Source organism: Candidatus Babeliales bacterium, assembly GCA_041660205.1.
Classification (GTDB): domain Bacteria; phylum Babelota; class Babeliae; order Babelales; family Chromulinivoraceae; genus JACPFN01.
The window spans coordinates 1-108,555 of record JBAZWT010000003.1; the positions used below are offsets into that span (position 1 = coordinate 1).

At 36.1% G+C, this 108,555-nt stretch carries 111 protein-coding genes and 8 tRNA genes; 56 read left to right on the plus strand and 63 right to left on the minus strand.

The window, feature by feature from the left end:
- The 4 genes from WC747_01280 to dnaK form a co-directional block, all read left to right on the plus strand.
- The coding region (locus tag WC747_01280; protein ID MFA5998635.1) for a hypothetical protein at window positions 1–612 on the plus strand (612 nt) is incomplete at its 5' end.
- A 96-nt stretch (window positions 613–708) separates the two neighbouring features.
- Entirely contained in the window at window positions 709–1,227 is a 519-nt protein-coding gene (locus WC747_01285; protein MFA5998636.1) for a hypothetical protein, read from the plus strand.
- A 147-nt stretch (window positions 1,228–1,374) separates the two neighbouring features.
- Window positions 1,375–2,049 carry a hypothetical protein gene (locus tag WC747_01290; protein MFA5998637.1) on the plus strand — a complete coding sequence of 225 codons (675 nt, stop codon included), beginning with the start codon at window positions 1,375–1,377 and terminating at the stop codon, window positions 2,047–2,049.
- 603 nt (window positions 2,050–2,652) lie between these two features.
- Window positions 2,653–4,536, plus strand: a complete 1,884-nt coding sequence (gene dnaK, locus WC747_01295) for a molecular chaperone DnaK (protein ID MFA5998638.1) — start codon at window positions 2,653–2,655, stop codon at window positions 4,534–4,536.
- 180 nt (window positions 4,537–4,716) lie between these two features.
- Here dnaK and WC747_01300 read toward each other — a convergent pair whose 3' ends face one another.
- The 7 genes from WC747_01300 to amrB all read right to left on the minus strand — a co-directional run bounded on the left by WC747_01300 (window position 4,717) and on the right by amrB (window position 13,186).
- Window positions 4,717–7,446 (minus strand): hypothetical protein, encoded by a 2,730-nt coding sequence (locus WC747_01300; protein MFA5998639.1) that lies wholly within the window; start codon window positions 7,444–7,446, stop codon window positions 4,717–4,719.
- 22 nt (window positions 7,447–7,468) lie between these two features.
- Entirely contained in the window at window positions 7,469–7,681 is a 213-nt protein-coding gene (locus WC747_01305; GenBank protein ID MFA5998640.1) for a hypothetical protein, read from the minus strand.
- A gap of 8 nt (window positions 7,682–7,689) precedes the next feature.
- Window positions 7,690–9,189, minus strand: a complete 1,500-nt coding sequence (locus tag WC747_01310) for a hypothetical protein (GenBank protein MFA5998641.1) — start codon at window positions 9,187–9,189, stop codon at window positions 7,690–7,692.
- 35 nt (window positions 9,190–9,224) lie between these two features.
- Window positions 9,225–10,385, minus strand: coding sequence for a hypothetical protein (locus WC747_01315; protein MFA5998642.1), 1,161 nt, complete (start codon window positions 10,383–10,385; stop codon window positions 9,225–9,227).
- Between the two features lie 51 nt (window positions 10,386–10,436).
- On the minus strand, window positions 10,437–10,943 hold the full coding sequence (locus WC747_01320; GenBank protein MFA5998643.1) for a hypothetical protein: 507 nt from the start codon (window positions 10,941–10,943) through the stop codon (window positions 10,437–10,439).
- Between the two features lie 105 nt (window positions 10,944–11,048).
- Window positions 11,049–11,606, minus strand: a complete 558-nt coding sequence (locus tag WC747_01325) for a hypothetical protein (protein MFA5998644.1) — start codon at window positions 11,604–11,606, stop codon at window positions 11,049–11,051.
- 29 nt (window positions 11,607–11,635) lie between these two features.
- On the minus strand, window positions 11,636–13,186 hold the full coding sequence (gene amrB, locus WC747_01330; GenBank protein MFA5998645.1) for an AmmeMemoRadiSam system protein B: 1,551 nt from the start codon (window positions 13,184–13,186) through the stop codon (window positions 11,636–11,638).
- A gap of 242 nt (window positions 13,187–13,428) precedes the next feature.
- On the opposite strand from amrB, the gene WC747_01335 reads away from it, so the two are divergent.
- From WC747_01335 to WC747_01345, 3 genes are all read left to right on the plus strand, one after another.
- Window positions 13,429–14,493, plus strand: coding sequence for a hypothetical protein (locus tag WC747_01335; protein ID MFA5998646.1), 1,065 nt, complete (start codon window positions 13,429–13,431; stop codon window positions 14,491–14,493).
- A gap of 133 nt (window positions 14,494–14,626) precedes the next feature.
- Window positions 14,627–15,730 carry a redox-regulated ATPase YchF gene (gene ychF / locus WC747_01340; GenBank protein ID MFA5998647.1) on the plus strand — a complete coding sequence of 368 codons (1,104 nt, stop codon included), beginning with the start codon at window positions 14,627–14,629 and terminating at the stop codon, window positions 15,728–15,730.
- Window positions 15,731–15,753: 23 nt separating this feature from the next.
- Window positions 15,754–16,275, plus strand: a complete 522-nt coding sequence (locus WC747_01345; protein ID MFA5998648.1) for a mechanosensitive ion channel domain-containing protein — start codon at window positions 15,754–15,756, stop codon at window positions 16,273–16,275.
- Between the two features lie 6 nt (window positions 16,276–16,281).
- Here the strand turns inward: WC747_01345 and WC747_01350 are convergent, their stop codons facing one another.
- The gene (locus WC747_01350) at window positions 16,282–16,944 is read right to left on the minus strand and encodes a hypothetical protein (GenBank protein ID MFA5998649.1); all 663 of its coding nucleotides are present in this window, start codon (window positions 16,942–16,944) and stop codon (window positions 16,282–16,284) included.
- A 161-nt stretch (window positions 16,945–17,105) separates the two neighbouring features.
- On the opposite strand from WC747_01350, the gene WC747_01355 reads away from it, so the two are divergent.
- The 4 genes from WC747_01355 to WC747_01370 all read left to right on the plus strand — a co-directional run bounded on the left by WC747_01355 (window position 17,106) and on the right by WC747_01370 (window position 20,770).
- Window positions 17,106–17,582, plus strand: a complete 477-nt coding sequence (locus WC747_01355) for a MerR family transcriptional regulator (protein MFA5998650.1) — start codon at window positions 17,106–17,108, stop codon at window positions 17,580–17,582.
- A gap of 78 nt (window positions 17,583–17,660) precedes the next feature.
- The gene (locus WC747_01360; protein ID MFA5998651.1) at window positions 17,661–18,134 is read left to right on the plus strand and encodes a hypothetical protein; all 474 of its coding nucleotides are present in this window, start codon (window positions 17,661–17,663) and stop codon (window positions 18,132–18,134) included.
- 196 nt (window positions 18,135–18,330) lie between these two features.
- Window positions 18,331–19,803 carry an ankyrin repeat domain-containing protein gene (locus WC747_01365; GenBank protein ID MFA5998652.1) on the plus strand — a complete coding sequence of 491 codons (1,473 nt, stop codon included), beginning with the start codon at window positions 18,331–18,333 and terminating at the stop codon, window positions 19,801–19,803.
- A gap of 124 nt (window positions 19,804–19,927) precedes the next feature.
- Window positions 19,928–20,770: a hypothetical protein gene (locus WC747_01370; GenBank protein MFA5998653.1), complete on the plus strand. Its 843-nt coding sequence runs from the start codon at window positions 19,928–19,930 to the stop codon at window positions 20,768–20,770.
- A gap of 7 nt (window positions 20,771–20,777) precedes the next feature.
- Here the strand turns inward: WC747_01370 and WC747_01375 are convergent, their stop codons facing one another.
- From WC747_01375 to WC747_01425, 11 genes are all read right to left on the minus strand, one after another.
- The gene (locus WC747_01375; protein MFA5998654.1) at window positions 20,778–21,389 is read right to left on the minus strand and encodes a Maf family protein; all 612 of its coding nucleotides are present in this window, start codon (window positions 21,387–21,389) and stop codon (window positions 20,778–20,780) included.
- A 145-nt stretch (window positions 21,390–21,534) separates the two neighbouring features.
- A tRNA-Gln gene (locus tag WC747_01380) sits at window positions 21,535–21,609 on the minus strand.
- A 10-nt stretch (window positions 21,610–21,619) separates the two neighbouring features.
- Entirely contained in the window at window positions 21,620–21,880 is a 261-nt protein-coding gene (gene spoVG / locus WC747_01385) for a septation regulator SpoVG (GenBank protein ID MFA5998655.1), read from the minus strand.
- A gap of 130 nt (window positions 21,881–22,010) precedes the next feature.
- On the minus strand, window positions 22,011–22,952 hold the full coding sequence (gene rsmH / locus WC747_01390; protein ID MFA5998656.1) for a 16S rRNA (cytosine(1402)-N(4))-methyltransferase RsmH: 942 nt from the start codon (window positions 22,950–22,952) through the stop codon (window positions 22,011–22,013).
- A 12-nt stretch (window positions 22,953–22,964) separates the two neighbouring features.
- A complete protein-coding gene (gene murF / locus WC747_01395) occupies window positions 22,965–24,419 on the minus strand; it encodes a UDP-N-acetylmuramoyl-tripeptide--D-alanyl-D-alanine ligase (GenBank protein MFA5998657.1) in 1,455 nt (484 codons plus the stop codon).
- 192 nt (window positions 24,420–24,611) lie between these two features.
- Window positions 24,612–24,998 carry a HEPN domain-containing protein gene (locus WC747_01400; protein ID MFA5998658.1) on the minus strand — a complete coding sequence of 129 codons (387 nt, stop codon included), beginning with the start codon at window positions 24,996–24,998 and terminating at the stop codon, window positions 24,612–24,614.
- The gene (locus WC747_01405; GenBank protein MFA5998659.1) at window positions 24,979–25,347 is read right to left on the minus strand and encodes a nucleotidyltransferase domain-containing protein; all 369 of its coding nucleotides are present in this window, start codon (window positions 25,345–25,347) and stop codon (window positions 24,979–24,981) included. The genes WC747_01400 and WC747_01405 overlap by 20 nt, the downstream gene beginning before the upstream one ends.
- Before the next feature lie 29 nt (window positions 25,348–25,376).
- Window positions 25,377–25,736 carry a DUF5615 family PIN-like protein gene (locus tag WC747_01410; GenBank protein ID MFA5998660.1) on the minus strand — a complete coding sequence of 120 codons (360 nt, stop codon included), beginning with the start codon at window positions 25,734–25,736 and terminating at the stop codon, window positions 25,377–25,379.
- Between the two features lie 13 nt (window positions 25,737–25,749).
- The gene (locus WC747_01415) at window positions 25,750–25,989 is read right to left on the minus strand and encodes a DUF433 domain-containing protein (protein ID MFA5998661.1); all 240 of its coding nucleotides are present in this window, start codon (window positions 25,987–25,989) and stop codon (window positions 25,750–25,752) included.
- 26 nt (window positions 25,990–26,015) lie between these two features.
- Entirely contained in the window at window positions 26,016–28,355 is a 2,340-nt protein-coding gene (locus WC747_01420) for a DNA translocase FtsK 4TM domain-containing protein (protein MFA5998662.1), read from the minus strand.
- Window positions 28,356–28,364: 9 nt separating this feature from the next.
- Complete coding sequence (locus WC747_01425; protein ID MFA5998663.1) at window positions 28,365–29,201, minus strand: undecaprenyl-diphosphate phosphatase; 837 nt, start codon at window positions 29,199–29,201, stop codon at window positions 28,365–28,367.
- Between the two features lie 160 nt (window positions 29,202–29,361).
- Here WC747_01425 and WC747_01430 point away from each other — a divergent pair, with 160 nt between their 5' ends.
- The gene (locus WC747_01430; GenBank protein MFA5998664.1) at window positions 29,362–31,017 is read left to right on the plus strand and encodes a hypothetical protein; all 1,656 of its coding nucleotides are present in this window, start codon (window positions 29,362–29,364) and stop codon (window positions 31,015–31,017) included.
- 81 nt (window positions 31,018–31,098) lie between these two features.
- Here the strand turns inward: WC747_01430 and WC747_01435 are convergent, their stop codons facing one another.
- Window positions 31,099–31,596: a hypothetical protein gene (locus WC747_01435; protein ID MFA5998665.1), complete on the minus strand. Its 498-nt coding sequence runs from the start codon at window positions 31,594–31,596 to the stop codon at window positions 31,099–31,101.
- A 169-nt stretch (window positions 31,597–31,765) separates the two neighbouring features.
- Between WC747_01435 and WC747_01440 the strand changes: the two genes are divergently transcribed.
- A complete protein-coding gene (locus WC747_01440; GenBank protein MFA5998666.1) occupies window positions 31,766–32,035 on the plus strand; it encodes a SemiSWEET family transporter in 270 nt (89 codons plus the stop codon).
- 453 nt (window positions 32,036–32,488) lie between these two features.
- The gene (locus WC747_01445; GenBank protein ID MFA5998667.1) at window positions 32,489–34,210 is read left to right on the plus strand and encodes a hypothetical protein; all 1,722 of its coding nucleotides are present in this window, start codon (window positions 32,489–32,491) and stop codon (window positions 34,208–34,210) included.
- Window positions 34,211–34,340: 130 nt separating this feature from the next.
- Here WC747_01445 and WC747_01450 read toward each other — a convergent pair whose 3' ends face one another.
- The 3 genes from WC747_01450 to WC747_01460 form a co-directional block, all read right to left on the minus strand.
- Window positions 34,341–34,940: a hypothetical protein gene (locus tag WC747_01450; protein MFA5998668.1), complete on the minus strand. Its 600-nt coding sequence runs from the start codon at window positions 34,938–34,940 to the stop codon at window positions 34,341–34,343.
- A gap of 175 nt (window positions 34,941–35,115) precedes the next feature.
- Entirely contained in the window at window positions 35,116–36,750 is a 1,635-nt protein-coding gene (locus WC747_01455; GenBank protein ID MFA5998669.1) for a trypsin-like peptidase domain-containing protein, read from the minus strand.
- A gap of 189 nt (window positions 36,751–36,939) precedes the next feature.
- Window positions 36,940–37,725, minus strand: coding sequence for a hypothetical protein (locus WC747_01460; GenBank protein ID MFA5998670.1), 786 nt, complete (start codon window positions 37,723–37,725; stop codon window positions 36,940–36,942).
- Between the two features lie 168 nt (window positions 37,726–37,893).
- Here WC747_01460 and WC747_01465 point away from each other — a divergent pair, with 168 nt between their 5' ends.
- From WC747_01465 to WC747_01480, 4 genes are all read left to right on the plus strand, one after another.
- A complete protein-coding gene (locus WC747_01465; protein ID MFA5998671.1) occupies window positions 37,894–39,309 on the plus strand; it encodes a glycine--tRNA ligase in 1,416 nt (471 codons plus the stop codon).
- A gap of 108 nt (window positions 39,310–39,417) precedes the next feature.
- Window positions 39,418–40,758, plus strand: a complete 1,341-nt coding sequence (locus tag WC747_01470) for a potassium transporter TrkG (protein MFA5998672.1) — start codon at window positions 39,418–39,420, stop codon at window positions 40,756–40,758.
- Between the two features lie 79 nt (window positions 40,759–40,837).
- Window positions 40,838–41,482 (plus strand): TrkA family potassium uptake protein, encoded by a 645-nt coding sequence (locus WC747_01475; protein MFA5998673.1) that lies wholly within the window; start codon window positions 40,838–40,840, stop codon window positions 41,480–41,482.
- 69 nt (window positions 41,483–41,551) lie between these two features.
- Complete coding sequence (locus WC747_01480; protein ID MFA5998674.1) at window positions 41,552–42,535, plus strand: hypothetical protein; 984 nt, start codon at window positions 41,552–41,554, stop codon at window positions 42,533–42,535.
- 85 nt (window positions 42,536–42,620) lie between these two features.
- Here the strand turns inward: WC747_01480 and rplU are convergent, their stop codons facing one another.
- Complete coding sequence (gene rplU, locus WC747_01485; protein MFA5998675.1) at window positions 42,621–42,947, minus strand: 50S ribosomal protein L21; 327 nt, start codon at window positions 42,945–42,947, stop codon at window positions 42,621–42,623.
- Window positions 42,948–43,137: 190 nt separating this feature from the next.
- Here rplU and WC747_01490 point away from each other — a divergent pair, with 190 nt between their 5' ends.
- The gene (locus WC747_01490) at window positions 43,138–43,539 is read left to right on the plus strand and encodes a hypothetical protein (GenBank protein MFA5998676.1); all 402 of its coding nucleotides are present in this window, start codon (window positions 43,138–43,140) and stop codon (window positions 43,537–43,539) included.
- A gap of 12 nt (window positions 43,540–43,551) precedes the next feature.
- Here WC747_01490 and WC747_01495 read toward each other — a convergent pair whose 3' ends face one another.
- The 4 genes from WC747_01495 to WC747_01510 all read right to left on the minus strand — a co-directional run bounded on the left by WC747_01495 (window position 43,552) and on the right by WC747_01510 (window position 49,922).
- Window positions 43,552–45,048, minus strand: a complete 1,497-nt coding sequence (locus WC747_01495) for a hypothetical protein (protein ID MFA5998677.1) — start codon at window positions 45,046–45,048, stop codon at window positions 43,552–43,554.
- Window positions 45,049–45,220: 172 nt separating this feature from the next.
- Window positions 45,221–45,919 (minus strand): hypothetical protein, encoded by a 699-nt coding sequence (locus tag WC747_01500; GenBank protein MFA5998678.1) that lies wholly within the window; start codon window positions 45,917–45,919, stop codon window positions 45,221–45,223.
- A gap of 119 nt (window positions 45,920–46,038) precedes the next feature.
- On the minus strand, window positions 46,039–48,648 hold the full coding sequence (gene mutS / locus WC747_01505; protein MFA5998679.1) for a DNA mismatch repair protein MutS: 2,610 nt from the start codon (window positions 48,646–48,648) through the stop codon (window positions 46,039–46,041).
- A 101-nt stretch (window positions 48,649–48,749) separates the two neighbouring features.
- Window positions 48,750–49,922 (minus strand): hypothetical protein, encoded by a 1,173-nt coding sequence (locus WC747_01510; GenBank protein ID MFA5998680.1) that lies wholly within the window; start codon window positions 49,920–49,922, stop codon window positions 48,750–48,752.
- Between the two features lie 286 nt (window positions 49,923–50,208).
- On the opposite strand from WC747_01510, the gene WC747_01515 reads away from it, so the two are divergent.
- Window positions 50,209–50,928: a M48 family metalloprotease gene (locus WC747_01515; GenBank protein ID MFA5998681.1), complete on the plus strand. Its 720-nt coding sequence runs from the start codon at window positions 50,209–50,211 to the stop codon at window positions 50,926–50,928.
- A gap of 131 nt (window positions 50,929–51,059) precedes the next feature.
- On the opposite strand, the gene WC747_01520 is transcribed toward WC747_01515, so the two are convergent.
- Window positions 51,060–52,229, minus strand: a complete 1,170-nt coding sequence (locus WC747_01520) for an AAA family ATPase (protein MFA5998682.1) — start codon at window positions 52,227–52,229, stop codon at window positions 51,060–51,062.
- A gap of 332 nt (window positions 52,230–52,561) precedes the next feature.
- Between WC747_01520 and WC747_01525 the strand changes: the two genes are divergently transcribed.
- Entirely contained in the window at window positions 52,562–52,765 is a 204-nt protein-coding gene (locus WC747_01525; GenBank protein ID MFA5998683.1) for a hypothetical protein, read from the plus strand.
- Window positions 52,766–52,802: 37 nt separating this feature from the next.
- Window positions 52,803–53,111, plus strand: a complete 309-nt coding sequence (locus tag WC747_01530; GenBank protein MFA5998684.1) for a hypothetical protein — start codon at window positions 52,803–52,805, stop codon at window positions 53,109–53,111.
- An 85-nt stretch (window positions 53,112–53,196) separates the two neighbouring features.
- Here the strand turns inward: WC747_01530 and uvrA are convergent, their stop codons facing one another.
- From uvrA to WC747_01545, 3 genes are all read right to left on the minus strand, one after another.
- Window positions 53,197–55,488: an excinuclease ABC subunit UvrA gene (uvrA, locus tag WC747_01535; protein ID MFA5998685.1), complete on the minus strand. Its 2,292-nt coding sequence runs from the start codon at window positions 55,486–55,488 to the stop codon at window positions 53,197–53,199.
- The gene (locus WC747_01540) at window positions 55,470–55,727 is read right to left on the minus strand and encodes an ATP-binding cassette domain-containing protein (GenBank protein MFA5998686.1); all 258 of its coding nucleotides are present in this window, start codon (window positions 55,725–55,727) and stop codon (window positions 55,470–55,472) included. Before WC747_01540 ends, uvrA begins: the two co-directional genes overlap by 19 nt.
- Before the next feature lie 93 nt (window positions 55,728–55,820).
- Entirely contained in the window at window positions 55,821–56,819 is a 999-nt protein-coding gene (locus tag WC747_01545; protein MFA5998687.1) for a hypothetical protein, read from the minus strand.
- A 393-nt stretch (window positions 56,820–57,212) separates the two neighbouring features.
- On the opposite strand from WC747_01545, the gene WC747_01550 reads away from it, so the two are divergent.
- From WC747_01550 to WC747_01560, 3 genes are all read left to right on the plus strand, one after another.
- Window positions 57,213–57,288, plus strand: a tRNA-His gene (locus WC747_01550).
- A 102-nt stretch (window positions 57,289–57,390) separates the two neighbouring features.
- Window positions 57,391–57,466 (plus strand) — tRNA-Pro (locus WC747_01555).
- A gap of 89 nt (window positions 57,467–57,555) precedes the next feature.
- Window positions 57,556–58,383: a hypothetical protein gene (locus tag WC747_01560; protein MFA5998688.1), complete on the plus strand. Its 828-nt coding sequence runs from the start codon at window positions 57,556–57,558 to the stop codon at window positions 58,381–58,383.
- Window positions 58,384–58,393: 10 nt separating this feature from the next.
- Here WC747_01560 and WC747_01565 read toward each other — a convergent pair whose 3' ends face one another.
- Window positions 58,394–58,666 carry a hypothetical protein gene (locus tag WC747_01565; GenBank protein ID MFA5998689.1) on the minus strand — a complete coding sequence of 91 codons (273 nt, stop codon included), beginning with the start codon at window positions 58,664–58,666 and terminating at the stop codon, window positions 58,394–58,396.
- Between the two features lie 348 nt (window positions 58,667–59,014).
- Here WC747_01565 and WC747_01570 point away from each other — a divergent pair, with 348 nt between their 5' ends.
- The 11 genes from WC747_01570 to WC747_01620 all read left to right on the plus strand — a co-directional run bounded on the left by WC747_01570 (window position 59,015) and on the right by WC747_01620 (window position 64,886).
- Window positions 59,015–59,332, plus strand: coding sequence for a hypothetical protein (locus WC747_01570; GenBank protein MFA5998690.1), 318 nt, complete (start codon window positions 59,015–59,017; stop codon window positions 59,330–59,332).
- A 39-nt stretch (window positions 59,333–59,371) separates the two neighbouring features.
- Window positions 59,372–59,779: a hypothetical protein gene (locus tag WC747_01575; protein ID MFA5998691.1), complete on the plus strand. Its 408-nt coding sequence runs from the start codon at window positions 59,372–59,374 to the stop codon at window positions 59,777–59,779.
- Between the two features lie 24 nt (window positions 59,780–59,803).
- A complete protein-coding gene (locus WC747_01580) occupies window positions 59,804–60,229 on the plus strand; it encodes a hypothetical protein (GenBank protein ID MFA5998692.1) in 426 nt (141 codons plus the stop codon).
- Window positions 60,230–60,259: 30 nt separating this feature from the next.
- Window positions 60,260–60,535: a hypothetical protein gene (locus WC747_01585; protein ID MFA5998693.1), complete on the plus strand. Its 276-nt coding sequence runs from the start codon at window positions 60,260–60,262 to the stop codon at window positions 60,533–60,535.
- A gap of 22 nt (window positions 60,536–60,557) precedes the next feature.
- Window positions 60,558–61,070 carry a hypothetical protein gene (locus WC747_01590; GenBank protein ID MFA5998694.1) on the plus strand — a complete coding sequence of 171 codons (513 nt, stop codon included), beginning with the start codon at window positions 60,558–60,560 and terminating at the stop codon, window positions 61,068–61,070.
- 320 nt (window positions 61,071–61,390) lie between these two features.
- Complete coding sequence (locus tag WC747_01595; protein ID MFA5998695.1) at window positions 61,391–61,858, plus strand: NfeD family protein; 468 nt, start codon at window positions 61,391–61,393, stop codon at window positions 61,856–61,858.
- A 20-nt stretch (window positions 61,859–61,878) separates the two neighbouring features.
- The gene (locus tag WC747_01600; GenBank protein ID MFA5998696.1) at window positions 61,879–62,865 is read left to right on the plus strand and encodes an SPFH domain-containing protein; all 987 of its coding nucleotides are present in this window, start codon (window positions 61,879–61,881) and stop codon (window positions 62,863–62,865) included.
- Window positions 62,866–63,040: 175 nt separating this feature from the next.
- Window positions 63,041–63,514: a hypothetical protein gene (locus tag WC747_01605; GenBank protein MFA5998697.1), complete on the plus strand. Its 474-nt coding sequence runs from the start codon at window positions 63,041–63,043 to the stop codon at window positions 63,512–63,514.
- Between the two features lie 76 nt (window positions 63,515–63,590).
- A tRNA-Pro gene (locus tag WC747_01610) sits at window positions 63,591–63,666 on the plus strand.
- A 144-nt stretch (window positions 63,667–63,810) separates the two neighbouring features.
- Window positions 63,811–64,053 (plus strand): GIY-YIG nuclease family protein, encoded by a 243-nt coding sequence (locus WC747_01615; protein MFA5998698.1) that lies wholly within the window; start codon window positions 63,811–63,813, stop codon window positions 64,051–64,053.
- 209 nt (window positions 64,054–64,262) lie between these two features.
- Complete coding sequence (locus WC747_01620; GenBank protein ID MFA5998699.1) at window positions 64,263–64,886, plus strand: ankyrin repeat domain-containing protein; 624 nt, start codon at window positions 64,263–64,265, stop codon at window positions 64,884–64,886.
- 134 nt (window positions 64,887–65,020) lie between these two features.
- Here WC747_01620 and WC747_01625 read toward each other — a convergent pair whose 3' ends face one another.
- Window positions 65,021–65,551, minus strand: coding sequence for a hypothetical protein (locus tag WC747_01625; GenBank protein MFA5998700.1), 531 nt, complete (start codon window positions 65,549–65,551; stop codon window positions 65,021–65,023).
- A gap of 324 nt (window positions 65,552–65,875) precedes the next feature.
- On the opposite strand from WC747_01625, the gene WC747_01630 reads away from it, so the two are divergent.
- The 5 genes from WC747_01630 to rodA all read left to right on the plus strand — a co-directional run bounded on the left by WC747_01630 (window position 65,876) and on the right by rodA (window position 70,701).
- Window positions 65,876–66,310 (plus strand): cytidine deaminase, encoded by a 435-nt coding sequence (locus WC747_01630; protein ID MFA5998701.1) that lies wholly within the window; start codon window positions 65,876–65,878, stop codon window positions 66,308–66,310.
- Window positions 66,307–67,158, plus strand: coding sequence for a hypothetical protein (locus tag WC747_01635; GenBank protein ID MFA5998702.1), 852 nt, complete (start codon window positions 66,307–66,309; stop codon window positions 67,156–67,158). The genes WC747_01630 and WC747_01635 overlap by 4 nt, the downstream gene beginning before the upstream one ends.
- Window positions 67,159–67,211: 53 nt before the next feature.
- Entirely contained in the window at window positions 67,212–68,768 is a 1,557-nt protein-coding gene (locus WC747_01640) for a hypothetical protein (GenBank protein ID MFA5998703.1), read from the plus strand.
- A gap of 112 nt (window positions 68,769–68,880) precedes the next feature.
- Window positions 68,881–69,435 (plus strand): hypothetical protein, encoded by a 555-nt coding sequence (locus WC747_01645; GenBank protein MFA5998704.1) that lies wholly within the window; start codon window positions 68,881–68,883, stop codon window positions 69,433–69,435.
- A 162-nt stretch (window positions 69,436–69,597) separates the two neighbouring features.
- Window positions 69,598–70,701: a rod shape-determining protein RodA gene (gene rodA, locus WC747_01650; GenBank protein MFA5998705.1), complete on the plus strand. Its 1,104-nt coding sequence runs from the start codon at window positions 69,598–69,600 to the stop codon at window positions 70,699–70,701.
- Window positions 70,702–70,721: 20 nt separating this feature from the next.
- On the opposite strand, the gene WC747_01655 is transcribed toward rodA, so the two are convergent.
- Window positions 70,722–70,994 (minus strand): hypothetical protein, encoded by a 273-nt coding sequence (locus WC747_01655; GenBank protein MFA5998706.1) that lies wholly within the window; start codon window positions 70,992–70,994, stop codon window positions 70,722–70,724.
- 393 nt (window positions 70,995–71,387) lie between these two features.
- Here WC747_01655 and dnaE point away from each other — a divergent pair, with 393 nt between their 5' ends.
- Window positions 71,388–74,837, plus strand: a complete 3,450-nt coding sequence (gene dnaE, locus WC747_01660) for a DNA polymerase III subunit alpha (protein ID MFA5998707.1) — start codon at window positions 71,388–71,390, stop codon at window positions 74,835–74,837.
- A 7-nt stretch (window positions 74,838–74,844) separates the two neighbouring features.
- On the opposite strand, the gene WC747_01665 is transcribed toward dnaE, so the two are convergent.
- Together WC747_01665 and WC747_01670 are read right to left on the minus strand one after the other, a co-directional pair.
- On the minus strand, window positions 74,845–75,417 hold the full coding sequence (locus WC747_01665; protein MFA5998708.1) for a DNA starvation/stationary phase protection protein: 573 nt from the start codon (window positions 75,415–75,417) through the stop codon (window positions 74,845–74,847).
- Window positions 75,418–75,432: 15 nt separating this feature from the next.
- On the minus strand, window positions 75,433–76,101 hold the full coding sequence (locus WC747_01670; protein MFA5998709.1) for a hypothetical protein: 669 nt from the start codon (window positions 76,099–76,101) through the stop codon (window positions 75,433–75,435).
- A 210-nt stretch (window positions 76,102–76,311) separates the two neighbouring features.
- Here WC747_01670 and WC747_01675 point away from each other — a divergent pair.
- The 5 genes from WC747_01675 to WC747_01695 all read left to right on the plus strand — a co-directional run bounded on the left by WC747_01675 (window position 76,312) and on the right by WC747_01695 (window position 79,539).
- A tRNA-Phe gene (locus WC747_01675) sits at window positions 76,312–76,386 on the plus strand.
- A gap of 160 nt (window positions 76,387–76,546) precedes the next feature.
- A complete protein-coding gene (locus WC747_01680; GenBank protein MFA5998710.1) occupies window positions 76,547–76,789 on the plus strand; it encodes a GIY-YIG nuclease family protein in 243 nt (80 codons plus the stop codon).
- A gap of 146 nt (window positions 76,790–76,935) precedes the next feature.
- On the plus strand, window positions 76,936–77,955 hold the full coding sequence (gene pheS / locus WC747_01685) for a phenylalanine--tRNA ligase subunit alpha (protein ID MFA5998711.1): 1,020 nt from the start codon (window positions 76,936–76,938) through the stop codon (window positions 77,953–77,955).
- 43 nt (window positions 77,956–77,998) lie between these two features.
- Window positions 77,999–78,829, plus strand: a complete 831-nt coding sequence (locus WC747_01690) for a UTP--glucose-1-phosphate uridylyltransferase (GenBank protein MFA5998712.1) — start codon at window positions 77,999–78,001, stop codon at window positions 78,827–78,829.
- A gap of 365 nt (window positions 78,830–79,194) precedes the next feature.
- Window positions 79,195–79,539, plus strand: coding sequence for a hypothetical protein (locus tag WC747_01695; protein MFA5998713.1), 345 nt, complete (start codon window positions 79,195–79,197; stop codon window positions 79,537–79,539).
- Window positions 79,540–79,604: 65 nt separating this feature from the next.
- Here WC747_01695 and WC747_01700 read toward each other — a convergent pair whose 3' ends face one another.
- Window positions 79,605–79,979: a hypothetical protein gene (locus WC747_01700; protein ID MFA5998714.1), complete on the minus strand. Its 375-nt coding sequence runs from the start codon at window positions 79,977–79,979 to the stop codon at window positions 79,605–79,607.
- A 203-nt stretch (window positions 79,980–80,182) separates the two neighbouring features.
- Here WC747_01700 and WC747_01705 point away from each other — a divergent pair, with 203 nt between their 5' ends.
- Both WC747_01705 and WC747_01710 read left to right on the plus strand, forming a co-directional pair.
- Window positions 80,183–81,358, plus strand: coding sequence for a branched-chain amino acid transport system II carrier protein (locus WC747_01705; protein MFA5998715.1), 1,176 nt, complete (start codon window positions 80,183–80,185; stop codon window positions 81,356–81,358).
- Between the two features lie 13 nt (window positions 81,359–81,371).
- Window positions 81,372–82,046, plus strand: a complete 675-nt coding sequence (locus tag WC747_01710; GenBank protein ID MFA5998716.1) for a queuosine precursor transporter — start codon at window positions 81,372–81,374, stop codon at window positions 82,044–82,046.
- 178 nt (window positions 82,047–82,224) lie between these two features.
- Here WC747_01710 and prfA read toward each other — a convergent pair whose 3' ends face one another.
- Window positions 82,225–83,298: a peptide chain release factor 1 gene (gene prfA, locus WC747_01715; protein MFA5998717.1), complete on the minus strand. Its 1,074-nt coding sequence runs from the start codon at window positions 83,296–83,298 to the stop codon at window positions 82,225–82,227.
- A gap of 30 nt (window positions 83,299–83,328) precedes the next feature.
- Window positions 83,329–83,526, minus strand: coding sequence for a 50S ribosomal protein L31 (rpmE, locus tag WC747_01720; GenBank protein ID MFA5998718.1), 198 nt, complete (start codon window positions 83,524–83,526; stop codon window positions 83,329–83,331).
- Between the two features lie 277 nt (window positions 83,527–83,803).
- Here rpmE and WC747_01725 point away from each other — a divergent pair, with 277 nt between their 5' ends.
- Window positions 83,804–84,142, plus strand: coding sequence for a hypothetical protein (locus WC747_01725; protein MFA5998719.1), 339 nt, complete (start codon window positions 83,804–83,806; stop codon window positions 84,140–84,142).
- Between the two features lie 61 nt (window positions 84,143–84,203).
- On the opposite strand, the gene typA is transcribed toward WC747_01725, so the two are convergent.
- Together typA and WC747_01735 are read right to left on the minus strand one after the other, a co-directional pair.
- Window positions 84,204–85,985, minus strand: coding sequence for a translational GTPase TypA (typA, locus tag WC747_01730; protein ID MFA5998720.1), 1,782 nt, complete (start codon window positions 85,983–85,985; stop codon window positions 84,204–84,206).
- 120 nt (window positions 85,986–86,105) lie between these two features.
- Window positions 86,106–86,720, minus strand: coding sequence for a LysE family transporter (locus tag WC747_01735; protein MFA5998721.1), 615 nt, complete (start codon window positions 86,718–86,720; stop codon window positions 86,106–86,108).
- A 159-nt stretch (window positions 86,721–86,879) separates the two neighbouring features.
- Here WC747_01735 and WC747_01740 point away from each other — a divergent pair, with 159 nt between their 5' ends.
- Window positions 86,880–87,218: a hypothetical protein gene (locus WC747_01740; protein MFA5998722.1), complete on the plus strand. Its 339-nt coding sequence runs from the start codon at window positions 86,880–86,882 to the stop codon at window positions 87,216–87,218.
- An 82-nt stretch (window positions 87,219–87,300) separates the two neighbouring features.
- On the opposite strand, the gene WC747_01745 is transcribed toward WC747_01740, so the two are convergent.
- Complete coding sequence (locus WC747_01745) at window positions 87,301–87,783, minus strand: YbhB/YbcL family Raf kinase inhibitor-like protein (protein ID MFA5998723.1); 483 nt, start codon at window positions 87,781–87,783, stop codon at window positions 87,301–87,303.
- Window positions 87,784–87,909: 126 nt separating this feature from the next.
- Entirely contained in the window at window positions 87,910–88,683 is a 774-nt protein-coding gene (locus WC747_01750) for a hypothetical protein (GenBank protein MFA5998724.1), read from the minus strand.
- Window positions 88,684–88,889: 206 nt separating this feature from the next.
- On the opposite strand from WC747_01750, the gene WC747_01755 reads away from it, so the two are divergent.
- The gene (locus tag WC747_01755) at window positions 88,890–89,915 is read left to right on the plus strand and encodes a DnaJ domain-containing protein (GenBank protein ID MFA5998725.1); all 1,026 of its coding nucleotides are present in this window, start codon (window positions 88,890–88,892) and stop codon (window positions 89,913–89,915) included.
- 100 nt (window positions 89,916–90,015) lie between these two features.
- Here the strand turns inward: WC747_01755 and WC747_01760 are convergent, their stop codons facing one another.
- Both WC747_01760 and WC747_01765 read right to left on the minus strand, forming a co-directional pair.
- The gene (locus WC747_01760) at window positions 90,016–90,588 is read right to left on the minus strand and encodes a hypothetical protein (GenBank protein ID MFA5998726.1); all 573 of its coding nucleotides are present in this window, start codon (window positions 90,586–90,588) and stop codon (window positions 90,016–90,018) included.
- An 89-nt stretch (window positions 90,589–90,677) separates the two neighbouring features.
- Complete coding sequence (locus WC747_01765) at window positions 90,678–92,684, minus strand: hypothetical protein (GenBank protein MFA5998727.1); 2,007 nt, start codon at window positions 92,682–92,684, stop codon at window positions 90,678–90,680.
- 340 nt (window positions 92,685–93,024) lie between these two features.
- On the opposite strand from WC747_01765, the gene WC747_01770 reads away from it, so the two are divergent.
- Window positions 93,025–93,693, plus strand: coding sequence for a hypothetical protein (locus WC747_01770; GenBank protein MFA5998728.1), 669 nt, complete (start codon window positions 93,025–93,027; stop codon window positions 93,691–93,693).
- 149 nt (window positions 93,694–93,842) lie between these two features.
- Here the strand turns inward: WC747_01770 and WC747_01775 are convergent, their stop codons facing one another.
- The 5 genes from WC747_01775 to WC747_01795 form a co-directional block, all read right to left on the minus strand.
- Window positions 93,843–94,205, minus strand: a complete 363-nt coding sequence (locus WC747_01775; GenBank protein ID MFA5998729.1) for a hypothetical protein — start codon at window positions 94,203–94,205, stop codon at window positions 93,843–93,845.
- Between the two features lie 183 nt (window positions 94,206–94,388).
- Window positions 94,389–95,744, minus strand: a complete 1,356-nt coding sequence (locus tag WC747_01780; GenBank protein ID MFA5998730.1) for an MBL fold metallo-hydrolase — start codon at window positions 95,742–95,744, stop codon at window positions 94,389–94,391.
- A gap of 193 nt (window positions 95,745–95,937) precedes the next feature.
- Entirely contained in the window at window positions 95,938–96,318 is a 381-nt protein-coding gene (locus WC747_01785) for a hypothetical protein (protein ID MFA5998731.1), read from the minus strand.
- A gap of 163 nt (window positions 96,319–96,481) precedes the next feature.
- A complete protein-coding gene (locus WC747_01790; protein MFA5998732.1) occupies window positions 96,482–97,069 on the minus strand; it encodes a hypothetical protein in 588 nt (195 codons plus the stop codon).
- 16 nt (window positions 97,070–97,085) lie between these two features.
- The gene (locus WC747_01795; GenBank protein ID MFA5998733.1) at window positions 97,086–98,231 is read right to left on the minus strand and encodes a YncE family protein; all 1,146 of its coding nucleotides are present in this window, start codon (window positions 98,229–98,231) and stop codon (window positions 97,086–97,088) included.
- A 418-nt stretch (window positions 98,232–98,649) separates the two neighbouring features.
- Here WC747_01795 and WC747_01800 point away from each other — a divergent pair, with 418 nt between their 5' ends.
- Window positions 98,650–99,204 (plus strand): NUDIX domain-containing protein, encoded by a 555-nt coding sequence (locus WC747_01800; GenBank protein MFA5998734.1) that lies wholly within the window; start codon window positions 98,650–98,652, stop codon window positions 99,202–99,204.
- A gap of 212 nt (window positions 99,205–99,416) precedes the next feature.
- Here the strand turns inward: WC747_01800 and WC747_01805 are convergent, their stop codons facing one another.
- From WC747_01805 to WC747_01845, 9 genes are all read right to left on the minus strand, one after another.
- On the minus strand, window positions 99,417–100,787 hold the full coding sequence (locus WC747_01805) for an ankyrin repeat domain-containing protein (GenBank protein MFA5998735.1): 1,371 nt from the start codon (window positions 100,785–100,787) through the stop codon (window positions 99,417–99,419).
- Window positions 100,788–101,423: 636 nt separating this feature from the next.
- Complete coding sequence (locus WC747_01810) at window positions 101,424–101,768, minus strand: hypothetical protein (GenBank protein MFA5998736.1); 345 nt, start codon at window positions 101,766–101,768, stop codon at window positions 101,424–101,426.
- Between the two features lie 296 nt (window positions 101,769–102,064).
- Complete coding sequence (locus WC747_01815; GenBank protein MFA5998737.1) at window positions 102,065–102,271, minus strand: hypothetical protein; 207 nt, start codon at window positions 102,269–102,271, stop codon at window positions 102,065–102,067.
- Between the two features lie 120 nt (window positions 102,272–102,391).
- Window positions 102,392–102,664, minus strand: a complete 273-nt coding sequence (locus WC747_01820; GenBank protein MFA5998738.1) for an RDD family protein — start codon at window positions 102,662–102,664, stop codon at window positions 102,392–102,394.
- A gap of 42 nt (window positions 102,665–102,706) precedes the next feature.
- Window positions 102,707–103,471, minus strand: coding sequence for a hypothetical protein (locus tag WC747_01825; GenBank protein MFA5998739.1), 765 nt, complete (start codon window positions 103,469–103,471; stop codon window positions 102,707–102,709).
- A gap of 59 nt (window positions 103,472–103,530) precedes the next feature.
- On the minus strand, window positions 103,531–103,806 hold the full coding sequence (locus WC747_01830; protein ID MFA5998740.1) for a hypothetical protein: 276 nt from the start codon (window positions 103,804–103,806) through the stop codon (window positions 103,531–103,533).
- Window positions 103,807–104,003: 197 nt separating this feature from the next.
- A tRNA-Asp gene (locus tag WC747_01835) sits at window positions 104,004–104,080 on the minus strand.
- A gap of 128 nt (window positions 104,081–104,208) precedes the next feature.
- Window positions 104,209–104,284: transfer RNA gene (locus WC747_01840), tRNA-Asn, on the minus strand.
- Window positions 104,285–104,292: 8 nt separating this feature from the next.
- Window positions 104,293–104,368, minus strand: a tRNA-Val gene (locus tag WC747_01845).
- A gap of 182 nt (window positions 104,369–104,550) precedes the next feature.
- On the opposite strand from WC747_01845, the gene sppA reads away from it, so the two are divergent.
- Complete coding sequence (sppA, locus tag WC747_01850; protein MFA5998741.1) at window positions 104,551–105,489, plus strand: signal peptide peptidase SppA; 939 nt, start codon at window positions 104,551–104,553, stop codon at window positions 105,487–105,489.
- 65 nt (window positions 105,490–105,554) lie between these two features.
- Here sppA and mreC read toward each other — a convergent pair whose 3' ends face one another.
- Together mreC and WC747_01860 are read right to left on the minus strand one after the other, a co-directional pair.
- On the minus strand, window positions 105,555–106,355 hold the full coding sequence (gene mreC, locus WC747_01855; GenBank protein MFA5998742.1) for a rod shape-determining protein MreC: 801 nt from the start codon (window positions 106,353–106,355) through the stop codon (window positions 105,555–105,557).
- 18 nt (window positions 106,356–106,373) lie between these two features.
- Entirely contained in the window at window positions 106,374–107,339 is a 966-nt protein-coding gene (locus tag WC747_01860; protein ID MFA5998743.1) for a tRNA-dihydrouridine synthase, read from the minus strand.
- Window positions 107,340–107,621: 282 nt separating this feature from the next.
- Between WC747_01860 and WC747_01865 the strand changes: the two genes are divergently transcribed.
- A complete protein-coding gene (locus WC747_01865) occupies window positions 107,622–107,945 on the plus strand; it encodes a hypothetical protein (GenBank protein MFA5998744.1) in 324 nt (107 codons plus the stop codon).
- Between the two features lie 80 nt (window positions 107,946–108,025).
- Here WC747_01865 and WC747_01870 read toward each other — a convergent pair whose 3' ends face one another.
- A complete protein-coding gene (locus tag WC747_01870; GenBank protein ID MFA5998745.1) occupies window positions 108,026–108,373 on the minus strand; it encodes a hypothetical protein in 348 nt (115 codons plus the stop codon).
- Between the last annotated feature and the right edge of the window lie 182 nt (window positions 108,374–108,555).

Sequence of the window (108,555 nt, forward strand, 5' to 3'; positions counted from 1 at the left end):
TATCACTTAGGCATGGTCCGTGCCGGGTACATCAAGCTCTTTACCGACATCGTTATTTTGCTCTACATGCTTCTTAACCGTTCCGTTGGAGTACCTAGTGGCGCCCTGCTCTCAAAGCTGCCTCGTAGCACCATGCTTGACCAACTGGCTATTAAGACAACCTTCCTAAAAATTACCAACGCCTATATTCAATTTCTATACGCCCTTGCCGCAACCATTACTGCAGCCATAGCACCTTGCATTTTAAAAAGCTCATGCTTCCAGCCCATTATTACAACTAACGTACTATTGTTCATCTTTGCTGCTTTTGTTGAATACGTCGTTATAACCTATGAAAAGTTATACATTACCCAGCATGCGTCCAAGTACCTTGCTATGATCAATTCTGTCAGTATGCTGTGCCTTGCCGTAGCGATTTACCACACGACCACCCTTCCAAGTTCTTTAATTCTTATGCCAATTATCATAATTCGTTTTATTACCGTAGGCATTATTTCCTTTGTAGCTTATAAAAAATGGTTCCTTTTCCCTGATTTAAAAATACACCTCAAAACTCTCCTGATCAGCTTTGCGGCTTCAAGTGTCTGCCTTTCCTGGCATTATCTTTTATAATCTTTCAAAAGAAAAAAGCCAAAACTATTGATTCTAATAAGCTTTTTTCAGTACCCTTATAATAATTATTAACCGTCCTTATAAAGGAGAGTACGTATGAAGATTCAAAATAAACTATTACTTTTAGCATTTGCAGCTGTCGTAATGCCAACAGTGGTATCCGCAAGATACATGAGTAAGATGGAAATAAATGCTGAAAACCAAGCGTCACTAGAAACTAGAATTTCTGGAGAAATAGCATCTAGCCAAGCAAAACTACAAAGACTTGAAGCCACCGCACAACAATTAAAAGATTATGAGAAAACAACAGAGTTCAGAAAATTACAAGGTCGTTCTGTATCAGCATTCAGAAAACATAGAGCATCTATTGAACAAGCTGTAACAAATCTTGAACATTATATTACAAATCTACAGAATAACGAAAAACGACTTGAATCATTAAATGATAAACACGATCAATTAATGAATAATCGTCAAAAACAAGCTCAAGATGACATGAACAACATAATTGAAAAAAAGGCTAAAAAAGATGATGCTATGATGATGGAAGACGATAACGTTCCTTCATATAACGTCGAAGGTAAAAAATTAGTTGGTGGCCAAGCAGGTCTTTAATCAATTCAATCTAAAATTAAATTCATAAAAGCAGGAGACGAAAGTCTCCTGTTCTTTTGTAAAAAATCACAAAAACTATTGATTTTAAAAGGTTTTTTTCAGTACCCTTATAATAATTATTTAACCATCCTTTTAAGGAGAGTACAAATGAAGATACAAAATAAACTACTGCTTTTAGCGATCGCATCAATAGTAATGCCAATGTCTATAACGCCAACGGAAGTAGCTGATAATAAAGACGGAAAAGGTTTTCACATAGTGGGAGGTCCTGGTTCAATATGGGACTATGGCCGATTTACAGGAACAGCTGTAGAAGAAACAGACTCTTCTGCAAAATTTAAATCAGCAGCAGCGGCTCATCAGCATCTCGCACAAAATAATAAAAAACTTTTGGCTGCAATACCAGCAGCAAAGGCTGAAGAAAAAGCTGCAGTTGGGCCATCAAAAAAATTAATTACAGCTCATAGAATTTCTCTAGAAAAAGCCCAAAAACATACTGAAAATGCTACAAAAAGCTTGCAGCAAGATGCTAATCGCATTTCAGAGAAAGTTGAAAAATTAGAAAAACAGTTTAGAAATGATCTTGAATCTATAGCTAAAGCTCGTGATGAAAAAAATGTTGCAACCTCTAAAGAAGATGGATACGTAAAAGCTCCTAACACTGGCTTTAAAAAATACAAACCATTAGCTGGTAATGACCCTAGAACATGGTCTCCAGTAATAACCACAGATCCTTCAACTGGCTATTCCTACATTCAAAAATATGATAAATATGGAAAACTTGGACCAAAAGAAGTTTACAGAAGACCAAGTTCTAAGTAATTAACTGTTAAACTCATAAAATACAGGGGGCGAAAGCCTCCTGCTTTTTGCCCGGCGTAGCCTTGCGCGACCGTGTCCGCCATAGCCCTTGGCGACGGCTGGAAGCCTGGGTTCCTTTTTAAAATCCTTTTTAAAATCATTAAAATTAAAATCATTTAATCTTTTCCCCTGCCTCGGCGAAGTTCGAAGAACGAAGCCGGGTGAAATTCAACACACGTGCCTCGGCATAGCCTTGGCGCAGCCTCGTCGTAGCTGAAAGCGTAGACGGGCGTAGACAGGCGAAGCCGGGAATTACGTAGTCCAAGACTTCAGCTCATCGAAGGTCCACCCCCGAGCCTTGGCGGAGCCTGACGTAGCCTCGTCGTAGCCTCGTCGTAGCTGAAAGCGTAGACGGGCGTAGACGGGCGTAGACAGGCGTAGACAGGCGTAAGTATCAAGCTGAAGGTGCAGGACGGAGTAATTGTTTGAAATTTGTGGCTAACAAAATCTTAGCGAAACGGACTAAGATTTCTTGACAAGATGGTGCCTGTTGCATTATGCTAACATTCGAAAAGATATAGTTACATAGCAAAAAAAGAAGTCACCTAAGTAAGGAAAAACAATATGGCTAAAATTATAGGAATCGACCTTGGAACTACCAACTCAGCGGTAGCATTCATGGAAGGACAAACTCCAAAAATAGTCCCAAATAAAGAAGGTCAAAACACAACACCTTCAATATTCGCGGTAGCAAAAGACGGCAAACGCATGGTTGGTACTATGGCGAAACGTCAAGCGGTCACGAATCCAGAAAACACGCTTTACTCTGCAAAGCGCTTTATCGGACACACATTCGAAGAAATTAAAAATGAAATTGCAAACTACCCGTACAAAATTGTCAAAGCTGACAATGGCGACGTGGCGTTTGAAATCGAAGGCAAGAAATATTCACCTCAAGAAATTTCTGCAGCAATCTTAAGCAATTTAAAACAAACAGCAGAAGAATACCTTGGCCAACCAGTCACACAAGCTGTGATCACAGTGCCAGCGTATTTTAACGACGCACAACGTCAAGCAACTAAAGACGCAGGAAAAATTGCTGGTCTCGACGTCATGCGTATCATCAACGAACCAACAGCAGCAGCGCTTGCTTACGGTTGTGAAAAAAAACGGGATGAAACTATTGCGGTATTCGATTTCGGCGGCGGAACCTTTGATATTTCAATCCTGGAAGTACAAGATGGTGTCATCGAAGTAAAATCAACCAGCGGAAATAACAAACTGGGTGGTGACGATATCGATGAAAAAATCATCAATTTCTTAATCGAGCAGTTCCAAACCGATACAGGTATCGATCTTCGCAAAAACAAAATGGCTTTGCAAAGACTCAAAGAAGAATCTGAAAAAGCGAAAAAAGAACTTTCTTCACTTCACGAAACAGATATCAACTTGCCATACATCACAGCTGACGAGTCAGGTCCAAAACATTTATCAGTAAAATTATCACGTGCAAAGCTCGAATCTTTGTGTGCTGATATTTTCAAAAAATTAATGGAACCGTGTAAACTCGCATTGTCAGATGCAAAATTATCAACAAGCCAAATTAACGAAGTTATTTTGGTCGGTGGATCAACTCGTATGCCAAAAATCCAAGAACTCGTAAAAGATTTCTTCGGCAAAACTCCAAACAAATCAGTAAATCCTGATGAAGTAGTTGCACTCGGTGCTGCTATCCAAGGTGGAATTTTAAGCGGTGCGGTCAGCGACGTTTTACTTCTCGACGTTACTCCCCTTTCACTTGGTATTGAAACTATGGGTGGAATTGCAACGAAATTGATTGAAAGAAACACAACGATTCCTACCAAGAAATCTCAAGTGTTTTCAACAGCTGAAAATAATCAGCCATCAGTTGATATTCATGTGGTGCAAGGTGAACGAGAATTAGCTAAAGATAATAAATCTTTAGGTCAATTCAAACTCGACGGAATCCCTGCGGCTCCTCGTGGAACTCCGCAAATCGAAGTGATTTTTGATATCGATGCCAATGGAATGTTAAGCGTAACTGCAAAAGACAAAGGCACTGGCAAAGAACAAAGTATCAAAATTACAAACAGCAGCGGACTATCAGCTCAAGAAATTGAAAAAATGATCCAAGATGCTAAAGATAACGAAGCTGAAGACAAAAAAGTCAAAGAAACTGTCGAAGCTCGTAACAAACTTGACGGCATGATTTTAAGCACAGAAACAACGCTCTCTGAAAATAAAGATAAACTTCCTGCTGACGAAGTAACAGCTCTTCAAGAAGCTGTAGAGACGGCAAAAAAAGATCTTAAAGATAAAGAAGGCGACGCTGAAGGCTTAAAAAGCGCGTATGAAACCTTAATGACAAAAGCTCAAAAAGTTGCTGAAATTTTGTATAAAAACAAAGATCAACAACCAGGCGCCCCAAAACCAGAAGATGAAAATGATTCTGACAACAACGGTCCAATTGACGCTGACATTTCATAATTAATTTCTCAAAGCAAAAGAGGCACATCCGAATCGAATGTGCCTCTTTTCTTATAAAATCAAAAATAATTTAACGAACTCCTGCAAACTCAAGTCTTGGTTGTTCTTCATACAAAGAAGACAAATCTTGCCTTTGCGCCATCTGCCCTTGCTCTTCTAAAGCCTGATCCCTTTAAGACTCTACTTTATAAAATATTTAGAGATTAAATTTTTCATGCGTTCATATAATGATTTATTAACCAGGCGATCACTCTCTGACTGAGTTATCACTCGTCGATTAACTAATCTTTCAAGTGCTGACTTAGCTTGATCTTGAATATAATAATTTGAGTCTCTCGTCCCTTTTTCAAGCAATGGCAATAACTGTGATACTTGATCTGATGTTATCAAATCTTTATTTATTAAACTTTCAATTGCTGACATAGCATTAATCCGAACATGCACATATAAATCATTCACCCCTTTTTCAAGCAATGGTAACAACTGGGATACTTGATCTACTGTTATTAATTTTTTATCTATAAAATCATTAATTGCTGACATAGCATTAAGCCGAACAGATTCATATGAATCATTCACCCCTTTTGCAACCAAAGACAAACCCTGTTCAACTGATACTATTTTTGAAACCATCATTGATGATAACAGTTTAAACGTACTATTTTGCTTATATTCAGCATCATGCAACCATAAAGCTCCTAGAATAAAATCACCTAAACCCGCTTCGTTAAGCTTAGACCCTAAAAAACTAACTATGTTTTCTAGATATACTGAATTTTCAACAAAATAAAAACTCAAAATCAAAGATTGAATGTATTTTTTTTCTACTTCATTGAAACTATTTTTACCAATTATCATCTGACCAAGAACATTAAAACGCTTATCAGCCTCTAGAACAGATACATTTTTATACAAAGGAGCTATTTGCAGCTTTGGTAGCAACTGTTCTATGTTTTTAAGTCCCGATCCAACTATTGCCGCAACCGTTGCCTCCTTTGTTAACGACGATACTTCAAGCTGTACATCTAATTTGACAGGATTTTTCGTTGAAACATATGCATGACGATTATGATCCAAATGGATAAAGAACTCACCACTTTTTGTCTCAACAAGAATTTTCATAGATTTTAGATTATTAAGTTCTGTTGCATTAACTTGTGGTTTCCAATCAAGTTTTTCACAAATTTTTCCAAAATTCTTTGATACAAAATCAGGTTCAAAAATCTGTTCCAAATTTGAATAAAGACCTAAGTCAAATACATGATTCAATCCGATAACTATATTTAATACATTGGCTCTCATTTCACAACAAAAAAGGTCTGAACTTTTTGGCACAAGTAAATAATGGATTTTATAAAAATACGAATTATAAACATTTTTTTTCTGCGCTAAAGTATATGTTTTTGTACCAATTTGCAAAAAGTAAGGCTCATATTGCACACCCTCTATTTCAACTTTTCCTGAAAGTGTGATTGTAAAAGGTTGAGCTACTGGAATAAATCCATCAAATCCTGATGGAACATGCTTTGCATCTTGTACTTTTGTGCCTATTTGTGCATACACACAACCAGGCACATTTTCTATAACGTCCGTCCAAGCCTGATGTACCTTGCTATTACCAACCTCTGCAGAATCTGCACAAAGTCCATTTTCTGATGTATAAAAATTTTCAACTACAGGATTTAAATGTAAACCATGAGGGACAATTCCAAATTTATGTTGATCTGCGCGATAGGTTACTATATTTGTAAGCATACGCATTGTAGTATCCATACAATCTGAAAACCGTATCCCTTTATAATTAACACTTGTATATGATGTCATCTTAGGAAGCCTAGCTGTATATAATTCTTGATACGTATAGGCACATAATAAATCTGCTAACTGATCAAAATTTGAAGCGTCTGTTTTTGCTGCAAGAATCTGATTTATTTCAGTAAAACCATACTCCTGATCTGTTGGTAAAACAAAAATATCATCTCCCTTAAAGCCTCTAAAATAATTCTGCAAATCATCGCGCGTATCTGATTTTTTCAGCATAAAACCAAGTAAAATACCTTCTGGAGTATTTTTTGCATACAATTGTGGTTCAGCTATGCTTTCTTGAATTGAACCAACCAACGAGTTTATAAATAAGTTCCAATTTTTTTCTGTAAATGGTTGCTGACTTTGCTCATTTTTAAATGCAAAACTCATACACAAATCATATAATTCTTGTTGCAAAGAATTTTTGGCAAAATCTTTTAATGCCAAGTCTATTTTTTTTGATAAAAATTGATTTTTCACAAGTTCTTCAGCCTTAAGCTTTAACTCTTTTTGTAATCTTTCAACTTCTGTATTATTCGATGCTTTTTTTGCTGCTAAAATTTTAGCATTTAACAGTGATGTTTCCTTTTGTAAGGTTTTTATTCTTGCTTCATAATCAGATTTTTTCGCTGAACTTTCTTGTTGTAAAGCTGCTAATTTTTCTTGATCCGCAGAGGCTTGCGACCATTTTTGTACAACTTGTAAAATTTTTCCAACGTGCTTTGGCTCTAGATATTTTACGGGATTTCCATCCGCATTAGTCACGTTAAACGTCCCCCCTGCTATGTGAAACATCGACATAATCAAATTTTCTGTAGCACTATTTTTTACTGATTCCATTTCTTGCGCAAACTTTGCAAGTTCAGGATTATCAGATACAACCTTAGAATTTTTTTCTAAACCTTCTTTCAGTTGCGCTGCTTGACTTCGAGCACTCAGCTTGTACCACTGCTCTGCTGTACCCCACTCTAAAAACGATACCCCCATCACCGGGCTGTAATCCGCAGGAACAATATCATGCGTCCCCTTTAGCAACTTAATGTTAATTGCTTCAACTGAAAAACAACTAAGCGCTGCCATCAAACTCAATATTATTTTTTTCACGTATATCTACCCCTTAATATTTTCATACAGCAGCTAATGAATCTCTTTTCAAATATTCATTAAATCTTTTTGTAACTTTATCTGATACGTTTTTTTTAAACTCTTCCTGATGCCCAGAGCTCAATGTTTCAATTAAAGTTTTACACTGCTCTTGAAATTTCTTGATTATAGCTTGTAACGTTTCTTGACTTGGATTATCTCTACTACCTTGCACAGAATCGATTGCAGCTTGCATATTATTTTCTATATTTTCATATTATCTGGGCTAAGATAAAAATCTATCATTTCAAGCGCCAATTTAGCTTTAAATTGAGGAATTGTTTCTCTGTGCTGAGGCATTTCTAATCCTTGACCACTCACGAGAGCTTCTACCTGTTTTAACATAGGATCGTTCAAATTAAACTGCGCACCGTTAAAATCAGCGACATCTACAATCAGATTGTGATTTTCACGGTCCCATATAGATACAATTTTCTGACCCTTGTTCAGCATTGGCTCAAAAGACTGAATTAATGCATCACAACTTTTTTCAAAAATTCTAGCTTCTTCTGTTTGCTGTTTTGCTTTTAGACGTAACTTCGCTGGATTAGATAAACTTTCATCTATTTCTTCATTAGTTGGCGTATAGCTAAGATTTATTTTTTGTGCAATCTTATTTACTTTTGCTTGTACTTCTTTTAAAAACGCTTCTTTTTGTGGCAATGTTAATGTATTTAAATCTTTCTGAGCTTCTTTTTTAAACCATTCTTCTTTGCTTGTTAACAATCTTCTACTGTCTAAATCACCACCCTTAGCTTGCTTAAGCACCGTATCAAAATACGCGTCTTCAGAACTGGTCAATTTTTTAAATGAACGAACAAGCCGATTCCATGTTGATTTAGAATATGATTTTTCAGCATCAGCATATGCAGAACTAATAATGTCTGACATGTCAGGACGACTTTTTTCAGAATCTTTAGCAAACCGATCGATATTTTTTACAAATATTTCTTGTCGCTCGGGTTTTAATTTTGCATATCGCGTATTGATATTGTTTATATCTTCATCTGTTAATTTTTCAGTAAACGCTAAGTCTAATTTTATAGCCGTATTTAATTTTGACTTTGGAGCTTGAGGCTTAGCAACTGGCTCAAAATCACTAGCGGACACAACGTCAAAAGAACTCAAAGTTTTTTCTGAGAGTAAAAATTTTCGAGCAGATTTAAGCCTTGTATCTATGATGTCAATCACAGATGGATTATTTTCTAACGTTTTAAAAGCTTTTAATTTTGCTTCGTATGCAGCATTAATAGTTGCTTCAGATGGATCACCTGACAAACCAAGTACATTTTTTGCTTTAAATAGTTTTGCTTCGCCCTTTGCTTGATCAAATTCAAACCATGCATCATTGATTGTTTTTTCCATGTGACCACGTTGCGTTGTCGGCTCATTCGGTTGTACGCCTTCATCATCATCACCTTCATCACTGAAATCAAACGCTGGAGCACCTTTTTTTATTGCAGTTTGTACTGCAGCCTCTCTAGCCTTTGCAGCAGCTTCTCGTGCAATCGTTTCATACTGCTCTCTATTTTTTTGCGTTACGGCTTCTTGCTCGCGCTGTTTTTTCGCTGCAATTTCTTCTGGTATTTCTACTTTAGAACTATAATCAACGCCATCATCACCACTAAAATCAAAAGGCGCTTGCAAAGACGCTGAGGCCAAGAAACTGCACAAAAATAAAACTTTTAATACTTGCTTCTTCATTTTTCATCTCTCTTTTAAAGATTAAGTTTTAATAGTTACCAACTAGGGTCGAAATATTGATCTGATTCTGGTTCTGACGCTTGATCTTGTTCTTGTTTTTTTGGCTCTAAAGAACTCTTCAAACGATTACCAACTGTTTGAATGTTTTTTCTTTCTGCAGGAGTTTTAGCCTTTTTTAATCGTTCATCAGTAATATTTCCTACTTCCTGTTGTATTTTTATTGCAATTTCAGGTTCAGATTTTGCCACTACTTGAAATTTTTCTTCTACTATTTTTGTTCTTAATGCTGCTTCATTTTTACTGCTATCAAATACTGGTGAAAGTACATTTGAAAGTGCTTTCTTTGACTCTTTTTGGTTGTCATTTTTACGAAAAAGTGAAACCACTTTATCTATCAAATCGTTAATTAATTTCTTAAACTGAGAAATCACGCCTTTTTTCTCACCAGATTTGCCAACGTCATCAGGCTTAGCTTTTAATACTTCAAAAGAATCTTTCGTGATTTCATAAGATTTTTTTGACTTTAAACGATCAATTAAAATTTTTCGAGCTTCCACAATTCTTTTTTCAAATTGCTCAATAACTAAATCTTCTTTTTCATATTTTCTAAACTCGTTCATTTTTGCAAAAGAAGATTTCATAATTTGTGTTTCTGTTAAATTTACGTCATCTGGTAAGCCTAATAATGTTTTTGCAAAAGATTCTTTTTTATCACCCTTTGCTTTAAAAAAATCATTACTTTCATCTACTAAACGATCACTTATACTTTTTACAGAAACTTTATCTTCTACAGGTTCAACAGCCTTAACACCGGTAGAATAAAGTTGGTCCGCAGTTGGAGTTGGAGCTGGTTCATTTGTTTGCACAGGCGCATCATGCCCCTCAGGGAAAAGTGTTTTATCTGTTATTTGCTCTAGAGCTTGTCGAGCTTTTAATTGTTTTTCTTTTTCTAGAGCGTCTTGTCGAGCAGCTTCTTCTTCTTTTCTTTGTTTTAAATCAGCTTCTTGTTTTACTCTAGCAGCTTCTTGCTCACGATTTACACGTGCTGTATTTTGTTCTTTTTCTGTAGGTGACCCTCTTTGGGAAAAATCTCTCTTTACAAGCCCGCCTGACCGTTCACCACCCTCATATGCCTGCAAAGACACGGTCGCCAAAATACCGCAAAGTAAAAGGATACTGCTTGTTTGTTTATTCATTTTTTTCTCTTTCAGAATTATGTGCCAACATCTATTTTTCTTATTTTTATCTTATTTTAAAGGACGCACTAAACCCAAACTAACCAAATACTTCATCACCTTTTCAGCATCTGCTTTTGATTTTTCTGCTGCGGTAGGAGAAGTTGACGATGATGTTGAAGATTTGCCAGATTTATCTTGTTTATTTGATTCTTGAATCTCATGTAAAAACTTCACAGGGCGCTGCTCATACGGATCAAAGTGATAGGACAATGAAGTTGCTGAAGAATATAAAACATGATTAATGTAAGATTGTGCTTGCAGCAATAATTTATTGTATGAAAAGGTGCTACCCTTTTCTGTAGAAAGTAGCCGTGTAACGTAATCTAAAATTCCGGAAAGATCGGTATACAAATGTCGCGTGCAAGCAACATTAGGATTGCAAATATCAGCTCCAGACATGTACAAACAACATGACCTATCTGCGCCGCTTCGATACTCCCATAAATAAGCCCCTGCCTGCAAATGATGAGCTACAACTCCAAAAACAAAAATAATCATGAATTTGATAAGCTTCATACACATGCCCCTACGCAAGAATATAAAATATTTGGTCTCCAACGTTATCAGAATGTATCAAACTGATTTATCTAAAAGCAATAAATCAAACCCTGACGAGCTATTTTACTCTTTCGGCTCTGATAAACTCAAGGAGTATGAACCTTTTGTACCTTGAATGGTTAAATCAAGCGTAATCATTGGCTCGTTTGGCTCAGTATCATGTGGATAGAAAGCTTTTGCGATAGGAGTTGCATCGATTCTATCAGAGAAAAGATTCATCCAAACACGTGCACAATAAGAACCATCGGTTACCTTACATCCAGAATTATAAGACATTGTTGTAATTGCCTGAGTTTTTGCTCTTTTCGACTCTAAAGCATAAGTCGAATGACCTTCAAAGAAAATGTCATATTTTTGTGTGCCACCTATAGCCAAAATCGATATAGTCCCCAATTTTTGAGAAATATGATAATTTATAGCAACAATCCTTTGATGTGGCAACGCATCATTTAAAGCTTTTGTAACTACATAAATAGGATTTTTCTTTTGCTTGCTTTTATGCCTTCTAGCTGAATCGAACTTAAGATCTGAATCATTATAAATTTTGCCAAGCTTCCAATCCGAAAAAACCGTTTGCTCACTACTCAAAAGCAAACTCATCATCAACAACATACGCTTCATATCTAATCCTTTTTTTTAGATTGCATCACTTATTTTTCTGAAAAACCGATCGCCTGAAAAACCTCAAATGTCGTTTTTGTATCTTTCCATACATTTTTATCTAACTCTGCTTTTTCACTCAGTGATGATAAAGTTTGCTCCAAATTCCAACCCTGCTCTGTTGCAACATTTGGCAAATAAACAGCCTGTGCGTTTTCATATTTTAAAATAATGCCATCAGTACCCAGCACAATATCATGATACGAGCTGACTTGGTAAGGCTGCGTTAAAACAGAAACTGCAATCGAAATATGTGGAATTTCACTTAGCTTCACGGGAGAAAATCGCGTGTCACGCAATACTGCTGACTCAGTCATGCTTGCAACCACGTCGTACAGTGGTTGTGATGAAGTGATAGATCCAATGCAACCACGCAATTTTTTATGGTCTAAAATAGACTCTTGTTTATACAATGTTACAAACGCACCCTGTGCTTTTTTTAAAGACTTGGTCAGCATGCCTGGGATTTCTAAGGAAGAGTTGGGGGATGAGCTAACAGCATTTAAAAGTTGTTGACGGGCCAGCTTCAATAAAAGATTTTTTTCATAACCCGTTAACTGCTCTTGCAATGGTAAATCTGATGGCAGCTGCGTGGTAAAAACTATCGATACGTAACTCACGCTATGGGCAGGATTTTTTTGACCTGATGCGGACGTGTCGTAACCAACCACGTATGACGAAATGTCTCCAAAAGCTTTTTGCTGTAAAAGATTGAGTAAAATTTTAATGGCAGACGCTCCACACACAGTTGCCTGCGTTTTTTGCAGTAACTGTGAAAACCCAGAAAGATCAAAATCTTGAATTTTTTCTACTAATGAACTATCGAGCTTAAAAATATTTTGAGTTATATCTTTTTTAAACGGTTCATACCTAAATTGTTTTCCATAGTGAGTAAAGTCTGAGCTTATGACCAGCAACGTTTTTTCATCTAAAAATGGCTGCAAAATATCAGCAATGCTTTTTATATCATCATCCGAAACAGAACCAATCAAAAGTGGCACGATTTTACAGTCACCGCAGTATGTTGCAGTAAATGGAATTTGAACTTCGATAGAATGTTCCAGTTCATGCGCCTGCTGACGATGGGCAAACAAAGGTGAACTCTTTTTTAATTTTTTAATCATATCCACATCAAGAGGCACGAAGCCCAAGGGATTTTTATAAAAATCATACTCAGCGCCAGGCAGGCTAACTCCTGAAAAATCATTTTGATGAGACGGAGCAAGGATCACAACGCGCTTAAAAATTCCAGGCTTTAACAATTGATATGCACTGCTTGCCACAGCTCCCGAATAATCGTAACCAGCATGAGGACAAATAATTGCCCGAATAGATGAAGGCTTTAATGTCATTGGATATTTTTTTTGAGCAATCGTTTGTAGACCTTGAATCTTTACACTCAGCAATTTTCCTTTGACAGGGTACCATGCGTCACTTAAATGATTTTTATACGTTTCTGCAAAAAGTATGCCTGAAAAAAATGTCGCAAGAATGAAAGCTGCCAAGAGAGTGTGAAGCTTTTTTTTCAACAAATAATTCATCAACTTATGTCCTCAAAAAATATCATTTCAGGTGCCTCGGCGTAGTCTAGGCGTAGCTGAAAGCGACTGCGTCCGCCATAGCCAGCGGCGACGGCCGGAAGCCTGACGAAGCCGGGTCTCCTATCAAAACATAAATTTAAGCTCTTTTGCAAGAACAAGCGTAATAAAAATATTAAAACTCTTTACCCACCAGATAAAAAATTGATACATTGCTTAAGATCATTTAAAAAAAGGATAAAAATATGAAAAAAATATTAGTTATTGTAAGCGTTATGTACTTTATTCTGTTCAATTATGGAATCAATGAAGGATCTCAAACAGGTCAAGCAGCACATATGTGGCGAGGCAAAACCACAAGAACCTCAGGCCAAACAGGCCAACAAAGCCCTGCAGCAGTATCCTGTCCCCCATGCGCACAAAGCGATGAAACAACAGCAACTGCTATGCCAGCAATAACCGTTGTGCTGCAAGATATAAATGGAAATCCTTTAAACTCAACGTCGTACACGTTTGCAAATACTAGTTTTAGCTACAACAATGCACTGCTCACTGTTCACATTTTTCCACCATCAAATGGAGTAGGCAGTACCTCAGACTCTACTTACTACGTCGTCTATACACTCAAATCTTTAGATGGAATTACTCTACAAAAACAAATTCTACCAACTCTCGCTTTTAACACCTTTCCAGGCTCTGTTGTAGTTTCTTCTTCAGAGAGCACCCCGGTTACCTCAACATTCTTACCAAAAAATGCGCCGCAGCAACTTTTTAATGCTATCTGCCCTCAATCTCAAAAGTTTTTAATTACACAAAATTCTGGAACTGTAACAGCAGTAACGAGTCTTTCAGGAGTATTTGAAACGAGCAATGATACAATAACAATAGCTTCTGCCTCAGCAACAATAGGTGGTGGAACGCAACCAATCACTGTGCAAATTAACAGCCAACCATCAATCACATTTCCAGTATCATCATTTAATTCAGCTGATCTTAAAAAAGGTTTATCATTAACGGTAAATATTTTTCCACCATCAACAAGTAATAGTTCTGGTTCCTACTTCATAGTTGCAACTCTTAAGACTCTTGATGGCCTTAAGCTACAAAAACAAGTTCTACCAAGCGCTTCTATAGCATTTACACACCTGCCATCATCGATTACTATTTCATATGGAACTACTACCCTTACATCAAGTTTTTTTAGCACAGGCATAAGCAGCACAGCGCAAACAGCAACTCCTGCATTTAATTTGGTAAGCCCGATTAGCCTTAAGTATTTACTGCAGACTTCAGCTATTTCAATGCTGTAGGGGATTAATACCTATCTCTTTTAAATTAGTAAATACCACCAAACCATGGGCTGGTGATTTAATCATAAATGTAGTAAACTAAACGAGAATAAAAATATCGTTTCACTCAATTTCGCTTAAAAAAATTAAAATTATGAATATAAAAGTTGGTCTTGTCGGTTTGCCCAATGTTGGAAAATCAACGTTATTTAATGCGCTCACAAACTCATCAGTCCCTGCAGAAAATTATCCTTTCTGTACCATTGATCCTCACGTTGCAATCACTCACGTGCCTGATAAACGCATGGATAAATTGCAAGAAGTGTTCAACTCAAAAAAACAAATTCCCGCAAGTATCTCATTTGTCGACATCGCAGGACTTGTAAAAGGTGCTGCAGAAGGACAAGGACTTGGTAACCAATTTTTAAGCAATATCCGTGAAGTAAATTTAATTTTACACGTGCTGCGTTGCTTTGAAGATCTACGAATCATTCGCGACCAAGGTCCCATCAATCCGGTTGACGATTATGAAACAATTTTAAATGAACTCATGCTTAAAGATTTAGAAAGCATAGAAAAACGACTTGAAAAAATTCCATCTTTGCTCAAACATCAAGGCACTCCTCCTCAAGAAAAAAAAGATCTTATTGAAGAGCAAGAACTTTTAAAACAAATTACAGCCGCAATCGATCAGCTCGATGCGCCAAAAATACGATCTTTGGTACTAAATTCAAAAATTGAAACAGTGCCACTGCTGAGTGCTAAAAACTTTATGATCGTTGCAAACGTTTCTGAAAACGATGTAGAATTTCCTGAAAAAAATGATCACGTACAAAAATTATTCGCTACGTTCGGAAAAGATCGCGTTGTTCCGGTATGCATCAAAATCGAATCAGAACTTTCAGCACTTGAAGGCGATGAGCGAAAAGAAATGATGGATATGCTTGGCATGAAAACCCCAACGCTTGACACCGTCATTGAAAAAAGTTTTGAAAATCTCGGACTGATTACATTTTTCACCTGTGGGCCACAAGAAATTCATTCATGGCCTATTTTAAAAGGCACCAACATTCGTGCTGCGGCTGGAGAAATTCACTCCGACTTGCAACGCGGATTTATCTGTGCAGAAGTCTTTAACTATCAAGACATTGTAAACACACCTCTTTCAAAGCTTAAAGAAGTTGGTAAAGTTCGCACAGAAGGAAAAGAGTACACTGTCCAAAATGGTGACGTTATCGTGGTGAAATTTAACGTTTAAGAAAAAAAGAAAGATTAATAATTATGATCGTTATGATACAAAAAATGGTGGATAAACTTCCACCTTTTATCATTCCCCTTATCTCAAAGCTCTGCATCGTTTTGGCAGTTTTTATTGCAACTCGCATGCTTATCAGAAAAGTCAGTCCTTTAGTTCAGGATCTTTGTAGAAAAAACGAAGTTGATTCTCATTCATGCTACATTTTAAATAAAATAGTTCGATATATTTTCACTATTCTAGGTGTCACTATCGCCCTTCAAAATATCGGCTTTGAAGTATACGCCGTTTTTATGACAGCGTTTGGTATTACCGGTATCGTTTTAAGCTATGGCATGAAAGATATCGTAGCAAATTTGATTGCGGGCGTTTTGATTCTGGGTTATAAACATGTCAAAATAAATGACTACATAAAAGTAGCAGGATTTCAAGGTAAGGTAATCGACATTAATTTGCGTTACACAACGCTGCAAGACGAAGGTCAAACGGTCTTGGTTCCTAACATTGTTTTATATACAACGACTGTCGGAATTATACTTAACAAATAAGAATCTTCAACTAGCTGACACCAAGGTCAACAATTCTTTCAGCATAGTCGTATCATCACACTCCGCGATGGCAGACTGCACAGAGCTTTTAAAACAAGCTTCAAGACGGTCTGGCCATTGCTCTGTTTTTTTAAGCAACTGCGCAAGGCCCTCAATATCATGCTCTTTAACCATATCTTTAAAGTCACCGTCAGCTTCATCTAAACATTTTTTCATTTCCGCCAACTGATACGGCGACTGAATAGTTTTTTCGGAAAATTTTAAATATGGTTTAAGACTTTCATGGTTCAATTTATCAAACATTTGCTGCGCTGCAAAAACAGTATTTTTAACCGATTTTTCAATTATTGCACGATTGCAGTCATCAACAAATGCGATACGAGACTGCTGAGCTTTAATTCGCGACTGCCGTTCTTTACGCAAATCTAACACGTAGGCCGCGTCTAAAGATTTATAAAAATCGTCTTGCTGCACAGGAACTCGATCAATGCAAAATTCATGAATAACCACCCCTTTATCTGACGCTACCGTGTGAGAAAATTCTTTACCGTCTATGAGTTCAACATCGGTTGAGACAAGTTTATGGGACACGTAGCGAACCGCTTGAACAGGAATGATTACTGATAGCAGTGAAAAAAATAAAGACACTTTTAAAAAATGTGTGTTCACAAAATTCCTTTCAGATCAAATTTTGAAAAAAATTACTTTAAGCACGAATTACTCTAGCAAAAACTACTAAAAATGGTAAGACTTCAACCATAGATTAACCCTGAAAGTGTGTTATAATAAAACAGTAATGGACTAGTTACCTTGGTAAGCGGAATAAAAATATGTCAGAAACAAGAATAAAACGCGGAAAAGCATTTTTTTCAATATCAGCAGTTTCTAAAATGTTTTCAGTACATCAACAAACCGTCAGGCTCTATGAAAAAGAAGGTCTGATCCAACCAAAACGGTCTGATGGAAATACGAGAATGTTTTCAGAAGAAGATATTGAAAAATTAGAAGAAATTATTCATCTTACACATCAACTCGGCATCAATTTAGCCGGTGTCGAAATGATTCTACAGCTACAAAAAAAGATGAAAAAGATGCAAACCGATATGAATAAAATGTTTGCAACAACACAACATGAACTTACAGCTGAAACAAATAATCGTAAAATTTTAATTAAAAATTATTCTCAACAATTGCATGCTAAAAAAGATGTGGCTCCAGAATTTAGCCAAGATTTAAACAAACAAAAATCAGCACCAAAGCCTGGCAACCCTTCATTTAAAGATTGGGATATAGACTACGAAGAATAAATTGCTATACAGTACTACCAATAAAAATATACTTCTATGCTTACACGTATGTCTAACTAATTTAGAAAGGAAGCTCTCATGAAACATGATACATTTTTTGAAGACGATCAATTTGTCATTTCATACGAACTGCTTCACGTTCTTCATTGGCTCTTGAAATATGAAGAAGAAGAAATGTCAAAGCTTGTGACACAGGCTTTCATTAAAGGCTTTGAAGGCAAAATGAAAGAACCTGATATGTATGCAAAAATACAACATTCTGATGAATTACAAAACAGCGTTGTACACTTTTTTAATTTCTTAGAACATCACACGGCAGCTCTTGCAAACACTGAAGGCAGCAAAAAAATTATGGATCATAACATAATCAAAACGCTTGATCACATTGATCCAAAACGTTTCGACTATGAGACTATTAAGTCAACAGTACTTGCAACAGCTGATAAAATTAAACCGAAAAATCAGACACGTGCAAAAGAACTTTTTTTAAAGGAACTTTTGCGTCAGTGGAATCCTAAAAAAGAAAAATCTAACAACACTATTTCAAATTAAAATCTAAAATAAAAAAGAGCCTGCGATTTATTTTTAATCGCAGGCTCTTTTTTATTAACACACACTTTAATATAAAAAACATACCATTGTAAAAAGAACCCAAAAGGCCTATCTTTATTGCCTTTTTGTCAAAAAAGGGCAATCTAAGTAAGATAATCGATTCTATTCAGCATCTCTAAAATTTAATATTAAAAAAATGAAAATCAACTACATACTCATCACAGCATTCATGTTTACAACTATTTCAGCTAGTCAAAGTGACATACTAAAAGAGATACATTCTGCTATAACATCAAACGAAATTAAAAAGGCTAAAAATCTTTTAAAAACTGTTGATATTGACAGTTCGTTAACTGTTGATGGAGATACAGCTCTTCATGAAGCTGCAAACGCAAATAAATTAGATTTTGCTATCTGGTTACTTGCCCAAGGAGCTAATCCAAACATACAAGATAATCATGGCATGACACCTCTTCATTCTGCTGTATTAAAAAACTATCTTCCGATAGTACAACGTTTAATTGCAATGCAGGCCAACCCCAACATTCCTGAAACGTTTAATGGAAATACGCCTTTTCATATGGCAATAGCATGGCGCCATATTAATATTGCAAAATATTTGCTAGAGCATAACGCAGATCCTAATAAACAAAACAAAAAAGGCGAAAGCGCTCTTTATTGGTCATTTTTAGCATCCGAAAAATGTTACAATCCTGAAGAAGCAAGAAGTTTTTTTGATAAAAAAATACAATCAATAAAGATTTTACTAGAAAATCCAAACACTGACATCAATTTACAAGATACGAATGGCGATTCTATTCTTTTAATGCTTCCTCAAGGCTATCAATGCTTCTATGAAGTAAATCTCTTTAGTGAAAAACAAATAATTCAGCTACTTACTATGTTAATTGAACATAAAAAAATAAATCTGGAAATTAGAAATAAACAAAATGAAACTATTTTTGATATTGTTTCATGTATGCAATCTAAAACTTCAAAACGAGAATCCTTTTTACATAATTTATTAGAAAAAACAATTGTTACCATATCAAATCCAAAAAAACCAAAAGAATTACGTGAAAAACTTAAGACGCTCAAAGAATTAGAAGAAGATTTTACAGAAATACACAGTAACTTAGCAAAAATAGAAACAGAAAGTTTTAAATTTATTCAAGATGAATTTAATTTAAAAAGAAATGAATTTTTACAACAGCACAAAACAATATTGGCTCATGATAGAAAAGATTTCATAGAAGCAGAAGAATCTCAACGCCAAAAATTCTTAACCCAACACGATGAGTTTATTTCGCAACTAAGATCATCACGGCAACAAAATGAAAGTCGCTTACTATCTTTGTTAAAACAAAAAGCAGATCATCTCATTGAAGAATCAAAAAGACTGTCAGCAGTAGAACTTTCTGAGCGCAACAACGTAAAGGATACTCAAAGAAAAGAGATTAATTTTTATTTTTCTATGTTAAAAACAGCTCAATTACAATCTCAAGAATATGTTGTACGAAATACAATTGTAGATAAAGCAAACAAAGAGCTTGAAGTTGCGCAGTCAGAATTTAATAATTCTATTGTTTCTCCGACAAAAAACCAAAGGCATCAATGTTCCTGCGGAAACAAACCCTTGGTCTGTGCTTTTTTATGCCATCATTCTTAAGAGTTACATAGTAATCAACAAGACTCTGCCTTGTCTGTACTCATGAAAAACAAGAATTACTGACCAACTCTCGTATTTTTAATAATCATTTTCATAAGCTCTTTTGAAACAAGGAGGCTCGTGTATGATTAAAATTTGGCTTACAAAACCTAAAAATTTCATATGTTTTGCCATGATTGCTACGTTTGCAACTGCTACAAGCATGACATCAAACAAGCAAACGTCACCTCTGACTTCGCCAATTATTTCATCACTTTTTTTGCAATATCGCGCAAAATCAACCACGAATTATTCACTGAGCGAGTTGCGCAAAATTCATAAAAAAAAGCAGCTAAAGCTATCAGACTTCATGGCTACCAATTTAAATTCGACTGCTCACCCAGATAAAAAGCTCATCACGGCTAGTCTTAAATTACAAAAAAATCTAAATCTTTATCGAGTTACGCCACTTTTTTATTGCCACGACACTATTTCAGCTAAAGCTGTTTACTACTACGAGATCAAAGCCATTGCCACGTTTACATATTTCCATCTATCATCCTTATCGCAACAAATGGGTACATTGCTACATGAATTTCGACACGTTATGCAATACAGCAATGCCAACTTTCAATTCCCGTGCGATATTTTGGAGCATAAGAAAGAATATAGGCTAACCAAAAACCAACTCCAAGAACTTGATGCAGATTTATTTACAGCAAAAACTATGAAATGCCCTACATGCCTACAAATGTATCAACTCTCACTACAAACTAGACGAGGTCGTGATGGATATGGGACTAAAAAAGATTTCGAACCATTCGTGCAAAGTGCTACAACGTACTGTAAAGCTCACGCTCATCAAGATTTAACCAAGCTTAACAAAGCTATTGCAAGTGACAATCTCGTCAAAGCCGTCAAACTCGACGACCAAATGGGAACCCTTATAGATCGTATGCCACCTTTTCACTCAAATGATAATAAATAATGTTTTTTTAAAATGCGTAAAATTTTAATTCGTACAATGCTTCACGAAGCTTATACATCGGCATACCCAAAATGGCTGAATAACAACCGTTTACTTCTTTAACAAATTGCTCGCCAAACCCTTCAATGGTAATTCCGCCGCTCACTTGAGTAAATGGAATTCTATCAAGGTAAAAATCTATGAAAACATCTGGCACATCAATAACGCACCATGCTTGATCGTAACCAATTATTTGTTGTTGCACATGCCAAGTACCATTTTGAAATATTTTTTTCTGCAAACAAAACGCTGTTCCAATGAGCGCACCATTACGACACGAGACCAACATGTTTTTTGCATCTTGTCTGTCAACTGGCTTGCCATGTAATCGATTGTAAGAATCAAGCGTCATAGTATCTGCGGTCAAAGTAAATGCGACTTGTCCTTCAACACCATCAGGAATAGATACATGGTTCATTTTTAAAAGAGTAATCTGCGTAACTAAACTTTCTAGAGGTTGATCTAAACTACATGATAATTCATCAGCTGTGTGCTCTGTTACTTGAAAAGGTATTCCGGCAGCCATGAGCATGCCCCTGCGCGATGATGACCCTGAAGCTAGATATAAAATATATTCCATAAAAAAACTTTCATTAAAATTAATTTTTAAAAAATAAGTTTACAAAAAAATGAAAAGCACAGTCAAATTTTCATTGACTGTGCTTTTCATGGTTTTTTGGATAATCGTTTTTTAATTACTACATTTAAAAACGACTGCCAAAATTTGGTTGGAGCGGGAGGATTCGAACCTCCGCGTGCCTGCACCAAAAACAGGTGCCTTACCACTTGGCGACGCTCCAACAGAATTTTTTATGCTTCGACAACCGTTTTTTTAAATTCTTCAACGATTGTATCTTCTACCAATTTTCTAGTGTCCGCATTCAGAGGATGGACTATATCACGAAACCCATCTTTTCTTCTACGAGATGGCATTGAAACAAACAGACCGTTGTCGCCTTCGATTACTTTTAAATCTCTAACGATGAAACAGTCATCAAATACCATGGTCGCATATGCTTTCAATCTACCGCTTTCTACTACGGGATAGACTTTTACTTCTGTAATTTTCATCTACCAAGTCCTTATATTAAAATGTCGTAAACCCTTTTATGAGTCATATCCTTTTTTAATCCTCCGTTGCCTTTTTAAAGAGCTCTATTACTACCCCTTTAATGTAGCTTTCTAAACAACTTTTGTCAAATCAAATTCTAAGGATTCCGGCTCGTAGTCTGGCTGAACGAGAAGATCTGTTTCTTGCAATTTCTTCCTCGGTTGCCATGCAAGCACCTTTTGTAGCTAAATCAAAATAACGAGTTACAGCACTCTTGCTTCCATGGTCCTTAAAAAATTGCTTAACCATGCGATCTTCAAGGGAATGAAAGCTAATGCAAACAAGTCTTGCCCCATCTGCTAAAACGAGGGTCGAATTTTGCAAAAAGGACTGAATACTTTCCAACTCTTTATTGATAAAAATACGTAAGGCTTGAAAAACCTTAGTCGCTGGATGAATTTTATGATAATTGCCAGGTGTTAAATCTTTGATGAATTGTGCCAACTCGCCCGTTGTTTTAAAATGTTTTTGCTTACGTCTTTCAACGATATATCGTGCAATTTTTCTCGAATTTGTTTCTTGAGCAAAGTCAAAAAAGATATCTGCTAATGCTTTTTCGTCAGTATAATTTACGACTTGATATGCCGTAACTTTAAACAAGCTAGAAGAAAACCGCATGTCTAAAAACGTATCATTGTAGATAGAAAAACCTGGTTTAGTTTTAATTTGAATTTGAGAGGTTCCAAAATCAGCTAAAATTCCATGAACTTTTGAAAATCCTGCAGATGCAACCAGCTTATGAACCTTAGAAAAATTTCCCCAAACTGGAAAGAATCGGCCTGGAAATTCTTGCGCAAGCTCCTGCCCGGTTGTTTCTATAACCGTCTTATCCCAATCAAGTCCAATCACTTTACATGTTGGCTCTTTGGTTAAAATTGCTCGAGTATGTCCTCCTCCACCAAGAGTAGCGTCAACGTAGACTTCTCCTGGCTTAGGGTCTAGATACAACAGAACTTCTTCCATTAAAACTGGTATGTGACCTGAAACCTGTTCTGGTTTTTGGTCTGGCATATTATCTTGCGGATTATCCATGAATTTTTTTGTTTAGACCTCTTGTAATTTTTTAATAAGATCGGAAAGCTTAACCGAGTTTGATGCTTTAAATAAGAATACCTTATCTTTTTGCAAAAGCATACTTTTTAAGAGCTCAAAAGCTTCATCCGCCGTTGCAAACACTGATGATTTCATACCAATTGGCAACGTTTTTTTCGTCCATTCAATCTGTTTGCCGATTAAAACAACATGAGACAGGTCCGTTATATGATGCAAAAGCCGTCCAAGCTGACGATGCCAAAATGGACTTTCAATTCCAAGCTCAAGCATATCACCTAAAACAACTATCTTTTTTAGCTTATCGGCTTGATAATTTTCAAAAGCAATCAGCGAAGCTTTTGCGCTGTCTGGGTTTGAGTTGTAGCCATCATGAATAATCATACACCCGCTATGATGTGGCAACAGTTGAAACCGACCAGCTACCACAACTGGCTGCTCAACACCTTTAATCAAAGTTTCGTTTGGAATGTTAAGCAAATAGCCGATAGACATAGCTGCAAGTGCATTCATCACACGAGCTTGATTGCATGTTGGCAGAACAACAGGATATTTTTGATTATAAATTTTTACATTAAAGCTGATTGTATTGTTTTCACACACTATCTTGCGAGCTTGAATTTGATTTGATGTTTTTTTACCAAAACGGATAACTGGATGAATGTAAGAAACATTAGCAATTTCTGCCTGATCACCATTTATCACCCCAATGTCACGATCAGTAAAACAAGAAAATATTTCACGTTTTTCACGGGCAACACTGTCTAAATCGCCAAGCCCTTCCATGTGACCATGGCCGATAGCAGTGATTAAACTATACGTTGGACGTAAAAGCTCAACTAATTTTTTCATGCTGCCGCGATTGGCAATTCCTAATTCAAAAACTGCTGCCTGATGATCGTAGCGCATTTTTAAAATATTCATCGAAACACCAATGAGCGTATTTTGATTACCAGACGACACGATGTATTTTCGATCAGTTAATTTTAAAATATTACGAACCATTTCTTTCGTTGTAGTTTTTCCTACTGATCCGGTAATGGCAACGACTGGATAGGTAAATTGCGAGCGCCATGCAGACGCTAAATCTATGAGTGCTTGGTACGTATCTGACACAAAAAGGATCGTCTTATTTTCAAATTCTTTTTTATATGTTTGCAGTAGTTCAGCTTTTTTACTCAGCGATAAAATAAAACCTGAGGCACCAGCATGCAACGCTTGGGAAATAAAATCATGCCCATCAACACGCTCTCCAGGCAATGCTACAAAGATATCGCCTTTGATAACGTTGCGAGAATCAACTACAAATGAGCTATCAGGTGAAAACGGACCACCCTGCAACTGCGCATTTGGTAAAACTTTAGAAAAAAAATCAGCATCCATGCGCTGTAATTGATTGTGCATTAATTGATCCTGCAATAATTGGTCGTGCGTTACTTTGTCGAGCATTAATGTATCCGCCTTGCAAACGTTTTTGATTTTATACTTATTTAAAGATTATATCGAAAAAATGTCGTTTTTTAAAGATTTTGTCAAGAATAACGCAACAGAGCTCAACATTAATCTTTTATAACTCTACGCATTTTTCCGCCATCACTTGGCATAATTAAACCTCGTGCTTCAAGCGTTTCAACAATTACTTTAAATAATTTTACTTTCAATCAGTTCAATAATTTGTTTGCTATAATTCAATAATTCTTCTGCTTCTTCATATGTCAAATGAGAACAAACATCATCTGGGTAGCAAGTTTGAACAGAAAATGGATTTAGACGATCTGCTTGAATTCGAATATTTTTAAAATCAGCATCTAATATTTCGCACTGCTCGAGCAACACATTAAGATTGTGGGATTTAGGAATCAGTTGTCCACGCAATACTAAAAAACCCTTCAATCCTTTTTCTGCCGATTGTTGACAATGATAGGCAACAATCCCTGCATATCTATCCCTAAATGTTATGAGTGTGGCTTGTCCCACTTCAAAATCATCTTTTGCAAACTTCAACCATTTAAGACTTTTTTCTTTCATACAACAACTTCCCTGTTTTTAAAATCGTATGACAAAAGCTTGTTGAATCTTTTTTACATTCTTCAAACTTACTGAGATCGTAGACTAATAAATCAATGGGCATCTGTATTCCGTGCAACTCACCATAACCTCGAGCTATAACTCTCCAAGGCTTATCATCATACTCATCAATCACCGTCATAACATCAAAATCACTTTCATCGTCATATTTGCCACTTGCGTATGATCCAAAAGCATAAATACTAATAGGATTGTACGTAGCAACCAGCTTATGAACTACTTGGGCAACTTTTTCAGGGGTAACTTTAAACATTTCCTGAAATTGCTCTGGTGACATATTTTTTTTCATATTTTCTATCCGATAAAGTTTTTTAATTTCTAATGCAACACTGACCCGATAACACGAATTCCATTATCGCTAGCAACAACAAAATTATTTGCCAGCTCATTTTGACACTGATCAAGAACTTTAATCAAAAAACTTATAATTTTATCAAACTTCATATTTGTCATTCGCAGCAATATAATACCATAATGTCTCTGTTGATCTTTAAAAACAAGCGTGCCAAAATCAGTATCACAAGTTATTAAAATTCTATGTTCATCATAAGCTTTTTTCAACACAGCTGCATCATCAATTCCGGAAAAGTCTGTCCCTATGCAGACAACATCATGTCCTTGCTGACGTAACCATTTCGAAATCGAAGAACCAAGATTTTCATCTACAAGAAACTTCATAGCCACCCTTTTTTTATTTAAACATAGGCATAAAAGTTACATTACCAATAGCCTGTTGCGCAAACAAGAGACATGCAAAAATATCTTCTTTGCTTAACCTTGGATATTCTTGTAAAAGTTTTTCAATCGTTTCGCCCTGTCCAAGCAACCCCAAAATAAGCTCTACGGTTAACCGAGTACCTTTAATAACCGGCTTACCAACCATAATATTTGGATCAATAATAATTCTTTGTAAGATATTATTTGTTGCCATAATTTTAAACACCTCAATTTTATTTTTTAATCTTTTATAACTCTACGCATTTTGCCACCATCACTTGGCATAATCAACCCACGCGCTTCAAGCGTTTCGACAATTCGTGCGGAGCGATTGTACCCAATTCTAAAGCGACGTTGAATCATCGAAATTGAAATCTCATCACAGTCGCGTAGCATATCGGCAACTTGTTGAAAAAGATCTTGATCTGTTTCAAACAACGCAGATTCAGCTTCAGTTACAAACATATCGGCAACATCTAAAAATTCTGGAGGCTGTTGAGCTTCGATGTGTTTTACTAAATAATGCACTTCTTTATCAGAAACATACGCTCCATGAACACGGCGTATTTGAGGATCTTTTGCATCAATAAAAAGCATATCCCCTTTACCGAGCAGTCGTTCCGCTCCCATTTCATCTAAAATAGTTCGAGAGTCAACTTTTGACGTTACTTTAAACGAAATTCTATTTGGAAAGTTAACTTTTATAAGTCCAGTAATCACATCAACTGATGGTCGCTGCGTTGCAACAATCATATGAATCCCTGCAGCTCGAGACATTTGCGCAATACGAGCAATCAAATCTTCTGCATCTTTTCCTGTCGTCATCATTAAATCAGCAAGTTCATCAATGATTACAACGATAAACGGCATTTTTTCTAAATCAGAATTTTCAGTCATCAATCTTTGATAATCAAAAATATTTTTCGCGCCGAGTTCAGCCATACGCTGATACCGCTCTTCCATTGTCATAACTACCCATTTTAAAACTGGTACAGCTTTTTTACTGTCAGTAATGATAGGGAACAATAAATGCGCAACTCGTTCGTACGCCGTAAATTCTATTTGTTTTGGATCGACAATAATCAATTTTAATTCATCAGGTTTTTTAGCACACAGTAGTGACACCAACATACAGTTTAACGCAACCGATTTACCTGAACCAGTTGATCCCGCAATTAAAAGATGAGGCATACTTGCTAAATCAACCACGATATGATTTCCATACGTATCTTCACCCAAAATTAAAGGCAAATGACCTTTAAATTTTGTCCACGCAGTTCCATGAAAAAGATTTGAAAGTAAAACAGAGTTTCTGACTTTATTTGCAACTTCAAAACCAACCACATCTTTGCCTGGAATTGGAGCAAGAATTCGAATGTTGAGAGCCTGGAGCGCCATAGCTAAATCATCTTCAAGGCCTAAAATTTTACTAAGTTTAATGTGACTTTCTGGTTTGTATTCAAAAAGTGTAATGACCGGTCCTGGATGAATTCTCATCACTTTTCCACGCACGCCAAAAAGAGCCAATTTTTCTTCTAAAATTGCAGAATGCTCAGCCAGAGCATTGCGATCAATTTCATGATGGGTTGTAGTTGTTCCTTGCACTAACATTTTTTCAATGTCTGGTAATGCATACGATTTAGGGCGAACAACTTTCTGCGCAACTTCTGCTTTTACCGTAGAGCCAAAAACATTTTCAGACAAACCTTCGTTTGACAAACTGTCGCTCGATAAGCCTTCGCTCGATGAATTTTCTAAAGATGCATGCTGCTGAACTTCTTCAAGATTTTCAAGCTCAGGCTGCACACCAAACAAATCCTGCAGCAAAAGGTCTACATCTTTATCGATTAATTCTTCATCTTGTTCAAATTCCATAATTGACTGATCTGAATTTGTAATCATTGATCCTTTAAGCAACTGGTATGCCCATCGAAATGATTGAGCAATACCCAAACATATCATAGAAATAGTTGTTGCAATTGCTCTGACTAAACGAGCTGGAAAATTGTCAACTTTTGAAACATATGAGAAAAAAGATTGCAACCCTGTTAAAATCCAACGAGCAACTATCAAATGAGCAAATCGCAATACTAAAATGCTCGAAGCAAAAAGGAGCGTCCATAAAACAATACCTTTTAAGGTTGTATCAAATGATGAAAGAAATGACATCACAATCGATCCGACCACGCCTCCAGCACCACTGAACTGATAGTATCCAATTTCATAAAATTGACACGTTGCACTCGACAGTGCAACAAAAAAAACCAAACCAATAATGCGGTCTAGTTCCTGCGAAGCGTTTTTGTATCCACTCATAAAAAGCAAACTATACATCATTAAAAATGGAACAAAGTATGCCGGAGTTCCCAAAAGATAGACCAAAAATGCTGCAAGCGTTGCTCCAAAATAACCAAGAGTATTGCGACACGTGCCACCCGTCGCGTGGTAAAAAAATGAAACATCGTCAGGTCGAAACGACTTTAATGAAACTGAAACAATGATGGTCAATAAAATCATGATACATAGTGGACCGTACAAACGAGCATAATGTTTAAAGTAAGCAATCAATTTTTGTTTCATCAAACACCTTTACAAAATTAAACTTAAAATGATTGGAATCATCATGTAAAAAGCAAAATAATACAATTTATTTTTTTGTATCAAACTACCAACCAGGCACAACAATCCGTAACTTAACAAACTTGCAATCACCATAACAAGAAGAGCTTTGAAAGAAAATAGTTTTATCATAAGTTCTGGATATTTTTGCACAGCAATCAGACCTTTTATAAAACCAGCACCAATTAAAGGAAGCTGAATTAAAAATGATAGAGCAAACGATGTCGAAGCGTCATACCTACACAAAAGTCTTCCAGCGCCATACGTTGACGCAAATCGAGAAATTCCGGGCAGCAAACTTATGGCTTGCGCGCATCCTATTATAACTGCATCTTTAAAGGACCAATTCACAGATCTTGTCACAGACGCTCGTGAGGAGCTGTATAAAATAATTGCAGTGAACATAAACCCAACTGGTAAAAAATAATGTGTTATAAAAAAAGACTGAGCAATTCCTGACCACCAAAAAATAACGGTGATAAAATCAGCAATACCAATAAAGATTAAAGGAGCAGCCAAAGATTGCCACGTACTCTTTTGTAAAAATATTTTGAAATCGATAGATCTTTGGCCAAATACCATTTTCCACCATGGCTTAAAAAAATAAACTAGTAAAATCACCATGGTTGGGCCATGAAGTATAAAATCAATCACCCAAGATTGCGTAAAAGTGTCTGGGCTGTAGCCATATTTTTCAAATATTTTTTGCACTAAGGTAACATGGCTAGAACTACTTACTGGCAAACTTTCAATCATGATTTGCATCAAAATCCACACATAAAGCAACACGGCAAAACCTTTTTTCACACAAACGTTTTATTTATTTTATCAGATAAAAAAAGATAACAATTTTTAGATGCTGAGTACATGAAATGATAAAAATAATCATAACCAAATGCTTTGCACCTTTAATTTTCAAGTGCTATGATAGAGCCGATTTATGTAACCAACAATAAAAAGGATTCATATGAAGCAAAACTTAAAGCGATTTTTAATTCTATCCGGATTACTGTGTTCAATACTAACTGAACCAAAAGAAAAACCATGCGACACACCATGTCCAACGGGTTGCACTCAAAGTCAAAACCTTTTGCAACCTCACGCATTTGGTACCAGCATGTCACGCGAAACTATTTTAGAAAAACAAGCTTGGGCTTCTGCTGATTACCGAGAAGACTGGTTTGGTACGTTTGGCGTTGGTGTTGATTTTCAAACAAATAGAAGTGGCAAAAACTGTTCGTGCGAGCCTGTAGCGTGTTGTAAAAGTTTAGGGTCTATGCCTTTCTGGGCATCACAAAATGGTGAACCATTTTTCAGCAATCAAATGACTCTTGGTAGCAACAAAAGTGGAAGCGACCTAGACGTATACCAAATGGGTATGGGTCCTGTCACAACAACTGGTACCATTACACTTAACCCTGTTATCTATCAAGCCGGCGCAGACTTTTTACTGTACCTCGGGAGTCAACGTGATGAGCGTGGTTGGTGGATGAAACTGAAAGCACCAATTGGTGTCACAGCTCTTAATCCACTGCTTTCATACGCTACATCTTTAGAGTCAGTAGCGTATCCAATTGGTACTCTTGCTGCAACCACAGAAACAGCTGCTCCATTTGCTAACATTGCAGATGCTTTTGCAAGTGACACATCGACAGGATTTTTACAACAAATGGTCTTCGGTCGCATCGATTGCAAACGTATTTCTCAGGCTCACTTTGGAGATTTGGAATTTGCTTTTGGTTACAATGTCATAGCTGATGAAAAAAAACATCTTGGTATCGGCGCGCGAGTATGCTTTCCAACTGGAAACAAAGCTGATGGTATTGATATCCTTCAGCCAATTTTTGGCCGCAATGGTCATGGTGGTATTGGCGGAGAATTGATTGGTCATTGGGATTTTTGGCAGTGTGACACTGATGACACGTACGCTGCCCTGTGGTTTGACGGTATGGCAATGCACCTTTTCAAATCAAATCATATTCGTTCATTTGATTTAACCGCAAACGGACTTGGTTCTAAATATCTACTCGTTGCTAAATATTCAGGAAACGTTTTTCAAAACTCAATTCAAAACGCAGTAAACATTACCACCATTGAAATAGGTTCAACGTTTGCTGTTGAAGGAAACTTTGCACTTGGCTTTGATTTCCATCACAGAAACTGGAGCTTTATGGTTGGCTATGAAGGCTGGGGCAGATCGTGTGAAAAATTAAGCATTGATTGCACAATTCCAGGAGCAATTGATTATAATCAATATGCAGTTTTAGGTCGCCAATCTCCATACACATCACTTGGTGCAACGCTTGATCTTTGCGAGCCTTTAGCAAAAATTGGCAAATCTCTAGACCGAGTAGAGGTCGTGCCAGCACCATCAACAGGAATTGTTCTCGCAACAAATGCATCAAATCGATTACCTCAAGACGGCAATGATGTTTTAAACATAGACGCTCAACGTGCCCATGCTGCTTACACAAGCAAACCCTTTGGACAAATTCAATATACATGGAAAGATTATTGCTACATTCCATACGTTGGAGTTTCCGGTGGGTATGAATTCACCCATCTGAAAAATTCAGCTGTCAATCTCTGGAATATTAGCGTTCAAGGCGGAATTACCTTCTAAAAAATAGATTTTTATGCAAAAAGGATTCTTGTTTTTAAACAAGAATCCTTTTTTGTGTTTTTTAGTTCTTTAAGCCATAGGTCATACATTTGATGATCTTGAACCAAGCGGGCAGTGTGGTAACTGTGTATGGTTATCATATTCCCAAGGAACCCTGTCAGGTAGTGAGTTTGATGAAACTTTTTTTTCTATAACTTTTTGCTCTGCCTTACGTTTTTGCTCTGCCTTACGTTCTTGCTCTGCTTTATGTTCTTGCTCAGCTTTACGTTCTTTTTGCATCAATGAAAGTTCTTCTTGCACTTTTAGTAAACTAGCTTTCGTTAATTTAATTTCTTCTTGAACTTCACGCATTTCTTGTTGAGAGACACTAGGTTCTTGCTGAGTTTCTAAAGTATTTTTTTGCACTTCTGCGTTATCTTCTTTAATCCATTCTATTAAAGGCAATTCTTTTGAACGCTTAGGAGGTTCATCTTTGCAGCAACTAAAAAATGGCATAAGTAGTTGGCTACTTGAAATGCAAAAAAACAGACTAAGTATTATATGTTTTTTTACAATTTCAGTTTTAAAAAAAGAATTCATACCCATACCCTCCAGCATTATTTCCACAAAAACTCAAATCTTTAGTTTAAGCTTAAACTTTCTATTGGGTTAAAATCAATGGTTGCATAATCTATTGTTTTTAGGCATACCTAAAAAATAATCTGTATACGACGTAAATTTGATACGATTTAAAAAATAATAGAAAAAAATGAAAGAAAAATTTTTGCTTTATTACAAACACTATATGTACGTAATAGGCTTTGTAGGGCAGTTAGTTTTTGTATTTCAAGCAAATAGAATTTGGCAAACAGGATGCAGCTCTGACGTTTCACTTTTAGGTTTTTTAAGTGCTTTTATTTCAACATGTAGCTGGTCTTTTTATGGATATTTAATTGGAAATCCAATTTTAATGAGAGCCAATGCATTTGGTGCCATTGCCGGATCAGTGTGCTTAGCAATGATATTTATCTATAGCTAAAATACCTATAAAAACATTAATAAAAACGGCCTTTTTAGAATTTTTTTCTAAAAAGGCCGTTTTTTCGTGCACCAAATACCCAAGTTATAAACTTATCAAACAGACCGAAACGCAGATGCATTCAAAATCCGTCTCTTGTTTTTCTAAAAAAATCTTTTTTAACAAATTTATAAAAATAAAAAAGCCTATTAATACACACTTTATAAAGCAAAATATCATCGATCATCAGGCCAGATCGACAAAGTACTTTACAAGTTTAAATTTCAAGTGTTATGATGGTGCCGAATTTAAAGTCAAAAAAAATAAACTTGAAAATTCACTAAAAAAGTTAAAGAAGAAGTAGATGAAAGGAGGATTTCGGAGAGTAAATAAAGAATACATGCTTTAAATCTCACAACAAAGAGTCTCAAAAAAAGTATTTCAAAAATATTTTTATATCATTAAAGGAGTCCTATGAATCAAAACTTAAAGCGGTTTTTTTCAATTGCCGCATTACTTTGTTCAGTAACAATCGCGGCACAAGAAACATCAACAGCTATCACTTGTAACAGAGTTGATAACTCTGAATGCCAAGGTTGTCCTACTGGCTGCACAAACAGCCAAAACCTTTGGCAGCCTCATGCTTTCTCAGTAAGCGCTGCTCGTAACATTATGCTTGAAAAAAATGCTTGGGCGCCTATGGATGACGAAGAAAGCTGGCATGGTACATTCGGTGTTGGTTTCGAATATCAATCAAACCAAAGCCGTAACAACTGTTGTGCCGAAGTTTCTTCTTGCTGCAAAAGCTTAGGTTCTGTACCTTTCTGGTCATCGCAGCACATTGTAGCTTCAGGTGATATCGCAGCAAACACTGACGCAACATACAGCAACCAAATGACACTTGGTGATAACAGCGGTTCTTATGACCTTGACGTATACCAAATGGGTATGGGTCCTGTCACAACAAACGGAACTGTTCAACTTGATCCACGAGTGTACCAAACAGGTGCTGATTTCTTAGTATACTTTGGAGCTCATCGCTCAGAACGTGGTTTCTGGTTAAGAGCGCATGCACCAGTTGGTGTTATCAGCATTAACCCAGTTTTAACATATTCTAATGAAGATTTAACTTCAGTAGATTATCCTGCTGGTGCCTTAGGAACTATTGCTGCTGGTGATATCGCTGCTCCATACGAAAACATTGCACAAGCTTTTAATGGTCAAGAAGAAGCTGGATTCTTGAAAAAGATGCAAAAAGGTCGTATCGGAGATTGCGCACGTACATCGTCTGCACAATTCGGTGACTTAGAAGCTTCTTTTGGTTACAACGTTTATGCTGATGAGTGCAAACACCTTGGCATAGCTGTTACTTTCAGTGCTCCAACAGGAAACAAAGCTGATGGTACTTATGTTCTAGAACCAATCTTTGGCCGTAACGGTCACTGGGGTGCTGGGGGATCTATCCTTGGTCACTGGAGAGCATGGGAATCAGACACAGATGAAAAACATTTTGATCTATGGTTAGATGGTACAGCAATGCACCTTTTCAGATCTAAACATTGCCGTTCATTTGACTTAGCAAACGGAGCTGGTTCTAAATACCTACTCGTTGCTAAATATGCAGGAACGACTTTCCAAAACTCAATCCAAAACGCAGTTAATATCACTACAATTGGAATAGAATCAACTTTTGCAGTTGAAGGAAACTTCGCTCTTGGTTTTGATTTCCACTGGTGTAACTGGAGCTTTATGGTTGGTTATGAAGGCTGGGGCAGATCATGTGAAAAAATATGCCTTGATTGCTCATGCCCAGGATCAACAGACTTTAGTGAATATGCTGTTCTAGGTCGTCAAACACCGTATAGCCTTCAAGGATCACTCATAAACCTTGCAGAGCCATGTGCAACAATTGGTAAATCTTTACCTAGAGCTGAGCGTGCAAATGATACAACAATTGTTGACGCGACAAACGTATCAAATCGTCTTCCTGAAGATGCACTTGATGCGTTGAACATACAAGGTCAACGTGCTCATGCTGATTACACAAGCAAACCATTTGCACAAGTTCAACACACTTGGACAGATTCAGACTACAGCCCATATCTAGCAATTTCAGGCGGTTATGAATTTACACATTTGAAAAATTCAGCTGTAAACCTCTGGAATGTTGGTCTTCAAGGCGGAATTGCATTCTAATACATGCTTTCTAGTCTCATATTAGTTGTTTAAATAATAAAATTAAACGCTAAGAGTTAAAACAAGTACCACCCGTCAGAAATTTTTTTCTGACGGGTGATTTTTTTTACATACGTTTTTTATTGATACTTTATGATTTTTTATCTATTGCAAATTGTGTAGCTGCAACCGCAGAACATACAATTGGCATTGTCATAATTGGTGATACCATAATTGGAGTTTTCATAGATTCTTGAAAACGAGGAGTTGGTACCGGTACTGCTGTACCTGATCTTGATTGCGGAAAAGAATTATTTTTTGATGATTCCGCTATACCAGAAGGAGAAGCATTTCTACTTTGAGAAGATACTGCGACTTGATTTATATTTTTTTGCTCTTCATTTTTAAGCCATATTGCATCAAGATCCGTACGCTTTCTTAACTGAGCAAAGCGTAAAAGGTCCCATTCAGCTGCTGTTCTCTCAACTGTAGGTACATCCATATCGGAACCATCAGTATCAGAGCCATCAATATCAATCTCATCAACATCAGAACCATCAATGTCGGAACCATCTTCTACTTTTATAAAATTTTCTAATTTAAATGGTGCTTCCGCTGTTTTCTTAGGATCTAAATCAAACAAAGCACAACTCGAACGTGTCCTTTTCAGTCTACCAAACTGATCATCTAATGAACTTAGTACAATCGAATCGTAGGCACATAATAAAAATATGGCTATAAGCTTTTTCATAAAGTGACCCTTTGTTTTTGTTGAAACATATATATTTTAGATTAACGTATCTTATAAAAATGTCACATGAAACATAAAGTTTTATATGAAAAAAGTCAGCTTAAAAGCAAAAAATGCACCTTTATTCAAAGGCGCATTTTTTGAAAATCAATATAATTTTTCACACAGAGACGAGTTATTTTTTAGCCTTCTCTTCTTCCTTTTTCATTAACTGCTCCATGCCTGATGTCACAGGGTAACCAAACGTTTGCGAAAGATTACGTTCAGCTTTTAATACTTTCTCTTTTGACAAAGCAATTAAAAGATTATCAGTTGTTTCAATCGTAATTATATCGCCAGATTTCAATAATGCATTTCTGAGATCTTGCAAAGTTTTAACATCTTGACCGTTTACTTTTTTCAGCACTGAACCAACAATGCGCAGTCGTGCTCGATGTGCTGGAGAATCAGGCATCACGTGCGTCACCACTAAAACAGATTCGCCCTGCATTTTATCTTCACCGTATTTTGCAAGCGTTGGCATCACCGGAAGTAAATGAGGCAAATGATTTAAAATCAACGGCATAACCACATAGCCACCAAAAGCTTCATAGGGCAACTCTTCATACGCTGTAAACACTTGTCGAATCGGTATTAATTTTTTGCGATCAAGTGTGCATGAAAAATTCTTTTTTGTACCTTTGCGATACACAACCAGAGAAACTTTATGGCCAACCGGCAGACGAGCAACATACTCTGCTGTTGAAACCTTATCTTCACTCCACGGCACAACCATCTCACCATACAAATCAACCGGTACACCATTAATTTCATAGATCATATCGCCAGGCTTGAGTTGTCCATACAAAGGACTATCCGTTAACACATCAACAATGTACGTACCACCAGGAAGTGGATTTCCTAAAGCTTTTAACAAATCCTCTGTAGCCATAGATTGATACACGCCAATGTATGGTTTGCGGACTAACCCGCCTGCTCGTAAGTCTTTTAAGAAAATTTTGACGTCCTTAATAGGAATAATGTACCCAACGTTTTGCGCCGTAACGATACCAGCAGTGTTAATCCCTATCACATGCCCAAAGCAATCAAGTGATGGACCACCAGAGCTTCCAGGGTTGATAGGAGCACTCATTTGAATCATTCCAGATTCACGACCACTTATCACCCCTGTTGTACTTTTAAGTGATTGCTGACCTAACGGATATCCAAGTGCTATAATTTCTTGAGAACGCATGACATTATCAGAATCGCCCAACGCCAAACAAGGCACTTTCCCTAGAGTGGTTTTAATTAATTCTATGTCATCCGGTCGTAATTTTACGAGAGCAAAATCTTTTTCAGGCATGATTCCAACAAAATCTACTTCGAATTGATGTTTTCCAAACGCAGGCATTTGCACCATGATAGACGTTGCACCGTTGACCACATGTGCATTGGTAATAATTTCACCCTCTTCACTCATTATAAACCCAGATCCGCTGCATTGACCCGGCTGAGGAACTTTATACGGTTGCAATACGTTCTGCTCAGCATTGGTCACCATAAGCTGAACAACAGTGTTTTGTACACCTTTTTGAAGCTTTAACCACAGCTGAGAAGAAGCTGCAGTTTTACATGCATCATTTAAAGAATTTGTAGTTGAATTTTCTGGATTTTTTACCAAACCATCTTGAGCATTGATTGTTTCTTGAAGCGAATTGATCGACTTTTCAATATGGGCAAAATGTACGTATGTTGTATGGAAAAAATATCCAATGATACAACACAGCACGATCATGCTAAGACTTAAAATACCATCTAACACCTTCATACGATTTCTCCTGTTTTTTCATATGTTTATGATACTTATTTATAGAAGCTGAGTCTAAATAAAACCAAAAAAATAACCAGTGAATTTATCACTGGTTATTTCAATCAATTCATCACATTGATATATCAATAATTATATCGATATACCATTACTATGAAGCTTACCACCATGTCAACAATGCTTTCTTCGCTAAGTTGTCCAAATTGGTTTTGAATCATTCTCTTTAATAATTCTCCTGACTCCTCCTGTTGGCGCTGGCCCTTGCTGCTTCAATTGTTTTTTTAATTCTTCATCTTTCATTTCTTGTGCTACTTTTTGTTGTACTTTTTTATATGCCTTAACAGAATTTTGCTCCGATGCTTCCCAAAATTTAGCCATTTCTTCTTCTGTCATGTTTTCTTCTTTTTGCTGCTGAAATTGTCGTCGTTTTTTAGCTTGCTCATTCATTTTTTTACGTTTTGCAAGCCTAGCATCTAAATCAATCTCTGAAATTTGTCTTTTACTTAATTCTTCATCGCTGTAAGGCGTTGCTTTATGAATTGGACTAAAAGACAGATAATTATCTTGCGCAGCTTTTTGTGGATCCTCAAAGACTCCCGGCGAAGCAACAGATTTTGCTGCAGATTGTTCATCAGACTCTACAAACGTTGTTGAACTATCATCAAAGTTTACAAATTTTTTATCTTTAAGCCGAACTCGTTCTTCTTGAGATTTTAAAGCAATAGGAAGATGTTTTACATTCATCCTTTTCATTGATTCTTCGGCAACTATCTGAGCAGGGTCTTGCCATATTCTACGAGAATCAACAGTATGATTAAGCCATCTATTCCTTCTTTTTGATTGACGTGTTGCATCAAAAGAAACGATTTTTTCTGGTTGCTCATTTTCAGGATCTACGATATCTCCTGGCGCAAACATTACTATTGAGTACATGCTTACAGCAATTCCTAAAAAATAATTAATTCTAGTTTTCATTTTCACCCCTTTTATAAAAAGAAATCGATTAAAATCAGTAAACCAAAGTCACAGTACAAATAACAAGAGTCATACTTAAAAAGTATCACAGCCAACAAGATCGATCAATGCACTCATAATATAAAGTTTTGGAGAGGTGTTTATTAATGTAAGTAAAAGCAAAATATTTTGAAAACATTTACAAATCGGTTGCTCATGCTACGATATGAAAATACGATCTACGTAGTATTTAAAGGTAAAATAGATATGTCACATTCTCCTGTCACTCTTGAAAAACCAGTTACTCTTGAAAAGATTGTCTCTTTGTGCAAAAGAAAAGGCTTTGTATTCCCCGCAGCTGATATTTATGGCGGGATCAATGGTATCTATGATTTTGGACACCTTGGGTACTTGATGAAAGAAAACATCAAAAATGCCTGGAAAAAATCTATTCAAAATGAACTTGGTGACATATTTTTCTTAGATGGTTCACTCATTGGACCACAAGCAATGTGGATCGCTTCAGGTCACGTAGAAAACTTTCATGATCCAATGATTGACTGCATGAATTGTAAAAAAAGATTTCGTACCGACGATGATCAAATCGATACCAACAAACCGTGTCCTTCATGTGGAATAAAATCCTGGACTGACATTCGAGATTTCAATTTAATGTTTCAAACTCAGCTTGGCGCTCTGCAAGACGACAGCGCAAAAGCTTACCTACGACCTGAAACAGCACAGACTATATTTGTACAATTTAAAAATGTTTTAACAACCAATCGCGCTAAAATACCTTTTGGTATTGCTCAAATCGGTAAATCATTCCGAAATGAAATTACTCCAAAGCAGTTTCTATTCCGTATGAGAGAATTTGAACAAATGGAACTTGAATGGTTCTGCAAAGACGCAACCAGCATGGAAACGTTTGAATTTTGGGTTGAAAAACGCAAAGCTTTTTACAGCTCAATCGGTCTAGATATGAACAAAATAAGAATGTATCAACACCCTATAGAAAAACTTTCTCATTACAGCAAATGTACCATTGACGTTGAATATGAATTTCCTTTTGGATTTAAAGAACTTGAAGGGATTGCTCATCGTGGCACCTTTGATTTAACACAACACTCCAAACACTCAGGTAAAGATTTAGCAATCTTTGATCAAGAAACTGGGCTAAGCGAAATTCCAACAGTGGTTGAAACATCTGTAGGCGTTGACCGATTATTTTTAACTTTGCTTTTTGATGCGTACACCGAAGATGAGATGGATGGAGAAACTCGAGTTCTTTTAAAATTGCATCCAACAATAGCTCCTATCAAAGCTGCAGTTTTGCCACTCACTAAAAAAATATCTGAAAACGCAGAGCCGCTGTATAAAACTTTGAAAAAACAGTTCACCAATATTGATTTTGACGATAGTGGTTCTATTGGAAAAAGGTATCGTCGTCAAGATGAAATCGGAACACCAATTTGTTTCACATTCGACTTCCAAAGTCTTGAAGACAACATGGTTACCGTGCGGCACAGAGATAGCGGAAAACAAGAACGCATAGCAATAGACCAAGCTGCCCAGTATCTTGAAAATATATTAAAACCATCTTGAAAACCTTCTGCTTTCATAAACACAAAAAGCACTAAGACCTGTAAGGGATTGACTCATAAAGTCAGGAATCATTATGATACATACATTATTTTTTAAAAAAGGAATTTAATGATAGCGACCAAAGGCAGATATTTTCTGAAATATTATCCACAACATATGATTCTTTTATCACTCATTATCTCGATAGGACTGGGAACGCTACTGCTCGCACTGCCAATATCGCGCGTAGAGTCTGTTCCACTTATCGATTTATTTTTCACCTCTGCGTCACTGACTACAGTGACAGGACTTATGACCGTTCCGATAGAACATTTTACCAATTTTGGACATGTTGTAATGCTCTGTCTGATGCAGCTAGGTGGCCTAGGGCTCATGACATTGAGCCTTGTTTTTATCTACACCTTTAGCAATTTGGGGATTTATACCCAAGTAATTGCAAGTGAAGTTTTATCACTAAAAAGTTTTAAAGATACAAAGCATACGCTGTTTTTCATCATAAAACTTACTGCAATAACTGAACTTTTAGGCGCAATCATTATATTTCCAACGATGTATCAAACCTATCCTTTCAAAAAAGCCGTCTTTCTTTCTGTTTTTCATTCGGTTGCATCGTTTTGTAACGCAGGGTTTAGTTTATTTCCTGATAAAATGCTGGAATATAACCACAATCCACTCATGATTTTTACCACGATGATTTTAATGATTATTGGTGGTCTCGGATTTGTAACGTGGCATGAACTAAGCAAAAAATTTATTTCACGCAACTCATCACCAGTATACATTAGCTGGCATACGAAATTAGTACTGCGCATGTATCTTTTTACCAGCGTTACGATATCAATTCTTTTCTGGATGATTGAAAGAAATCATACTCTCGCTCATATGCCATTTTTCCAAAAGTTGTACGTCGTCATGTTTACGGGTATAGCTATGAAAAGTACTGGATTTGCCCTCATTTCGTTTACCACGGTACACCTAGCTACTTTAGTTTTATCCATGGTTTCAATGTTTATCGGATCAGCGCCACTGTCTACAGGAAGTGGTATTAAAACAAGTGTCTTTGCTATTTATCTTGGAGTCATCAAAGCTGCAGTTCAAGGAAAAAGACATGCACTACTTTATGGACGTCATATCGTTGATGATCAGGTGTATAAAGCTATGGCCATTATCGCACTTAGTTTATCTTGGATTGTCATCATCACCTTTTGCCTGCTGATCACAGAGCCAAAGTGGGAATTTATCGATATTTTATTTGGAACTGTTGCAGCATTTTCTAACAACGGTACTTTTATTGGAGCAATTGAACTCCTGACTTCTCTTGGAAAATGCTTTATAATTCTTTCTATGATTATTGGTAGAATTGGTGCGCTTGCACTCATCTTAAGCATGAAACGTATTAGCGAACAGCGAGAAATTTCGTATCCAAAAGAACATGTTATTTTAGGGTAAATTTCCTAACCGTTTTTTTTCTGCTACAGTAAACATCACTCTTAAAAAATACTTATTATTTCTTAAAAAGGTTTTATGTATGAAATTTTGTATTATTGGACTTGGAAGATTTGGACAACAGCTTGCTCGCAGTCTAGCAGAGCATGAAGCTGAAGTTCTTGCAATCGATGCTGACGAACATGAAATTGCTGCGGTACAAAACTATGTCACGCAGGCTATTTGTACTGAAATTGTAGATGCTGCTTCACTTGAAGCTATTGGCATTGAAGAAATTGACATTGTCGTTATTGCAATCGGTGAAAACATTGCTCAATCAATTTTAATTGCTGCAATCATCAAAAAAAGATTCAAACATATTAAAGTGGTAGCTCGGGCAACCTCTCAAACTCAAGAAGAAATCTTAAATCTTTTAAAAGTTGATCAAGTTATCAGACCAGAAGAAGAAGCTGCTATCGACTTAGCTGATACTTTAAGCTCTCCTTTCCACAACCTTGCTCGACTCAGCAAAACGTTTTCTGTTGGCTTAATTCAAGTACCAGAACATTTCATAAGCAAAACAGTAAAAGATTTTGATTTGTACAACTCGTACCGACTGAACTGCATTGCGGTAAAACGCGATACAGAATTTGTATCAATCAATGAAAATTATACACTTCTTGATTATGATGAATTGGTCGTTTCTGGAAGAAATGAAGATATCGTTGCTTTTGATAAAGAAAAATGAAGAGGTTTAAACCTCTTCATCCTCGTGCTTGACACGGGGATCCACTATCCTTAAAAAAGGAGTTCTCACATGTTGAATTTATCATATTTGTTAGTCGGCAATGCAATGCTCCTGCTGACTTGGTACTTTTTGCTTCTCAACCAAGTCTCAAAGCATATTTTGATGATCTATTTTTGGATCCATATGTGGACCTATGGAGCCATTACCGCTTTATTTATATTTGAAGATACATTAATCAAATTTGATACCAATCCGCTTAAAACGATTATTTTTGATTTTACGTACACAAATTTTCCCCTGTATTTTATTTCTTCAGCTTGTTTAATTGGTAGCTATATTTTATTTGACTACCTATCGCAACGTCATGACATTGCCAAAATTATAGCACTCAGCCAAATCAGCATCATCATTTCTACCGTTGGGTATCATTTTTTAGGCGATAAAATGAGTTTAATATCGTCTATCTGCATGGGTATCATTGTGATTGGAGCACTCATTTCAGGATTGACCAGGTTATCTTTCAGGCACCCGATTGCATCACTCAGGGTGTATGACCGCCATTTAATTTCATGGTCTCTGCTCAACGCTATTTTTATAGCAACTCCAGAACTTATCACTTTTTTATGCAGCGAGCACTATGATCCAACGACACGCGAAATCTTAAAACTACTTACCAAGCATGCACATGGCATCCCTTTTGTCACTGTTATTCCTTTGTACATGAACATTGGAGTACAATGGTTTAATATCATGCTGCTGTACTTCTGGATACGCCGCTACTCACATGAACGCATTGATTTAATAACCACACTTCAACAACATAAAAAACTACTGTTTACGCTTGCAGTACTTCATACTGGATATATTTATTGCTATTACACTGCTTTTAGCATGATCGAAAATAAAAATATTATTTCTGGAATTATGCAGCTGTACTTACCATTGACTATGGTTGGTGGAGTAGCATTACTGCATCAACGTTACAATAAGTTTGAAGCTGTTGGCATGGGTATTATTGCTTTTGGATGTTTAATGTCGGTGTTTACATTATAAAACAGCTTATTCTTAAAAATTGACGTAAAAAAAGTGAGCCTTTTTCAAAGCTCACTTTTTTTAATTTTGTCTAAAACTACTATTTCTAGAAAGATTCGACACGAATAATTGTTTGCGGTTGACGATGTCCTTTTTTCACCCGGCTTTTTTTACGACGTTTAAATCGGAAAATGATGATTTTAGGACCCTTCATTTGTTTAACAATAGTTGCTTTTAAGCTACCACTAACAAATGGTTGGCCAACTTCAACTGTTTCATTATCTTTTTTTAGTAAAACTTCTTTGAATTCTACTGAGTCTCCAGCTTCACCATCGATTTTTTCAATCGATACTGTTTTGCCTTCGATCCCTTGATATTGCTTCGTGCCAATCTGAAAGATTGCATATTTTGTAAATGAGTCTTGTCGTTCCATGAACTTAACCTTTTGATCGAGTGATTTCATTTGATAATTTTTCTATAGGAAGTAATCATAATTTTAACACAGTTTATTCCCCCTGTAAAGAATCCATTTTAAAGCAGACTAAAGAAATCGTTGCAGATCGAAATTCAAACTTGTTACAATACTAAAAAGGGCTTAAAAGTAACAAAAGGGGGAGTTTACCATGAGAGCTATAAAATATTTGTTAGTTTCGCTACTCGCCGTCTCCATCGTTAAAAAGACACGCGCGCAGGATAATCCAGCACCCTTAATCCAAGCAGCACAGGTCGCTGCTACCACTGCCAAAAAATCACGCGTAACAAAAGGATCTACATTTATCGGTCATCATTTACCAAACAAAAAAATTGTCCAAACGAAAGCTGGCGACACATTGTTTGTGGACGTTGTTGAAGAAAAACAGGGTAATTATAAACAAACTGGATATGACGCTGCTACATTAGCAGTAACAACACCACATGGTACGCAAGTTTTAGAAAACATTGGAACAGTTTATCATCCACGACTTTCAACAAAAGGAACTCTTTATGGTGTACCTTTCGCAAAATCAATAATTCATACAACGTAATCCAGGTTTTCTTTACGGTATAAATCGAACATTTTTAGCAGACGCTGCAACTTGTACAAGGGCAGCAGTTAATGTCGCAGCAATCGATGAATTTGCTACAACAGACGATGCCTGCAGATCTATCGATGAACTACCCAAAGCTGGTCGTTGAGCGATAAAATCTTGAATTGCATTTTCAATTCCATCAACTTCTGTACTCGCAGTAGTACAAATCGACAAATCAATTGTTTCATCTGCACAGGGAGCAACTATCGATAATGGAGCGTTTTTTAAATTTGAAGCAGTATCAAATAGAACTTTACCCAACCAATTCTTAAATCTTTGCGACATTGATGGAGTCGCTTTTGCAGCTTGAGCTAGTTGCTCTTGAGCTGATTGCTCTTGAGCTGGTTGCTCTTGCTCAGTCGGCAATACTTCTTGTGCAGCTACATCTTCTGCAGGCTGCTCAATGATATCTACAACCTCTACATGGTCTACCTTGGTAGCATCAACAGTTTCTTCTACTGCAGATAGCTCTTCTATTACTTCATCCAAATTACTTTGAGAAATTACAGGCAATACCGTCTCTACCATTTCAGGCTCTGGCAATGATACATTTGGTGATAGTTCTATCGGTGATAGTTCTATTGGTTGCGATTGAACAAAAGGTGCCTCTGCTGGCATACTAAAGGCAAAGAGTTGCTCTGCCCCGTCATGAGAAATTGGATCATCCACAGCAACATTCAACTCATGGGGAGCAATACTTACATCAATATCTTGCTCAATTTTTTCAAACACAGCTTCGCCAGCCAAATATGAAGCTAGAGGTGGAAGGCCCAGAACAGCTAACTGCCATGGAAAATTCGAGTTATCTGATTGTGGCAATGCTGGAGCAACTTCTTGATTTGTTACAACTGGTGAAGCTGTAACAGGTGCTGCTTGATATCTTTCAGCTGGATTTGATCCATCAAAAGAAGAATTTGTCGGCATAGTTACTTCTTGCCCGACATCGGTCGTCTCTAAATCTTTATTTTCAGTTGCTTTATTTTTAATTGATTGACACGGCGCACCCTGAGGTGAGCTGTCTTGAGATGGCAAATTTTGAGGGAAAGCAGGATTTCTGCCAGATTGTCCAGGGCCATAATTTGTGTCATAGCTGAAATCAGGATAATAATATGGCTCATAGTCCTGCTCATGACCATAAGAAGGCGTTTGACTGTCTTGGTATGAAGAGATTGGATACGGCACATGAGAAGAAGTATCAGGTGTTATATTTTTTACACTGTCTACGTACTGAGCTGATGCTCTGTGATGAGCAGGAACGTTGGCAGACCCTTGAACTCTTGGAATATGAAACCACTCAGACTGAACATCTGTTGGCAAATCACGTCTTTTACGCGTTAATTTTTTAATTGGATCAGCAGCATGAAATGATGGCTGCATTATTTGATTTTGCGACATTGATTGATGTGCGCAGTCAAATAGAACGATCACCGTAAAAAGAACTACATTCTTAAGTAATTTTTTCATCATAATCCCTATTAAAATCATCACCTGAATACTCATTTTATATACTAAGAATACGATTTTTTGGGACTTTGCGCAAAAGCCCCCCTCTCTTTTTTATAGCCTATTTGTATACAAATGGACGTAAAAAAAGCCAGTCGCAAAACTGGCCTTTTTTTGTATTTTAAAATAATTATTATTTTTGTTCAGCTTTTACCAAGAATGCAAATTCTGGATAAGTATCTAAGAATTTCTGTTGAATTTCTTGGCTACTATGATTAAATGCTACACAAAGCCCAGGAATACGATGTTTCACGTTATGATCTGAGAGCCACGAATTTTCTTCATTTATATTTTCAATGCAATCTATATCAATATCTTCATGATCAATATTGTTTTTTTCATATTCAATATTTGTTTTTGCGTCATCAACAGATAGAGCAAAGCCTTTTGCAGCTATCATTAAGACTGGATTTTCTATTGAATTTATATGAGCGCCATGTCTGATCAATGTTAATAACAATTGAGCATCAAAAAAAGATGCTACTGCTGCTAATGACATTCTTTCTGGGAACATCGCCAATTCATCTTCATCCATTTCTTCATCCGCGTCAACGTCATAACCATAAATCAATGTCTTAAGCACTGCTAAGCCACTAATTGTTTGATTTATATCACCACCACGCTTCACAAAAGATTCAACAGCTTTATCGCGCAATACTAAACCCTTTTCAGGACCAAGGTCAGCATTAATTTTTGCAACATCTATAATCAAATTTAAAGCAGCAGCTTCTTTGGCAGTATTTGTAGTTTGATAACTTTCCTGACCTGCATTCATTGATATTGATATTGTATTTAGTGCAAATAAAGCACTCATCATTATTAATTTTTTCATAGTAAATTCCTTTTTTACGGTTTAACCATTAAAAATAGGATAGCAGACCCAAGAATATGGGCAAAAGGGTGACCTCGTTTTACACCAATGATACCAAAAACTGTAACTTTTCAGCTTTTTTACGGCATCAAATCTTTAAGCTCCCACAGCAAATCAAAAGCTTTTTTAGGTGAAAGATTATCGAAATCGACTTCTTTGAGACGCCCAATAATTAAATTTTCGATTAAATTCGCCCTAGAATCAATCGGCCGAGATTGGACCTTGTCAATTATGGCCAGGCTGCCATCGCTTTCGTCCTGGGTCAAATTTGCGCTATTTTCATGCAGTCCCATGAGTATCTGCCGAGCCCTTTCAACGACCTCTTCAGGGATATAGGCAAGCTTGGCAACTTCAAGTCCAAAGCTTCCATCGGCCTTTCCAGCTACTATTTTGTGCAAAAACACAATACCTGCCTCTGTGCGTACACTGTCGGCATAGTAACTAACTATTCCTGGGTAATGACGCTGCAGATCGGTTAATTCATGATAGTGAGTTGCAAAAAGGCACCGAGCCCCTATTTTCTGGAAAATGTATTCAACTATCGCCTGAGCCAGAGCCAGCCCATCATAGGTACTGGTTCCTCGCCCTACCTCATCTAAAATCACTAAACTAGACTTAGTTGCTTGCTGTAAAATCTGAGCCGTTTCTTCCATCTCAACTAAAAAAGTACTTTTACCCTGAGCAAGAAAATCTCCAGCCCCAATTCTGGTAAAAATACGATCAAGAATCGGTAGCTGTGCACGACGAGCAGGCACAAATGAACCTGTCTGCGCAAGCAAACAAATGAGCGCAACCTGACGCAAATACGTCGATTTACCGCCCATGTTTGGACCAGTTACAATCCACAAACTTTGCTCATCGGTGAGTGTAGTATCGTTAGCAATAAATTTATCGAGTAACGCTGATGCAACCACTGGATGCTTACCGCTCTGGATAATGATATCTCGATCAGAATGAAATTCAGGCTTTACCCATCCCCACTCATGGGCAACTTTAGCAAAACCCACCAACCCATCCACGATTGCAACCGATTGGCTTGCAGCTCGAAGGTCATAAACGTAATCTTTTACTTGAGCTTTTACTGACTCAAAAATCTCTTTTTCAAGCCCAGTAAGCTTATGCTGCGCTTGTAGTATCTCAAGCTGTAGAGCCTGCAAAGCTTTCATCGTAAACCGTTTTCGACCCACCAAGCTTTGCTGCTCAATGTAATCATCGGGAACAATATCTAAGTGCGTTTTGGTAATTTCAATGTAATAACCCTGAAGGTTATTATGACGAATTTTAAGTGACGAGATGCCCGTTCTTTCTACTTCTTGCTGCTCAAGCTCTAAAATTTTGCTACTACTATTTTGAACCAAATCGCGCATACGATCTAATGACTCATGGAACCCTGCTTTAATGATTCCTTCAACGTTTGCATCATCATTGCAAGACGTCTCTAGCAACATTTGAAGCTCAGAAAAATCTTTCATCGTCATGGCAATCGACCGCAAAAACTCACTGCGTGCGCTAAGCAATTCTTTTTGTAGCTCTGGAATTTTTGAAAGTATTGAACCTAGGCTGGCATAATCTCGAACTGATGCCCTATCTAAAGCTATACGACCAACGATTCGTTGCATATCGCCACAACCTGAAAGTAAATCTTGAACTTTTTTAAGCAAACTCCCTTCAGAAAGAAATTCTTTAACCACGTTTTGGCGAGCTTGAATAATATCTTTTTCCATAAGTGGTGACAATAGCCACCGTTTGATCATACGCGAACCCATCGGGGTTACTGCTTTATCAACAAGTGAAAACAGCGTATGAGACCGTGAGCCGTCAAAGCTATTTTTAACAATATCTAAATTCTTCTGAGTTGCCCCATCAAGCATTAAAAATGCTTCTGGTTCATACATCGTTATCGAGCGAAATCCTTCAAGTGCTTTTTGTTGATTTTTTTGCACATACTTTTTCCACAAAATAGTGGCATACAAAAGAGAACTTTGCTCCTGAAGTGTTTTAAATGAATGTTGGTCAAATTGCTGCGCTAGCCATGTAGTTTCTTGATCAATTAAAGCAGTATCAAAATTAAGTCCGTATGATGTTGTAAAAAAACCACGTTGCTTAAAAAACGATTCATACGATTGCATCGATCTATTTTGAAGCAAAAGTACTTCATCTGGCAAAAAGCGAAATAGTTCAGCTTCAAGCTGCCGTGATGATCCATACGGAAGCACTGTTGCGTGAAGTTGTGAAGTTAAAAGTTCTGAAAATAAAAGTCCATAACCAGCTTTGGTTGGGAAAAAAGAAAAGAGGTATGAATTTGATTTAGCATCTAAAAGATTTTCAGACACAAGCATGCCAGGAGTTAAAACATTGGTTACGCCACGCGCTACCATTTTTCCAGTGACTGCTGTTTCAAGCTGATCGCACAAAGCAATTTTAAAACCACCTTTAACAAGTCTTGGAATATAATGATCTACAGCATGTACAGGAAATCCGCACAGTGGAATCGGCTGTCCGTTTAATTCACCGCGTTTGGTCAGCGTGATCCCTAAAAAATCTGATACTTTTTTAGCATCATCAAAAAATAGTTCGTAAAAATCACCAACCTGGAAAAGAAGGATGGCGTCTGGATGCTCGCATTTAATGGTTGCATATTGCTTCATGACTGGAGTCAGTCCAGACAAATTCTGTGCATCAAACAACACTGCTAATCCCTCCCCCTTCGTCCTCGGGCTTGACTCCAGACTTCGCCAAGGCTTCGTCGGACTTGCGCCGGGGATCCAGTTTTTATAAATCTAAACAATTTTTAATCTACCAATCTGCAATAACGATGCATGTACCCAACTTGTTGATTAAACACTCGTTCATATTCATAGCTGCAGGTAAACATGCCACGGTCAGCCTTGCTCAGCTCTGCCAATTTTTCAGGTGATGCATTCAAAAGATCTTCCATAGATGCAATGTAGACGTTGCATGAATCAATCAACTGCTGAACTCTGTCAGATGTCTTTGCAAAGCGAATGTGCATAAATGCTGTTAATTTTTCAACATCACGCGCAAGCTGCTCACATAAATCAGCAATGTCTTTGCGACGGTTTATATCCAGAACAAAAAGCTCTTCAGTCTTTCCTTGAACTTGAGCTCTATGACGCTTTGCAACAGTCGGAACAACGTACGCTTGCAGAGCCTCAAGCTCACTACCCTGGCGCATATATTTTTTCTTTACTTCAACAAGCAAGAAGTCAAAATAATTATCATCCTGAAAACCATTTCCTACTGCGTTATAATCCTTCGTCGTTTTCACCAAATCTTTTACAAAAGCACGCATGTGCGTTTGAGCATCTTGATTAAAAACTTCTGCAGAAAGAAGCGTTGCATACAAGTCATATTCAACAGCATTAGTTTTTAAATCACTAAAAATTTGGTTAATTTTGGTGTGCTCAGCAATGTACCACAGGACTGTCTCATCTTGATGCACCTGAGAAAGCTTTTGCTGCATGTAATTGGATGCACCGTTGAGCACCATGCCCGATGCAAGCATAGTAGCACTGTTTGCCACAAATTCAGAGCTATCACGCGCAAAACTTTTTACACTACCCGTTAGCCACCACAAAGGAGTTAAAAAAGACATCTGAACAGGAAGCTTTGGAGTTGGTACAACCTGCATATCAGCTTTATTTACTACCGTAGTTTCAGATTTATATTCTGCTCTCTTACGTTCTTTTTCAGATTCTCGAAATTCATACGCTACAATCAATACGATTGCCGCACTCACAGCAACCCCTACAGTAACTGCATATTTGGTAACCGTACGATTAAAAATATCTTGTTGCTCTTTTTCCAGCATCGCTTGCGCAGGAGCTTGTACTCGTTGCAACTGAAATGATGCTACAGGCACTTGCTGTGCTGATTGAATGGTAAAAACTGAAAAACAAATAAGAAATGAACATATTTGACGAAATTTTATTTGAAAATGCATACAAGAAAGTCCTTTGTAAAAAGAATTGTTTGGCCTTTCCCAGTGTAGCAACATCTCATTTATTTTCAAACTTGAGCCATTTTACAAAGCTCATCGGAATGAAACACAATTCTTGAACAGCTCTTGAGGAAGAAGTGCTATGTATTAGGTCTTTTTTTTGGCATACTATATAAGTATTTTATTTTTCCTTTAAGACTTTCTAAATTACAAAAAAATAAATCTCATTAAAACCAGTCGTAGTCTTGAAGCAGAGACAAACATACCACATTTTTCATTAGGGACAATTATGAATTCAATAAAACTATGTGCTTATCTAGCAATCTTTTCAGCTTTTGGCCAAACTTCATGTATGGGTTACGTTAAAGATTATTACCACTGGCAGTTTTCTACAACGTTTGGATTTAAAGAAATCTCTGGAAAACATTATCCTAAAACCGTGGATTTTTTAGAAAAACTGCGAACCAAATATCCTAAAGCACTAAATGGTATCAGCATCGTTATTTCTCAATATCCAGGCCCTGTATCTTCAACGAAAAGCATTGCATTCCCAATTACTTGGATTGATGAATTGGAAAAAGAACTGCTGCAAACTCAGCTCGTTACTGAATGGATTATTTTACACGAAGCTGGACATATTTATCATAGCCATATCGTTAAATCGTACACTACGCAATGGGCTGCCACAGCTGTTGCATTAGCTTCTTATATCGCAATTTCAAAAAATGATCCTGAGTTTTCGACAACAACTATGCAAAAAGTAGGTTTATATTTCGCAAACAACATAACATGCATGATAGGACATTTAATGTATTCTCGATACATTATGGAACCACAAGCTGATGATTTTGCAAATGAATTATGTGAAAACCCAGAAGCATTTATAGAAACAGTAAAATGGTTTGAGAAAATCGCTTTCGACGGTATGACTCATCCATCATGCGCTTCTCGAATTGCAAAAATGGAACAAACATTACTAGATAAATTTGGTATCGCTACGGTAGCGTAATCTAAAATAGCTTTTCAAGCTTAAAAAGGGTGGATGTTGGTTTATCATCAACATCCACCCCTTTTTTTTCATAATTTCATAAAGGTTTTTTATGTTCAAAAAAATAATATTTTTGAGTGACTATACGCTCACTAAACAATCATTTTCAATTTTGCAATAAGTTCTTGAGCGCTGACAAATGTTATAGTTAAGTCTTTATACTTTCTGGTAAAAGACGTACTTACATTGTATGCAACTACAAGATTTTCTCCGATAGGATACAATGCACGAAAAGCTTCAAAGTTTTTGCCAAGATTGCCGACCAAAGCATCATCAACAGAGCTGCTAAATTTACATTCGATAGCTGTAAGAATATTTTCAGCTCTGTTTTTCACAATAAAATCAATTTCTCTGTCTCCTTTATCGCGCCAGTAGTTGATAGATTGTTTTTGTAGATGAGCATGCATTTCATTCAAAACACAATGCTCCCACATAAATCCCAAGTCTTCTGCACGTAGTTCACTTCTGCCTTTTGCATAGTTCACAAATCCAGTATCAAAACCATAAACTTTTGGAGCTTTTACAATTTCTGTTTGCTTGTGCGTTGAATATGGTCTAACAACATGAACTACGAATGTTTCCTCCAAGACCGCAAGATAATTAGCTATCGTTGGGCGGCTTACTTCGCAAGGTATGGTGAATTTAGTTGCTTCAAACATTCCACCACTGTTTGCAAGAAGTAACTCAACAAATTTTTGAAAGGAACTTCTTTTGGACACAGAAAAAAAATCTTGAATGTCTTTTGCCCAATAAGCTTCAATCCATTCCTGAAAATCAACATCAGGCAACCGTTTTTGCACAAATAAAGAAGGCAGTCCGCCAAACAAAAATCTATGCCTGATATCACAGTTACCAAAAATATCCATTTCGTGCAGCAACATTGGAGTTAGCCAAAGTTCTCGTTTTCGACCAGTAAGCGTATCGGTAAATTTTGCACTTGCTCCCAATGTTGAAGAACCAGTTGCAATGATTTTAACATCAGGATAATGATCTGCTGCTATTTTTAATAATTCAGAAGGATTGTCGAGTCTATGAATTTCATCTAAGGCAACCCTATTGCCACGCTGTCCTTGCAGAAAATTTTCAGGGTCGGATAGCATAGACCTTACACTTGGAATCTCGCAATCAAAATAGTTAACATTGTCAATATTGAGGCATAAACTGGTTTTTCCAACCCTTCTAATTCCCATCAGCCAAATAATACTTTTTTGAGCCCAAGCATCTTCTATCAATTTTTTCCAAAACGGCCTCTGTATCAACATTTCGACTCCTTAATTGGGCTAAGCGGTTTACTCTATGTGTAAAGTCAATTTTACATATAGAGTATCTAAAAGTAAAGTAGACTTTACACATAGAGTAAAAATCCCTAACAACATGGATTATTTACTCTTTGAAAGGCTTAGAAAATTGAGAGGCGTGAAGAATGTTTATACTTTAAATTTTATACGTAAAACAGTGCCGCCCTTTGTAAAGTCACAGCAGCCATGATATCATTAGATGATGTTAAAAACACTTTGCGCAAACAAAAATTAGAACTTTTTCAGCAATATTGTTATTATATTTGCATAACAATCTAAAAAGAAAGATTATTTATATGAAAAAATACTCAATTGCATTTTTAATATGCTCTGTTTCTTTTCAGCTTATGAGCTCACAGCCACAAAGACCTGGTACTCCTCCTGCACAAGTACAAAAATCAGCATTAACACCAGCTCAACTACAAAAATTTTATTCTCCTAAGACATCTCAGCAAGATCGATCAGCGTTGATCACAAAGCAAAACGAAACTAAAAACTAATAAAGTAAATTTTAACCACATACCAAAAAGGTACACAATGAAACTATTTATTCTTACTGCTACATTATTTTTCGGTGCGCAAGCATATGCTGGTCAAGTACAACCACATACTCCAACAACTCAAATTAGCGGCGCAGGAGCATTTCCAACAATTACTCCACCAATTCAAGCTATCTTGAATATATGTGCAGCTGATGTAACTCCTACTCAAATACAGATTCTTCGCTTGGCATTGACACAACATCCTTCTGATTCAAACGAATATGAAACGATTCTATTTCACGCTGTTGAAGCAAACCGAATTGCAAATTATAGAGCAGAAAAAAATCCAGCGAACCGTCCTTAATTTTAAGCTTCAATAAAAATTAATAAAAAAGCCTTTGCGTTATTTTGACGCAGAGGCTTTTTTATTTTTAAAGTTGTTTTTTAAACTACGTAAGTTTCATATATTTTTTTAAATATTGGCCAGTATAACTTCCCTGCACTTGGGCCACATATTCAGGCGTTCCTTGAGCAACAATAGTTCCACCCTCAGATCCACCATCTGGACCCATATCGATAATAAAATCAGCAACTTTAAGCACATCAAGGTTATGTTCAATAACAATAATTGAATTACCTTTATCGATTAATCGATTAAGGACTGTAAGCAATTTCACAATATCATGCGTATGCAGACCAGTTGTAGGTTCATCTAAAACGTAGAGCGTATTTTGACCACGCTTTGCAAGTTCATTAACTAATTTTATTCGCTGAGCTTCGCCGCCCGAAAGAGTGGTAGCGCATTGGCCTAATTTTACATAATCAAGACCAACATCGCACAAAAGCTGCAAGCGTTTGGCTAGTAAGCTATGCGCCTTAAAAAACTCTAAAGCTTCAAGCGCTGTCATATCAAGCACATCGGCAATATTTTTTCCTTTGTACAAAATCTGCAACGTTTCAGTGCTATAACGTCTTCCGTGGCAAACTTTACAAGTCATGACAACGTCAGGTAGAAAATGCATGGAAACGGTTATAATTCCATCACCATGACATTTATAGCAGCGACCTTTGTTGACGTTAAAACTAAACTGTCCGACGTCGTAGCCGCGAATTTTGCTGTCTGGCAAACTTGCAAAAAGTTCTCGGATTCCATTGAAAATTCCAATGTAGGTTGCAGGATTTGAACGCGATGTTCTTCCGATCGGACTTTGATCAATTTGCACCATATGCTCAAGATGCTCAATACCATCAATGCGTTGCTTATCAAAGATTTTCCATTTTAAATAAGAGTCTAATTCTTTATGCAGCGTTGGAACTAACTCTTCAAAAATAAGTGAACTTTTTCCTGATCCTGACACTCCAGAAACTGCACAAAGCACATGTAACGGAAATGAAACACTGACATCTTGTAAGTTATTTTTGGTTGCATGTTTTAATGTTAGAAATTTTTCAGTTGTTCGACGTTTAGTCGGAACTTTAATTTCAAGCTTTCCAGAAAGATATTTTCCCGTCAGTGATGCTGAATTATTTTCCAATTCTTGCGGAGTTCCTACAGCAGTAACCATACCACCATGCACACCAGCTGCTGGACCCATATCGATAACGTAGTCGGCAATGCGAATGGTATCAAGATCATGCTCAACAACGACAACCGTATTTCCCAAATCTTTTAAGGATTTTAATGTCTCAATCAATCGATCGTTATCACGTTGATGTAGTCCGATGCTTGGCTCATCAAGAATGTACAAGACACCACTTAAAGCACAGCCCACTTGCTTGGCCAAACGAATTCTCTGCCCTTCTCCACCTGAAAGCGTACGCGCAGTACGATTAAGCGAAAGGTACGACAAGCCAACATTGACCAAAAACTGTAAACGCTGACATGATTCGAGTAAAATAGTATGAGCAATTTCTGACTCAAATTCTGATAATTTTAAATTTTGCAAAAAAGATACTGCCTGATCAATAGACAGCTCACCAATTTCAAAAATATTTTTTCCACCGATAGTTACCGACAATGCTTGTTTTGAAAGACGCTGTCCTTGACATAGATGACACGGTTTAACCTGGCGACCCATGTATAAATAATAGCCTTCATCTTCTTGCTCATGCTCAACACCAAGACCGTCACATGCACTGCATGCACCGATCGGAGAGTTAAATGAGAAAAAGCGTGGTTCAAGTTCAGGAAAAGCAACTTGGCAACCTAAGCACATCCGCTTTGATGAATACAGCGTACTCTGTCCATCCACTTGAAGTTTGCACAAACCATCAGCAAAATCGAAACTTTTCTGAACTGCTTCTTGGATGCGAGACAAACAATCATCATCTTGATCAATGGTAATACTATCAAGAAGAACATCGATTGAATGTTTATAACTTTTTTTCAGACCTAGCTCTTCGATTTGATCAACATGAGAAATTTTATGCAATTGACCGTCAATGACAAAACGATAAAAACCTTTTGCTAAAAAGTCTGCTAACTCATGCTTAAATTCACCTTTGCGTTCTTGAACAACAGGAGCAACGATGGTAACAACTTTTTGCCCGTACGCCTCAAGAGCGTACTGTGCGATTTGACTTGCACTATAAGCTCTAATTTCTTTAAAACACTCAGTACAATGCGGGATACCGATGCGAGCATACAAAATGCGCAAATAATCATAGAGCTCAGTAATCGTTCCTACTGTTGAGCGAGGATTGTGACCTACTGTTTTTTGTTCTATTGCAATAGCTGACACAAACCATCAATGCGGTCAAAATCTGGTTTTTTTGCAATTCCTAAAAATTGACGGGCATAGGATGAAAGAGATTCCATGTATCGGCGCTTACCTTCAACAAATAAAACATCGAGAGCAAGCGAGCTTTTACCAGATCCAGAAGGACCTGTAATAACGACTAAAGAATCTTTAGGAATGGAAACATTAATATTTTTTAAATTGTGCTCACGAGCACCTATAACACGAATTTCACTTTTCAAGACTAGCCCTTCTAAGAATATATACTTCATAAAAGCAAGCATACCACATGTTACAAAAATATTGTCTCAACTAAAACGATGTAGCTAAACTAGCTATCTCCGAGGTAACGACCATGAAGGAAGAGGCAAAGGGCTACTGAGGTCAGATGTCGTCGAATTTTTCGACAAAACTAAACTTGATGATGCTGAATTTGATGATGAATCTTCTAAATGTAATGGATCAACTTGAGGAACGTTCCTCCACGTAAGCTCACAAAACAACAAATCGAGACTTGGTACCTTTACAACGCTTAAATGACCATCTTTACGCGCTCCTTCAAGAGGTACGTGAATATTTACCATGTTGATATTATCGTAAGAGCTTGATGGTATTTTATCAAATAAATTCAAATCAGAACCAATCCAATCTCTTAAAGTCATGATAAAACGTAATTCTGCATGCTTATTATGTCTATCTACCACCAAGACTCCACCTTTTTTTATAAAATCATCTACATGATCAGCTACGAATTTTCCCAAAGGTGGTTCGTTTAATGACACTAATGAAAAACGGCCATTTTTATTACCTGCAACATCAAAAAATCCATGTATACCATTTTCTCTAAAGGGCCTATTTCTATCTAAAAAAGCATTCATTGTTCCATCTAGATTTCTTAATTTATCAAAATCTTTTTGCTCCTCACGCTGTACAAAAACTCTTGCATAATTTATCTCTCCTACCAACTTTTCCATTTCAACTTTTGCTTGATATTCTCTTCGATTTTGCTCATCTCTTGCTAAGTGTTCTTGCCTTCTAATAGCTATTATTCGTCTTTTTCTTTCTGCAACTGCTTGTCGTTTTTGGGCTTCATTCATCATTTCTTGATTAATTTCTTCATCAGCAATTAGGTCAATATGATTTTGTTTTGCCACTGCACCACCTTGATTTGCTTTTTTAGCAAAATCACGTTCCATTTTTTCAACAATAGCATCTCCAACAGGATCTACAGTATTTGGACTATAATATCGCTGGGTGGATGAAGCTCGCAAACAAATAGTTGTCACAGCCAACAAAGCAACAAAGTTTATATACCTACATGTATCAATTTTCACAAAAACCTCCTAAAAACAATGATTTAAAAACCATTTCACCCTAAAGTAATTTATTAATTCTTATGAGCAAACGTTAGCAAATATTCAAGCTAAATATCTAGAGAATCTAAAAATATTAAAAACACCCGTAAAATTTTAATAAAATCTTACAGCCAAGCTTGATAGAACTCCTAATGCAACCCCACGTTTCATCTACAACAAAGATATCAAAAAAATCGCCTACTAGCAACGCTTTTTAGCCCAAAGCAAGCGCCCAGAAAAAATAAACCGCTCATTGTAAAATCCATGTAAAATCCATTTTACAGATAAAAAATAAGCACTCTAGAACGATCTTTTTATAAAAGCTCGCTAGATTTTTTCGCAAATATGCGTATACTTCTTACTGTTATTGTGGTGAGCGTAGCTCAGTCGGTAGAGCACCAGGTTGTGGTTCTGGGGGTCGTGGGTTCAATCCCCACCGCTCACCCCAAAAATTCAAAAATCTTTGATAAGTCATTAAAAAATCAACCTAAGACAATGTCAAAGTTGTCAATAGGAAACACAAAATCGCATCTACAGCGATTTTGCATGTCGGGGCGTAGCGCAATTGGTAGCGCACTCGCTTTGGGAGCGAGGGGTTGTGAGTTCAAGTCTCGCCGCCCCGACCACTTGTTTCAGCATGAAGCAAGTGGTCGGTAAACCGATTTTTCAAAATGATTCAAATGGTCGGAAGCACTTATACTCTAAGAGATAACAAATGTTTGCTTTTACCAAATTAACCAACCATGGATCATCGCATCCTATCCAAGCACGAATAGCTATTTTTTTATATGAACTCATACAAAAAACAGACCTCACAACTATACAAAAAGATAGCCTCTCCAAGCTTTCGTATGATTTAGCCCAAGATTTAATTGAAGCAGAAAAGTACGGCTTAAACTTACTGAACGATATAAAAAGAATCAATCATGACTGGCTAGAGAAAAATAATGATTTTCTCAAAAATCAACCTCTTACTTCATATCAATCTCTAACCTCTCCCAAAGACATTCTAATTTTTTTAAAGAATGCAAAATCATCATTAAGAAAAGTTGGAACAATTATCGGCATAATTTTTGAAAAGGACCGAGAGGCTGCTCTTGATAAAAAGACAACCAACAAACACCCTTGGTATCAAGCCTACAAAAAGGGTAACTTTCAAGAGATTCTAAATGATCTCAAAAAACAATTAAAAGCAGACCTAAATCACCCATTGCCTAAAATAATTCAAGATTATAGCAATTGGTTAGAATTCATTAGTTTTTTTCGTGATGAAGATGAACATCCAAAGACTTTCGACGATTTCATCCAAAATTATAAAATAACGCGTTCAAATGATTTCTATACGCTCGCAAAACCGCAATTTCAAGATGGAACAGATGTCGAATTGTTTTTAGAAAAATCACTACGGTACTTGCTCTTGTTTTCAGAAGAAATATGTATACTCTCTCTTTTAGAAAAAACTGATAGCCTATACCAATTATTGGAAATCGCAGAAAACGATCGCGACAAGGCGTGTCCAAAAAAATTTAAATTTGCTATCTAAAATACGCAAATTAACTCATAATTCCCTTTTTCAATAAATCCGCAAAACAAGCCCTAAACCAGGCTGCCACTTTTGTGACTATTGAGTAAGAACTATTCATGCGTTTGCGATATGTGATTTTTAATGCTCCCGAAACAGGCTCCGCCATTATACCCAAAGGCTCTACCCTAAAAAACCGCCCTTGCTTGTTTTTGTATAACTCAAAAGAATCTATAGATTGCAGATTTGAACATAATTTTCTTGAAACATGCTGCTTTTTCTCCCAATAAACAGACCAATTCATAGAGCCCTCCATAACAATCGAAATAGATAAACAAATCGCTCCCAAGACATAGCGTCCAATCTTATATTACAATAATATATTTATTTTTTATAAAACAGCTCTCTCTGCAGAGTCTTAATTAAATGATTGGGGGGCTGTTGCACGAAGTTCTTCATGAATTAATATAATAGTGGGGATTAGTAGTTACTTATTGCCTATTTAAAGAGATTTTGATTTATTATGTTTAAAAAATTTTTCAAATTTGTGTTATGGATGCACGGCATCGCATTTCCGCCATATGCTTTGTATTGGTTACTATACAGAAAGTAAATTATCAATATGTCCTGTAGGGGGACTTTAGGAGGCATTATGAAAAAAGTATCATCCAATGATTCAAAAAACATGTTGTATATTGCGGCATCGATAGGGATCATCATTTTTGCTGGCTCAAAATTTTTGAATGAGTATTCAAGTTTTCAAAAAAAACGAACCATGGATAATGATTATAGGCAAAAATTAAAATGGCAGCATGAATGTGCAAAGGAACATAAAACCGATGTTATGTGGGAATATACCCAACGGCAAATCAAGGAAATAAGGTCAAAAATGCTTCATGATGGATATAGTCATTCTGCTATAGATAAATTAGACACAGACACGTTTCTAGGAGTTCATAATTGTATTTAGCAAAGTCATAACTTAGTATCATCGCACAGGAGGTTTCACATGGAACAACGATCAATCACTAAACCAAAAAACATACTATACATAGCTATTGCCTTAGGCATAGGCACATTAATTTGCATAAAATTATATAAAACATTCGAAGAGATAAAGCTCCATAAGAATAAAGTCCGCGATAGAATCGGAATGGATTTATTTTATGAGAATAAAATAGAATATTTTTATTTACTAGGGAAGGAGCATCCTGATATCACTTATGATAATTTACAAGTTCCCATCAACGAATGGAAATCAAGAATGCTTTCTGATGGGTATAAATACTATGAAATTGACAAAATAGCTCAATCCGCTCGAGAAAATGCTTCAATAAGATATAAAGAAAAAAAACAATTTCATCAAACTTGTGACGCCTTAGTAACTTATTTAGAAAAACTAGACAATGAAGAATAAACTATAATCTATAGGGGGTTTCACATGGAACAAAAATCATACAATCAACCAAAAAAGATATTATATCTATCTATTTCTTTGGCAATAGTCACTTTCTCTGGCATAAAGCTATATAAAACATGGCAAGAAATACAAACGAAAAAAGAAGTAGATCAAAAAAGAAAATATGCTCATTCAGCATATGAACATAAAAAACAACAACAGGAAAATAAAAATCGAATGGACAATTTCTATCTAAACGAATTCAAAAAAAAGAGCGAAAACTTTTGGATAGCTACATGCATGAATCCTGATTATGCACCTACTTATCTAAGAGAAATAGAGGCTGATGAAGCAAAGATTGAAAATAAAATGTATCAAGACGGTTATTCTAATATGGATATTGGAATAATTAAAAACAAAGCTAGACAATTGGCTACAGAAGTTTTGAAGAATTTTAAAAAAACATAATAAAAAATACTTAATCAAAAGGGATCAAAAATGAATAGAGCAACAATCTACTCATTCATAGTTCTTTTATTAGGGCTACAATTTCAGGCATTAGACGCTAAAAAGAAAAGCTTAAGCTTTAATCAACCATCAAAGCCAGTAAAAACAACAAAGAAAAAACCTTATGTAAAAAAAACTATCCACGAAGGCTTAGGCAAAAGAAGTAAAAAAAATGGAATGATAAAAACCAAAAGTGTTTCAAGCCATTTTAAACGCAGCTCTAAAGGAGGAAACACACTGGTCAATGCTTATTCCAGAAGTAAATAAAATATAATCCATAGGAGCCTTCATGGAACAAAAATCATATCAACAACCAAATCAAAAAATGATTAAACAATTTTTATTTATTTTAACAATTTTATCATTCCATGGTGCTTTTCATGCTTTTCATGAGATATTGCACGATAAATCGATTAAGACTACAAAAGCTTATATTAGTAGTTATACACTAGGCACAAGTTTTACTAATTCACCTATCACCCGTAGATGGATGAATAGAAATATACTAAAAACAATGAAGCGTAGAGCCATAAAAGGTCTATTATGGCAAGGCGACAAAGTAATAGTACGCTTTTATAACAATCCAACCCAAGAAGAGTATGACATTTATGTTAAATGCCTTAGCACTCAATTATCAGGGATTATGGAGTATAAAATTACATTCACGGATTATATTCTTATTAGCTTGAAACATGGGTCTTTTACGCGCGATCAGTTTCAAATTTTTTTAGATAAAATTAACGCATCGATTGAAGATAATGGCGATAAAGAATTAAATGTTCTAAATCAAGAACATTTTTAAAATAACCCTTATTGCCTTCATAACAAAAACATCGTATTATCAATATAAATCCACAACTTTTTTGGAATATTAACATATTTGCAACTTAGACCGCAGTATTTGTGTTAATTGCTCTTTTAATTTTTTCCACTGAAAAGTTCGAAGTGCACACATTGACTGCGACCATTTTTAAAAGACTTTTCTTTAACAAGTGCCTTCTTGTCCTGTGCATAGGTGAATACGGTGATTCACTATCCAGGCTGGCACAAAATACCAGACAAAATAATTCTAATCTTAACAATTTAAAGTCCATCTATCTCTGCACATGAAAGGGAACTCTCATGACACATATTTGGTTCATCCTAGCCCTATTCTGGCTCTTTTTAGAAATGGGCAATCCAGGATTGTTTTATTTTCTTTCCATCGCATTTGGATCTTTTATGGCTTTTGTAGCAAGTCTATACAACCTTGATATTGCAGCACAATGCACCATTTGTCTTACAGGATCTCTAGGGATGCTTTTTTTATTGCAGACCTATGTGAAAAAAAGTCAAAAAAATAAATCATCCAAAATGTATCAATCAAACATGTACCAACTCATAGGCAAAACTATAGAAATTACAGAAATAACATCTGCAACTTCTGGTTACGGAAAAATTAACGGAGAAACATGGTCCGTTAAATCACAAGGCAATAAAAGCTTAACCGTAGGGATGCTTGCAATAATTACAGGCGTTCAAGGTTGTCATTTGCAAATCAATAGTTTAGCAAACGATAGTTTATCAAACGATAGTTTAATCAACGATTAATCCAAGAAAGGGATTTTATTATGTTGTTATTTGAAATTGGAATATTTTTTATTCTACCACTCATAGTGCTCGCAGCACTTATTGCAAAAAGCACAATACTTGTCAAACAAGCAGAAACCGTGATTATTGAACGACTGGGTAAATTCGATCGAATTTTAACTCCAGGACTTCATTTCATTGTTCCTTTTATAGAACAACCCCGTTACTGCCTATGGACGTTTCTTTATTTTTCACCCCATAAACGATATGAAACGTTTTCTAGATATTTTTATCGCATTGATTTAAGAGAATCAGTCTATGAATTCCCAAAGCAAAACGTGATCACAAAAGATAACGTTATGATGGAAATTAATGCACTTTTATACTATCAAATCACTGACGTTAAAGCTGCTGTGTATGAAGTATCAAACCTACCAGAAGCAATTGAAAAAATAACTCAAACGACACTACGTAACGTTATCGGTTCTTTAGACCTTGATGAATCACTTATCTCTCGTGATCAAATTAACACGAAACTTCGCATCATCCTTGATGAAGCAACTGATAAATGGGGCGTGAAAATTAACCGCGTTGAGCTGCAAGAAGTAAATCCACCGCGCGACATTCAAATTGCCATGGAAAAACAAATGCGCGCAGAAAGGGATCGTCGAGCAATTATTTTAGAAGCTGAAGGCGCAAAACGTTCTGCTATTTTAAATGCTGAAGGTGAAAAAGAATCAGAAATTTTAACAGCTCAAGGTCAGGCAGAAGCAAAAATTATTGCAGCCGAAGCTGAAGCATGGTCTCGATTAAAATTTGCTGAAGCTGAAGCAAAATCACTTGAAGTCATGAAAGCAGCAATTCCTGGTATAGATCCTGTGCAATATTTAACTGCATTAAAATATATCCAAGCTTTGCCAGAAATGACAAAAGGCGCGAATAATAAATTGATTATAGTTCCTTACGAAGCTTCAGGACTTGCAAACTCTGTAGCATCAATTAAAAAAATATTTGAAGAAGTAAAATAACTTTTCAATATAAAACTCAAAAAACATATGGCTGCCAAAAATGGTGGCCATTTGTTTTTATGCCTATGCACGAGAACAATTCACCAAAATTATTCATATATATTTACACTGAAAAATGTTTTGATTAAATTGATTTTCTATACCCAAAATCACAACTCAACCAAAAGGATCTACCTTGAAACATTTTTCTACTCTCTGTACAGCGCTACTTTTTTTTGCAACACAGATCAACGCTATCGATTATTCAAAAGAAATAAAAAAAGAATTTGACGAAACAGCAACGACTATTGTTGGTAAATTTGAAAAAAACTCTTACACACTTTCAAAAGATTTTGAACAATGCAACAACGCAATAATTCCTCTATTGTGCTACAAAAAAGTTCTTGCCGATATTGAAGCTGAACAAACAAAAAACTCTAAAGCTTTACGAGACTGTTTTTTGGCAACTATAGGAATTTATACAATAAAAACTATAACAATTTCTATCGCATCAGCATTGTTACCTCAACGCGGAACAAACACTGTCAGTGACACAATGAACGCAACGCAAACTCCTGTTACATTAAGCCTTTCTGCTTTAACAGTAGACCAATGTGCTTTATACTTTTTAGCCTCTAATGTCCGCGAAAAGCTTTCAGTCATACGTTAAAAACGTAATCATAAAAAAAGAGCTCTTGAAAAGATCGAAAAAATCGGTAGATTGCTAATGTTCACACTTTAAATGTCGGGGCGTAGCGCAATTGGTAGCGCACTCGCTTTGGGAGCGAGGGGTTGTGAGTTCAAGTCTCGCCGCCCCGACCAGCTTTCGCCAAGGCTTCAGCTGGCACGGCCATCACCGAATGAATTCAAAACTTTAATCAAAAAAATAAATTAAATCTTACAAGCGAAAGCTGCCCGCCAAAGCTTTAGCGGCGGCTGGGCAATAAAAATAAAAAGTCATTAAGTATGTATTACGTTTATCTTCTTAGATCAATTAATTTTCCAGACAAAAAATATATCGGATTTACTGATAATTTTTCAGAACGATTACTAACTCATAATTCAGGCAACTCTCCTCATACCAAATTACATAAACCCTGGAAAACAGAATTGTTAATTGGTTTTGACGATAAAATGAAAGCTGCTGCTTTTGAAAAATATTTAAAATCTGGCGCAGGTCGAGCATTTGCAAAAAAAAGATTTTGGTAAAGCTTTCCTTCAGCATGAAACAAGTGGTCGACAGGCCGACCTTTCAAAATGATTTTTCTTTAATCAGTGCTATTCGCACAAAATATTAAAACTTAGCTCCATAAACAAATCCTTAAAATAAAACCCCCTACCCCTTTTGCAAAGGGCAATTTTAACAATTAAAATGTTATAGTCTCATATTTTTAATGTTTTGTTTCTTAGGGGGAACTGTGAACAAATTGTATATTTTCACATCTGCGCTATTGTTACTCAATGGATCAACGGCCCATTCAATCGATATTTTTCATGAAATTTCTCAAGGAAATCTATCTAGAAACACTCAAAGCTGGTTAAAGAGTCCTGAAAGTAAAACTATGGTAAATGACTATGGACAGACCATTTTACATCAAGCGGTGTTGACAGGAAACATGCGTGTCATAAAACAAATAGCAATCTCTAACGTTGATATTAACGCTCTGGATAAAGATGGAAAAACCGCTTTAGATTATGCTGTTGATTATGGCTATAAAAGTGCCATCCACTATTTGCTCAAAAAAAATGCTTCTGTTACCACACAGGAAAACGCTTTTTTCATTAAAAAACTGCTCCAGCCAATATCAATTATCAATAAAGTAATAAAAACAATATTTATTATAGGGGCAGTTGCCTTCACTTTTGGGATCACACTCCTACTTCTTAGCATCCCGCTAGCATCATTAGGAGGCTTATTGGCATTTATACAAGTCGGTCTTCCAGGGCTAGGTATCATAGCGATAAGCGCTCCTTTCCTATCATTGACTAATTATGCCAATATACCAATGAACAAATACTACACAATGAAAATTACTGCATAAAACGCTTAACAAGTGACTGTTCCAGATAAACTTAATTTTATATTTCAAGATCAAAAAAGCTGGTTGTTATTATTTAACAACCAGCTTTTTTGTTGAGCTCTTTTTTACACAAACCAAATGGACGCTGTAATCATCTAGGGCAAAGTTGTAACGTAAACATCGCAAATACGTTCTGTTTTATCGACTTCCATCTTATCAAAATCATCAAAACCAGGATCTCCTGGTTCAAAAAACTTTATTTCTTCTATGCCTATGGTGCATTCTCTAACAGCTGCACGTTGAGCAGCGTCAAGAAAATTTTGCAAAATGGGATCCATTGATTTTAAAATGTTTAACTTACAGTTACGAAACGGCAATTTAATATTACTGCCTGATAAAATATCAAAGCATAACTGTAATGACATATCCTCAACCCAAATGTATAACGTAACAGGTCCTTTATATTTATTTTTTTTCAATTGCATAGATTTATAATGCTTGAGTTCTGCAAAAAAGTTTTGCAAATCTTGCAAGGTAACTTTTGCAACAAAGTCATAGTCGAACATAATACCCCAGGTATTATAATCAAGTTCTTCCTTTTGCCTAGAAGCTTTTCCAGTTATCAATATATCTTCTTCTAAAAGCTCTTTAAAATCTGAGTGTTTTGTAATTTTTATATAGTTCATGATAAAAATTTAATCTCCGAATATGGTATAAATTTGCCAACTGAACCTTTGTGTTTACCAAGAATTTTTTGTCCTAAAGTATCAGCATCAAAAGTCCATTCAAATCCTTTTGAAAAATAAGTATTTCTACTTCAAATCATAACAAACCCACTAAAATATCACCACAGATTCCTAACAGGTTTCTATTATTTTCAAAGTAAGATGATTAAAAAAACTAGATATACTTATTTTTAATTTTTTGCAGATTGCACTTTGCAGAACTTTGGCAAGATGGTACTCTAGACTTCTATAGAGTAGTTTTTCATAGCACAATCAACGATACCAATGACGCAAAAAAATCAATCTTCTTTTACAATTTCCGACCTTGTTTCACTCGCAACAACCATGCAACAGAGCGCTATTGCTACCTACAGTAATTTTAAAGTTGGCGCGTCACTTCGCAGCTCAGATGGAACTTTTATTGGTGGTTTTAATATCGAATCTGTTTCATACGGTCTGACTATGTGTGCTGAACGTGTTGCCATTTTTTCAGCGCTGACAGCAGGACACAACACATTTACCCATCTTGCACTTGTTACCGATATTGGCGTTTTTCCTTGCGGAGCGTGCCGACAAATGATATATGAATTTTGTAGCGACGCGATCATCATTATTGCAACACCGCAGAGAGTCATTGCAACAACAACAATTAAAGAACTTATGCCTCATGCATTTTGCGATAACGATCTTGAACAATCTAAAAAAAGGTTAATTTCATGAAGCTTGTATTCAATCTTTGGCTTATCATCGCACTGTGCACAGCAACATCTTCATATTTACTTTCATCAAAAAGAGAACTCTGCACCGCTTTTCAATGCACAGCACATGAATGGAAAACAGCTCATATCGATACGCTTTCAAACACGCAGCACATAGAAACTTTGATCGATATAATTCTACTCAGTTATTTAGTCACAAAAGAATCATGTCATATGATCAGAGCTAAGCTTACGATTCAAGAAGAGCTTCTCAAGATTCAAACACCATCGATTAATGATTCATGGCAAACAAACATGAAAATCGGCAACAATGATACAACTAATTTAGAGCAAGCAATCGACTCTATTAAACAATCACAAATCATTTTTCAAGAAATTTTTAGCAAGCTACAAAATCTTGGGCCACATCTGATACGAATCAATCCTCAACCAACCAAAACATTAATCACTGATTTAAAAACTGCTCTTATTGCATGGGGTAAACAACAACATGAAATCACTGCACAATTAGGTCTCATTCAAAGTGAATTTACTTCAGCCATTGCTACTATTTCAGATATTAAAGTATTGTTTGAAATAGCATTTCACACATCAGACTTAAAACATGCGCACCTTAAAAAAGCTGCTGGCTATGTTACAAAAACGTACAGAGACATTGAAGGTGTTATCGATCATTTAACAAAAGTTCGCAAAGATAGTATCGATAAACTTCAAATATTTTTTTCATTATTTTTTAAAACTTATTATAGCGCAATCTACCTGTCGCTGAACTCTGAGCAAAAAGAATATTTTGTCACACAAGCTACCGAGGACGGAAAACTACCCCTACCAGATGCGTTTTTCATCTAAAAACGTATACTGTTTTATAGGTTATAAAAACACGGTAATTTATGGGGGTTTTCATGAAAAATAAGATATTTTCATTTCTTCAATTATTGCTGCTCGTCGGCATTATCCATGTCAATGGCTTAGTATTTGCTAAGGAAAAATTCCCACAGGGTAAAAATACCTATCAGGCGCTTAATGCTGATGAAAATGACCCTTTTGTAATCAGTTTTGGTACTTCTATGTCCCAAACCCATCAAACCTCAAATACCGTCAATCCCGAGCACATTCGCTCAACTTTACAAACTATTGCACAGCAGCAAGCTGATCCTCAATCTTGGCTTGAAAGCAAAGAGCGTATTTGGTACGTACTTAGATCGTTGCCAAAAGTTGCATGTAGTCACTGTTCAACTGTTTTTGACCCAAGCAGCTTAAACCCTGAAAAAAATAAATTATTAATAAAAAAGCTCATAAAAGACTTAGCGTCTAATCACTCAGCCAACAAACTTACTATGAAGCGTTGTTTAAAATGCTCTCATAAAAACTCTTTAATCGAGCAACCAAAATCACCATCAACTTTAACACCTGCGCACCTACAAGCAATGATTGCACAAATAGATCATTTAAACATTAACAAACAAGTTGGCTGCAAAAAATGCGCCTTGCCAAATTATCGAATTTCCCTTGAAGCCTGTGATGTCTTAAAAGACGATTCTATCGAAATTGATCAAGATAAGCTGCAAGCACAAGCTCAATGGTTAAAACAAATTGGCAATCCTATGCTTTTTTTACACCACTATGCAAATCCTTCATGCATTCCAAATCTTTTTGAAAAACCTCAGCACGCAGAGTGGTTTGCAGATTATTGCTCTCAAGTCGTTGCATCATCACCACAAATCACACACGTTTGCCCGATCAGTCAATTAGTTGCTTTTGGCTTTAGGGTCAAACGACAAACTCTTCCTCCTTTTCAAAGCTCTTTAGACCAGGATGCGTATTTTAATAATATTGTTCAAGCGCATGTTCAAGCATCTAAAAAAATAAAAGCTCTCAATCCCAAAATTCAAGTGCTTATCTCGCATCAATGGAAACCTATGAAACCAAAACATGGTGTCGGTGATCCACGAAGACTTTTAGAAATGTTTATTTGTAGCATTGCAAGCAGAATGTACAACGGAAAATTTGTTAGCCTTATGCAAACCCATACGCAGCATTTTGACGGTATAGCTCTCAGCTTGTACCCCGCAATACATTTTAACCTCTGGGTAGCAGAAGGCGATAACTGCTCTGGTAAAATTGACGCAGAGTCAGCACTCGAAAGCATCATCGAAACACATAAAGCATTTCCTGGCAAAGATATTTACATCGCTGAAACAGGATGTAACACGCCAGACGAGCAAACGAAAAAAGATTTTATTGATATGACGCTACATGTATGCAAACTTGCGCGAGATAAAGGAATTCCGGTCAAAGGTATTTATTTCTGGGGGCATACCAACGATCCAGAATTTTACTCAGAATGGAACTCAGCTCCTGGCAGTTGTCATTTTGGTCCATTTGAAAAACTTGATCCTGAGCATCCGTGTGCATCAATGAACGCGGCAGGTAAACATATACAAGAAATTTTAAGCTAACATTCAGATTAAAGTTACCTAAATCAAAGCAGATAAGCATTTCATAGCTTTGTTTTGTGGTATACTAAAGTCAAACATTATGAAATGACATTACAACTTATAAGGATTATGTATGAGAAAATCAGAATTATTAAATGCAAGTGAAGAGCAAGTAATTTTAAAGTATGAATCAGCTACGGGTAAAGCATGCTTTGTAGAATTTTTAATGCGTTATTTAGTAGATGAATTTATGAAAATACAAAAAATTCCATTACTAAATGGTACTATTAAAAGAAGTACAGGCGTAATAAAACCTTTTATCATTAGAAATGCTTGGGATAAGAATTGTAAATTAGAAGAAATCCAAGAACAAATAATTGATACCTTTCGTTTGTCTGAAATAGATAAAAAGAATTTGATTCTATCAAGAGAAGTTCGAAATAGATTATTTCATGGAGATTTTTTTGGACTTGCTACATTACTGAGCCTGAACTTAAAGTGTGAAGATCTTTCTTCTACAGGACAACTAAATACTGATGATCGTATAAAATGTCTTATGGCTTTAGATAAAGCTCCAAATCAATATATTTTATCAAAGTGTGAAGCTCTATTTAATGAGAATAAAAAAATGCTCATTGATCTGCAAGATCACCCATTAGTTCAAAAAAAAATAATTTTAAATGATTAATTTTTAATTTTAATAAAACAAAAGGCTCGCACTCATTGCGAGCCTTTTGTTTTATTAAAACCTCATATCGAATGTATTTAAAAACTAAACGTGTACAAAAACATTGCTTAACGTATAATTTTTTTTGCTGCAAAATCCTAAAAATCACAACACAAAAAAACTATGTTATTCGTTAATCGAAGATATTTATGTTACTTTGACTGGATCAGTCTTTTCCTGGTGTTAATACTTTCAAGCATTAGCCTTTGTTTTGTGTTCAGCACAACATGCAAAGATGGTGCTTTTTCTTTGTTTTTCAAAAAACAAATCCTTGGAATCCTTTCAGGAATTCTCATCTACTTTTTTTGTAGCTTTATAGATTATCGCACCATTTGTCGTACTGGTTATTGGCTCTATATTTTGACCATCGGTCTTTTACTTTTCACACTCATCAAAGGTTCTGTAGGAATGGGAGCGCAACGTTGGATCAATCTAGGATTCGTCAAATTTCAATCCTCAGAGCTTGCTAAGCTTTTTTTCCCTATGTTCATCACCTACTATTTTTTGCACGATACAGAGCAAACTGAGCCCAAGCCAATCACGTATGGCATTCCACTTGCTGTCATTTGTCTCAGCTTTGTTTTAGTTCTCAAGCAACCTGATTTAGGAACCGCACTCGTCATCTTATTTTCTGGATCACTCATGCTCTGGTTTACTGGCCTTCAAACAAAATTTTTTATGATGGCTGGCCTTTGTATACTTGTTACGGCACCCATTTCATGGCACTTTTTAAAGCCTTATCAAAAACAACGTATTTTAGTTTTTTTAGGTGAAGGTGATCGTAACAAAGAGCGTTATCAAATCGAACAATCAAAAATAGCTGTTGGCTCTGGTGGACTTATTGGAAAAGGAATTGGAAAAGGAACTCAGAACAAAATGTGTTTCTTGCCAGAAAGTAGAACAGATTTTATTTTTTCTGTCATCTGTGAAGAAACAGGATTTGTCGGCGCAATTATCGTTTTAGCGTTGTATATTTTACTCTTTTTTCAGCTACTCGGGATGATACTGACCATCACCTCATTTTTTCCAAAACTGATGTGCTTTGGCCTTCTGGCGCCCATAGTGTTTTCAACAATGATTAATATTGGCATGGTGCTTGATTTAATGCCCATTGTTGGAATCCCCCTACCCTTCATGAGCTATGGAATCACGCACATCTGGACTAGTTTTGCAAGCCTTGGATGTATCAATAGCGTAACCTGCCAAAGATATGCTCAGGATATGTAGCTGTATAAATGTTATTGTTTTTACAAAGATCGAACCACATCAGGATATTTGTCTGCTAGTTCTCTTTTGCGTAACTTAAAGTCATCTTCAGCTTTAATGAGGCCATCTTCTTCTCTGGTTTGCAAGACTCGTTCTAATTCTTTCACATAGCCGCATCTTACAGCTTCATATGCTTGGTTGTAAGCATTTAAACGCTGCGCCATAGATACTTCTTCAATCTCTTTTGGTGGAGCTATAAGTAACGCACTACTTACAAAGAAACAACTTATTAAAATAATTTTTGCACTTTTCATAAAACGATCCTTTTTTGTTTGTATAAAAATATTTACTATGCATATACCCTTTTTTATTGATTTTGAAAATGAATTTATTGGAAGCTAAAGCTAACGGCAAAGCAAAACACCTTCAATGGAAAAATAGAATTAACTTATTAAAAAGAAGATCAAATGTTATGACAAAGCGTTATATTTCTTATCTTCTTTTTTTACTACCCGCAAAATCTCTCATACACAAGTTCCAAAATTTTAGGTACACTAAAAAAACTTACATTACTTAAGGTTAAGTATCTACTGCACATGGATCCCCGGGTCAAGCCCGAGGACGAGGAGAAGGGGATAAAATTTCTTGTCATCGTTTGCGCAGAACTAGACAAATTTCAATAAAAAACTTAAAAAATATTATTTTGTATGACAAAACATTTTACTCATCTACATCTTCATACAGAATATTCACTACTTGATGGTGCAATCACCCTTCCTAAATTAGTTGATCATGCAAAAGAGCAAGGACTAAAATCACTCGCTATAACGGATCATGGAAATATTTTTGGTGCAGTAAAGTTTTTTCAACTGTGTAAAAAAGCTGGCATCAAGCCGATTCTCGGTATGGAAGCATACATCACTGAAGACGTGGATCAACGTTCGGTTGATAAAAAATATTATCATTTAATTTTACTTGTCGAAAATGAAATCGGGTATAAAAACCTCTGCAAACTTATCGCATTTTCATATCAAAAAGGTTTTTACTTCAAGCCACGTATCGATTACAACATACTTGCAGAGCACTGCGAAGGACTCATTGCTACCAGCGCATGCTTGGGTGGTCACATTCCGCAACTTTTAAAAAATGATCGAGAGCAAGAAGCTTTAAAACAAATCGATTGGTTTGTGAAGCATTTTGGCAAAGATCGTTTTTATTTTGAAGTGCAGCCTGAAGACCAAGCAGAACAAGTGGTGATGAATAAAAAACTTTTTGAACTTGGAGCCAAACTTGGCATCGGTTGCGTTGCCACCACTGATTGCCATTACATTTCACAGCACGACCATGAAGCACATGAAGTCATGCTTGCAATTGGTACCGGTAAACGATTTGACGACCCGACGCGCTTTAGCTTTAAAGAATGTCGTGCATACATGCGGTCTGAGACAGAAATGCTTGAGATCTTTAAAGATCATCCTGAAGCAATTTACAACTCTGGCAAAATTGCAGACATGTGCAACTTTAAATTTGAAACAGATAAATTATTTTTTCCAGCATTTGCAACACCGCAAGGACAAACACCAGAGCAATATTTTCAAACGTTATGCCGAGCTGGGCTTGAAACATTAGCCCTTAAAAAACGATTCCCAATCGAAGAAAAAGAAAAATATGTAGCCAGGTTAGAACTTGAAATGGATCTGATTATCAAAATGGGATTCGTTGGGTATTTTCTGATCGTGAGTGATTTTATTATGTGGTCGCGACGAAACGATATCCCTGTTGGCCCTGGTCGTGGTTCTGCAGCAGGAGCTCTGGTTGCATGGTGCTTGGAAATTACCAACATTGACCCGCTCAAATATAATTTACTTTTTGAACGTTTTTTAAATCCTGAACGTATCAGCATGCCAGATATCGATATCGATTTTTGCATTGAAGGCCGAGAATCGGTCATCAACTACATTAAAGATAAGTATGGTCATGATAAAGTGTGCCAAATTATTACATTTGGAACCATGCTTGCCAAAGGTGTCATCAAAGATGTTGCTCGAGCACTTGGACTGCCGTTCGAAGAATCAAACATGATCACAGCACTCGTTCCCGAACAATTAAAAATTACGCTCAAAGAAGCACTCGAACAAGAGCCGCAACTTAAAGAACTAATCCAGAATAATCCAACAATTAAACATGTTTTCGATATTGCATTTAAGCTCGAAGGCGTTACGCGTCACGCATCAAAACATGCTGCTGGCATTGTGATTACTCCTGAGCCAACGCATGAAATGCTTCCTATTTTTATCCCACCAAAAGATAATGCAATCGTTGCTCAATATGCAATGACAGAACTTGAAAGCATTGGTTTTTTAAAAATAGATCTTTTAGGTTTAAAAAACTTAACGCTTGTTAAAAACGCTCTCAATTTAATTAAAAAACAACAAAATATAACAATTGATATCGATCATATTCCACTTGATGATCAAAAAACATTTGACCTTTTACAAGCTGGAAAAACGTCTGGTGTGTTCCAGCTAGAGTCTGATGGCCTCAAAGAAGTTTTACGCAAACTTAAGCCTGACAAATTTGAAGATATCATCGCGGTTAACGCACTCTATCGCCCAGGACCTTTAAACGCCGGAATGGTTGACGATTACATTTTGCGCCGACATGGCAAACAAACAATCAATTATTTCTTTGATGAATTAAAAGATGTGCTTGAAGAAACGTACGGAGTTATTGTTTACCAAGAACAGGTTATGAAAATCGCTTCAGTCATCGGTGGATATTCACTCGGAGAAGCTGATATTTTACGTCGAGCGATGGGTAAGAAAAAAGCTGACGTTATGGCCGAGCAGAAAAAAATATTTGTCGAGCGAGCAATTTCAAAGGGATTTGACCTTAAAAGATCTGATGCACTTTTTGAATTGATGGCATTTTTTGCTGGTTACGGTTTTAACAAGTCTCACTCTGCGGCCTATGCGCTCATTGCGTATCAAACGGCTTATTTAAAAGCAAACTACCCTGCTCAGTTCGCAGCATGTTTAATATCTCTTGAATCTGGCAATGCTGAAAAAATGGCTTTTTATTTGAAAGAAGCGCGAGACATGGGCATTGAACTTTTACCACCAAGCATTAATAACTCTCATGTAGATTTTACGGTGGTGAGTGACAAAATACTGTTTGGACTGCAAGGTATAAAAAATATTGGCCTGGCTGCACTGCACAATATTATTGCTGATCGAGAAAAAAATGGACCGTTTAAAGACATTTTAAACTTTTGTGAGCGTATTGATTTACGAACATCAAACAAACGCGTGCTTGAAAATTTAATTTGTGCCGGAGCTTTTGATGAACTGGCCGGCAATCGTGCACAACAATTTAATGAGCTTGCTCATATCATTGAACTCGCACTTGAAATAAAAGAACATAAACTGACTGGCCAGATGCAACTTTTTAGCACAAGCAAAGCACAAACTGGTCAAGGACAAGCCTATACATTTACGCAAAGAGCTGAATGGTCAAATAAAGAAAGACTCGAAAAAGAAAAAGAAGTTTTAGGTTTTTATATCAGCTCTCATCCTGTGCAAGTTAACGAAAAACAACTTGCTTGGATACAGGCAAATAACATCCATGATCTTTTAGAACTTTTAAAAAAACAACCTGTAAGCGCGCAACAAGAACCAACTGTTACCACGTACGGGCTGCTCACGCAGAAAAAAATCATCTCTACTAAAAAAGGTGATCGTATGGCTTTTGTTCAAATCGAAGATTTGCATAATCATGCAGAAATTATTATTTTCCCACGATTATTTAAACAAATTGAGCCATGGTTAAGCGATTACACTATATTCGTGGTCAAAGGATCTCTTGATATTGCAGCACAAGCAAGCTGCAAAATTAAAGCAAACCAGTTTGTGCCCTTAGAACTTGTGTTTGATCAGTGGGATAAAATTAATCAAGTAACGCTGCAACTTCCTGATGACGTAACGCTTGAGCATATTGAATTCATTAAAAAAATAGAAGGAGGAAAGATCCCCCTTCGTATGGTGTTTCAAGAAAATGGTAAAAGCATCAAACTGGTCACTAAAAAATCAATTTCATTAAATCTTGATCTCATTGCAAAATTAAACGAATTCAATATTTCAGGAACAGTTGATTTGTAACTTCTTATTACTTAGCCGCTAATGATCGTAGCATCCAAGCAGTTTTTTCATGTTTGCCAGCTAAATCTTGTAAGAAATTGCTTGTAACAATATCTGATTTTTCAAGTTTTTTAATATCATCACGAGTCAGCTCTATTAAAGCTTCATATTGTTTCAAAAGATTTTTAACCATTTGTTTTGGAGCTGGTGTAGCGCCAGTATCTTCTTTAAGACTTGCTTCTTTGAGCATAGCTTTCATGCTACCAAGAGCTTCACCTTCAACGGCACGTACGCGTTCTGCAAGTTTATCTAAGTCCGCAAACAATGCATTATACTGCGCATCAAACAACAAATGATAATCATGAAATTCTGGACCAGTTAAATTCCAATGATAATTTAACGTTTGAAACAACATTACTGTTTCATTTGCTAAAAGTTCGTTTAACAACTGTTGGCTTACTTTTTTATCTGCATTGGTCATAACAATCTCTCCCTTTTTTGAATTATCCTCTTTACTCATCTTTTCATTTTCCGTAGGTTTACCGTGCACAGCTCCTGCGCACAAAATACCGGCTAACACATAAGAATTTAAACGCTTCATCTGAACTCCTTTTGGTTAAAGATTATTTCCTAAATAAAGTTCTGCTTTTTTATACTCATCAAAGTTTAAAACTTTGATCTCAGATAAAAATTTTTGCAAATCTGTTTGTAACAGATCAGATGATTGCAAAGATGCCTGGAAAAGATCAAGAGTTTGTTGCATATATTTTGTAATACTTTTATTTGTTTCATCGTACAACAACAAAGCCCTAACTAACCTTGCAGTTAAAAGTGCCTGCATCAATTTCGAGTTTTGTGAAAAATGATCTTGAAATATTTTTTGCAATAACTCTGTATTGTTTTGCGAAATACAAACTTTTGCTAACCGAGAAAATGTTTCTAAAGTTTCTGATTTATTATTGAGTATGACATAGATATCGAGAAGAACTTCCAAAGTTCTTTCATCTTCTTTAAGCGAAGATACTTGCAGACAAACACTAATAGCTTGTTGATACCTTTCAGATTGTTTATACAAAATTGCGGCAGTATAATATCGATCAAAAGCGCAGTCATCTGCAAATGCTAGTAAAATATCACCCTCAAGCTGATGAGCTATGGCGACATCTTGAACCGAATGCATTAATAATCTAAGCATACTTAATGCTCGCTCTTTTTCTCCACGAGTTACAAAATCAGCTAACGTAAACCAAGCAATATTGTACGACTCAGACATCAACACCCTCATACCACCAATCCTTCTTTTTTAAAGCATCATCATTGATTCCTATGTGTTACTTGATTATCTTATGTGTTTTTTTAAAAAAGAAAATAAACTAAAGAGCTTATAATGCTTCTTGACAATTAAACCTGCTCCAGATATCCTGTTTAACGAATTGCTCTAAAAATTCATTCTTTTTTCAATCCGTTGAAAATCAAAATTGAAAATTCAAATTACGCCCAGGTAGCTCAGTGGTAGAGCATCTGCCTGAAGAGCAGAGTGTCGGTGGTTCGATTCCATCTCTGGGCACCAGCTTTCGCCAAGGCTTCAGCTGGCACGGCCATAACTGAATGCCAAAAAACAATATTCGAAGAAATAAATTCGATATAACAAGCGAAAGCTGTCCGCCGAAGTAAGCAAGCGTTAGCTTGACACGCAGGCTGGACAATAAAAATAAAAAGTCATAAATATCATGTATTACGTATACCTTATCCGATCTATTGAATTTCCAAATGAAAAGTATATTGGTTTTACGGATAATTTTGCTGAGCGATTAAAAACACATAACTCAGGTAAATCGCCTCATACGAAACTGCATAAGCCCTGGAGCATAGAAGTATTAATTGGCTTTGATGATAAATTAAAAGCAGCATCTTTTGAAAAATATTTAAAATCTGGATCTGGTAGAGCGTTCGCCAAAAACAGACTTTGGTAAAATACTTTTAAATCACCCCCTTTCAATTCAATACTCACCCTATCTTGGAAAAGTTTGCTAACACCAATAACCTTTGATACGCTACTAAAATGATCAAGAATCTGTTTTCTGTATCAAAAATGGGCGACTATAAAGGCTAAATTAACGTGAACTTACAAAATTTAAACCAGTCAAAACAAGATTTAATCCAAAAGCTCCAAGCTGTTTCAAACGAAGCAGACCTGGAGACTTTTCGTCTAGAATATCTATCTCGCCAAGGAAGCATTGCTCAACTATTTGAGACATTAAAAACTCTTGATACAGACCTTAAACGCTTGGTTGGACCACAATTAAATGAACTTAAAAAAGAAATTCAACAGTTGTTCGATGATAAAAAAGAAAAACTGTTTCAACAAAAAATTCACGCCCAAGAAGAAAAACAAAAATATTTCGATGTAACAATTTCTAAACCAGTTACAACAGGCAGCTTGCATCCATACACTCAAATCACTGAGCAAATTCAAAACATTTTTATCTCTATGGGTTTTGCTGTAGCCGATGGACCAGAACTTGAAACAGAGTTCTTCAACTTTACTGCTCTCAATGTTCCTAAAGATCATCCAGCTCGCCAAGATTCAGATACGTTCTGGATTGACGTGCAACATTTACTACGAACTCAAACTTCAACGGTTCAGATTCGAACCATGCAAACTCAAAAACCTCCTATCGCAATTATTGCTCCTGGTAGAACCATGCGCAATGAAGCAACTGATGCTTCCCATGATTTTATGTTTATGCAGTTTGAAGGAATGTACATTGCAGAAAACGTTTCTATCTCCAACCTTTTAGCTACTTTAAAATCATTTTTGACGCAGCTGTTTGAAAAAGAAATTACCATTCGTGTGCGCCCAGGATATTTCCCCTTTGTGGAACCAGGCCTTGAAATCGATGCATCATGCCCATTTTGTTCAGAAGGTTGTTCAGTTTGTAAAAGAACTGGATGGATTGAACTGATGGGGGCTGGACTCATTCACCCTGAAGTTTTAAAACATGGTGGCATTGATCCAACAAAATATTCAGGCTTTGCTTTTGGATTTGGACTGACTCGATTGACGATGTTAAAATATCAAATTCCTGACATCAGACTTCTACACAGCAGCAATATACAGTTTTTGCAACAGTTCTAAAAAAAACAGTTTAAATTAAGCAATTTAATATAAGGCATTTTTAATGGATTACAATATCTCAAAATTAATTATTCCAGCTGCTGGAATTGGTAGCAGATTTTTACCAATCACCAAATCCATTCCAAAAGAAATGTTGCCCCTTTCAAACAAACCAGCAATTCAATACATTGTCCAAGAAGGTCTGGATGCAAAAATAGACAACATACTCGTTGTGCTTTCACCTGAAAAAAGCGTCATAGTTGATTATTTTACACGCAACCAGCACCTTGAAGATATTTTAGCGCAGCAAGGTAAAAGCTCTTGTCTGGATGAATTAAACAAACTTATTGCCATTGCAAAATTTCAATACTTTATTCAAAACAAACCCCAAGGTGTTGCAAATGCTCTGCTACACGCTCAACCAGCAATTGAAAACGATGAGTTTTTTGCCGTAGCTCTTCCTGATGATATTATTTTCGGGGCAAAGCCAGAAATCGGCTACCTTGCAAAAATAGCTCAAGAGCATCAAGCTATGGTCATCGGCGTACTCGAAGTTCCCTACGATCAGATTTCTTCATACGGAGTCGTTGCGCCAGGGCTACAAATTACTCATGATATTTTCGAGATTGATCACCTGGTCGAAAAACCTCAAGCTGCAGACGCTCCATCCAACTTAGCTATTGTTGGTCGTTATATTTTTCACAGCTCACTTTTTGCTCATATTCCACTCACTCAACCTGCTGCAAATGGCGAAATTTTACTTCCTGACACCATCAACCTCATGATTAAAAAAGGATTTAAGGTTTTAGCGGTAAAAATTAAGGGTCAACGCTTTGATACGGGAACCCCTCAGGGCTGGCTCGAATTCATTGTTAAGCACAATAAAATCGACTAGATTCTTCCTTACTAACGGTATGATTTTGTTTTAAGCACATCAACTTCATTCTTCGATACTCTAATTTAAAACCTCCCCCTCTCGCCGTGCCCGGCGAAGTTTTAACGAAGCCTGGGTCCTCGGGTTTAACCCGGGGATCCATGTGCTATGTAAACTTTATATCATAAAAACTATGAGAACCTGGATCCCCGGATCGAGTCCGAGGACGAAGAGGTGGAGAGACAAAGTCTTTGACAACCTAGTTAACTTAACGAAAAATTAAAATTCCTTTAAAAAACCTTTTTTACAACTATTGCTATCCTTACCAGCAAACTGATACCATTTTGACAACAAAATCAATTCATCATTTCAGAAAAGGGGGATTTATGAAAAAGTTATTGTTATGTGCTTTAATCTTTGCTACTCAATCAATTGATAGTTGTAATCTATGTCGAGACTTTGTCTACACTGGACAAGTGCTACGACGAGTAGAACGAGAAATAGTGCAGTGTGATTGCAACTGCTGGCAACAACCAAAAGTAAAGTTTGAACATGGGTATGGATACGGATGCGTGGCTTGCGGACATCGATTAATTCCTGAAGATATTTTTGAAAAGAAAGCAAAAAAATCTGACGACGAGAATGAAACTTGGGATCCTGCAAGTAAAAAATATAACCGATACCAGCAAGCTTCAACTGACAAACGAGTTTTAATCGGACAAATTTCTTAAAAATCGAACAATAAAAAAGCCCTTGATTTTTAGGCCAAGGGCTTTTTTGTTATAAACTTATTACTTTATGCTCGTCGATTATTTGCAGCAACTGTACCGACAGGTTCAAATTGTCTATACAGCCAATGTGCTACAACTGATAACCATGCAACTTTTACAGCTGCATCTGCAGCATTGGCATTATTCGTACTTGTTGCAATCAAAATACTTGTTACCTCAGTAGCTCTAAATACTTGATCTATCGCACTAGAAGAATCACTTGTAACAAAAAACCAATCTGTTCCTAAAACTAGTGTCACAGGAATTAATTTTTCAACAATTATCAATGGAATGTCTCCGGTATGCACTGCGATCTGATTTCGTACAGTGACTTGATTTGAGGAAGCCTGAGCTACCGTACTTGATAAAAACAAAGCACTCATCAACATTAATTTTTTCAAAATAAATTCCTTTTTTATGGTTTAATCGTATGGTTTAATCATTACAAATAGCATACCAGGCTTGAAAAAAGTGGCAAAAGCGCCTCTTCTAATTTGCTGCAAAGAGGCATCAAAAGCCATCCCCAGTACTTTGAAAACAGGCCAGATTTGAAAAAAATGCAAATATGCGTATTATTAAAGGATATTATTTGAAAAGGATTTAAATGAAAAAACAATTACCCGTAAGCGTCGTTACCATTGGTCTTGCAATCTTTACCATGCTGTTTGGTGCTGGAAATATTATGTATCCTGTTAATGCAGGTGTGATGGCAGGAAGCAAAAATTATATTGGTATTTTTGGGTTTCTTTTAACCGGTGTCCTTCTTCCAATTATCGGCCTGGTGGCTATGATTTTATTCGATGGAGATTATAAAAAATTCTTTAATCGCATTGGGGCTATACCAGGATTTTTCGCAATTCTTTTTTGCATGCTCATCATCGGGCCCTTCTTGGTAATGCCACGCTGCGTTACAGTTCCATACGCAATGCTTGCACCATTTTTACCTGCTGTTGGGCTACCTCTTTTTAGTTTCTTATTTTGCTTAATGGTATTTATTTTAACCTACAAAGAATCACAAATTCTCAACGTATTAGCAAAATATATCAGTCCAATAAAAATCGGGTCACTCTGCTTCATTGTGATTGCTGGACTCGTGAGCGCTCAAACTACAATCCCGCAAACGCTACCAACAAATACCGTTTTGTTTGACCAAGTTTTGCTCGGATTTCAAACTCTTGATTTACTTGGTGCTTTATTTTTTGCATACATTATTGTGCGTTTATTAAAATTAAATGATACGCAACATTCACTAACCAATAAGCAACTTGCTTTAATGTGCTTAAAAGGTGGCGCAATCGCTGGTGTTTTTATGACAACGTTTTATGTTGGACTTAGTTTCCTGGGTGCTTATTATGCACACTTGGTTGACAGCTCAATGAATGGCGCAGAAATGTTTCGAGTCATTGCTCTGCACGTAGTTGGAAAACATGGTGTTATCATTTTAATTACTGCTGTCATGATGGCATGCCTTTCAACCATGGCTGCACTTGCTGCTGTTTTTGCAGAATATCTACGTAATGAAATTTTTAATAAAAAATTGAGCTATCTTCACAGCTTAACTATTGGCCTTGTCATCACCATGATCATTTCAAACTTTGGTTTAACTAATATTTTGAAATGGGCGATTGCACCGATCAATTTCGGATATCCAATCATCGTTACGATTACTCTATGTAACATTGCATACAGTTTGTTCGATTTTAAATGGATCAAATTGCCGGTGTTTATTACGACACTTGCAATGACTTGGATCTATTTTTATCCATATTTGATGGCGTAAACAGGATTATTTCATGACTAATGAATTTATATTTGCACTACATGTTGGAACTATCAGCCTGAGCACACTACTTTTCTGCAGACTTGGTAAAGAAGCGCTCATCGCTTATGTGTCATTGCTTTTTGTCATCGCAAATATTTTTGTCATAAAACAAATTAATCTATTTGGTTGGTCGGTAACGAGTGCTGATGCATTCATTGTCGGTATTAGCTTTAGTATTAATTTGCTACAAGAATTTTGGGGGCAGCAGTATGCTCGTAAAGCAATTTGGATTAGTTTTGCGTGTTCTATTTTTTATATGATTACCACACTGTTCATTTTAGGTTACACACCATCTCCTGCTGACGATGCGCATCCTCATTTTGCAAGCATTATGGCATTCACCATACGCATTATAAGTGCATCATTTGTTTCGTACTTGATAACACAATTTACCGACATGCATCTGTACGGTTACATCAAAAAACAAACTCACGGAAAATATTTTATTTTTAGAAATTATTTTGCCCTGGGCACTTCACAGCTCATCGATACTATTTTGTTTAGCTACTTGGGACTCTATGGCATTGTGGCAAACATTGGGCACATCATCACGATGAGTTATAGTATCAAAATAATTGCCATTTTAATGACAACACCATTTCTATTGATTGCTAAAAAAGCGGTTAACCTAAGAGAAAAGAATTAACGATAAAACTTTCAGCACATGGATCCCCGTGTTACTCCTACGATAAAGCTACGGCGCACAGGCGAGCACGCGTGTCCGTCGACGCCTGGGCGAAGTCGGAAGGACGAAGAGATGTGGAAAGAAGGTTATTTGGTAGCGGTAACTAAAACAACAAACATCTATTATAAAAAACTATTTTTTATAAAGTTTCCAAGATAGGAAGCATTTGACGTGTTTTACGAGAATGATCCAAAAGCGCGTTAATAATTTCATCCAAATCTCCCTGCATCACAAAATCTAAAGATTTTACTGACAAGTCAACTTGATGATCAGTTACGCGGTTTTGAGGATAATTGTAGGTTCTGATTTTCTCTGAACGCTCTCCAGTTCCAATTTGTTCTTTTCGAGCCAGAGACTCTTTCGATTTTTGTACCTCTTGAGCATGAGCAAGCAAGCGAGAACGTAACATTTTTAAAGCTTTTGCTTTATTTTTATGTTGAGATCGTTCTTCTTGGCAAGCAACAGCAACACCAGTTGGTATGTGTGTTACACGAACCGCAGAATCGGTTGTGTTAACGTGCTGACCACCAGCACCACCTGAACGATACACATCAACTCGAAGATCTGAATCATTCAATTGCACATCAACATCTTCAGCCTCTGGTAGCACTGCTACGGTTGCCGTTGATGTATGCACGCGCCCAGCTGTTTCTGTTGCAGGAACTCGCTGAACTCGGTGAACACCAGATTCCATTTTCAACGTACCGTAAATATTTTTGCCTTTGATATGAACAATAACCTCTTTCAGCCCACCCAAGTCAGTTACACTTTGCTCGGTGATCTCAGTTTTCCAACCGCGCTTTTCAGCATACAAAAGATACATCTTAAGCAAATCACCCACAAACAAAGCAGCTTCTTGACCGCCTGTTCCTGCGCGAATCTCAAGATATGCACTTCTGGTGCTTAACTCGTCGGCAGTGTACATGAGATCTTCTAGCTCTTTTTCTTGAATAGCTATTTGAGATTTTAAATCTTGAATTTCTTGATTAAACAATGAAACAAGCTCAACATCTTGTTCTTGTTGAGCTTGTTTTTCTGTTTCTTGTAAAGAAGCCCGAGTCTTCTCGAGTTCTTTGTGACCATTGAGGATATCTGAAACGTTTGATAAGTTTCGTTGGACCTCAGCACGATCTTTTGATGTTACATTTCCTGAAGAAACCTGGTCTTCTAATCTTTTATGTAAAGCTTCTAACTGGTCCCATTTAGTAAACACAAATTTTCCAAGAATGTAATAAGAAATCGATTATTTCGCAAATTTCTTTCTGAATTTTTCAATTCGACCAGCTGTATCAACAAATCTTTGCTGACCAGTAAAAAATGGATGACATTTTGAGCAAAGTGTTGATCGAATTTCTTTTTTTGTCGATCTTGTAATGAATGAGTGTTCGCAGGTGCATTTTACATCTACTGCAAATAACTCTGGATGTATGCCTTGTTTCATAGAATAATACCTTTATCTTACCAAATTTATACATTTTCAGTATGAACGAATTACGTCATTTTGTCAAAAAACTCTTCAAAAAACGCGTTTTTTAACCAATATCGCTCAATGGCATTCGCCCACAACGTTTTATCTTTATACTTTGACACCAAGTTTAGCCTGTTTCAGAAGCTCACCTAAGATGTATAAGTCACTCCCAAACCATTGCTTTTAAAGGTTTTTCTTTAGCATCCTAACCATAGGGATCTAATATTTCTTATGCCAAATGGGGATTTTTATGATGAAAAATAAATTAATGTTATTTGCTTTACTAACAGGTTCGTATGTCTTTACTAAAAAGCATGACGCTATACAAGATTGTTTTCCTAATGCATCATCAATTCAGATTTTTAATAATGCATCTGATCCTAACAAACCGCTAAAACACGTAATTGACGCATATACCCTGCAAAGGACATACTTTACAATAAAAAGACATTTTCAGAAAGAACCAAAGCATAACGCTGAGTCTGTAATCATTTTTCCAAATAATCAAAATGCAGAAATACTTTCGATTATAATTAGCAATAAAGACGACAAGAACAATGAGTCTTTTACAATATTTTACGAGCAGTAAAGATAATGGCCGCATTGTAAATAAACAATGCGGCCATTATTAAAATCAAATTTACTAAAAATTATCTACGGTTTAGATCTTTTTTACGCAAACGAACTGATACAGGAGTAACCTCGATCAATTCATCAGGTCTGATCCATTCCATACATTGTTCAAGCGTCATAAGCTTTGTAGGTGGTAATTTTACCGCATCATCCGTACCAGAAGCACGCATGTTCGTTAATTTTTTACCTTTACAAGGATTAACGTCTAAATCAGTGTCACGTGAATGCTCACCAATGATCTGACCTTCGTAAACTTTATCAGCAGGCTGTACAAAAAGAACACCACGATCTTGCAAAGTATCAAGAGCATAAGCTGTAACTTGACCAGATTCCATAGATACCAAGGCACCCTTCAAACGCTTCTGGATTTCGCCTTTACATGGTCTATAACCAATGAAACTGATGTTGATAATACCACTACCACGAGTATCAATTAAAAACTGAGAACGGAAACCTAAAAGACCTTGTGATGGCATTTCAAATTCCATGCGAACTCGACCATCATGCAACGGCTTCATGTTAACTAATTCAGCTTTTCTTTGGCCCAAGTTTTCAATTACAGAACCACGATATTGTTCTTCAACATCGATAGTCACGTGCTCAAACGGTTCTTGTTTAACACCATCAACCATTTTGTAAATAACTTCAGGCGCTGAAACTTGCAGCTCAAAGCCTTCACGACGCATTGTTTCAATCAAGATACCCAAGTGCAATTGTCCACGACCAGAAACCTTGAAAACCTCTGGAGAATCGGTACCTTCAACGCGAAGCGCTACGTTTTTTTTCAATTCACGGTCAAGACGTTCTCTGATGTGACGAGAAGTCAGTAATTTTCCTTCTTTTGCGTTAAACGGAGAATCGTTAACGGAAAAGTACATAATAAGTGTTGGCTCATCAACTTTAACATACGCATGAGGAGCTGGCTTACCAACGTTGCATAACGTTGCTCCAAGCTCAGGTTGCGTTGTAAAACCGGCTACACAGACAATGTCTCCGTAGCTTGATTCTTGAACTTCAATTTTTTCAACACCCAAAAACTGCCACATTTTAGTGATACGAGTTGGCTGTCCAACTTTGTCATCTTTACACATGACGACTTGGTCGCCAACTTTTAAAGAACCACTAAAGATACGACCAACAGCAAGCGCCCCAAGGAAATCAGAATGATCTAAGTTGGTAATCAAAAGCTGTAATGAATCAACTTTTGGTGTTGGGCTTGGAATAGTTTGAATGATGGTATCTAAAAGAGGTATAAGTGTATCTGATTGGACTTTTAAATCAGTTGTCATAAATCCAAGTCTTGATGAACCGTACAACGTTGGAAACTCTAATTGAGATTCATCAGTTACTAAATCAAGAAAAAGATCATAAATTTGTTGTTCTGTATGCTCAATTTGAGCGTCTTTACGATCAATTTTATTAATAACAACGATCGGTCTTAATCCAAGACCAAGCGCTTTTTGAAGCACGAAACGAGTACCAGGAAGTACACCTTCTGCAGCATCAACTAAGAGCAAGAACCCTTCAACCATTTGTAGTGTACGCTCAACTTCTCCACCAAAGTCAGCGTGACCCGGAGTATCAACGATGTTGATTTTATAATCTTTATATAAAATACCGGTGTTTTTCGCAAGAATGGTAATTCCGCGTTCTTTTTCGATAGACCCTGAGTCCATGACTCGATCTTTAGCGTCAACAATCGTTCCTGATTGTTTAAGCAGTTGATCAACTAAGGTCGTTTTTCCGTGATCCACGTGAGCGATAATGGCAATGTTACAAATTTTAGGGTTGTTTGACATAATAAATTCTTTAATTTTTTTGGAATAATGAGCATTACAACATTCTCATACTATCAAAAGCAGACCTTCTTGTCCATGCAAGGGCACACAAACCCCTCAACTTTAAGCATTTTTACCAAATTACGCCCGAAAGACCGATGAAAGCGTCCATAGGCCAAAGCCAAATATCCCAGCAGATGATGCACGCGCAAACCATTGCAACACAGAGAGTGAAAAATCTTTTCGCAAAACAACAAGAACTAAGCACCATGAAAACCACCAAGTTGCTGATCCTAAAAAGAGCCCTACTACAAAACTGACGGCATCCTTCATAATTGAAAAATCAACAACAAGACCAACAGATAATGCCATAAAATCTATAATCGATACCGGGTCAACAAGAGCAAGAAAAAAAACTGAAAAAAAAGCTTCTATTACATCACTACTTTTGCCGTGGTGCGCATGCAAAGAAATTTTACTAAAAAGCCTTTTAATGCCCAAGAAGCATAAAAATAACCCTGCTACCACTTTCAACATTATTGAGTGATCTGACAGTAAAGAGTGTCCAGCTTGCAGCCCAAGCACCACAAGCACGGCACAGGTAGCATCCGCCATCGCTGCAGCAAGCGCAGAAGCCATGGCAACCCAAGCTCTGCCAGTCATCATATTTTGCAAACACAGCGCTCCACTAATTCCAATGGAAGTTGCAACGGTAAATCCTATAACAAAACCCTGAATCCAAAACGAACCATCCATTCTATTTCCTTTTTTTAAAAATACTTCACTCAAAGATACTACAAAAATTACTAATTTCTCTTTATTTGACAATCAATTTTTCTTTTCATATCTAAACCTATAAGAATTGATTTTTAGCTTGTAAATAGTTTGCAAGAAAAATCACAAAAAAGGATTCTTATGAAAAAATTATTTATTCTTCTCGCATCTTTTGTTTTGCTAAGTGATTCATCAGTATTTGCTCGTCATGAAGACAATGATCATAATGATCATATGGCAAAAGCTATGGAAAAATGCACAAGAGCTTGCGAAATCTGTTCAAAAGATTGCAGAGATTGTTCAAAAGATTGTAAAGACTGTTCTCATGATTGCAAAATCTGCTCAAAGGATTGCAGAGATTGTTCAAGAACTTGTGTAACATGCACCAAAACATGTAAAGATTGCATAGAAGAATGTAGAAAATGCATCGAAGAATGCAAAAAATGCGTTGAAGCTTGTAACAAAATGACGAGAAAATAATTCACTTTCATAACACCTTACTGCAAAAGGGCTAGTTGTTTTTTAAGACAGCTGGCCCTTTATATTTTTTTATCCATACGAACTATGTCGCTTTATACGTTCCCATCAAACTGCCTTTAGCCAAAATATGACCTTGCATTGCTTGCAGCAAATTTGCTTTCGTCGTTTTTTCAGTAAGTTGTGACAACTCTACTCCAAGAGCATACACATCAAAATAATAACGATGTGTTCCTGATGGAGGTTTTGGACCACCATAACCAGTCTTGCCGTAATCATTTGTTCCCAATGAAATACCACTGCTTGCTTTACTTAAAGCGCCTTCTGGCAAACCTTGCATTGTTACTGGAATATTAAAAGCTACCAAATGAACCCATTCTTTAGTTGGCGCATCAGGATCGCGGCAAATAATTGCATAACTTTTAGTACCCTTAGGTCCAGCTGTCCATGAAAGCTGAGGAGAAATATTTTCGTTAGGCACATAGCCATACTTTGATGGAATTGGACTATTTGCTTTAAATGATTGACTCGTCAGTGTTAAATTAGCCTGGGCAGATGATGCATTCATATTATCACTCCTTACATGAAACAAACATAAAACCAAAAATATAATGCCAACAGATGTATCATATTTTTTACAATCCATTATTTTTCCTCTAAAAATATAAAGAAAGACTAACCCTTATTACAACTTTTATGAACTAAATTCATCATCATTTTCTGTTGAACGATGTGAGCAAGTACTAGCACGTCCACTCGGAAAAGAATCATCATCTTTCGAAAAAACATGTTGTGATTGCCTTGAATATTTTTCTACCAACAATCTTGCCAAAATTATTTCAACTTCTTGCATGAAAATAGAATTTTTAGCCAATGATCCACTTGATATGCATTCATGTTCTATAGCATAAATCTTTGTAACTAATTGTTTCGACTCAAGGCGTAAATTACCAAGATGATATTCTACTAATTCTAGTCTCTTTTCGGCAGCTGCTACGTGCTGCACAGCAATCGCAACACGAGAATGAATTCCACCAACAACTTCGTTAACGTCTTGTACAAGCTTTTCAAAATCTAGCTTTATGTTATCTAATCGTGAAAGCTTAGAATCTATTTCAGTCCAAGATAATTCCAAATTTAATTTCTTCATGTCTAGTTGCGAAAAATAAGTTTTAAATTCTTCTATCTCTTTAGCAAAACGTTGCTGCTCCAATACCGATACACGGCGTTCCATCTCTGCTAAGCGATTGAACTGACTATCTCGTAATTCGTCTACTATTTCACTTGAACCTTGAAAATATCTTACAGATAAAGAACTACCTGCTGATTTTCTTAAAGTTGCCCCAGAAGAAACATTTTCCATTTCTGAAGTTACTTGAGATAGTTCAGCACTAGAAGCATGTAATGTATTTTTTATTTCAACGATCCCTAAGCAGCATAAAATAATTATAAAAAGTTTCATTTTCATATAAATTCCTTTTTTCATTCGTTTGATTAAGACCATAAAGATTTACGGACAATTTATGACACTATTTCTATCATAGTCAATCAACTAAACCTTCCAAGTCTCATTTTAAATTATCTATACCCTAAACCAAAACTCTTGATTTCATGATCAAAGCTATGCAAAACTATACATACAAAGGGGTTTATCTAAATTAGGGGATAGTTTATATGATCATAAAAAAATTTTTTCTTACGTCACTATGCTGCTTAGCAGCCTTTTATTCGACAACGTATAGCAGCTTGCGACAATTTTCGCAACCTACACCAAAACTTACAGGAGAAGCGCTAAAAGGTTTAACCCTGCAGCCACTTCGTCAAGAAGCTAGGACTGTACAACTGCCACAAACTACAATACATCCTAAAACAATAAAACAAATGCAAGCAGAATTGATGCCAGGGCTACAGCCAGATCAGCCCTTATGGACAACCCAAAAATTAAGACGCATTCGTATTGATCAACCGAAAATGAGTGATTTCTCACAAGATTTAGCATTGAAATGGCAACAACCAACTACAAAAATAAATTCCGAAAGCTCAGATCGAGGGTCAGCCGGGTCTCAAACAGGCATGTTTAGAGCTACTGCTCCACGATTAATGTCTCGACAGCAGGCCGCAAACATACTTGGTGTTTCTGAGTATGCATCTTTAAAAGATATACAATCTGCCTATATCCAAGCTGCAAAGAAAGCACATCCTGATGCTGGTGGTAGCAATGAGGCAATGAGAGAAGTTATAGATGCTAGAGATCTTTTAAGCGGAAAAAGAGACGCAGACGAGCAACGCGAGCAAGAAGGTAAAGGCCCTAAAAAACCTTATTTCTCTACAAAAGCTAAACTTGTTGCTGGAGCCGTAGGAACCACTGCTGCTACTAGAATTGGCATAGCAGCTAAAGAGATACATGAAGACTGGGTTGATAGACGTGAAAGAACAGAAAGAAAAAAACTCGAAGATTTAAAGCCACGTAACCGTCCAGAAAATATGACGGATGATCAGCTCAAAGAAGAAAAATATGATTCAGGTCATACATTTAAGCATTATATCTTGGGCTATGATCATACTGATTATACACACGAATATGCTAAGCAACGATTAGCCCAGTTAAATGCAGAATTGGCAAAACGTCATGCAACACAAGAGGAGCAGCGTACACATGAAAGAGCTACTACCTACGAAGAGTGGGCTAACCGAGGCTAACTTTTATATTGGCACGCTACATTAAAAAAATTACATAAAAATAAAGTCACTCAAAATGCTTGAGTGACTTTATTTTTAAAAAACTATTTTTAATGAAGCGTTATTTTTTTCGTTTATACAATCTTAAACCAACAAACATCAGTCCAGCAAAAACAGATAATAATGCTGCAACAAACAACATTAAATTGTTTTTATTGAAAGAAATTTTATTGCTGTCGAGCGAGTTTAATTGATGTTCATGCGTCAATTTTTCTAATTTTTGTTGATGCTTTAACTCTTCAAATTCTTTTTGCGCATTTCTTTGACGATGTGCTTCTTTTTCTCGTTCAATGTTTCTTACTACAGCTTGAAAGCCACCGTCTGTTTCAACTGCCATTTTAGCATACACCTTTGCTTGCGCGCGGTCATAACCAAGGTCTTGAAACATCTTAGTATATTCTGCGATTTGTCTATGATGTGCATTAAGACCAACTAAAGCCGCAATTCCACAGCCTAGTCCTACACCAATTACTTCAGCAGCAGATGGCTCATGATAAACCACATGCCTGTAAACTACTGGTTCATGGTACACAACAACCGGCACTTCTCTGTAAAAGAAAGGATATGGTAATGCCTGATGTGCGCTCAATAACGATAGAATCGAAAGAAATGTAAATTTTGTAATATTTTTCATAAAATCCCCCTTTAATATTGATATATTCTATACAAAAAGGGTATCATATAAGCCAAAAACACACAAAGGGGTTGGGGTCTTTTATGCTGCTAAAACGAATTCTTTGCTTTTGACAATTCAGAAATAGGCAGCGTAAAAGCATCAACAAAATTACTGTGTTTTTTTAATCGAGGCTGAATTTTTAATACCAATTCAGCTACAGGAACAGATTTAGAAACATTTGGAGGCGTTGTTTGTAATTCTTGCAATTGTCTTACGAGTTCATCTTTTTCACGCTGTAATTCATCTTTTTCACGCTGCATAGTACGTATTAAATCAAGTTCACGATCCATTGTTCGTCGTGCTGCAAAAGTCCAATCTTTTTGTTTTGCCATTTTTAATTGATCAATACCTAAATCTTCTTGTTGCTGTAAATTAGTACGCTCCAATGTCGACTCAGACAACAGTTCTTTTATTTCTTGCAAGCATCTTGCCCTTGCCAAGCATCTTTTTTTTATAACTTTTCTAGCTTCTGCTTGCTGTTCTGCTTCAAAAAATCTTTTAGCTGACTCTCTATTTGCAGCAACTATAAACGCAAGAGCTTTCTGTTCTTTTTCTTTTTCTATTGAAGCTGCTACCTCAATGTCCAAATCTCGTAAAAGCTGATCTGATAGATAATTTTTTTGTTCTATCATTTCTTTCTCAAAAGCTATTTTTTGCAAAAATTGTTTTTGAGAAAGCAGGAATTGTTCACATTCTTGAGCAATTTGGTCTCGTCCAAGATCGCATGCTTTAACAACAGCTTTACGCTCTGAAGCAATCTTTATTTGCCATAAACGATCTGCTTTCTGCATCTCTTCAACTAACAATTTTTGCTGAAACTCATTTTGTAATTTTTTTTGATTTTCAATGTACGCTTGAACATCTTGCTGTATTTTATGATCCATAAAATCAGACGCATCATCTAAAAAAACACATTTAAATGAATTTACACAACCATTTTGATCTAAAACCACTGCTATAATATCTTTTTGATAACCATCGAAACAATGCTTTGCTATTTCATGATAGCTTTGCATTCCTTGTTCCCCCATCATGAGCTTATATGTTTGATTCCAATTCTTTATTATTATTGCTTCGACTTTCATGACAACCTGCTTTAAAAGATCTTTTTTAAAATCTATTAATGCTAATTTACTCATATTTGGATTCAAAAAATTCTGTAATTTAATCTGTTCCATATGTATCGCTAATTCATTAAATAGAGGTTCTAAAATAAACTCACTATCCTTTTCTTTTAAAAGTTTTGCCAACTCTACTTTGGCCCACATAGGCACTACAAGAGCTGAATGTGTTGCTACTGTTGCAACAGTAGATTGCATAACTGTTTCTGATGATTGTGCGGCCTGTAACCCTTGTGAGAGTAATGATGCAGGCATATCAACATTTATAACTGAAAAACCCTTTGCTCCATTTGTTTGACCTCTCAAGTATGAATTTTCAACTAATGAAACAAGGGTGTTCACAAACGAATCACCTACAACACTATGACGCTTAAAAGGTTCTTGCTGAACCAACGTATCAGAAACTGAAGTACCTGAAGCAAGTGGTTCAGTTTGTGGCGATTGTTCAAATGTCTGAACAGCTTGCTTTATAACTTGATCGATATAACTAAATAAAGCTTTTTCATTGATGGCACAAATACCTTCATTAAAAAAACATTCTTCAGGAAACTGATAGGAGATATCTTGAATCAATTGGTAATATTGATTAACTGCATCTTTACCCAATTTTTCTTCATAAGTCACATTCCATAATATTTCAAAGCGATTAAATAAACGCTTCAAAATATTTGCAACTTCTTTCTCCTGATTTGTTCCAGGAATTCGACCTGCTTGTGTCCAAGCTTTGAATGCTTCCAACCCTATTTTTTTAGAGAGCTTAAGCATACTCTGGTTTTTTATACTCTCTGATGGCGTGTAAGGCAATGCATTTACTAGCGATTCTAATACAGCAACTCTAGCTTGATAATAATTCTCTCCTAATTTTTGCGCCTGCGAACAGTGACTTACGCTACTCGCCATGAATATAAAAAATGATAAAAATAGTAAAAACATAAAACCCCTTTTTCAAAATTAAATTTTACAAGCAAACAAACTATATTTTAATATATTATTTTAATCACGTTACCAAAAGAAATTTAGAAGTCACGCATATTTCTTTATCTCATTATATTGCAGCAGTGCACTTTTTCACCTGTTGAATTTAGATTTTGATTCTATCAAGACTGTAAACATTGCTAAAATTTTACAACCTTTCACAAGTGTTCATATTTTTCTCTAAACTTTGTAAGCTAATTTTTATCATCATTGTTTCAATCTGCAACGACTTGTTTAATTTTTTTTCAATTAATAGTACACTACATCGTATGTTATTATCATTTTTTAGGTGGTTTTTATGTTAATTCTATTTCTTATGATTTCTTTGTTTCATGGCGTTACTCTTGGATCTGAGCAAGGTTTTTTTGCTCAAGAATTACAGCAAAAAGGTTATGAACCTCATGAAGTTAGTTGCTTAAACCAAATATTTACAAAGCTGTTGCTTGAGACACCAAGATCACAATATTTTTCATCACCATTACCCACAGACATTATTAAAACAAAAAATACGACATATCTGTTGGCTGAAGTTATTGCTAAAGCTTGGAATGAAGACATCGAAAAACGCTTTGGCCTGAACAAAGCCAAATTTTATGAAATAGTTGGCAATGCTAATTTACAAGCAATTGACTCTTCTATGTTTGTTTCTCAGGGTTTTAAACCAAGATCTCTAAATAGTACATTTGTCAGAAACTATGATGAACATGCAGAGTTGTGTGGCCTTGTTGATGCTATTATCACTGCAGAAATGCAATGGCATGAGCAAACAATGCGTTTGAAATTTTCATCAAAACGCAGCTGCTCAGATCTACCAATGAAAATAGTATTGCCTAGTGGTAGATATCATTGGAATCCATACTCAGCATCAGCACGTTTTAACACTCCAAAATATCTTCCTTCTCAAGCACCAACTCCTTACTATTCATATTCAAGTTCAGATGTAGGCTCTGACTCAGAAGGAAACTAAATAATTACTGTTCAAACATAAAAAAATCCACTTAAGTGACCTACGCAAATTCTACTGTGCACAGGTTAAAGACATAAAAAAAGACACTCGAGAAACCTATAGTATAGGTTTCTCGAGTGTCTTTTAATTTCTAAAAAGAATTAGACTTTTTAGTCTTGTTCTTCTTCATTACATTCGTCGCCGCAATCTTCGTCGCATTCTTCGCCGTCGCAATCATCTTCTTCAAGCATTGAAGCAAGATCAGCTTCATACTCTGCACGATCAGCAGCAACGCGTTGATCAACCATTTCTTGGAAAGTTACTTTAGTACCATCTTCAAGAAATAGTTCTTTGCCTTCAAGCAATTCTTGCGCAAGTTCAATAGTAATTGCCATTCTGTCGAATTCTTCCATCGGTACAATTACTGATACAGGAAGACCGCCTTGCATAACAATCTGTAAATCATCAGCTGGGTTGAAAACTGTATCTTTTTCGTCTTGCTCTAAAACTGTGTTTTTATCATTTTGTGTCATAAAGGGACCCCTACGGTTTAAATTAAAAATGTAACCTTAATACTTATTTCTTATGTTTTAAGTATATCAAAGCCATGGTTTTTTACAAAGGGGGTATTAGCGCCTTAGTCGCCTGATTTTAATTAAATTTTTACAAATACGGGTATTTGTGGCTGTAAATACTGGTATGGCCCTTTAATAAATCTAATCTAGATCAAAGGACTGCAAATGCTTTGGAATGACCACAGACCAACCAAATCGCTCTTCTATTTTCTTTTGCAGCGACTCACTGGCCTCTAGCTCTCCATGCGTTAAAAACACCTTTTTAATACCCTGATTAAAAGAGCTCAACCACTCCAAAATTTCCTCATAATCGGCATGCGCTGAAAAACTATTTATTATTTTTATTGTTGCATGAACCATATACCATCGGTCATCTATTTTTATTTTATCTGCACCCTCAACTAAAGCTCGTCCTGTAGTGCCTTCTGCTTGAAACCCAACAAAAAGGATGGTATTTTTTGCGTCAAAGATAAAATGTTTAAAATGATGCAATACCCGACCACCATCTGCCATACCACTGCCTGCGATAATGATTGCAGAGCCTGCAACATGATCAATGAGCTTGGACTGCTCTACCGTAGATATATAGGTAGCAATACTAAAGACCTCACTGCATAACTTTGATGATAATGTGTGCTCATCAAGAAAAACACTAAATAAATTAGTAACTTTTGTAGCCATAGGACTATCTAAAAAAATAGGAATTTCTGGAATTATATTTTTCTGTCTTAACTGGTATAAACAATACAGAATCGTTTGAGTTCGTTCTACTGCAAAGGACGGTATTATAAGCACACCTTTTTTCGCTATTGTTTGATTTACTACTTCACCTAACTCCTTTATAGGATCCTCTTGCCCGTGAAGTTTATCACCATAGGTTGATTCAAGAACTAAAAAATCAGTTTGTTTTAGATGAGGAGGTGCTTTCGTTATGAGCTGATGAGGACGTCCAAGGTCCCCAGAAAAAGTAAGCGTTTCTTTGCCGTCAGATATAACAACAAATGATGATCCTAGAATATGAAATGACTGAATCAGTTTAACTTTTAAGCTGCCAAGAGCAAAAACAGTTTCATAGGGTACGGTTCGAAAAAATGTAAGTGCTTTTTCGGCGTCTTTTACAGTATATAAAGGTTCTGCAGAAAAGTGGTGTAAGGAGCTAGCCTTGTGAGCTCTTTTTGCATCTTCTTCTTGTATATTTCCACTATCTTTCAGTAAAATAGCACATAATTCATAGGTTGGTTTTGAACAATATACTTTCCCTTTAAATCCTTTTTTAATCAGTACTGGTATATATCCAGTATGATCCATATGGCCGTGAGTTAGTACTACAGCATCAATACTACTCGGATCTATTGGCAACGCATCCCAATTACGCTTTTCAATTTCTTTTTCGCCCTGAAACAAACCGCAATCAACTAAAATTTTTGTACTATCATGCTCAACAAGGTATTTTGATCCTGTTACTTCACGAGTTGCACCCAAAAAAGTTATTTTCATTTTTTAACCCTACTCTCTCGTATCAAAATAATTTCTAACTTTGATATATAAAAAATATGAGCAAAAAACAAATTCTCTTATGTGTATTCTGAGTTCAAAAAAAATTTACTATAAAAGTTATTCTAAAAGTTTTGAGGAAATCATTAAATCTCTATTAATGATTTCCTCAAAACTTTTTATAAGCATCAATTAATTATGCACATGCCTTTTCAACGCAATCATCGCAACTTTTCATACAATCGCGACACGCTTGCGCACAATCTGCACAAACAATCTTAGCATCTTCGTCGCTACCTGCTCCTAAGCACACATCAACACATGCTGTAGATTTTTCTATAGCTTTTTCACATGCTCGCATAGTTGCATGACAAGCAGTAGAACAAATCGTATTAGTGCATTCTTTGATATGGTCTTTAAAAACAACAACCATATTTTTAGCAACTTGGATAACTTCTTGAGCTGGTTTTATACAATGATGTTTTGGAACTAGATCTCTTACATACTCATCGCACTTTTCAGCACATTCTGTTAACAACGGAATGAGATGTCGACAATCAGCCTTAACTTCTATCATGAAAATCTCCTTTTTTTTGAAAAATTTTACTAACCCAAACCTAAATCACATAATTTTTTTGTCAATTTACTTAAAAAGTTTAAACAAAATCAACGGTCGAACGTACTAACTTAAAGATATTCTGACATCAGACGGTCTAAACTGGTTGAGTAAATTTTTATTTTTAAAATGCTAACTCAAATCCGGCTCTCAAATCTAATCCTCCAACATCAATTTTCGTATTGCCCAAAAATTGTCGTGGAAAAAGATAACGGAAAGCTGTTGTAATTTTCAAATGATTACAAATTGGATAATTTAAACCTAGCTCAACTTCTCCAATACCTTTAAGCATTTTTATTTTTTCAAGTTGACTTTTTTCTCTCATCCAAATAATTCCACCACCAAGTGATGCATAAAATTCTAAGTTGTTTTTAAAGATCAATAATCTTCGCACGGTAAACGTAAGTGGTATTTCTTCCAACTTGGTACAAAAATTTAAAAATGTAGTTCTTCCTTTTGCTCGCCAATAACTTGTTTTAACACCAATACCCCAAAAATCCCATGGATAATAAACAAAATCACCAGTTATAATATTAACCATGCCAAGACCATAAACATCTTTAAATCGACAATCATTTTTAAAAACATACCCAGCAGAAAAAGCTGAACTAAATCGTGGACTTTCTACATCAGCTAATTTTTGATGAGCAATAACTTTCATGCTCGATATAGATAGATATGAACAGATAAAGAACCATATTATTTTTTTCATTTATTCATCTACTTTATTACTTACAAACGTTAAGCCACATTTTATCATAAATATCAATAACACTGACACTATTGGCACTATAATTTACCACATAAGCATATCTACCATCCAACGATATCGCTATAACTGCAGGAGATGAACCAGTTAAAAGCTCCTGGCACAATACTTTATTGGTACACATATCAATAATATTCACCGTTCCTTGACCTGGTGTTAAATCGGTAAATCCAGCTCCAAGATACAACGTGTTATAATTAGTGACATAAGCAAAGCGACCATTAGGAGAAAAAGCAATGCCAGAAGGTTGAATTCCAACAAAAATGGTATCTACGATACTATTTTCATGTAGATCAACGACACTAACCGTACGGCCAACTGGACTAAAATCATTACTTCCAAAATTAGTTATATAAGCATAAAGACCATCTGATGTAATTTTAATTGAATAAGGACCAAACAAACCAGTAATTGTTCCAACAACGGTATTGCTTGCAGTTTTTATGATACTGATAGTTCCTGTACCAACATTTCCATCAACATAATTAATCACATACACATAAGATCCATTAGGGGTTATATCAAGACTAGCTGGAGCAAGACCTACTGTAATTGCAGGACCAATAATCAAATTTGTTACTAAATTAACAACACGCACCGTTGTAGCGTTAGCGCTACCAACACCAGCAGGAGATCCATAATTATTTACATATGCCGTGTTTCCATCTGGTGTAATTACCATACCTGAAGGACCATCAAAGCCTGTAATAACTCCAATAACAGAGTTAGTTTTTATATCTATGATGCTAATTGTTGTAGAATTACTATTGGTTACATAAGCCTTAGTTCCACTGGCATTAATCGTAACAGTATAGGGTTGATCAAAACTAGAATCGCTAATCGTTTTTATTACTTTATTAGTTTCAATATCTATAACACTCACGGTGTTTCCATTAACCAAACCATCATTATTACTATTTGCAATATAAGCAAAACGTCCATTTGGAGTAATTGCAATACCTGAAGGAGTATCTCCTACACCAATAGATGCAATGATTCGATTAATGACAACAGCAGAAATATAGAGTGAATTACAAAAAGTTAGAATGATTGCAAAATATAAACAATTACTTTTTAAAAACATTAATTTATAACTTTCGTTCATGTAATTATTAAAAAACTCGCAAGCACAATAAAAACTTGCTCCGTAGAAATTAAAAAAATTGGCAAACCTTGTCAATCTGATCTTAAAAGGCACGGAGAAACATTCAGTTTGATAGTTGATAAAAACCCACCCAATGCGCCTACGCAAAGTCTGCTTAGCACAGATTACTTGAATAGATTTAAATTTCTAAATTGATGCCTTGTAATCAAAGCATCTCTTTTACAGAATGTATCAGAAACAATTAGAATTAATCCAACCAAATTATTTATCCATGGTAATGAATTTAATCCTATTTTTACACAATCTTTAATAGGTGAATAGTTCATATTATCCTAATAAAGTATAACTTTTAATGCCTTTTTGCTAAGCTATCAACAATTGTCATGGCATAAAACATAACTACTTACTTGAAAAAAATATGAAAAAATTCTTATACATTTTTATAACATGTACATTCATGCAAATATCATCACAAGCAGATATCCCTAAAGATATTCATGTACTAACACGAGCTATTATTATTCACAACGATCATATTCTTTGCGCCTATGATCCACGACTAAAAACAGCATCAGGTGATCCTGTTTTTTATTATTTACCTGGTGGACATATCGAATATCAAGAATCTGCAACAGACTCTTTAATCAGAGAATTATCTGAAGAAACCGGCGAACAGATAACTGTCAAAGGTTTTATTGGTGCATTTGAACGTTCTTGGCTTAACACTCCACAATCGGTCAAATGTCACAAACATGAAATAAGTCTTGTTTTTAAAGCAGTTTTAGACAATAAAAAAGATGATGCTTTACCAAGTATCACATCGAAAGAAAATCATAAAGTTGCTTTTGTATGGTTAGAGTTAAAAAACATACAGAACTATGATATCCGACCATCGCTCTTAAAAGACAATATACATAATTGGCTTACCGTGCCATCTGAGCATGTATTTAAAAGCGTTATGCATATTAAGTAAATTATATAACTCTAAACTCAATTTAGATAAAAAATAAATATTTATTTTAACAAAAAATCCACCCAGCAGCTCCTACTTCACACAGCTTTGCTGTAAGTTTTCTACTACGCCTATGGCTTCGAAGAACTTTGTCGTAGGACTTTGTTGAGTGGATTTATATTTTTTAAATTACCTGCAGAAACAGCACATATTTTTACTATTTCTAAATTATTTTATTGGATGCTACAGCTTTCACCCCAAAATGATACAGCTCCCTTAGATTCTAAATAATCAATCATTGCAGCATTATTGTTTCTTTTAGCTATAGCTAAAGCCGAATAATGTTCATCTGATACATTTACATTTGCACCAGCATCAACAAGCATTTCTACTATTGCCAGATTGTTTCCACGTACGGCTAGTCTCAATTCTGAATTACACTCATTTGCATTATTAAGTCTTGCGTCAGCAGTTAAAAGATCTTGTACCATTACACTATTGCTTTCATAGATCGCTGTTTTCAGTGGTGAAATGTGAGCAAATGATGGATTTACATTAGCTCTAGCAGCTATAAGCATTTTAAGAATTTCTGGTTTTTTACTTTTAATTGCAAGATTAAGAATATTGAAATAGCGAGAATTGTTATTTGGATTTGCTCCTGCTGCAAGAAGAACACGTACATAATCGGTTCTTCCGGATCGAACAGCTACTAGCAAAGGCGAATAATCCCCTCGAGTATCGCTTATATTCACATCAGCACCATTTTGAATTAACGCTTCAATAATTGGCAGTTGGCATCCTGCATAAATACCCCTTTCTAATACTGTTAGATCGAGATCTTTTCCTTTTGCATCAGCACCAGCAGCAAGCAATGTTTTAACTGATTGTAATTTATTATATTTAACGGCATCTGATAATGCCAGAATGCTGGAACGCGCTCCATGATCGAGTAATGTTTTCATAATTTCAGTGCGCTCTTCTTCTATGGCATAGGTTAAAGGAAACATAATGTGTTCATTATCTAAGGCATTAAGATTAGCACCTTGCGCTATTAAATCGCTTACTGTTTCTTGATGACCAATACGTGCTGCAACATGCAAAGTTGAACAACTTGGCACAACTTGTGCGCTGGCATCAGCTCCTGCATCTACAAGCATTTGTACCAATGCAGGATTTCTTTTATCACGAGCATAATGCAACGCTTTATTTAAATTTTTTACAGAATGCCTTTTCGCCAAAAGAGCTCTGACCACCTCGAGTTTATTACGAGTTACCGCAATGTGTAATGGGGTTATTCCATACTTATCTTCAACATTCACATCGTCGGTATTAATAAGCATAGTTTCTACTAAATCTACATCATCACGATTCACAACATGATGTAATTGAGTTAATTCTTTAGGTGGTATGATAACTGGTGCAGCGCGTCGTACCGGTTGAGGTGCTTGTCTTGCAGCAGGAATTTGAGAGCTAGAAAAAGGACTCCAAGGTTGTCCGAAAGCAGATGAAGAGCTGCCTTCAGTAGGACTATCGCAATCAGAACTGTTAATTATTCCAGAACCGACAAGCAATGCCAAAAATGTATACATTAATTTATTTTTCATGAATATTGTCCCTAATTGTTTAAAATTTTAAATATTTTATATATTGTAACTATATCAAATGATTAACTAATTAACAAAAAATCCACACTTACTACGCGTTATTTCATAACAAGCTACCCAGCCGTCGCCATTAGCTATGGCGGGTAAACTGTAAGACTTCGCCAATAATTAATTTAATTTAAATTTTTTTAATTTCCTGTCTTGATAAGCGGCGCAGCCAGACGACATAGTCCTACGAAGTTTTAGCATAGTAGGAAGCTGCCTACCTAAGGAGGCATGGTATAGCAAACACTGCCTGCCTGTTATTCATCAATGTCTTACATTGTGAATGGTTATTCACTTTTTCATAGATCGCGCCACAAAACTTAAATGATACTATTAGTTACTTTGCATAGAAAAAGTGAATGAGGCACGCTTCCAGCCTTCCTGCCCGGCGTAGTCTCGCGCGAAGCCTGGGTCGTTCTACGAACTATGGCGAACACGGTCGAACTTTCAGGTGAAGTAAATTGAAAGAAATGTTGCAGTTAATTCCAATACCAATTGTTTAAAACGGTTTCTGGGCATATAATTGCTGGTTTTGACGCCAGTAAGTTAATGCTTTTAACAACAATACAAGAGCGAATCTTCTAAAAACCTTTATTCTCTCAATTTATTAAAAAATTCAATAGTAGCATTAACTTCATTAGCATAGCCCAATTTCACCCAAGCCATTGCATCATTTAGACATTTTCTTGGAAGTCCATTAGTCATTCGATCAACATTTAACCCATTGTTGTCGCTATAGCATTGAAAAAATGCTTTTCTTGCTCTATCTATTTCTTTTTTTTGTGTAAAAGCGCGATCTAATTTACTATCGAAATCACCTAGTTTATATCTGATCTGACGTAGTTGATAATCATCTGAGCAGGCTGCTTTCAAAATATTTTGCTGCATTAATCCAAAAAATAAAAAACCTGCCAATAATAATTGTTTTTTGTTCATGAATCTTGTCCTTCGTTAAAATGTAAAAATGTTTTTTGATCAGCAATTAGTGTAACAAAAAATCCACCCAATTACATGAGTGGATTTAAATTTTTAATTTTTATTATAAAGTCCTTGGCTTACTACGTATCACTAAAGTGATTTACTTCGTAACCCTTGGCAGAGCCATACGAAGCTGCCCGATAGGGAGGCGAAGTATGGCGGCAAACACTGGGCGCACTTCGAACTTTCAGATGGTCTAAATTAAAAGAAATGTTGCAACTAAGCGCTGTACCAGCAATTAACCGATAAGCTGTTTATCTTTTTATTTTTTTAACCTCATCTAGAGGCTCAGTAATATCAACTAAGTTAATATTAATTTTTTTCCCTAAAATAGACGCTGCACGATTCACAGTTAAAAGAGTTACTGAATAATTATTTGGATCAAGCAGTCGAACTAAAGATGCTCGACTCGTTTTAAGCATTAACGCCATCTTGGTTTGCGTTATGTTATGTTTTTCCATATATGACTTTAAATGATGAGCAATTACTGCTTTTACAGCCGCAGCATTTACTTCTTCTAAAATACCATCTTCTTCAAGAAAACTTTCAAAACTTGATCCGATATGTTTATTTTTTTTATTTTATTTATGATGTTTTGAAGAAACAATGCCAAATATTTTCTTTCCAAAAGTTCCACCAAAATACCTTTTCATAATGATAAAGTATGAAACAATGAGAGAAAATAAAAATAAAGTTGATATTCCCTCAAGGTTAAAACCTTCCTCTGTTAAACCTCCAAAAAAATAGGCAAGAATATAACCAAAAATAACAAAACAACCCAAGAAATCTATAAAAAAAGACATTATTTTTTTCCACGTTGGAGGACAGCTTGAGCATAATAGATCGGAATTCATAATATTTTCCTTAATATTTAATAACTAAAAACTTCTTTAACTTCATACTGTTTTTTGCAATTCTATCACAAATTGTAATAAGTCTTGATAACACACTAATTTTTGATTCAATCTATTTAAATCTAACCGAACAAGACGGTTCTTCGCATTATCAACAAATAATAGCGATGTCATAAATGCTAAAGCACACAGCGGAGCTGATATAAATGAAGGCCGATTATACAATCTAGAATATTTAGCACAATCATTTTCTAATGCCCATTGAAGCGAAATTTTTTCAGAATGATCTGATGCTTTTATCCATTTACTCAAATGAGTTTTAGTAACTTGAAAATTACCATCACTTGTAACATATGTGTATATACTAACACCATCATCTTCAAGCTCTTTTTTAAAATCAAAAAATTCTTGATGTTCTTTTTTATGAATATAATAAGCACAAACACTTAATGTAACGCTGGCAGCCAATAAAATACAGGTCAGTTTCAGCTGCTGATATTCATATATGCATTTATATCGAACGTGCCACGCTATGTAATCTTTTATATCCTCTATTTGTTTACGCAACATCTCCAGAACAACATCAACAGAATATGTATATTGATTCTGATGAGATAAATTTATAAAATCAGAAATTGATTGCTGCACTTCTTCTAGTGAAATTTCCCCACCTAGCTTTGTTAAACCTGACATTACAAAGTGATTTATTTCACCGGATTGTAAATCACGAAGAAGCCATTTTTGATTTTGACCACATGCCATCATCGAACAAAACAAAGAAAATAAAAATATTTTATACAGACTCATTGTTATCAGCTCTATTTGTTTAAATTATAATTATTGAAAATGCAAAAAGGATATTTTACTTAAAAATTATTTTCAAATCGGCTACATTTTAAAGCTTCAAACATGGATATATTAGCCCTTACATACTGATATCTATCCACAGGAAGATATTGATAAGGATGATGATATTGATGCAGAACAGCAAGAATGGCTTCTCGTAAAACTTTACACTCTTCTTTATCATTAGTCGCTTGACGAGGTAGAGTGGAGGTTGAATCAAAAATCCTACTAAAAATATTTTGCTGCATTAATCCGCAGAGTAAAAAGCCTACCAATAAAAATTGTTTTTTATTCATGAATCTTATCCTTCGTTAAAATGTATAAAAATATTTTTTGATCAGCAATTAGTGTAACAAAAAATCCACCCAATTACTTGAGTGGATTTAAATTTTTATTTTATTTTTATTTCAGAATTATTCAGCGCCAAAGGCGCTTATGTAAAAGAAAATCATTTAAAGAGACTGGCTTGTCATTCATTTGCGATGCAAATGAATGGCGGGATTGACGAGACTCGAACTCGCGACCTTTCGCGTGACAGGCGAACGCTCTAACCAACTGAGCTACAACCCCACTAATTTCAATTGAATGGCCTGTTATTCACTTTTTTAACGCTAGCAAAATTTGCTTGAGTCATAGAGTCGGGTACAACTGCTATGGAAAAAGTGAATGACCTGTTATTCATTTTGTTACAAAATGAATGGCTCCTTGGGCTGGACTCGAACCAGCGACCTAACGATTAACAGTCGTTTGCTCTACCAACTGAGCTACCAAGGAACAAAGTTTGGTGGGCGATACTGGATTCGAACCAGTGACCCCCAGTTTGTAAGACTGATGCTCTACCAACTGAGCTAACCGCCCAAACTTGTTTAATATATTTCTAAGAAATTTGACGATATAAGAATTGTATCGAATACGGGCCCCAAAGTCAAAGCCAAATATCGAAAATGCGCTATTTTTTTAAACTTTATAAAAATCTGATATTTGTTACAGTATAAAACAGTAATACTATTCATACTTTTCTACACATAAAAAGGACCCTCATGGCAAAATTTACTGACTATCTAAAAAATATTTTCTGGGTTTTACTGATCCTGCAGTTTGCATCTCCAGTTTTTAAAACCGTCAAAAAACAGCTGTCTGAGTACTCGGAACCAAAAAATAAAGTTGGTTTCCTTAACTTTCAAAGCGTTATCAAATCGTCTAATCGATGGAATAAACAGCTTAAAAAGTTCTTTAAAGATCCTGAAGTCAAAGCAATTTTAATCAAAATGGATTGTCCTGGAGGAGCGGCTGGTTCTTCTCAAGCTATTTGCCAAGAAATTTTATATCTGAAAAAGCAATATCCTAAGCCAATTATTACTTACACAGAAAACGTATGTGCGTCTGGTGCTTACTATATCGCAGCTACAACTGATTATATTATTGCAACAAACAGTTCTTTAGTCGGCAGTATAGGAGCTAAACTTTCAACACAAATTAAAGTAAAAGAACTGTTAAAAGATTGGAAAATCCAAACGTACGATATTGCATCAGGCAATTATAAAAATGCTGGCGATCCACTATCTGACATGACAGAAGAACAAAAAACAATGCTTAAAGATATTGTTAATGAAAGCTATGAACAATTCGCAAGCGACATTGCAAAATATCGTCATTTGCCTATTGCTCAAAAAGACATCTGGGCTAACGGTAAAATATTTACCGGAAATGAAGCATTAAAATTAAAACTTGTTGATGAAATCGGTAACCAAACTACAGCTCTTGAATATATCAAAAAACAAATCCTACACTCAGATCGAGAAATAGAATTAATCAAAGTAAAAACACCTTCAACATGGAAAAAATTGTTGCATCCTAATGACACTGACAGCGATGATGATGACGATGATGAAGTCGAAAACTCAATGTCAGACAGCCTAGCTAATTCTTTTTGGAATAGCTTTTTTGTATTTGCTCACAAACAAGGTGTTACTTTTTAAAAGCAAGTTAATGTTATAAAAAAGAGCGTTGTAAAAAGCGCTCTTTTTTATGCTTACATCAAACTTTAATGTTGTTTTGTAAAAACATACACATATGAAATATTTTTAATATCAAAATATGGCTTAAGCTCAATTTGATGAGATACCAAATCGGTTGTAACCTTTTGTACAATGCCCAAGGCAAAGCCCTGTGGATACATCAATCCTTGTCCGGTTGAAGTAACAACATCGCCAACTAAAACTTTTTTGAAATGAGGCACGAAGCAAAACTCAAGCTTTTTATTGTTTTTGCCACAACAAATTCCAACAGCATCTTCACTTGTTTGAGCAGAAACTTTGCACCGTTGATCGGTAATTAAAGCCACTTTGCTGTACCAGCTATAAACTTCAATAACCCGTCCAATCAGTGCATTTTCGTACACGACAACATCGTCTTTTGAAATACCGTTATCACTGCCGCCTTCAATAAACATGGCATCTTCCTGCAGGCTTTCATAGCAGAGTAAAGTTTTAGCAATTTTTTTATTATCGACTTCATATCGATGGGCAAAATCTACCACTTCCTGACTTTGCTCAACGAATAATTGCTGCGCCTGCAGTTGTGCCACGCGACCTTTTAAAACATCGTGCTGCACGTACAAACCATCCAGCTCTTTTTGTAATGCTTGCAAATTTTGTCGATGCTCAGATTTTTGATGAACAGAGCTAACAATGCTCGTATGAATTTTAAAAAATGGGTATAAAAGATAGGAAACCGTTCGCTCGGTAACACCATGGCAGGAAAAGAAAATACGATTAATTAAAAATAAAACAAACAGAACATAAAAAACATGAATCGTCCAAAACCTGACTTCTTGTCTCATCATGATCATATCCTAAAAAATTCAGCTTAAAAATTCTTGTAAACCTTCTTTAATATCAGCTTCTGACTCAGACCGAACTAAACGACTTCGCAGTGCACTTGCCGATGGATGACCCTTTATGTAAAAAGGAAGATGCTTTCGAAACCGCAGTAACCCTTGCATACCAAATTGCTCAACCATAAGTGATAGATGTCGCAATGCTACTTGAAGTATCATACTTTGGTCAACTACATATTCATTTCCAGCAGCATGTTGCTTCATTTCTTCAAGCTTCCATGGCTTTGCCCAAATGCCTCGACCGATTAAAAATCCGTCAACGCCTGTTGCTTCATACGTCATTTTTGCCGTTTTGAAATTTACCACATTGCCTGAAAAGATAACAGGAATAGAGACCGCCTGTTTAACTGCAGCTGCAAGCTTGTAATCTGGCTGCCCTGTAAACATTTGCGGCTGAAGTCGTGGATGAATAGCCAAAGCATCAACGCCACAGTCCTGGGCCAATTTTGCAATGTCGATAGCGTTGACTTGTTTAAATCCTGAGCGAATTTTTATCGTAAAAGGAACATGGTCAGGAATCACTCTTTTAAATTCTTTTAAAATTTTTTCCAACATAACCGGGTTTGCCATCAAAGCAGAACCGCAACATGATGTCACTACGTTGCGCGCAGGACAACCAACGTTCAGATCAATCATATCAACGCCAGCCTGAATAATTCTTTCACAAGCAGCTTTAACATGTTCAGGAGAATTAGCAGAAACTTGAAAATTCAACGGACGTTCATACTGAGAGAAATCAAGTGCCATTGCGCCACCTTTGGGCGTGACCACAGAACAGACATGACGCATCTCGGTGTACAAAAGCTCTTCTTTTGAAAACTCACGAACAAGTTTTCGAAAAGGAGAATCGGTAATTCCATCAAGAGGTCCACCGATAAATCGGGGAAATGATAAATGTTTAATTTTTAAATTTTGTTTAAAGTAATCCATGGATCTCTCAAAAAACGTTAGCTATAAGACATTTTTACAGTTTAACACAACCGCTCGCGTTTTCAAAATGCAAAAATAAAAAACACTCTTGCTTGTCAAAAACAATCAAAAAATATACGTAAAATTAGTTAAAAAATTTCACTCAATATTAAAAATAAAAACTATAAAATGTTTAATCACATGCAGTAAATTGCTCATTGTGAAATAAATCATTGCGTTTAAATACGATTTTTAAATAAAGTGTAAGCGTTAGAGAATATCTTCACAAAAAAGGAGAAGTATATGAAAAAGGTAACAACAAAAAAAGCAGCTGCTAAGCGTAAAGTAACTCGCAAAGCTGCTCCAAAGCGTAAAGCAGTTAAAAAAGCTGCCCCAAAACGCAAAGTAGTTAAAAAAGCTGCTCCAAAACGTAAAGCGGTTAAAAAAGCTGCTCCAAAACGTAAAGTAGCTAAAAAAGCTGCTCCAAAACGCAAAGTAGCTAAAAAAGCTGCTCCTAAGCGTAAAGTAGCTAAAAAAGCCGCTCCTAAAAAAAGCGTAGCAAAAAAAGCTGCTGCAAAAACTCGTCCTATGAAACGAGTAACTCCGCGCGTAACTCCGGTTGCTTAAATAAAAAATAAAGCAGGGCTCAACTCGAGTCCTGCTTTATTTTTTTGTTTAATTTCTAACGTGCTTGCAGCACTATCCCATTACTTTATTTTATTGTCCTGCGGCTCTAACCATCCACAATAAAATACAGCACAACAGCTAACAAGGCATGGACCAAACCATTCCCAGCACGAAAAATTTTCTTCATTTTCGCCTGGTATAACACCTTGGATATTAGGTTTAACGACACGCAGCTGTTTAATTATTTCGGAATCGAAATGAATATCGTCCGGTTGTGCACGAAAAACAATTTCCTCATCCAAATCACGTTCCGAAAGACGTATTACAGCTCTTTGCAATTGTACACTGTTTGGCTTTTTACTAAAAGATGCCGCGCATTGTGACTCGCACAGCAAAGCAAGCATCATTAAACTTAACTTTTTAAACATAAAAATCCTTTTACTCTTTACAATGTAGGATGTTTTTTATGCCAATCAGTTATTTGCTGATATGCGTGACCAACTTTAAATAAAAGTTGCTCAGAGAGTCCAGGGCCAATTAATTGAACACCTACTGGCATATTTTCTTTTGTAAATCCGCAAGGCACAGACATTGCAGGAATCCCTGCCAA

Bases quoted from the DNA above. Each gene is read 5' to 3' on its own strand.
- WC747_01415 (MFA5998661.1), bottom strand. From the start codon at position 25,989: ATGGCAACAAATAATATCTTACAAAGAATTATTATTGATCCAAATATT.
- WC747_01645 (MFA5998704.1), top strand. From the start codon at position 68,881: ATGAGAAAATCAGAATTATTAAATGCAAGTGAAGAGCAAGTAATTTTA.
- WC747_01570 (MFA5998690.1), top strand. From the start codon at position 59,015: ATGAAAAAAGTATCATCCAATGATTCAAAAAACATGTTGTATATTGCG.
- WC747_01860 (MFA5998743.1), bottom strand. From the start codon at position 107,339: ATGGATTACTTTAAACAAAATTTAAAAATTAAACATTTATCATTTCCC.
- WC747_01405 (MFA5998659.1), bottom strand. From the start codon at position 25,347: ATGAAAAAAAATATGTCACCAGAGCAATTTCAGGAAATGTTTAAAGTT.
- WC747_01615 (MFA5998698.1), top strand. From the start codon at position 63,811: ATGTATTACGTTTATCTTCTTAGATCAATTAATTTTCCAGACAAAAAA.
- WC747_01375 (MFA5998654.1), bottom strand. From the start codon at position 21,389: ATGGAATATATTTTATATCTAGCTTCAGGGTCATCATCGCGCAGGGGC.
- WC747_01360 (MFA5998651.1), top strand. From the start codon at position 17,661: ATGAAACATGATACATTTTTTGAAGACGATCAATTTGTCATTTCATAC.
- WC747_01285 (MFA5998636.1), top strand. From the start codon at position 709: ATGAAGATTCAAAATAAACTATTACTTTTAGCATTTGCAGCTGTCGTA.
- WC747_01695 (MFA5998713.1), top strand. From the start codon at position 79,195: ATGAAAAAGTTATTGTTATGTGCTTTAATCTTTGCTACTCAATCAATT.
- spoVG (MFA5998655.1), bottom strand. From the start codon at position 21,880: ATGAAAATTACAGAAGTAAAAGTCTATCCCGTAGTAGAAAGCGGTAGA.
- WC747_01575 (MFA5998691.1), top strand. From the start codon at position 59,372: ATGGAACAACGATCAATCACTAAACCAAAAAACATACTATACATAGCT.
- WC747_01510 (MFA5998680.1), bottom strand. From the start codon at position 49,922: ATGCATTTTCAAATAAAATTTCGTCAAATATGTTCATTTCTTATTTGT.
- WC747_01520 (MFA5998682.1), bottom strand. From the start codon at position 52,229: ATGTTGATACAGAGGCCGTTTTGGAAAAAATTGATAGAAGATGCTTGG.
- dnaE (MFA5998707.1), top strand. From the start codon at position 71,388: ATGACAAAACATTTTACTCATCTACATCTTCATACAGAATATTCACTA.
- rodA (MFA5998705.1), top strand. From the start codon at position 69,598: ATGTTATTCGTTAATCGAAGATATTTATGTTACTTTGACTGGATCAGT.
- WC747_01365 (MFA5998652.1), top strand. From the start codon at position 18,331: ATGAAAATCAACTACATACTCATCACAGCATTCATGTTTACAACTATT.
- WC747_01795 (MFA5998733.1), bottom strand. From the start codon at position 98,231: ATGAACGAAAGTTATAAATTAATGTTTTTAAAAAGTAATTGTTTATAT.
- WC747_01455 (MFA5998669.1), bottom strand. From the start codon at position 36,750: ATGAAGGTGTTAGATGGTATTTTAAGTCTTAGCATGATCGTGCTGTGT.
- WC747_01770 (MFA5998728.1), top strand. From the start codon at position 93,025: ATGTTAATTCTATTTCTTATGATTTCTTTGTTTCATGGCGTTACTCTT.
- WC747_01655 (MFA5998706.1), bottom strand. From the start codon at position 70,994: ATGAAAAGTGCAAAAATTATTTTAATAAGTTGTTTCTTTGTAAGTAGT.
- WC747_01630 (MFA5998701.1), top strand. From the start codon at position 65,876: ATGACGCAAAAAAATCAATCTTCTTTTACAATTTCCGACCTTGTTTCA.
- WC747_01320 (MFA5998643.1), bottom strand. From the start codon at position 10,943: ATGAAGCTTATCAAATTCATGATTATTTTTGTTTTTGGAGTTGTAGCT.
- WC747_01740 (MFA5998722.1), top strand. From the start codon at position 86,880: ATGAAAAAATTATTTATTCTTCTCGCATCTTTTGTTTTGCTAAGTGAT.
- WC747_01790 (MFA5998732.1), bottom strand. From the start codon at position 97,069: ATGAAAAAAATAATATGGTTCTTTATCTGTTCATATCTATCTATATCG.
- WC747_01830 (MFA5998740.1), bottom strand. From the start codon at position 103,806: ATGAATAAAAAACAATTTTTATTGGTAGGCTTTTTACTCTGCGGATTA.
- WC747_01760 (MFA5998726.1), bottom strand. From the start codon at position 90,588: ATGAAAAATATTACAAAATTTACATTTCTTTCGATTCTATCGTTATTG.
- WC747_01705 (MFA5998715.1), top strand. From the start codon at position 80,183: ATGAAAAAACAATTACCCGTAAGCGTCGTTACCATTGGTCTTGCAATC.
- dnaK (MFA5998638.1), top strand. From the start codon at position 2,653: ATGGCTAAAATTATAGGAATCGACCTTGGAACTACCAACTCAGCGGTA.
- WC747_01690 (MFA5998712.1), top strand. From the start codon at position 77,999: ATGGATTACAATATCTCAAAATTAATTATTCCAGCTGCTGGAATTGGT.
- WC747_01580 (MFA5998692.1), top strand. From the start codon at position 59,804: ATGGAACAAAAATCATACAATCAACCAAAAAAGATATTATATCTATCT.
- WC747_01410 (MFA5998660.1), bottom strand. From the start codon at position 25,736: ATGAAGTTTCTTGTAGATGAAAATCTTGGTTCTTCGATTTCGAAATGG.
- rplU (MFA5998675.1), bottom strand. From the start codon at position 42,947: ATGGAACGACAAGACTCATTTACAAAATATGCAATCTTTCAGATTGGC.
- WC747_01710 (MFA5998716.1), top strand. From the start codon at position 81,372: ATGACTAATGAATTTATATTTGCACTACATGTTGGAACTATCAGCCTG.
- WC747_01725 (MFA5998719.1), top strand. From the start codon at position 83,804: ATGATGAAAAATAAATTAATGTTATTTGCTTTACTAACAGGTTCGTAT.
- WC747_01775 (MFA5998729.1), bottom strand. From the start codon at position 94,205: ATGACACAAAATGATAAAAACACAGTTTTAGAGCAAGACGAAAAAGAT.
- WC747_01475 (MFA5998673.1), top strand. From the start codon at position 40,838: ATGAAATTTTGTATTATTGGACTTGGAAGATTTGGACAACAGCTTGCT.
- WC747_01525 (MFA5998683.1), top strand. From the start codon at position 52,562: ATGAAAAAATACTCAATTGCATTTTTAATATGCTCTGTTTCTTTTCAG.
- WC747_01515 (MFA5998681.1), top strand. From the start codon at position 50,209: ATGAATTCAATAAAACTATGTGCTTATCTAGCAATCTTTTCAGCTTTT.
- mreC (MFA5998742.1), bottom strand. From the start codon at position 106,355: ATGATGAGACAAGAAGTCAGGTTTTGGACGATTCATGTTTTTTATGTT.
- WC747_01865 (MFA5998744.1), top strand. From the start codon at position 107,622: ATGAAAAAGGTAACAACAAAAAAAGCAGCTGCTAAGCGTAAAGTAACT.
- WC747_01625 (MFA5998700.1), bottom strand. From the start codon at position 65,551: ATGAACTATATAAAAATTACAAAACACTCAGATTTTAAAGAGCTTTTA.
- WC747_01480 (MFA5998674.1), top strand. From the start codon at position 41,552: ATGTTGAATTTATCATATTTGTTAGTCGGCAATGCAATGCTCCTGCTG.
- WC747_01870 (MFA5998745.1), bottom strand. From the start codon at position 108,373: ATGTTTAAAAAGTTAAGTTTAATGATGCTTGCTTTGCTGTGCGAGTCA.
- ychF (MFA5998647.1), top strand. From the start codon at position 14,627: ATGAATATAAAAGTTGGTCTTGTCGGTTTGCCCAATGTTGGAAAATCA.
- WC747_01590 (MFA5998694.1), top strand. From the start codon at position 60,558: ATGGAACAAAAATCATATCAACAACCAAATCAAAAAATGATTAAACAA.
- WC747_01430 (MFA5998664.1), top strand. From the start codon at position 29,362: ATGAAGCAAAACTTAAAGCGATTTTTAATTCTATCCGGATTACTGTGT.
- WC747_01500 (MFA5998678.1), bottom strand. From the start codon at position 45,919: ATGAAAAAATTAATAATGATGAGTGCTTTATTTGCACTAAATACAATA.
- WC747_01780 (MFA5998730.1), bottom strand. From the start codon at position 95,744: ATGAAAATAACTTTTTTGGGTGCAACTCGTGAAGTAACAGGATCAAAA.
- WC747_01495 (MFA5998677.1), bottom strand. From the start codon at position 45,048: ATGAAAAAATTACTTAAGAATGTAGTTCTTTTTACGGTGATCGTTCTA.
- WC747_01585 (MFA5998693.1), top strand. From the start codon at position 60,260: ATGAATAGAGCAACAATCTACTCATTCATAGTTCTTTTATTAGGGCTA.
- WC747_01755 (MFA5998725.1), top strand. From the start codon at position 88,890: ATGATCATAAAAAAATTTTTTCTTACGTCACTATGCTGCTTAGCAGCC.
- WC747_01785 (MFA5998731.1), bottom strand. From the start codon at position 96,318: ATGATAGAAGTTAAGGCTGATTGTCGACATCTCATTCCGTTGTTAACA.
- WC747_01530 (MFA5998684.1), top strand. From the start codon at position 52,803: ATGAAACTATTTATTCTTACTGCTACATTATTTTTCGGTGCGCAAGCA.
- WC747_01335 (MFA5998646.1), top strand. From the start codon at position 13,429: ATGAAAAAAATATTAGTTATTGTAAGCGTTATGTACTTTATTCTGTTC.
- WC747_01440 (MFA5998666.1), top strand. From the start codon at position 31,766: ATGAAAGAAAAATTTTTGCTTTATTACAAACACTATATGTACGTAATA.
- WC747_01310 (MFA5998641.1), bottom strand. From the start codon at position 9,189: ATGAAGAAGCAAGTATTAAAAGTTTTATTTTTGTGCAGTTTCTTGGCC.
- murF (MFA5998657.1), bottom strand. From the start codon at position 24,419: ATGCTCGACAAAGTAACGCACGACCAATTATTGCAGGATCAATTAATG.
- WC747_01435 (MFA5998665.1), bottom strand. From the start codon at position 31,596: ATGAATTCTTTTTTTAAAACTGAAATTGTAAAAAAACATATAATACTT.
- WC747_01560 (MFA5998688.1), top strand. From the start codon at position 57,556: ATGTTTGCTTTTACCAAATTAACCAACCATGGATCATCGCATCCTATC.
- WC747_01805 (MFA5998735.1), bottom strand. From the start codon at position 100,787: ATGAAAAATAAATTAATGTATACATTTTTGGCATTGCTTGTCGGTTCT.
- WC747_01445 (MFA5998667.1), top strand. From the start codon at position 32,489: ATGAATCAAAACTTAAAGCGGTTTTTTTCAATTGCCGCATTACTTTGT.
- WC747_01420 (MFA5998662.1), bottom strand. From the start codon at position 28,355: ATGAAACAAAAATTGATTGCTTACTTTAAACATTATGCTCGTTTGTAC.
- WC747_01680 (MFA5998710.1), top strand. From the start codon at position 76,547: ATGTATTACGTATACCTTATCCGATCTATTGAATTTCCAAATGAAAAG.
- sppA (MFA5998741.1), top strand. From the start codon at position 104,551: ATGGCAAAATTTACTGACTATCTAAAAAATATTTTCTGGGTTTTACTG.
- WC747_01810 (MFA5998736.1), bottom strand. From the start codon at position 101,768: ATGAACAAAAAACAATTATTATTGGCAGGTTTTTTATTTTTTGGATTA.
- WC747_01450 (MFA5998668.1), bottom strand. From the start codon at position 34,940: ATGAAAAAGCTTATAGCCATATTTTTATTATGTGCCTACGATTCGATT.
- WC747_01750 (MFA5998724.1), bottom strand. From the start codon at position 88,683: ATGAAAATGAAACTTTTTATAATTATTTTATGCTGCTTAGGGATCGTT.
- rsmH (MFA5998656.1), bottom strand. From the start codon at position 22,952: ATGGATAATCCGCAAGATAATATGCCAGACCAAAAACCAGAACAGGTT.
- WC747_01745 (MFA5998723.1), bottom strand. From the start codon at position 87,783: ATGAATGCATCATCTGCCCAGGCTAATTTAACACTGACGAGTCAATCA.
- WC747_01600 (MFA5998696.1), top strand. From the start codon at position 61,879: ATGTTGTTATTTGAAATTGGAATATTTTTTATTCTACCACTCATAGTG.
- WC747_01735 (MFA5998721.1), bottom strand. From the start codon at position 86,720: ATGGATGGTTCGTTTTGGATTCAGGGTTTTGTTATAGGATTTACCGTT.
- rpmE (MFA5998718.1), bottom strand. From the start codon at position 83,526: ATGAAACAAGGCATACATCCAGAGTTATTTGCAGTAGATGTAAAATGC.
- typA (MFA5998720.1), bottom strand. From the start codon at position 85,985: ATGTCAAACAACCCTAAAATTTGTAACATTGCCATTATCGCTCACGTG.
- amrB (MFA5998645.1), bottom strand. From the start codon at position 13,186: ATGAATTATTTGTTGAAAAAAAAGCTTCACACTCTCTTGGCAGCTTTC.
- WC747_01640 (MFA5998703.1), top strand. From the start codon at position 67,212: ATGAAAAATAAGATATTTTCATTTCTTCAATTATTGCTGCTCGTCGGC.
- WC747_01800 (MFA5998734.1), top strand. From the start codon at position 98,650: ATGAAAAAATTCTTATACATTTTTATAACATGTACATTCATGCAAATA.
- WC747_01815 (MFA5998737.1), bottom strand. From the start codon at position 102,271: ATGGAAAAACATAACATAACGCAAACCAAGATGGCGTTAATGCTTAAA.
- WC747_01565 (MFA5998689.1), bottom strand. From the start codon at position 58,666: ATGAATTGGTCTGTTTATTGGGAGAAAAAGCAGCATGTTTCAAGAAAA.
- WC747_01370 (MFA5998653.1), top strand. From the start codon at position 19,928: ATGATTAAAATTTGGCTTACAAAACCTAAAAATTTCATATGTTTTGCC.
- WC747_01460 (MFA5998670.1), bottom strand. From the start codon at position 37,725: ATGAAAACTAGAATTAATTATTTTTTAGGAATTGCTGTAAGCATGTAC.
- WC747_01665 (MFA5998708.1), bottom strand. From the start codon at position 75,417: ATGAAGCGTTTAAATTCTTATGTGTTAGCCGGTATTTTGTGCGCAGGA.
- WC747_01325 (MFA5998644.1), bottom strand. From the start codon at position 11,606: ATGAAGCGTATGTTGTTGATGATGAGTTTGCTTTTGAGTAGTGAGCAA.
- WC747_01355 (MFA5998650.1), top strand. From the start codon at position 17,106: ATGTCAGAAACAAGAATAAAACGCGGAAAAGCATTTTTTTCAATATCA.
- WC747_01470 (MFA5998672.1), top strand. From the start codon at position 39,418: ATGATAGCGACCAAAGGCAGATATTTTCTGAAATATTATCCACAACAT.
- WC747_01305 (MFA5998640.1), bottom strand. From the start codon at position 7,681: ATGCAAGCTGCAATCGATTCTGTGCAAGGTAGTAGAGATAATCCAAGT.
- WC747_01290 (MFA5998637.1), top strand. From the start codon at position 1,375: ATGAAGATACAAAATAAACTACTGCTTTTAGCGATCGCATCAATAGTA.
- WC747_01765 (MFA5998727.1), bottom strand. From the start codon at position 92,684: ATGTTTTTACTATTTTTATCATTTTTTATATTCATGGCGAGTAGCGTA.
- WC747_01670 (MFA5998709.1), bottom strand. From the start codon at position 76,101: ATGAGGGTGTTGATGTCTGAGTCGTACAATATTGCTTGGTTTACGTTA.
- WC747_01400 (MFA5998658.1), bottom strand. From the start codon at position 24,998: ATGAAAGAAAAAAGTCTTAAATGGTTGAAGTTTGCAAAAGATGATTTT.
- WC747_01820 (MFA5998738.1), bottom strand. From the start codon at position 102,664: ATGAATTCCGATCTATTATGCTCAAGCTGTCCTCCAACGTGGAAAAAA.
- WC747_01490 (MFA5998676.1), top strand. From the start codon at position 43,138: ATGAGAGCTATAAAATATTTGTTAGTTTCGCTACTCGCCGTCTCCATC.
- WC747_01635 (MFA5998702.1), top strand. From the start codon at position 66,307: ATGAAGCTTGTATTCAATCTTTGGCTTATCATCGCACTGTGCACAGCA.
- WC747_01825 (MFA5998739.1), bottom strand. From the start codon at position 103,471: ATGAGTCTGTATAAAATATTTTTATTTTCTTTGTTTTGTTCGATGATG.
- WC747_01345 (MFA5998648.1), top strand. From the start codon at position 15,754: ATGATCGTTATGATACAAAAAATGGTGGATAAACTTCCACCTTTTATC.
- WC747_01315 (MFA5998642.1), bottom strand. From the start codon at position 10,385: ATGAATAAACAAACAAGCAGTATCCTTTTACTTTGCGGTATTTTGGCG.
- WC747_01595 (MFA5998695.1), top strand. From the start codon at position 61,391: ATGACACATATTTGGTTCATCCTAGCCCTATTCTGGCTCTTTTTAGAA.